This is a genomic window from Serratia sp. NA_13, from assembly GCF_052691735.1.
This window is the reverse complement of the sequence record NZ_JBQZFV010000007.1, coordinates 57,672-173,014: the sequence shown is the minus strand read 5'-3', so window position 1 is coordinate 173,014 and position 115,343 is coordinate 57,672. Positions and strand designations below refer to the sequence as shown.

The window sequence follows — 115,343 nt, the reverse complement described above, 5'->3', positions numbered from 1 at the left end:
CTGGAAAACCCGCGCGAAGAGCAGATTGGCGGCTGGCGTTTCTGGCGTGGTACGGTGGATGGGTATCCGGTGGTGGTGTCAGAAACCCTGAAAGGTATGTCTAATGCAGCGGCCGCTACGGCTATTGCCGCTACCCAATTTCATCCGGTAGCAATCATCAATCAGGGAACCGCCGGTGGTCACGATCCGGCACTGAAGGTGTACGACATCGTATTGGGCAAGTACTCGGTCAGTCTGGGTGCGTTTAAAACACCGAAGAAGGCGGCGGGGGAAGGCAGTGACTCGCGACAATGGCAGCCGATGGATTTACTGGCTTCGAAAGGCAGTGCCGGTGAAGATAAAAATGCCCATACCATCCGTCAGTTTCCGGCTGATGCTAAACTTTTGGCGATAGCTGAAAGTGTTAAGGGCAGCTATACCCAGGGCAAGGTAATTGAAGGGGTTATCGGTTCCGCCGATGTGTGGAACAGCGAACTGGACCGCATTGGTTACTTCCACGAAAACTACCATACCTCGGTTGAAGAGATGGAGACTGCCTCTGCCGCACAGATCGCCGCTTCCTTTAACATTCCTTTTGTCGGCATCCGCGTGTTGTCCAACAATATTACCAATCAGGGTAAATACGACCCACAGACTGGCCTGGCGTGCCAAGACTATGTCTATCAGGTGGTGAAGGCTTATATCGCCAAAAACTTACCCCGTTAATGATTTATCCTAATTAATGGTCAGTGGCGGGTTATTGCCACTAGTCACCATACATTGTAAAGAATATTAAACTACTGGCGAGCTAGCCGGTAGTGTATTAGCTTATGCCCGGAGTATTTAATAAATTGTAGGGATATAAACATGAACAAGGCATCCGTTATATTTTCCGGCCTGCTGATGGTCGCTTCCGCCAGCGCTATTGCTGCCACCTCTGCCGAGGACACCGATATCAGCAAGCAACCGCTGGAAAAGGTCGCGCCATACCCGAAAGCTGAGAAGGGCATGAACCGTCAGGTGATTTACCTGCCGAAGCAGGAACACGAAGAGAATTTCAAGGTTGAACTGCTGATGGGCAAAACGCTGGAAGTGGACTGCAACCGTCACATGATTGGCGGCACGCTGGAAACCAAAACCCTTTCCGGTTGGGGCTACGACTACCTGGTGCTGGAAAAACTGTCTGAGCCTGCTTCCACCATGATGGCTTGCCCGGACAAGACCAAACAGCAGAAATTTATCGCTGCCAACCTGGGTGATGCTGCCATGCAACGTTACAACAGCCGCTTGCCAATCGTGGTCTACGCACCGAAAGACGTGGAAGTGAAATACCGCGTGTGGAAGGCCGAAGACACCGTGAGCAAAGCTGAGCAGAAGTAATGCTGATGTGTGCTAACCATTAGCACGGCTAAGTTATTATCCGAGCATTAACCCGTTTGGGGAGTGAGTTGCGCTGTTGGCAATCGTTCCCCAGCGGGTTTTTTTGTGCCTCGCATAATAGCTTTAATCAATAGAAAACCACGGTGAAAGTCTGTAATTTGAGGAGCGAACAAGTACTGATAAAGGCCGCAGGATTAAAAAGTTAGCTTTAATGCTATGCGTGCAATAACGAAATCTACCTGGCTGGGAAAAAATGACAAAATTAATTGAATTTAGCGCCATAACTGAAGCGGCTGAGCGGCTAGTCGGAAAGGTAATTCGAACCCCCACCATCCCTGGATCAAAATTGACGGAAAAGATTCAGAGACCGGTTTTTCTGAAACTTGAAAACACTCAGCTTGGTGGTTCTTTTAAAGCACGGGGCGTGCTTAACAAGTTTTTGAGCCTGGCGGATGATGTGAAAGATAAGCGGTTTGTGGCGGTGAGTGGCGGTAATTTTGGCATTGCGATAGCCGAGGCGGCGAAGATCTTTGGGGCTGATGTCACTATTATTATGCCGAAAAGTGCCCCGGCAACTGCCATCGACCGGGTGGGGGGACTGGGCAGCACTGTTATCGTGGAATCTGATGTTCACGCTGCGTTTGAGCGGGCTAAGGCTTTGGCTGAGCAGGGGTACGTAGTCATTGATGATTGCAACGACTCGCTGATCGCCGAAGGGCATGGAACCTTGGCGCTTGAGTTCATTGCCGACTGCCCGGAGCTTACCGACGTCCTGGTTGCGGTGGGTGGTGGCGGTATGCTGGCCGGTGTGGCAACTGCGCTAAAAGCCATAAAGCCAGAGATTAGAATTTGGGGTGTTGAAACCTCTGGGGCAAGTTCGATGCACCAGGCATTGCGCGCCGGCAAGCCGGTGAACATTGAGGTGACTTCAATTATTTCTACCCTCGGTGTGCCTGCCATTGATGAAGTGATGCTGGCCCATGCTCAAGCTTATATCGAGGAAGTGGTTGTGGTATCGGATAAGGCCGCGATAGAGGGAATGGTGGCCTTTGGCGAAGATGCAAAATTATGGGTTGAACTGGCGTCCGGGACGTTGATACCTGCGGCTATGACCATTGCTCCCAAACTTCCCGCTGAAGCCGTCATCGGGATTGTAGTATGCGGTGGAAATATCTCCCATCAGGACATGTCTAAATGGGTTGGCTACTCACAAACTCTGTGATTTAGCCCCTGTGGAGTTTATTCAGGCAATAAAAAACCCGCTTTCCTCACAGCAACAATAAAATCAATAACTTATTGTTTTTACAATAGGTTATTATTACGGTGTGGGGTGAGGAAATGCGGGGATTGCCAACCTATGCCGCCACTTGGCATGGTCGCTAGCGGGTTGAATTGCAGGGCTGTTTCGAGGTGTTCCGGCGCAAGGTGAGCGTAGCGCATGGTCATCTTGATTTCATAGTGTCCAAGGATACGTTGCAGTACCAATATGTTACCACCAGACATCATAAAGTGAGCGGCGAAGGTGTGGCGCAATACGTGAGTAAGCTGCCCTTTTGGTAACACGATGCTAGTGCCCTCGATAACCGACATAAACTTAAAATAGCACTCGCCGAAAAGGCGGCCATCTCCAATCTTGAGCAGCTTTTTGTAAAGCTCCTTGCTGAGCGGGACGCTGCGGTTCTTTTTCCCTTTGGTTCTGACAAACGTGATTTTATGCGGTGATTACCTCAGCACAATACATACCTTTATCTGTGCAAAAAATTGTATTAGCTCAGACTTGATCTGACATTGTCACAGCACAGAGTTAAACCTAACAGGGCAGCTCTGTGCCAAAAGCGGACTTTCTAGAGGGCTGCTATCGTCCCATAATCGACGGGCTCCCCGATAGTTATGCCGAGACTTTCATAGATGACATGATAGCACTGGCAAATCTGACCAAGGGTGCGTTGCATCATCATCTCGGTGACAAGAAAAGCCAAAGGGACTTTACCTTGTTGCACAGAAAATAATGTGTACTAGCGATCCATGTGACTAAAGCTACCAACACCAATATGAGATCACCCTATGGATACAAACTGGTGCCATAGGGTTTAAGTAATACTCCTCCGACAGTACGCTTGCTGAAGTAGAGCGTATTGCAGAGAAGAAGGATCTGTGCGCCCAAACATTTCCTCACATCGTGTTTTAGGCCTTTTGCAATAACGCCCTGTTCATTGCGAGAATCGTGCCTAACAACGAGAGGAGTAGAAGTCCGATAACACCCCATGCAAAGAACGCCAAGCCTGTTCGATCCAGCAAAATACCTCCGACAATCCCGCCAGCGGCAACGGCGGTGTTCCAACCAGTTGTATACATAGATTGCGCGACATCGACCGATTCACCGGCAAAACGAGACAATGCCGTTTGGGTGATAGTAGCAAATCCACCAACGGCCATTCCCCAGATCACCACGGAAGAATAAACCATCTTTGGAAGGCCCCCCCAAAAAGCAAGTAGTAGGGAAGCAAGGGTGAAGACCACGATGCTTGCAACAGCAAGGAGTTGCAGTCGGCGATCAACCATTGAGCCGACGAACCACAGGCCAATGATTGAGCCTATTCCGAAGACGAACAGAACAATATCTACATCCGCGGACAAGCCCGATGGTTCGAGAAGGGGCTCAATGTAGATATAGAGAATGTTGTGAGCGACAACGAAGGTAAAGACCACAAACAGTACGGCACGAATGCCAGTCTTTAGAAAGACTCCTGTAAGAGGCTGGCGCTGCTCCTTGGTCTGACCGGGAAAATCCGGAACGACAGTGATAACCCATACAATGAGCGCCAGTGCCAGGACAGTCATCAGACCAAAAGCACCTTGCCAGCCAATGGTTCGACCAAGCAACGCGCCGAGCGGTACGCCGAACACCAAAGCTATGGTCGCGCCAGCGCCGGATATCGCAATCGCCCGCCCGCTGAGATGTGTTGGTGAGATGCGTACAGCAAAGCCGGCTAGCAGCGACCAAACAATGCCACCGAAGACACCGGCAAAGAAGCGCGCTACCAATGAGATGCTATAGCTATCGGAAAGCGCGGTGACGAGATTGACAACCGAAAACCCAAAGATCGCCACCAACAGCAAAGGACGCCGCCGCCTACCCTGCGTAAGGGTTGTCACTGGAATAGCAGCGACCAGTGCCCCCACCGCGTAGGCAGTAATGAACTGACCGGCCAAACTTTCGGATACATTCAAGCCCCCCGCGATGGAGGAAAGCAATCCTGCCGGCATAATTTCGGTCAACAGCGTGATAAAGGCTGCCATCGCTAGGGCAAGCAGTGCCGGGATAGGCAGGGTCTCCGTGTTCCTACTTGAAGCCGATGTAGTCGTCGTATGCATCAAAAAATTCCTCAAATCGAAGTTGTCTCAGCCCTTTGCAGAGCGCTACCCGACAGTGTGCTCGTTGGCGAAAAGAAGAAAAATAGGCAATAATTCACAACATATATGACAATTTAGTCCTTAATAAGGAAGCTCATGGAAAGCCTTGGTTCCCTCGATATCTTCGTTCGCGTCGGTGAGTCGCGCAGCTTCACGACTACTGGGCAACAACTAGGCATCTCAGCATCAGCAGTTAGCAAGGCTATCGCTCGTTTGGAGGAGCGGTTAGCTACGCGACTGTTCCATCGGTCGACTCGAAACGTCACTTTGACTCCAGAAGGAGCTCTCTTTCTGGAGCGTTGCAGGCGCATTCTGGGTGAGGTGGAGGCGGCGGAAAATGAGCTTGCACAATCTAACCAGATGCCTCGCGGCAAGCTTCGCGTTAGCCTGCCTTCCGTCGGTCTACTGTTCATGCCGCAATTCGCCGAATTTAAACGTCAGTACCCCGACATAGAACTGGATATCGACTGCTCTGATCGTCTGGTGGATGTAATCGAGGAAGGATTTGATGCGGTGATCCGTACGGGAGAGCCAAGTGATTCCCGGTTGATGGCACGTATGCTCGGAAGCTATCGTCGTATCATGGTGGGTGCCCCGAAGTACTTCGAACAATGTGGGGTGCCGAATACCCCCGAGGAACTAATGCAGCACCGCTGTCTACGCTACCGATTCCCCAGTAGTGGCAAGGTCGACCAGTGGCCCCTCAGTCGCGGAGGCCAAATACTCACTTTTGATCTAGCCAGTTCAATGACGGCCAATACACTTGAACCGCTGGTTTGCTTCGCAGAGTCAGGTCTTGGCATCGCGTGTATGCCAGACATTGCCATCCGTCAACAACTGGAAATCGGCAGCTTGGTATCCGTACTGGATGGATTCAATCAAGACCACACCATCTTGCGGGTGCTGTGGCCTTCAAGTCGGCATCTTTCACCCAAGCTGAGAGTCTTCGTTGATTACGTCACCACCGCTCTATTTCCAGATACAAGTAAGAAAACTGTTAGCAACGGTGCAAACGTGATCCCCCCAACGGTTGAAAACTGATCCAGAGGTGAATCTGCTCTCCTGACAACGGGGGAGCTGATGGTCACTTTTAAAACTGCTATGGAAATAAAAATCCTGCGCAAGCAGGGAATGAGTCATCGAGCCATCGCCATGCAGTTGGGTGTGTCTCGCAATACCGTCAAACGCAATCTGAAGGCCGAAAGCCAGCCGCCGAAATACTCTCCCATGCTTCGTGTAGCTTCCGTGTTTGATGATTATCGGGACTAGATCCGCCAAGGGTATACAGGCTATTCACCCCTATAAAATCCCAGCGACCGTTAGTTAGCGCGAGCTCCGTGATTTAGCCAGTAGGTCCACTTCTCGCTCAGAGCGGACTATCAGTTTTGATTGTACGCTGCTAGGCAATGTTGCCAGTTCAAGTCTGAGCTAATACAGCTAAATACCCTATGCATGCATTAGGTGCATGAATTTGCATGATGATCCGGTGTGAGTTTTACCCCCGAAGCGCCAGCACTGGCGCGGATCGCGCCGGATCATGCACCTGCATGAAAAGCGACACACGAAGCGGGCTGGCGAGGCGGGGATAGCATTGCGCGCAAGCGGTGTTTAGACCATTTCAAATTGTCCGTCAGCGGCCCATCGCGGCGATTTATCGAAGTATTCAAACATCCCTTTGGTTTTAGTTCACAGCACTATGCATTTCGATATCAAAATGTGACACCAAAAAACGACACCATAATACACTTACAATGGTGTCGCAAAGTGATACTATAAGCCCCGTGAACAAACGACACCAAAAAATGCTGTCGGATGTGTTTTCCCTGCCTGTCAACGGTTCTATAAAGTGGTCTGATATCGAGGCGCTTTTTACCGCGTTAGGGGCGGAGATTCACGAAAGGGGAGGTTCTAGGATCGCGGTGCTGTTGAAAGGTGAGAAACGAATCTTTCACCGACCACACCCCAGACCTACCACTGACAAGGGGGCGGTAAACTTCATACGGATCTGGTTGGATAGTTTAGGAATTAAACCATGATGAACAATACACTGAAAATCGACGGCCACGTTGCCGTCATCACCTTTGACCCTGAAATTGAAATGTTCCGGGGGGAGTTTGTCGGACTGAATGGCGGCGCTGACTTCTACGCCTACAGTGTTGAAGAGTTGAAAAAAGAAGGCTCTATTTCGCTGACGGTCTTTTTGGATGAGTGCAAAAAAGACGGCATTGCGCCTTACAAATCGTACAGCGGTAAAGTGACCACCCGGTTGTCGCCAGAACGTCATCAGGCGTTAGCGATCACGGCACAGGCCACCGGGCAGTCAATTAATGAACTGCTGAATGAAGGCGTTGATCTGGTCATAGAAAAACACTCCTGACTTACCGGCAACAAAAAGCCGCCAATCACTGGCGGCTCAGATTGATGACAAAGTCCACTGCGGTTAAAAGTTCTGATCTGAGAGCGAATAAAAACAAAGGATTATATCTTCTGATTTACCCCAAACATCCGAAAACCACGTTTTTCGGGTGTTTGTCATCAATCTGAAGCCTGCGAAAGCAGGTTTTTTTGTGTCCGCAAAACGGCCGTCGCCACTTTGTCGCCATCGGACAACACTATGCTGTGTAACTTGTTGTTTTATATGATCATAATTTTATGGCAATAAAAAACCCGCTAGTCTTGAACCTAAAAAGGCGGGACTAACGGGCTCCACAAAATGGGGACATCAAAGAAAAGCAGTGGCACTAATTCAGACTACCCCCGGAAAGGAAAGTTCTCGCCGGCGATAAAAATTTCAAAATATATTTGCCACTGATTCATCTTCGTTGCTTATCAGTTAGCCGAGGATCCCCGGCCACAACACCACTATCAACGAGCCCGCCAGGGTTAACAATACGTTAGCGATGGCGTAGGTGCCGGCATAACCCAGCGCCGGAATGTTACTGCGTGCGGTATCACTGATAATTTCCATTGCCGGGGCGCAGGTACGGGCCCCCATAATTGCGCCGAATAGCAGGGCACGGTTCATGCGCAGTACATAGGCACCGAACAGGAAGCAAATCACTACCGGCACCAGGCTGACGATGAGCCCGGCGATCAGCATCTGGCCGCCAACGGCACCCAGACTGTTGCCGATACCGGCACCGGCGCTCAGGCCGACACCGGCCATAAACACCATCAGGCCAAACTCTTTCACCATGTTCAGCGCCCCCTGCGGAATGTAGCCGAAGGTCGGGTGGTTGGCGCGCAGGAAGCCGAGCATGATGCCGGCCATCAGCAAACCGGCGGCGTTACCTATGCCGAACGAGAAATTGCTGAACTGAATGGTGATCTGGCCAATCAACAGCCCGATGATAAAGAAGGCGCAGAATGCCAGCAGGTCGGTCACCTGGCTGTGGATCGAGATAAAGCCAATTTTCTCCGCCACGCTTTTCACCCGGCGGGCGTCGCCGCTGACCTGCAGTACATCGCCTTTATTGAGTACAATGCTGTCGTCGATAGGCATTTCAATCTGGCTGCGGATCACCCGGTTGAGGAAGCAACCGTGGTCGGTCAGCTTCAACTGGCTCAGGCGTTTGTTCACCGCATTGCTGTTTTTAACCACAATCTCTTCGGTAACGATGCGCATATCCAACAGGTCACGGTCGAAGACTTCTTTGCCGTTGCGGAAGCTGGGATCCAGTCGCGCATGAGCATCGGGGTAGCCGACCAGCGAAATTTCGTCACCCACCTGCAAGACCGCGTCGCCGTCCGGGTTAGCCAAAATACCGTTACGCCGGATACGTTCGATATAGCAACCGGTTTGGCGATAGATACCCAGCTCACGCAGATTTTTGCCATCGGACCAGGCCACCAGTTCGGGACCAACGCGATAGGCGCGGATGACCGGCAGGTAAACCTTGCGTTGGCTGTCGGTGTCCAGGCCGCGTTCGCGGGCAATCTGTTGGGCAGAGGTGGAAAGATCCTGGTGTTGCAGCTTGGGCAGGTAGCGCGCGCCGAAAATCAGGCTCACCAAACCGATCAGGTAGGTCAGTGCGTAGCCAAGGCTCAGATGATCCTGCGCTGCCAGCAGTGCCGGGCCATTGGTGATGGTATTACGTAGTGTATCACCGGCGCCAACCAGAACCGGGGTCGAGGTCATTGAGCCGGCGAGCATACCGGCGGTAAGCCCGATATCCCAATGGAACAGTTTGCCCAGACCGATGGCGATCACCATCGCGGAACCGACCATCACTAGCGCCAGCATCAGGTAATTTTTGCCGTCGCGGAAAAATATCGAGAAAAAGTTTGGTCCGGCTTCCACGCCAACGCAGAAAATAAACAGCATAAAGCCGAGGTTTAGCGCTTCAGTGTTAATGGCGAAGTGTTGTTGGCCGAGCAGCAGCGAAACCACCAAAACGCCAATGGAATTACCGAGTTGAACGGAGCCCAGACGGACTTTACCGAGGCACAGCCCCAGCGCGAGTACCACGAACAGTAACAGGATGTAGTTACCGTTTAACAAACTAGCGACGTTTATGTTCACGTAGGATAACTTATTGTTTACCAGTAAGTGCTTGATATAGATAAATATAAGATATAAATTCAGTCAAAAAGCGACTTCATAAATAACTAACCAGCGAAAGGCGATTCGAAGCATCGATCGGCGGCGTTTATTCTAGTCGCTATGGCGCGTGACAGCCAGCATAAAGCTGGGTTCATGCCCTGCCGAAAGCATTTAACTCTCTTAAGGCCAAGGAAAAAGTTCAGTTTAGCGTTGTCGGTTTACGACCAAGCGTCATCGGCATTGTGGCACGGCTGATTTCTACGGTGTGGTAATGAGGTTAAAGGGGGGAGGGGGCATGGCGAATGAACGGTATTGGTGGGGGATTTTAAGCTGTTTTCTGCTGTTCAGCCTGGTGTATCTCGGCCAGCAGAGCGGGGTGTTTGGCAGCACGGATCATGAACACAGGGGGGAGACCGGCCTGTTGTTGTTTGTGATACCCGGCGTGGTCGCCAGCTATCTATCGAGCAAAAAACGCATTCTCTGCCCGTTACTCGGGGCGTTGTATGCGTTGCCGCTGTGTCTGATCATCCGCCATTTCTGGCTAACGCCGTCTGCCTCGGTTTGGCAGGAATTGGCTTATGCCACCAGCGCGGTGTTCTGGTGTGTGTTCGGGGCGTTGCTGGCTTTGTTTGCGCGCAGCCTGTTGCAGACCTACCGGCAGTGTCATCGTGGCTAATGGCAATAAAAAAGGCGCATTTAGCGCCTTTTCGTCTTTCTGCCTGAGTCTTACTGGAACAGATTCAGGTTTTCTTTGGCATAGGCTTCGAAATCGGTGCAGCCGCCGATGTGTTTCTCATCGAGGAAAATCTGCGGTACGGTTTCTACCGGCTTGCCGACGGTTTTTTCCAGGTCGGCCTTGGTGATGCCTTCAGCGTGGATATCAACATAACGGAAGTTGAAATCGTCACGTTCTTCAGTCAGTTTTTCCGCCAACTCTTTCGCACGGACACAATAAGGACAGCCTGGGCGCCCGAAGATAACTGCAAACATGCAACACTCCTTAGATTGATATTCAATAATTTGATCGCAACTGCAATGACTTTCTGTCAGTCGAAAAAGACTTGAGCCTGAACATTACCCGCATTGATAGCGCTTACTATGCCCGTTGGTTCGGCGAAAAAAAAGCAGGAATTACCTGTTAATCTGATTCATGTAACCGATTAAGCCGCCGGGGGTGTCGCCGCCGATGGGAATTCACTACACTGGAGGCAGAACTTCTGGAGAAGAAAAATATGCGTTCATTCGGTGACTTACCGCGTACCGTGCTGGTTTTGGAAGGGCTGGGCATGCTGTTGTTGGTGCTGGCCTATTTGAGCATTCATAGCCACGTTCAATTACCCGGCTGGTTGGCCTCACAGCAGGCGGCGGTGGGAATGATTTTCCTCGGCGTGGCGCTGATGGTGCCGGCGGCGGCATTTCTGGTTTGGCGGGTGGTGCAAGGATTTGGCCCATTGATGCGCGGTGGTCTGCCGCCGCAGAACGATAGGCACAAGCCAGATTTGCCTGAAGATAAAAACGACAGTGAGCCGCGTGCCTGAATAATGGCTACCGGAGACATACCTGCCAGACAGGTGCTTGCCTTTTTGGGGTGACGAGTGAAAATTGCCATTCTTTCGCGTGATGGAACGTTGTACTCATGTAAACGCTTGGTGGAGGCGGCGGAACAGCGCGGCCACAGCATCGAGGTTATCGATCCACTCTCTTGTTATATGAACATCAACCCAGCCGCGCCGACTATCCACTACCGCGGCCGCCAATTGGAGCGTTACGACGCGGTTATCCCACGCATCGGCTCCGCCATTACCTTTTATGGCACTGCAGTGCTGCGCCAGTTTGAACTGTTGGGCAGTTATCCGCTTAATGAGTCGGTTGCGATCACCCGTGCGCGCGACAAGCTGCGTTCGCTGCAGTTGCTGGCGCGGCAGGGGATCGATTTGCCGATCACCGGTTTTGCGCATTCGCCCGACGACACCGGCGATTTGATCGAACTGGTTGGTGGCGCGCCGCTGGTGGTCAAACTGGTGGAAGGTACGCAAGGTATTGGCGTGGTACTGGCGGAAACTCGCCAGGCGGCGGAAAGCGTGATTGATGCCTTTCGCGGCCTTAACGCCCATATTCTGGTGCAAGAATATATTCGCGAGGCGCAGGGCAGTGATGTGCGCTGTCTGGTGGTGGGGGACAAAGTGGTGGCAGCCATTGAGCGGCAGGCCAAACCCGGGGAGTTTCGTTCCAATCTGCACCGTGGTGGCACTGCCCGCAAGGTAAGCATCACTGCCAAAGAGCGGGCGATTGCGGTCAAGGCCGCCACCACACTGGGACTGGATGTCGCCGGGGTGGATATCCTGCGTGCGGCCCGTGGCCCGCTGGTGATGGAAGTTAATGCTTCTCCGGGGTTGGAAGGGGTGGAAAGCACCACCGGGTTGGATATCGCCGGCAGGATGATCGAGTATATTGAGCAGCGCGGCAGGCCGGGTTTCAGGCTGAAATCGGGCGGATAAGTTTGCCGTAAAAATTCGCCATTTTGGGGCTGGAGTTGTGGCTTTTTGTCGACCATATTTACCCTAATAGCGAATTAAGCCGCATTGATCGTGGCGTCGCGGGGCAATATTCCGTAAGCTATGCGCCTTTTCGCGTTTTGAATATTGTGAGGCTGGTATTATGGATTCACTCATTGTCCCTGATTTGGCGTTGCTGCGACGCTGGCTGGATCAATCGGGCATTTCATTCTTTGAGTGCGATTCCTGTCAGGCGCTGCACTTGCCGCACATGCAAAATTTCGATGGCGTGTTTGATGCCAAGCTGGATCTGGTCGACAACGTGATCCTGTTCTCTGCGCTGGCCGAAGTTAAGCCGACATCCTTGATCCCGCTGGTGGCCGATCTCAGCCAGATCAACGCCAGTTCGCTGACTATTAAAGCGTTTGTTGATATTCAGGACGACAATCTGCCGAAACTGATCGTTTGCCAGTCGCTGAGCATTGCCGTTGGCGTCACGCTGGAGCAGTTCACCCACTTTATGCAGCAGGGCGAAGAGCAAATCTCGATGGTGATCCTCGAGGCCCGGGCGAACGATCTGCTGTTTATGGGTGACGAAGAAGATAACAAGGCTGCGCCTGACCGCCTGCCAATGCTGCACTGATCCCCTCTGTACATGATGCGTGCCGTCCCTCTGGCGGCATGCTGTCGTTATTCCCTTCCGCAATAATATATTCTGTGTTTTACACTTTGCTGCCAGATATTCCTCTTCGTTTATGCCACTAATGGCGTATCACATACAGACAAACTGCATAAAAAATCGATAAAAGCCGGTTTTATCCCCGGAGGCTGGTGCGTTGTGGCAACAGCGGTTATGCTGCTGATTCTGCTAAGGGCTTGCGATTCCCCTGGTGACCATGCGGGCTGGGCACCTGAAAAAGGTGTATGCAATCAACTGCATAGACATTCAATCCGCGGTTGCAACGATTGCGCTCGATCAGGAAAGGTTTTGTATCGTTTGCGGTACAAGTTCAATTCTATGATTCACCCCTGTTTTGGAGGAAGTTACGGATGGTCACCCAACGTAAAAAGTGGTTATCGGGTGTGGTTGCCGGCCTGCTGATGGCAGCAAGCGTCACGGCGTCAGCCGAGGAAAAAACGCTGCACATCTATAACTGGTCCGACTATATCGCGCCGGACACCTTGGCCAAATTCCAGAAAGAAACCGGCATTAAAGTGGTGTACGACGTCTTTGACTCCAACGAAGTGTTGGAAGGCAAACTGATGGCGGGCAGCACCGGTTATGATCTGGTGGTACCTTCATCCAATTTCCTTGAGCGTCAGTCGAAGGCCGGTATTTTCGAGCCGCTCGACAAGAGCAAGATGCCGAACTACAAAAACCTTGATCCCGAGATGTTGCAACTGGTGGCGCACAATGACAAGGACAACAAGTACGGTATCCCTTATCTGATGGTGACTACCGGCATCGGCTATAACGTCGACAAAGTGAAGGCGGTGCTGGGCAAAGACGCACCGGTTGACAGCTGGGATCTGATCCTCAAACCGGAAAACCTCGAGAAGTTGAAAAGCTGCGGTGTTTCCTTCCTGGATGCGCCAAGCGAAGTCTATGCCACCGTGCTGCACTACCTGGGTAAAGATCCCAACAGCACCAACGCGGCAGACTACACAGGTGCGGCCAACGATCTGTTGCTCAAGCTGCGGCCGAACATCCGTTATTTCCACTCTTCCCAGTACATCAACGATTTGGCAAACGGTGATATCTGCGTAGCGATCGGCTGGTCCGGCGACGTGATGCAGGCGGCCAACCGTGCCAAAGAAGCTAAGAACGGCGTGAACGTGGCTTATGCAATCCCGAAAGAGGGGGCGCTGACCTACTTTGACATGTTCGCCATGCCGGCTGACGCCAAAAACAAGGACGCTGCCTACCAGTTCCTGAACTTCCTGATGAAGCCTGACGTAATGGCGGGGATCAGTAACTTCGTGTATTACGCCAACGCGGTGAAGGACTCTACACCGCTGGTCAATGCCGAAGTCCGCAACAATCCGAACGTGTACCCACCGGCCGATCTGCGCGCCAAGCTGTTTACGCTGAACGTGCAGTCGCCGAAGCTGGATCGTGTGATTACCCGCGCCTGGACTAAAGTTAAAAGCGGGAAATGACATACCCTAAATAATTCGAGTTGCATCAAGGCGGCAAGGCCGTAAATCCCTGGGAGCTTAGTCAACTAAGTGACTGGGGTGAGCGGGTGCAGCCAACACAGAGGCAGCTTGAAGGATGATGGCTAGGGGCTCAGTACGCTGAGCCCGGTATCATACCAGCAGGCGGGTGCTCCCCGCCTGCGTTGCCATTTTGGGCCATGGCAATCGCCGTGGTTTTTTGTACTGTTTGCACCGGAGAGCCCCCCGATTGAACGACGTCATCCCTCGTCCTCAAGCCAAGTCGCAGAAGGTCTTCACCCCTCTGCTGGAAATCCGTAACCTCACCAAAACCTTTGACGGTCAAAACGCGGTCGAAGACGTCAGCCTGACCATCTATAAAGGCGAAATATTCGCTTTGCTGGGGCCATCTGGCTGCGGGAAGTCGACGTTGTTGCGCATGCTGGCCGGTTTTGAACAGCCGACGGAAGGGCAGATTGTGCTCGATGGGCAGGACATGTCGCATGTTCCCCCTTACCAGCGTCCGATTAATATGATGTTCCAGTCCTACGCGCTGTTCCCGCATATGACGGTAGAGCAAAACATCGCCTTCGGTCTGAAACAGGACAAAATGCCGCGTGCGGAAATAGCCGATCGGGTAGCGGAAATGCTGTCACTGGTGCACATGCAGGAGTTCGCCAAGCGTAAACCGCACCAGCTATCCGGTGGTCAACGCCAGCGGGTGGCGCTGGCACGCAGCTTGGCCAAACGGCCGAAACTGCTGCTGCTCGATGAGCCGATGGGTGCGCTGGATAAAAAGCTGCGTGACCGCATGCAGCTGGAAGTGACGGATATTCTTGAGCGGGTTGGTGTGACCTGCGTGATGGTCACGCATGATCAGGAAGAGGCGATGACCATGGCAGGGCGCATCGCCATCATGAACCGTGGCAAATTTGTGCAGATCGGCGAGCCGGAAGAGATCTACGAGCATCCGAACAGCCGTTTCAGCGCTGAATTTATCGGCTCGGTCAACGTTTTTGATTGTGTGCTGCAAGAGCGCCATGACGATGGCTTGATCCTGCAAAGTCCCGGTTTACGTCATGCGATTAAGGTGGACTCCGACGCCTCGGTAGTGGACGGCGTGCCGATCCAGGTCGCGCTGCGGCCGGAAAAAATCATGCTGTGCGAAGAGGTTCCGCAGGATGGTTGCAATTTTGCGGTAGGGGAAGTGGCACATATCGCCTACCTCGGCGACCTGTCTATCTACCATGTGAAGCTGCTCAGCGGCCAAATTATTAGCGCCCAATTGCAAAACGGTCACCGTTTCCGCAAAGGGATGCCGACCTGGGGCGACGAAGTGCGATTGTGCTGGGAAGCCGACAGCTGTGTCGTGTTGACGGTGTGAGTCGAGAAGGTGAGGAATAATCATTATGGCAATGCTTGCTGAACACACACCGCCGGAGCCGCCGGCCAAAGGGCCCGGCCCACTAAAAGCCGTTTTCCAGCGCCTGCAGATGGCCCATGGTCGCAAACTGGTGATTGCGGTGCCGCTGCTGTGGTTGACGTTGCTGTTCCTGCTGCCGTTCCTGATCGTGTTCAAGATCAGCCTGGCGGAACTGGCGTTGGCGGTCCCGCCCTACACTGACCTGATGAGCTGGGCAGAGGGTAAGCTGGACATCGCGCTCAATTTTGCCAATTATCTGCAACTGACCGACGATCCGCTGTATATAGACGCTTATCTGCAATCACTGCAGGTGGCGGCGGTATCGACGGTTTGTTGTCTCATCATTGGGTACCCGCTGGCTTGGGCAGTGGCGCACAGTAAATCATCAACCCGCAATATTTTGCTGTTGTTGGTGATCCTGCCGTCGTGGACCTCGTTCCTGATCCGCGTTTACGCCTGGATGGGCATTTTGAAAAATAACGGCATCCTCAATAACTTCTTGTTATGGACCGGGGTGATCGATCAGCCGTTGGTGATCCTGCATACCAATCTGGCGGTGTATATCGGCGTGGTGTATTCCTACCTGCCGTTTATGGTGCTGCCGATTTATACCGCGCTGACGCGGTTGGACTATTCACTGGTGGAGGCTTCGCTGGATCTGGGGGCTAAACCGCTGAAAACCTTTTTCAGCGTGATTATGCCGCTGACCCGCGGCGGGATTATTGCCGGTTCGATGCTGGTGTTTATCCCGGCGGTCGGTGAATTCGTGATCCCGGAGCTGCTGGGTGGGCCGGACAGTATTATGATCGGCAGGGTACTGTGGCAGGAGTTCTTTAATAACCGTGACTGGCCCGTAGCCTCGGCAGTGGCTACCGTCATGCTGCTGCTGTTGATCGTACCGACTCTCTGGTTCCACAAGCATCAGAACAAGGAAATGGGGGGGCAGGGATGAACAACTTGCCGGTAGTACGTTCGCCGTGGCGTATCGCTATTTTGGTGTTGGGTTTCACCTTCTTGTATGCGCCGATGCTGATGCTGGTGATCTACTCGTTCAACAGTTCCAAACTGGTGACGGTGTGGGCCGGTTGGTCAACGCGCTGGTATACCGAATTGTTCCATGATTCGGCGATGATCAGCGCCGTCGGGCTCAGCCTGACTATCGCCGCCGCCTCGGCGACCGCCGCGGTGGTGCTGGGGGCAATTGCGGCAGTGGTGATGGTCCGTTTTGGCCGTTTTCGTGGTTCAACCGGTTTTGCCTTTATGCTGACGGCACCGCTGGTGATGCCGGACGTGATCACCGGCTTGTCGCTGCTGCTGCTGTTTGTGGCGATGGGGCATGCCTTTGGTTGGCCGTCTGAACGGGGGATGTTCACCATCTGGTTGGCGCACGTTACTTTCTGTACTGCCTACGTTTCGGTGGTGATCAGTTCGCGCCTGCGTGAGTTGGATCGCTCTATCGAAGAAGCGGCGATGGATCTGGGCGCGACACCGCTGAAAGTGTTTTTCGTGATCACTTTGCCGATGATTGCACCGGCGCTGATCGCCGGTTGGATGTTGGCCTTTACCCTGTCGCTGGATGACCTGGTGATTGCCAGTTTTGTCGCCGGGCCGGGAGCGACCACCTTGCCGATGCTGGTGTTCTCCAGCGTACGCATGGGGGTTAATCCGGAAATTAACGCGCTGGCGAGTTTGATCCTGCTGGTGGTCGGCGTTATCGGCCTGATTGCATGGTGGTTTATGGCACGCTCGGAAAAACAGCGATCGCGCGAATTACAAAAGGCTGCCCGTAGCTGAGTCTGATTAAACCTGCTATTTTTGCAATTATTGGTATTGCAATTGATTACCTGACTTTATATATGCCACCTGAATAGGCCGATCCTGAACGTTGAAAAGTTCGAGATACCCGGGGCGACCCGGGGGTGGGGCATCCCTCTGGGAACCCCATCCCCCGGTTTCCCCTAATATTGGGCTGAAGCGAGTGGGATGAGTTTGAATAGGTGGCGTTTTGTTGCGGAACATGGACATGTCAGACATGCTGAACAGCAGGCAGGGAATAAGAATGAATTTGGATGCGCCAGTGCCGGTGATGGTGGCCGGAACGGCGATGGTGGCTATCAAGTGCATCAGCGTGCTGTTGCTGTTGGGGGAACTGGGGGTCGATGGCGCTCAGGAGTTCGTCAGCACCAGTGCCCAGGCCTGGGATTCCACCCTGATCTTTTTGGCTGGCCTGGTATTACTGTGCCTGCAAATCAGTTGCGGTTTTGCGGTGATGCGCGGCCGCAACTGGGGGCGTTGGGGCTATGTGGCCTGCCAGTGCTTGGTGGTCGGTTATCTGCTGTTGGCCACCATTGGCGGTTTTCTGCCGGAGGTGTTTACCGTTGAAGGTGAAACCAGCGGCCAAATTCTGCACGTCCTGATCCTGCAAAAAATTCCTGATATCGTCATCCTGGCATTATTGTTTGTTCCTGCTACCAGCCGCCATTATTTCGCCGCGCGCAATTGAGATTTTAAGGGCGTAGAGTGATAAACTCTGCGCCCTTAATTATTCACCCCGAACTCAGGGTTATCTTCATGCAATGCGCTTTGTATACGGCGGGCACCTGCCGTTCCTGTCAGTGGTTGGAAAAGCCGTACCCGCAGCAACTGACGGACAAACAGCATCATCTGCAATCACTGCTGGGCGAACGTGACGTTGCGCAGTGGCTGCAGCCGGTCGCCGGCGAGCAGAGCGCATTTCGCAATAAAGCCAAAATGGTGGTCAGCGGCAGCGTAGAGCGTCCGCTACTGGGCATGCTGTATCGTGATGGCACGGCGGTGGATCTCAGCGCCTGTCCGCTGTATCCCGCCAGCTTCTCGCCGTTGTTTGATGTGCTGAAAAGCTTTATCGCCCGCGCCGGCCTGACGCCCTACAACGTGGCGCGTAAACGCGGTGAACTGAAGTACCTATTACTGACTGAAAGTACCCACAGTGGTGGTGTAATGCTGCGCTTCGTGCTGCGTTCGGACAGCAAGCTGGCGCAGTTGCGTGCCGCACTGCCGTGGTTGCAACAGCAGTTGCCGCAGCTCAGGGTGATTTCCGCCAATATTCAGCCGGTACATATGGCGATTTTGGAAGGGGAGCGCGAGATCCCACTGACCGAGCAACAGGCGCTGGAAGAGCAATTTAATCAGGTGCCGCTGTATATCCGTCCGCAAAGCTTCTTCCAGACCAATCCGCAGGTGGCTGCCGAACTGTACGCCACCGCCCGTGACTGGGTGCGGGTATTGGGTATCAACAGCATGTGGGATCTGTTCTGCGGTGTGGGTGGATTTGGCCTGCATTGCGCACTGCCGGAAACACGCCTGACCGGCATCGAGATCAGCGCCGAGGCGATTGCCTGTGCACGCCAGTCGGCGGAAACTCTGGGTTTGCGACACGTCGATTTCCAGGCGCTAGATTCTACCCGGTTCGCTACCGCTGAAGGCAGCGTGCCGCAGCTGGTGCTGGTTAATCCGCCGCGACGCGGTATTGGCAAGGCACTGTGCGACTATCTGAACCAGATGGCACCGGGCTATATTTTGTATTCGAGCTGCAACGCCGAGACGATGGCGAAAGACATTGAGATGTTGCCGGATTACCGCATCGAGCGCGTACAGCTGTTTGATATGTTCCCGCATACCGCCCATTACGAAGTGCTGACGCTGCTCGTTCGTCATTAAAAGCGTTTTTTGGCTGAAGTATAGGCCTCGGAGCACTCACGTTGACCTATCGAAAGTACCTGCACCCAATCTCCTCGCCGATGACGCGATAGACCAGACGGGATACGTACTAGCCGGAAATCTTTCCATTGGTAAGCAGGGCATGGTATTCCACGCCCTGAACTGTGGCTACTGAGGGAACCACTTGTCGTTAATGGCTTTGTAGGTGCCGTCGGCCTTAATGGCGTCCAGCGCGCTGTTGAGCTTGGCCAGCAGCGCCTGATTGTCCGGACGTACCGCAATACCCAGACCGGTACCGAAGTATTGTGCATCGGTAACGTGTTCACCTACCGGAGCCAACTGAGGATTGTTCTTCAGCCACTCATTCACCACGGCGGTATCACCGAATACGCCGTCAATACGGCCATTTTTCAACTCGAGAATGGCGTTCTGATAGCTGTCGTAAGAGACGGTGCTAATCTCCGGATGCTTGTCCTGCATGTATTTCTGGTGGGTGGTGCCGTTCTCCATGCCGATCTTTTTCCCTTTCAGATCCGCCAGCGAGCTGAATTTACCTTTTTCGGCAATCACAATTGCCGAGTTGGCGTAATAGGGCTGAGTGAAGGCAACTTGCTTGCTGCGCTCTGGCGTGATGTCCATACCGGAGATTACCGCGTCGTATTTCTTGAATTTCAGCGCGGCGATCAGGCTGTCAAACGCCTGGTTGGTGAAGGTGCATTCGGCCTTCATTTGTTTGCACAGCGCGTTAGCCAGATCGATATCAAAGCCCACGATCTTGTTGTTGGCATCCAGCGACTCGAACGGCGGGTAGGTGGCGGAAGCGGCGAAACGAATGGTCTCGGCTGCGCTGGCGTTAAAGGTGATGCCTGCTAATACTGTGGCGGCCAGCAATAGTTTTTTCATGCTTAAAGCTCCTGTCTGCAAGTCTGCGTGTTTTTATCTCGTCACCGCTTGATTTTACTGACAATAACCCAGGGGTTTTGGCGGCTGTCGGTTGGTGTTAACCCTGCCACTTAATGAATTAATATGCAATATAAATGATTAAAAATTTGTTTCGGGTGTAAAAAAGCCCCACGCGATGGCAGGGCTTTGAGAGTATCGCTTGACTCAGTTGCGACGTTCAAACGCCAATGCACGGCGCTCGACCAAGCGCATCAGCAGCGTCAGCAAGCCGTTGACGCACAGATACACCAGTCCGGCAGCGCCAAACACCATCACGTCGTAGGTACGGCCATACATCAACTGGCTGTAGCCCATGACTTCCATCAGGGTGATGGTATAGGCCAGCGAGGTACTTTTGAACACCAGCACCACTTCGTTGGAGTAAGACGACAGCGCACGCTTGAAGGCAAACGGCAGCAGGATACGCAGCGACTGCGAACGCGACATGCCGAGGGCTTCACAAGATTGCCATTGGCCGGCCGGTATCGCCCGTACCGCCCCGTAAAACAGTTGGGTGGTATAGGCGGCACTGTTTAGCGCCAATGCGATCATCGCACACAGCCACGGCTGCGACAGCAAATTCCATAACCACGGATACTCGCGGATCGCCGGGAACTGACCGGGGCCGTAGTAGATCAGGAAGATCTGCACTAGCAGCGGCGTACCGGTGAACAGGGTGATATAGATTTTTACCAACGGCGTCAGGATCGGCGTTTTCAGCGTCAGGATCACCGTCAGCACCAGTGATAGCACCAGCGCCACGATCAGCGCGGTGATGGTCAGCGTCAGGCTAGTGTGCAGCCCTTTGATAATTTCCGGCAAGAACTCAAACATCAGGATGGCCCCCGCTCAAAACGCGTGGTGCGCAGTTCGATGCGTTTAATGATGTACTGGCTGAACAGGGTGACCACCAGATAAATCGCCGCCGCTATCACATACCAGGTAAAAGGCTCCTGGGTGCGGGTGGCAATGCTTTTGGTTTGCAGCATCAGATCGTTAACGCTGATCAGTGACACCAACGCGGTATCTTTCAGTAATACCAACCATTGGTTGCCAAGACCGGGTAGCGCGTGACGCCACATCTGCGGCATGATCAGGCGGAAGAAGATTGCCGCGGTGCTCATTCCCAGCGCCTGACCGGACTCCCATTGACCCTGTGGCACGGCCTTCAGCGCGCCACGCAGCGTTTGCGACGCATAGGCCGAGTAGAGCAGGGCAAGGGCAATAACGCCGCACAGGAACGGGCTGACTTCAAAGTTATCAATCGCCAGTTGGATCGGCAGTTGGAACAGGCCGAGGTTCAGGGTGAAGCCATCGGACAGCATCAACAACAGCTGCGATGAGCCGAAATAGATGAACAGCACCACCAGAATTTCCGGCAGGCCGCGCAACACAGTGACCCAGGCGGTGCCGAGCCAGCTAACCACTTTCCAGCGTGATGACTCCCAGACGGCAAATAGCATCGCCAGGATCAGCCCAAGGATAAGGGCACAAACGGCAAGGCCGACGGTCATCCCGGCGGCGCTTGCTAAAGGTTGAATTTCATTCATCAGAGTTGATTACTGCTGGAACCATTTTTTGTAGATGGTTTCGTAAGTCCCATCCTGTTTGATCTTGTCCAAAGCGGCGTTGAACTTGCCTTGCAGATCGGTATTTTTCTGGCGAACGGCAATGCCCAGGCCGGTACCGAAGTAGTCTTTATCGGTCACTTTGTCGCCCACGGCGGCCAGAACCGTATTCTGTTTCAGCCATTCGTTGACCACTGCAGTGTCGCCGAATACCGCATCAACGCGGCCATTTTTCAGATCCAGAATGGCGTTCTGATAGCTGTCGTAAGGCACGGTGGTGATTTCCGGGTGCTTATCGGTCAGGTATTTCTGATGGGTGGTGCCGTTCTGCACGCCCACTTTCTTGCCTTTCAGCGCGGCTACGTCAGCCACCTTGCCTTTTTGGGCTACAAACAGGGCTGAGTTATCGTAATACGGCTTGGTAAACAGCACCTGCTTTTCACGCTCCGGCGTGATGTCCATACCGGCCATCACCGCGTCGAAGCGCTTGAACTTCAGGCTCGGGATCAGGCTGTCAAAAGCCTGATTGGTGAAAGTACATTCGGCCTGGATCTCTTTACACAGCGCATTGGCCAGATCGACATCAAAGCCCTGGATCTTGTTGCTGGCGTCAATAAACTCAAATGGAGGATAAGAAGCTTCGGTAGCGAAACGGATGGTTTCGGCTGCTGAGGCGGAAACGCTGATGCTAGCCAGAACGGCGGCGATTATTAGTTTTTTCATCGCAAACTCCCCAAATTACAGCAAGTAAAATTGTTAGTGTGATAAGTAATTGGCAAACTCGGTGGTCTGTGGACTCTTGAAGTGACTGGCATCGCCCTGTTCCACTACGTGGCCGTTTTCCATGTATACCACGCGGCTGGCGGTTTTGCGTGCCACTTCCACCTCGTGGGTTACGATCACCTGGGTGATCCCGGTGCCAGCCAATTCGCGAATGATGCTGACGATTTGGGCGGTGATCTCAGGGTCCAGCGCGGCGGTCGGTTCATCAAACAGCAATACCTGCGGTTCCATCATCAGCGCGCGGGCAATAGCCACACGTTGCTGTTGGCCGCCGGAAAGGTGCAGCGGGAAACGATCGGCAAAGTCGGTCAGACGCAGACGTTTGAGCAACTTGTCGGCACGCTCCATCGCCTGAGCCTTGGTCAGGCCCAGCACGCGGCAAGGCGCTTCGATCAGGTTTTGCACTACGGTGAGGTGAGGCCAGAGATTGTATTGCTGGAATACCATGCCGACATTCTGACGTAGCTCGCGAATGGCTTTTTCGCCCGGAGCCTGCTTAAAGTCGAATTGGTTACCGGCGATCTGCAGCTGGCCCGAACGCGGCATTTCCAACAGGTTTAATACCCGCAATAACGAGCTTTTCCCCGCGCCGCTTGGACCCAGCAGCACTAAGGTTTCCCCTGCTGGGCAATCCAGCGTGATGTCAAACAGCGCCTGATGTGCGCCGTAATAGCAGTTGATACCGTTAAGTTGAATGCTCATGCGCCAGAATTGAATAGATATTGATGCCGCGAATGTTAACTTCCACAGAATACTTATGCAATCTTTGTGCGTTAAAATTTATTACTGCGCGGCAGAATAGTAAAAGGATAGCACAAGATACCGCGAGTCAGGTTCGAAGGGGGGATTTGTCGTGCATGCTGTGAGGCAGGTAGCGAAATTTCTCAAATTGAACAAATATTGCGCGCAATCAAAGTCTTTATCTAACCACCGGAACCCGAGGGCACCGGTGGTTGAGTTGGCTTACTGGTTTTCCAATACCTGACGCAGCGTGCCGCTGGCGGCGTGCGGCGGTACGTTCAGATAGCGGATATCGTCCACGACCCAACAGGTGCCTTCGCGCACCATCAGCACTTCATCCTGCCAGTTGACTGCGCTGCCGCCGTCCTTCTGGTAGCTTAGCTGAACGCGCAACGGGATATTTTTGGCATCGGTATTAGGAATGGTCGACGCGCTGGCGACGGTAGCGCTGGTCGGCCCCTGGGCATTGCCGGTAAACAGATCGCCGGTGACCTGATGTTTGCCAGGGTTCTGGTTAGCCGTCACCAGATCCTGGTACAGTACTTTACTCAGGTAAGGCTGCAATTGTGCCAGACGGTTGCTGTCCGGCAGGGCGGTTCCGGCACCTTGCTGCAGGCGCAGATCGTAAAATTTCTGTGCGACCGCATCCGGGCCGCCTTCCACACAACCGCCGGTACGGGTGCCGATATCCTTGAATGCCGGTTCAACGGTGGTGCAGGCACTCAGTAACAGCGCTAAGGGAAAAACAGCCGCAATCGTTTTTGTTTTCATCTCATTACCTTATGTGAAAGTCTCTACCATGAAGACCACTAGCCTACAGTATAAATGCGATTTCAGGCCTTGCATTCGTAGTGCGTGCCATTTCAAGACAGAACATAATGCTAAAACGATGGTCAGATTAATACCATGAATCAATCAAGCAAGGAGTTTTGATGCAGCTTTCAACCACCCCGACCCTGGAAGGGTTTACCATTACCGAATACTGCGGCGTTGTCACCGGCGAGGCTATTTTGGGTGCCAATATTTTCCGCGATTTCTTCGCAGGCGTGCGTGACATCGTCGGCGGCCGTTCCGGGGCTTATGAGAAAGAGCTGCGTAAAGCGCGTCTGATCGCCTTCAAGGAGCTGGAAGAGCAGGCACAAGAGTTGGGCGCCAACGCAGTGGTCGGTATTGATATCGACTACGAAACCGTGGGTAAAGACAGCAGCATGCTGATGGTCACCGTCAGCGGTACCGCAGTGAAAATCAGTCGTTAATCCTTTCCTCTGACGTCCCGGTTTTTGCCGGGGCGTCCTCTTATTATCCGGCTTTAGGTTCTTCAATTTTGACTGGGCGGTGTTCCTGCGGTTTGGCTACCGGAGCAGGACGATGTTGCACCTGTTGAACTTGCTGTGGGTGGAACGGCTGCGGCGCGTTATGCGGCTTCAGGGTATTTGGCCGTTGTTGCATCTGCTGTGGGCGGAAAACGTTAGCCTCGGGTGCCGTATGGGCGATCGGTTTAGCCGTCGGTATATGGGCTGCCTGCTGAAGGTACCGCTACATGTGGTGTAGTGACTGCCCCTATATGGGTAAAGTTCGGGGCTGTCATTGGCTGACGGGCAACTGCCGTTGGTACCTCAATGGGGTATAGGCCGTCTCTGCAGGGGAGGACGTTGCGGACGCCGGGGTTGCCCCCATCGCGTTCGCCACGGTCTTTTGGTCACAGCCACTGAGCGGCAGCATGGCGATGCAGATCAGCCATGTGAGGGAGTTTGGCTTGAACATGGTGACTCAATTTTTTCAGCACAGGTAATATTATGAAGCTACCATCTGCCATAGAGTCTGCCAGCGTAGAGCAACACTCACTTGCACATCTGGCCAGTCTGTCATCATTAATTGAATAAGTTGATTATTGGATGCAAGTTAATCAATCCGAGTTACAAATTGGCGTATTTAAACCGTAGGAGGGATTCGTGAAAATTTGGCCAGGGATATTTGCCGCAGCGCTGCTTGCAGGCTGCCAAAGCGTGCCGCAGGACAGCCTCGTCGATCATGGTGGCTATCAGCTTGAAACTCTGCATCAGGCTCAGGGCACAGACCAGCGCATTCGTTTTCTGGTGATGCATTACACTGTCGAAGACTTCCATTCCTCATTGAAAACCCTGACGGATGAACACGTCAGCGCACATTATTTGTTGCCGGCGCATCCGCTGATGGCTCAGGGAAAACCGGTGGCATTCCAACTGGTGCCGGAAGCGCTGCGAGCATGGCATGCCGGAGCCAGTAGTTGGCGTGGCAGAACCAACCTCAATGACACCTCTATCGGTATTGAGATAGTTAATCGCGGGTTCAACCGCACGTTGCTGTTTACCCACTGGCAGCCTTATACGCCACAGCAAATTGCCCTGTTGATCCCACTGAGCCGCAATATTATCCAGCGCTACGGTATTTTGCCAACGGACGTGGTGGGGCACAGCGATATTGCGCCGCAGCGCAAGCAGGATCCAGGTCCGCTATTCCCCTGGCAACAGTTGGCGCAGGCGGGTATAGGTGCCTGGCCGGATGAGGATCAGGTGCAGAAATTCTTGGCCGGGCGGGATAAGTATGCCGAAGTGCCGCTGGCACCATTGATGGCCAAGCTGGCGAGTTACGGTTATGGCATGGATGCGCGCTGGGATGCCAGACAGCAAAAAAACGTGCTGGCGGCGTTTCAGATGCATTTCCGACCCAGCGATTATCGCGGTGAGCCGGATGCGGAGAGTGAGGCGATTGTCGACGCGCTGTTGCTGAAATATGGCGCTGCCCGTTAATTACAGACCGTGCAGCTTGCCGTGATCCTTCAGCCAGCGGGCGGTGCGCGAGATACCTTCATCCAGCGAAATAATGGGTCGATAGTCCAGTTCTTGCTGGGCGCGCGTGGTGTCCAGCGTCAGATCAAAATTAAGTTTGGCGACGCCATAGTGGGTCAGCACCGGCTCTTTTTCACTTTTGCTGCCGAGCTTTTCCATGCCGCGCGCCATCATGTCGAGCATCGGGTAGGGTACCGAGCGGATCCGACACTTCATGCCCAACTCGTCGATTAATTGCTGCACCACGCTGCGTAGCTGACGCGGCTGCTGATTGGTGATGTTATAGGCGCGGCCCGACGGGGTATTTTCTTTCTGGGTCGCCAGCCACATAGCGTGCACTGCGTTTTCCAGATAGGTCATGTCCACCAGCGCGGCACCGCCGCGTGGCAGCAGCAGGTTGCCATAACGTTTAATCATCTGTAACAGACGCGGCAGCATCACCTTGTCGTGCGGTCCGAATAACCCCTGAGGACGCAGGATGGTGAAGTGGGTCTGAGGATTGGACAGCGCCAACTGCTGGATCACTTGTTCACCGGCGGCTTTGCTGCGGGCAAACTCGTTGGCATAGCGTACAGGGCGGAAGTCTTCGGTAACGTTGCGATGGTGATGATAGTCGAAGTAAACCGCTGGCGAAGAGATATGGATAAACTGCGAAACGCCGTAGGCCGCCGCCCATTCGCCCAGGCGACGGGTAGCGCGCACGTTGGCCAGTTCAAAGGCTTCTTCGGTACCCCAGGGAGACGTGAAACTGGAGCAGTGCCACAGCACGTCCACATCGGCCAGCATGGCTTTGGCCTGCGATGAGATCAGATTGGTGAGATCGGCATGAATGAATTCCGCACCCATTTTTTCCAGCAGACTGCCCATCGCCTGGTTGCGACCGGTGGCGCGTACTTTGATGCCCTGACGGCGCAGATATTCAACGGCGTTACGGCCTAACCCACTGGTTGCACCGGTGACCAATACCTTCATAACGAACTCTATTCTCACCAAAAATCAGAATGCTGACGGCCTTCAGCGGCGCTCCAGCAAATAAGATGCCATTCTTCCGTTATTTCGTGCTCTATGCAATCGGAAAGGACCTAACCGCAGCAGCAAAGTGTGCGGTTGATCGACAAATGAGCACTATACTCGTCATCTTTCAAGCCGCAGCTAGGCACCTAGCCGCAATTTGAAAGCTATAGGGTATGGTTAAGGCTGATTGCGCGGGTGTTCTTCAGCCAGCCTGGCGATACGCCGGGCCATACCGCGAAAAATAAACAGATGAGCGGGCATCATGGCGAACCAATACAGCAGCCCACTAAACCCGGCGGGGTGCCACCAGGCCCGTACATCCAGGGTCCGATGGTCGCCGTGATCTTTGATGGTGAAGGTCAGCCGACCCAGCCCAGGGGCTTTCATGCCGAATAGCAACGCCAGGTGTCGTTGTGGCTTGAGGGTGATCACCTTCCAGCCGTCGACGACGTCGCCAACCTCCAGCGTGTCGCGCTGTGGCCGGCCATAAACCACGCGATTGCCAATCATATCGTCCATACGTGCTCGGATCTGCCACAGGATATTGGCGTAAAAATAGCCCTCTTTGCCACCCAGTTGCTGCACCGTATGCCACAGAGCCTGGCTGGATGCCTGGGTTTCTATCGAGCAACCCGCCTGCTTCGGATAAAAACCATAGCCCGGCCGCCAGCGCGCCCGCGCTTCCGGGTCGTAACCCCAGTCGACGGAATCGACCACCTCTTCTTCGCGTTGCAGGGTGGCCGTCACCGCCTGATCGAAGGTTTGCAGCTTTTGCGGGATCAGCGCCTGCAGCGGTTTACCGTCGGCGGGCAGATCGTGGTTCAATCCCTGGATCAGTGCGCTGGCAATAGACGTGGGCACTGAGGTGATCATGCTGATAAACCAGACCGAGATAAAACGGGTCGGTAGCGGGATCGGGATCAGCCAACGTTTTTTGCCGCTGATGGCGATAAAGCGTTCAAACATGGTTTGATAGCTGATGTATTCCGGGCCGGCGACGTCAAAAATGCGGCTTTCTTCCGCCGGATGTGACAGCAGATCGGCCAGATACACCAACAGGTTTTCCAACGCCACCGGTGACGATTTGGAACGTACCCAGCGCGGCGGCGTAAGCACCGGCAGGTTGTACACCATATCGCGCATGATTTCGAATGCGGCCGATCCTGGGCCGACAATAATACTGGCTCTTAGCTCGGTGACGGGAACACCACTCTGACGCAGGATCTCCCCGGTCAACTTGCGTGCCACCAGGTGTGGCGAGCTGTCGCCCTCGGGCTGCAATGCGCCGAGAAAAATCACCTGTTTGACGCTGGAATTGCGCAGCGTGTCACGAAGGTTTTCAGCGGCCTGGCGTTCCTTTTCAATAAAATCATCGCCGTCGCCCATACCGTGGATCAGATAATAAACCGCGTCGATCTCCCACAGTGCGGCGGTCAGGGTTTCCGGTCGGTAAACGTCGACATATTGGCAGTTAACCTGCGGCCAGTGTTGTTCCTGCAGCCATTCAATGCGACGTGCGGCGGCGGTAATGTGATGTCCCTGTTCGATCAGATGGGGGATCAGGTTTTGGCCAATATAGCCGCTGGCTCCAAGAACCAGTACGCGTTGAGCTGTCATTAGCGCCACCTTTGCGGTGAAAGTCTGTTTAGCATAGTCACAGGATGCCAAACTCGTGGTTTAAATGCACTTTTTGTATGGTTATGCGGGCATTGCATCCGCTTGCGGGGGACGTCACACTATCCGCCGTTTGTCTGCGCTAAGCCGGAAAATATGAAACTCAATGCTGTTTGTTATGCCCTGTTGGGGCTGGCGCTGATCGCCAGTTTGTTTTTCCTGCATCCGATCTGGATGTGGTGGCTGTTGGCTAACCTGCTGACGCTGGTGGTCTATGGTGCGGATAAGTTTGCTGCACGCAGAAGCTGGCAACGGGTGCCGGAAAGCACGCTGCTGGTGTTCGGGCTGGTGGGCGGTTGGGTAGGGGCGATAGTTGCGCAGCAGGTATTTCGCCATAAAACCCAGAAACAGCCGTTCAAAAGCGTTTTTATCGTCAGCGTGGTGCTGAACATTGTGGCGACGCTGGCGATTTGGTACTGGGTTTATGGCCGCTGGATACTTTGATTTACAGCAGTAACGGCAGGGTAGCGCTCGCCGTTTCCTGCACCGCCAGGCCGTAAGCGGGGCCATTACTCGTCCGCAGCAGATCACCCGTCGCTTCGTGGCCGCTCTCGGTAACTGATGTGAATCTCCCTGACGGTGATGTCAGGGAGATTCGGAACTCAGGCGTGCTGCCTGAGGAACTGCTGCCATAAATCGACCACTTGCTGCAAATCCTGACGGCTGACGTCAAGGTGGGTCAGAATGCGCGTCAGTGGCCCACTGCTGATCAGCACGCCGCGCTCACGCATCCAGGGACCCAGTTTGGCTGCCAGCTCTGGTGACTGGCGCAGGTACAATACGTTGGTTTGCGCGCCCGGTTCAACAATCTCAACGCCAATCTGTTGCAGTTGCTGCTCCAGCCATTTGGCATTGTCGTGATCCTCTCGCAGGCGTTCGACATTGTGCTCCAGCGCATAGAGACCGGCCGCGGCCAGAATACCGGCCTGGCGCAGGCCACCCCCGGTCATTTTACGCCAGCGCAGGGCCTGCTGGATAAAGGCTTCACTGCCGCACAGCAAGGAGCCCACCGGGGCGCCCAATCCTTTCGACAGGCAAATGGTGAAGGTGTCGCAGTACTGCACAATCTCTTTTAAGGGCAGGTTCAGCGCGACGGCGGCGTTAAAGATGCGTGCGCCGTCGATGTGCAACGCCAACTGATGTTCACGGCTGAACTGCCAGGCTTGCTGCAGGTATTCCAGCGGAAGCACGCGGCCACTGATGGTGTTTTCCAGGCTCAGTAGGCGAGTTTTGGCAAAGTGGATATCGTCGGGTTTGATGGCCGCCGCGACCTTATCGAGCGGCAGGGTGCCGTCCGGGTTAGCTTCAATCGGCTGTGGTTGGATGCTGCCGAGCACCGCCGCACCGCCGGCCTCGTATTTATAGTTATGCGCCTGCTGGCCGACAATATATTCGTCACCGCGCTGGCAATGGCTTAGCAACGCCACCAGGTTGGCCTGGGTACCGCTTGGCAAGAACAGCGCCGCCTCTTTACCGGACAGGCGGACCGCCTCTGCCTCCAGAGCGTTGACCGTAGGGTCATCGCCGTAAACATCATCACCCACTTCCGCCTGGGCCATGGCATCGCGCATAGCGGCGCTGGGGCGGGTCACGGTGTCACTGCGTAGATCGATAAGCATAAAAATTCCTTATCCCCTTCATCTTTCAAGCCGCAGCGTTGTTGGCTACACATGCTCACCCCAGTCACTGACTTGAGTCAGTGACTGGGGTGAGCATGCTTGTCGCCTAGCTGCAACTTGAAATCTATTGGGGATAGCTAATGTGAAAGAGAATGCGGTTTTCATCATAGCCAGATTTTCTGATGGCAACAGAGAAAAAATACCGGGAACAGCGATCGTTGAACCCGGGATGGGTCATTAACGCAGCCAGTTGGTTTTTGCCAGCTCGACCACTTCGTCACCGCGGCCATTGATAATGGCACGCAGCATATACAGGCTAAAGCCTTTGGCCTGCTCGAATTTGATCTGCGGCGGCATCGCCAGTTCCTGTTTGGCGGTGACGACGTCCAGCAGTGCCGGGCCGGGATGCGCCAGCATTTCCTGCAACGCACCATCCAACTCCGAAGCTTTCTCCACGCGAATGCCTTTGATGCCGGCAGCGTTGGCGATTGCCGCAAAATCAGGGTTGTGCAGATCGGTGCCGTCGGTCAGGTAGCCACCGGCCTTCATTTCCATCGCCACGAAGCCCAGCACGCTGTTGTTGAAGATCACAATCTTGACCGGCAGATTCAGTTGGGCCAGCGACAGGAAATCCCCCATTAGCATGGTGAAGCCGCCGTCGCCGCACATGGCGATCACCTGTTTGTCCGGTTCGGTTGCCTGTGCGCCAATCGCCTGTGGCATGGCGTTAGCCATCGAGCCATGGTTGAACGACCCGAGCAGACGACGTTTTCCGTTCATCTTCAAATAGCGTGCCGCCCAAACGGTGGGCGTACCGACATCGCAGGTGAAGATGGCGTCATCGCTGGCGTACTGGCTGAGCTGTTGCGCCAGATACTGCGGGTGAATTGGCTGATCATCATTGGCCGTCGCCAGGCCGTCGAGGTCCTTGCGCGCTGTGCGGTAGTGTTCCAGCGCCTTGTCGAGGAAGGTGCGGTCGCTTTTTGGTTCTATCTGCGGCAGCAGGGCGGTGAGGGTGGTATGGATATCACCCACCAGTGCCATATTGACCGGGCAGTGTGCGCCGATGCTGCCGGGGTTGATGTCAATCTGAATGATATTGGCATTGGTCGGATAGAAGGCGCGGTACGGGAACTGGGTACCGAGCAGCACCAGGGTGTCGGCGTTCATCATGGCGTGGTAGCCGGAAGAGAAACCTATCAGCCCGGTCATGCCGACGCTGTAGGGGTTATCCCATTCGATATGCTCTTTACCGCGCAGCGCATGAACCACCGGAGCCTGCAACAGTTCGGCCAACTTGACCACTTCGTCATGGGAGCCGGCGCAACCACTGCCGCACATCAGCGTAATGTTTTTCGCCTTGTTCAGGGTCTCCGCCAGCTTGTTCAGTTCGCTCATTGGCGGCTGCACCAGCGGCAGTGCCGGGGTGTGCCACACCATGCTGGCGTCTTCCGGTGCCATACGCAGCGCCACGTCGCCCGGCAGGACGATCACCGACACGCCGCGATTGAGGATCGCCTTGCGCATGGCGATTTCCAGTACCCGGGGCAACTGTTCCGGGTTAGAGACCAGTTCGCAGTAGTGGCTGCATTCGCGAAACAGCTCCTGCGGGTGAGTTTCCTGGAAATAGCCGCTGCCGATCTCGCTAGAGGGAATGTGTGCGGCAATTGCCAACACCGGCACATGGTTGCGGTGGCAGTCAAACAGGCCGTTAATCAGATGCAGGTTGCCGGGGCCACAGGAACCGGCACAGACCGCCAACTGGCCGGTTAACTGGGCTTCCGCTCCGGCGGCGAAGGCGGCGACCTCTTCATGGCGGGTTCCCAGCCATTCGATGGTGCCCATACGGTGCAGGCTGTCGCTGAGACCGTTGAGCGAATCACCGGTGACGCCCCAAATGCGTTTCACACCGGCCTGTTCCAGCGTTTTGGCGATCAGTGTGGCTATAGTTTGCTTCATAATTCCCCCAAGCGTTGTAAAGGTCCCCTCATCTTTCAAGCCACAGCGTTGTTAGCTGCACGTGTGCACCCCAGTCACTGACCTGAGTCAGCTCCTGGGGATACCCACGTTTGCCGTCTAGCTGTGACATGAAATCTATTGGGTATGACTTATCAATCTTTCTCAAGTAAACGCAGTAACACGGATGGAACCGGAAAAGTGTAGAAGGGGAAGGGAAGGCATGCTTGCCGATAAATGCCCCATCCTGACCGACGGGGCGCAAATTTCAGGCGAGGGTGACGTCACCTTGCAGTTGGCAACTGCAGGCCAGGACATAGCCCTGGGCGATTTCAGCCGGGGTCAGGGTCATGCTGCTGGTGGTGGTGTAGTCACCTTCGAGGATGCGGGTTTTGCATGATCCGCACACCCCGGCGCGACAGGCGGCGTTGACCGGCAGCGCGTGAGCTTCCATTGCCGCCAGTAGCGTGCTGCCGACTGGTACGTGAAACTCACGCAGAGGGTGGGCGGCGCGCAGTGTTAATCCTTCGCCCTGTTCGCCATCGGTGGCTGCCAGGGTATGGAACTGCTCTTTATGGAAATGGTCGGCCGGTACGCCAAGCTGCAGGCAAAGCTGTTCTGCCTGCGCCATATAGGGGGCAGGACCACAGGTCATCACGGTGCGCTCGCTGAGATCCGGCGTCGTCTGGCGCAGCACTTCGGCACTGATTCGCCCTTTAAGATAACCCGGTTGAACATCCTGTTCGGCCATTAGCGTCAGTCGCAGTTGCGGGTGGCTGGCGCACAACTTGCGCCATTGCTCGGCAAAAAGGGTATCGGCGGGAGTGCGTACGTTAAAGATCACCGCGATATCACAGGTAGGGCGGTTCGCCACCAGCCAGCGACACATGGAGATAATGGGCGTAACGCCGCAACCGGCCGCCAGCATCAGGTAGCTGTTCGCCGGATGTTGTTCACAACTGAACTCGCCTTGCGCATCGGACAGCCACAGGGTGTTGCCGGGTTTGACTTCGCCGGTTAGCCAGAGTGAACCCGCGCCGTCCGGTAGGCAACGCACACTGATGCTGAGAAAACGACTCTGGCCGGGTGAGGAAGACAGCGTATAGGCGCGCAGAGTGTCTTCGCTATTACGGATACTGACCAGCGCAAACTGGCCGGGTTGATAAGGGTAAAAAACATCGCAGATCAGGTTGAATGTCCAGACGTCGGCGGTTTCCTGCTGGATCGAATGCACCTGCATACGGTTGGGGCAAAGTGGACTGGGTTGGGTCATGGGGCACCTCAAAAGCAAAGGGGCCAACATCGGCAGCCCCGAGAAACAGCGGCATTAGCCGAGCAGGGCTTGCAGATCCTGATCAACGGTGGTGATCGGACGCATGCCGAATTTATCGTTCAGGATCGCCATCAGGTTGTCGGTCAGGAAGCCTGGCGCGGTCGGCCCGGTGACAATGTTTTTGACCCCCAATGACAGCAGCGTCAGCAGGATGACGATCGCTTTTTGCTCAAACCACGATAGCACCAGGCTCAGCGGCAGTTCGTTGACCGAGCAGCCGAGGGTATCGGCGAGTTTGACCGCCAGCATGATGGCGGAATAGGCGTCGTTACACTGACCGACGTCAAGCAGGCGTGGCAAGCCTTCCAAGGTACCGAAATCCAGCTTGTTGAAGCGGTATTTTCCGCAGGCTAGCGTCATGATCAGGCAGTCTTGCGGAACGCTGCGGGCGAAGTCGGTGAAATAGCTGCGCTCGTCGCGGCTACCGTCACAACCGCCGACCAAAAAGACGTGACGCAGTTTCTTTTGTGCCACCAGGTCGATCACCGTATCGGCGGCATTGAGCAGCGTTTGGCGGCCGAAGCCGACGGTGATCATATGTTCGATTTCGGTATAGGGGAAACCACTCATGCCCTGCGCCTGAGCGATCACCTGGCTGAAATCGTCCCCTTCCAGATGGTTGACGCCTGGCCAGCCGACGATGCTGCGCGTCCAGATACGATCGCCATAGTTACCGACATACGGATCGATAATGCAGTTAGATGTCATCAGGATCGGGCCGGGGAATTTGGCGAACTCGGTCTGCTGGTTCTGCCAGCCGCTGCCGTAGTTACCCACCAGATGTTTGAATCTTTTCAGTTCCGGGTAGCCGTGCGCCGGCAGCATTTCACCGTGGGTGTAAACGTTCACGCCCTGGCCCTCGGTTTGCTCCAGCAGTATGCGTAGATCTTTCAAATCATGACCGGAGATCAAAATTGCCTTGCCGGCCACCGGACGCACGTTCACCGCACTTGGCACCGGATCGCCGTAGGCCTGAGTTTCGCCGTGATCGAGGATCGCCATCACGTTGAAGTTCATTTTGCCGATGCCCATGGCGTTGTTCAGTAGGGTATCTACGTCATGTGGCTGAGTGCCGAGCCAGGCCATAAAGGCGTGGTAGTCGGCGTAGATTTGGTCATTGGACTGACCCAGCACGTGGGCGTGTTCCATATAGGCAGCAGCACCTTTCAGGCCGTACAGGCACAGCATGCGCAGGCCGTGCACGTCGTCGCCGACCTCGGCCTTATCGGTATTCAGGGCAAACTGTGCGGCCTGCTGTAGCAGCGAAGGCATATCATCGCCGGCCAACTGCAGACTGGCCAATGGGTGTTCGACATGGACGCTGGCATCCAGCAGACGGCAGCGGGTGGCCAGGGATTCGCGCAGGGCGATGGTTTCACGTGCGTAACCGATGATGCGATCTGAATCGAAGTTGACGTTGGTCAGGGTAGAGAAGAAAGCTCGCGGGGCAAAGCTGTCGATATCATGAGCGACGATCCCGAGCGCCCGGGCTTGCAGCGCCCAGGCGGAAAGCCCCTGTAACGCCGCGACCAACAGATCCTGCAGGTCGGAGGTTTCCGCCGTTTTGCCGCACATACCCTGGGTATAAGAGCAGCCGTTGCCTGCCGGGGTACGGATGGTTTGTTCACATTGCACACAAAACATAATCGCTTCCTTTTTAAAGTTGCATTTATAATGCCTGTTTATGAGCATAGATCGGCAACCGGGGCTTAAAAAGGCTTTTATGATGCTACCAAGGGCAAGTTTGATTTATCGCAATTTTACCGTGCGGATGGGAATTATTACGCTTTCCGGGGGGGCTCCCCCGGAGAGAGATCAAGAGAATAGGGCGATCAGTACCGGTGCCAGCAGACTGAGCAGAAAGCCATGCACGATGGCTGGTGGCACTATCTCCATCCCGCCGCTGCGTTGCAGCACCGGCAGGGTAAAGTCCATGGAGGTGGCACCGCATAGACCCAGTGCCGAGGAGCGGCTACGACGTACTAGAGTGGGGATCAGCACTATGGCGACCAGTTCACGTGCCAGATCGTTAAAGAAGGCCGCGCTGCCCAACACCGGGCCATAGGCGTCGGTGATTAAAATGCCGGAAAGCGAATACCAGCCAAAACCAGACGCCATCGCCAGCCCGGCCTTAATCGGCAACCCCAGCAGTTGCGCCGCCAGCGCACCGCCGGCCAGTGAACTGACCACCACCACCACGGCCACTATCATGCCGCGTCGGTTGAGCACGATTTGGCGCAGCGTCATGCCGCTGTTGCGCAGTTGAATGCCCACCAGCAGCAACAGGAAGATCAAGGCGTATTCGCTGCCTTTGTTGGCAAACTGCAGCCATTGCCACTGCGTCAGGCCGAGCAGGAAGCCGCCGAGCACCACACCGCACAGCTTGAGCGATTCGAGTGCCATATGCAGGCGTGAGGGCAGCTTTTCCTGTTTATGGCTGTTGTGCCACGGCATTTTTCGTTCCAGCAGCGCCAGCATCAGCAAACTGGCGACGAGAATGCACAGGAAGAACACCGAGGCATACTGGAAAATCAGCACCAGGTTGCTGCTCAAATCCTCCAGAAACGCCAGGCTGATACCCATGAAAAACAGGATCACGTAGACCATCCAGCTCAGCAGGCGGTTGATGGTTTGCAGGAACGTCCGGCTACGTAGCGCAATGAGGTAACCGGCAATCAGCGGTAACAGAATAATCAGCAGTCCTGAATACATGGTGAAGCTTGCGTCCTTTTTTCTGAGGGCGGCGCCTGGATGAGCGGCGAGGCCCCACACGCTAACCAAAACCACGTCCGGAGTAAAGCGACAGATTTGATGTTGTCCGCTTGACCTGCAAGGGGTTTTTTGACCATGCTCTGAGGAGGTCGCCCCATAAGGACGGTGACCGCGCGCACGGGAGGCGACAGATGTTCTTAGAGCGAATCGAGATTGTAGGTTTCCGCGGCATTAACCGGCTGTCACTGATGCTGGACGACAACACGCTGCTGCTCGGCGAAAATGCCTGGGGTAAATCCAGCCTGCTTGACGCGCTGACCCTGCTGCTGGCACCGGAAGCCAAGCTGTACCGTTTTGAAGCGCACGACTTCCATTTCCCGCCCGGTGAGGAAGAGGCCAAAGATCGGCATCTGCAGGTGGTATTTACCTTCTGCGAGAAAGATATCGGCCATGCTCATCTGCCGCGTTACCGCCACCTATCGCCGCTGTGGGTCAAGGGCGGGGATAACCTGAACCGCATTTATTATCGTTGCGAAGGTGAACTGGCCGATGACGGCACGGTTTGCACCTGGCGCGGTTTCCTGGATGCCGACGGTAACCCGATGCAGTTGCACCATATTGAGCAACTGGCACACGCCATTATCCGTATCCACCCGGTACTGCGCCTGCGCGATGCGCGTTTTATCCGCCGCCTGCGGCCCAGCACGTTGAATGATGAACACCCGGCCGATAATAAGGCACTGGCCCAGCAGTTGGATCAACTGACGCGTGAGCTGGTGCGTAACCCACAAAAGCTGACCAATGCCGAGCTGCGTCAGGGGCTGGCGGCTATGCAGCAACTGTTGGAACACTACTTTGCCGAGCAGGGATCACAGTTGACACGGCCACGCCGACAACGCCTGGATCAAGATCAGGATCAACAGGCATGGCGCTCGCTGGACAGCATCAACCGTATGGTGGCCGAACCCAATAGTCGCAGTATGCGTCTTATTCTTCTGGGCATGTTTTCTACGCTGTTACAGGCCAAGGGCAGCGTCAAACTGGATCCGCACGCCCGGCCGCTGCTGCTGGTGGAGGACCCGGAAACGCGCCTGCATCCGATCATGCTTTCGGTGGCCTGGGGGCTGCTTAACCAACTGCCGCTGCAACGCATCACCACCACCAACTCCAGCGAACTGGTCTCCCTGGTGCCGGTTGAGCATGTTTGTCGGTTGGTGCGTGAGTCGGGACGGGTGGCCACTTATCGCCTTGGGCCGCGCGGGTTGGGGCCGGAAGATGGGCGGCGCATTTCTTTTCATATTCGTTTTAATCGACCGTCGTCATTGTTTGCCCGCTGTTGGCTGCTGGTAGAAGGCGAAACCGAAGTCTGGCTGCTCAACGAGCTGGCGCGCCAGTGCGGTTATCATTTTGAGGCGGAAGGGGTGCGGGTGATCGAATTCGCCCAGTGCGGCCTGAAGCCGCTGCTGAGGTTCGCCCGGCGTATGGGCATTGAGTGGCATGCGTTGGTGGATGGCGATGAGGCAGGGCGAAAATATGCCGGCACCGTCCGCGGCATGCTGGATAACCATGAGGATAACGAGCGCGACCGGCTGACCGCGTTACCTGCGCCGGATATGGAACACTTTATGTTCCGTGAAGGTTTCAGCCCGGTCTATTACCGGGTCGCCTCCGTGCCAAGCAATGCTCAGATGCCGGTCCGCAAGGTGATCCTCAAGGCAGTGCATCGCTCTTCAAAGCCCGACCTGGCCATTGAGGTGGCGATGCAAGCGGGCGAGTGGGGTACGGACTCGGTGCCACCATTGCTGAAAAAAATGTTCTCACGCGTGATCTGGCTGGCGCGTGGCCGGGCCGACTAGGCCCCTGCAAAACAGGGCTGGGTGCTGAAGTGCTCGGCCATCCCTTGTTCCAACTGGTCCAGCAATTGATAACGACGGCGGTATTCTGCACGTTTTTTGCTGGCCACCTCATCGATCGGTTTACGGGCGATCTGTTCCGGCAGCAGGAAATAGCCGCTTTCCAGCATTTTGCCGCCCATTGATGTCCAGAATTGATCGTAATCGGCATGCAGCTGATCTTTCTTTTTACTGTGATAACGCCAGTTTTGATAGATATGGGTCGCGTTGCCGACCGCTATAATTTGCTGAATGCCCAAATGGCACGCCAGAGTACAAATCCCTTCCAGCGCCAGGCGTTTCGGGAACAGACCGTGGCACTCTTTGGTGGCCTGCTGGATTTCTGCATGCGGTACCTGCTGATTGGCACCTTGTATCCCCCCGATAAACAGCGTCGGTCGCTGCTGATAGTGCACCAGGGCGAAGGTAATTTCGGCCAGCATGATGCCGTTGGCGTTACGCAGCAGCAGGGTGGCTTCCCCTTCCTTATTCAGGTGATCTATGGACGCCAGTTCCAGTGTAACCATTTCGCCGCTCTTGCCGCTGGCTTTGGCCAGTACAAAGGTTTTGTTCAGATGACCGAGCAGCATTTTCATCGGCATACGTTGCTTGCTGAGAGCGTAATGATCGCGCAGGGCGAGCAGGCTCTCGATTTTGCTCATATTCGCTGCCAAATATGGGCGATGCAGTTTGCATGGCAGATTGGGTTGCGCTTTCAGTATTTCATCCAGTAAAGGGTTGGATGCCAGGGTGTTGAGCAAGGCACTGGTGGTCGGCCAGCGAAATAATGAGCGGCCGATAAACTTCAGGCGGAATGATGTTTTCTTCCAGGCTTTGCTGGGTGCCTTGTCGCCAGTGGCCAGCGCTGCCATCAATTGCCAGCCGTTAAGCGGGCGTGCAGATACGAGTGGATAGCTGAGTTGAGACATGATGAAATCCTTGGCTGTGTTGAATGGTGCTATTTCACCAAGCCTTCACTAAACGGGAGTTCAATGCAGAATGTAACCAAGGGTGTCTCCACATTGTGTTGAACCAAGGTTTAGTTATTCGTCATCGTGCGTGATAATTTAGCCTCGCTGCCGCTGTTGGCAGCATGAATTGCAACAGGCAGGAACCTATTTTGACGTGGTTTAAAGGACATAATCGACGCTGGATCATGGCGCTAATCGTACTGGTGGCGATCGTTGCGATGGCGGTCTGGCACTTCAGCCACCCGGCCCCGACGCCATATAAAACGGTGAAGGTAGCCAAGGGCGATCTACAGCAAAACGTACTGGCGACCGGACAGCTTGACGCGGTACGCAAGGTTGACGTGGGCGCGCAGGTCAGCGGGCAGTTGGAAAGCCTGTATGTCGAGATCGGCGACCGGGTTAAAAAAGGCCAGTTGCTTGGGGTTATCGATCCGCAACAGGCGCAAAACAGCATCCGTGAGGGTGAGGCGACGTTGCGTGAGCTGCACGCCCAGTTACAACAGGCGCAGGCTGAGCAACAACTGGCGGCGGTAACGCTGCAGCGTAATCAGGCGTTAGCCAAATTGCAGGCGGTGTCACGCCAGGATCTGGATCAGGCGGCGACACAGCTGGCGGTGAAGAAGGCGCAAGTGGGTACCATTCAGGCGCAGATAGCCAGGAATCAGGCCAGCCTGGATACCGCCAAGATCAATCTGGCGTTTACCCGTATAGAAGCACCGATGGACGGTGACGTGGTGCAAATTACCACGCTGCAAGGCCAGACGGTGATTGCCGCGCAGCAGGCTCCGAACATTTTGACGCTGGCGGATCTCAGCACCATGTTGGTGAAGGCCCAGGTGTCGGAGGCGGACGTCATCAGCCTCAAGCCGGGCCAAAAAGCCTGGTTTACCGTATTGGGCGATCCTAACCGACGGTTTGACGGCGTGCTGAAAGATATCCAGCCAACTCCGGAAAAGGTCAATAACGCCATCTTTTACTATGCGCGTTTTGAAGTGCCCAATCCCGAGGGATTATTACGACTGCAGATGACGGCGCAGGTGCATATTCAACTGGCGGGCGTCAATCAGGTGCAGGTCATTCCTCTGGCGGCGTTGGGCGATCAAATCGCCGATAATCGCTACCATGTTTCGATATTGAAACAGGGCAAGGAGGAAAAGCGCGAGGTGGCCATTGGCCTGCGTAATAATATCGACGTGCAAATTCTCAGCGGACTGAACATTGGCGATGAAGTTATTGTCAGCCGCGGCGGCGCGGAGGCTCTCTGATGGCCGTGCTGTTGGAACTGAGCGGTATTAGCCGCAGCTATCAGTCGGGCGATCAAACCGTAGCGGTGCTGAAGAACGTGAGCCTGAGCATCAACGCCGGTGAAATGGTGGCGATTATGGGCACCTCCGGCTCCGGCAAGTCGACGCTGATGAATATTCTTGGCTGTCTGGATAAGCCCAGCGCCGGCGTTTATCGGGTGGCCGGGCAGGACGTGGCGACGCTGGATGGCGATGCGCTGGCCCGGTTGCGGCGTGAGCATTTCGGTTTTATCTTTCAGCGTTATCATTTACTGCCTCATCTGAGCGCGGCGCATAACGTTGAGGTTCCGGCGGTGTATGCCGGACTGGGTAAGGCAGCGCGGCGTGAGCGTGCGATTGCGCTGTTACAGCGTTTGGGGCTGGGTGAACGCGTTGGTTACCGGCCAAGCCAGCTTTCCGGCGGTCAGCAGCAGCGGGTCAGTATTGCCCGTGCGCTGATGAACGGGGGGCAGGTGATCCTGGCGGATGAGCCGACCGGCGCCCTCGACAGCCAGTCAGGCGAGGAGGTGATGAGCATCCTCAAGCAACTGCGTGAGCAGGGACATACGGTGATTATCGTCACTCACGATCCGACCGTGGCCCAGCAGGCTGAGCGGATCATTGAAATTCGTGACGGGGAGATCATTGCCGATTCACGCCCGGATCGGCAGAGTAACCCGAACGGCAAACCGCTGGAGATGGTGGCACCGGCGCCATCCTGGCAGCAAACGACCGGCCGTTTTCGTGAGGCATTGGTGATGGCCTGGCGAGCGATGGCGGCAAGTAAAATGCGCACCGCGCTGACCATGCTGGGCATTATTATCGGCATTGCCTCGGTGGTGTCGATTCTGGTGATCGGTGACGCCGCCAAGCAGATGGTGCTGGCGGATATCAAGTCCATCGGTACCAATACGGTCGACATTTACCCCGGCAAGGACTTCGGTGACGACGATCCTACCTTCCGTCAGGCACTGAAATACGACGATCTTGAGGCACTGCGCGAGCAGCCTTACGTCAATGCATTGTCCCCAACGATTGCCAGCAGTATGCGGCTGCGCTTGGGTAATGTCGATGTGGCGGCCAATGTTACCGGCGTCAGCGAACAGTTTTTCCGCGTCTACGGCATGACCTTTACCCAGGGCGTCGGTATTGATCAACTGCAGGTGCAATCGCAGTCGCAAACGGTGGTCATCGACGCCAATACCCAGCGCCGGCTGTTCCCCAATCAAAAGGATGTGGTAGGCCAGGTGATCCTGGTGGGTAATATGCCGGCGACGGTGGTTGGGGTGGCGAAAGAGAAGCAGTCGATGTTCGGCAGCAGCAAGACGCTGAACGTCTGGGTGCCCTATAGCACTATGGCCAACCGGCTGATGGGCAACGCCTATTTTGATTCGATCACCGTGCGTATCCGCGAGGGCTACAATAGCCAGGAAGCGGAGCAGAAGTTGACGCGTTTGCTGACGCTGCGCCATGGCAAGAAAGACATTTTCACCTACAACATGGACAGCCTGGTGCAGACTGCAGAAAAAACTACCCGCACGCTTCAAATGTTCCTGACGTTGGTGGCGGTGATTTCACTGGTGGTTGGCGGGATCGGTGTGATGAACATTATGTTGGTGTCGGTGACGGAGCGCACTCGCGAAATCGGTATTCGTATGGCGGTAGGCGCTCGCTCCGGGGATGTGTTGCAGCAGTTTCTGATTGAAGCGGTACTGGTGTGTCTGGTGGGCGGTGCCTTGGGCATCACGCTGTCGTTTGCCATCGGCCTGTTGGTGCAGCTGGTGCTGCCGGGCTGGCAGATCAGTTTCCCGCCGGCGGCGTTGTTGAGTGCGTTTGTCTGTTCTACCGCCATCGGCGTGGTGTTTGGCTATCTGCCGGCACGCAGCGCAGCGCGGCTTAACCCGATTGATGCGCTGGCACGCGAATAACAAGCCCATAAAAAATGCCAGTCATACGGCGGCTGGCATTCTTTTCGCTGTTTCAGACTGACTCGGTGGAAGCGTTTAGGCCAACGCCTCGCTTTCCACTGGCACAATAAGACTTGCATGATTCCCTTTTGGCCCCTGGTGCACGTCAAAACTGACCTGTTGGCCAGCTTTTAGCGTCCGGTACCCATCCATCTTAATCGTAGAATAGTGGGCGAAGATGTCTTCGCCACCGCCTTCAGGACAGATAAACCCAAACCCTTTGGCGTTGTTGAACCATTTAACAGTACCCGTCTCCATGCTTTTACATCCCTCGCAACGCTATTTTTAGGTGAGATGAATAACTGAATTCGCACCCGCCAGTGGCAGGTAGCAGATGAGCCTAAAAGTGGTTAAAACACCACCAGCCCATGAATTTACACTCTAGAGCAAATGATCATCACGTCAAGGGATCGGCTTTTGTCGTCAGCGAGCAGTTCATCAAAGTTTGAAGCAGGTAACGCTATTGACATTGTTTGGTAACAATTCGTCAGAGATATTTGCGCACGTTCCAGTGCGGCGGGATGCCGGCGAAGATGATAAAATAGTATGGATACCCCACTTTGAATAACCGGAACTTGTCCCCATATAAAAGGACAGAGCAGAGAAGATGAGCAGCGATGGGCAATAACAACGATTGGCTAAATTTTGAACACTTGGCCGAAGAAAAACAAATCGATGCGGTAAAACCGCCGTCTATGTATAAAGTTATACTTAACAACGACGATTACACACCGATGGAATTTGTGATTGACGTTCTGCAAAAGTTCTTTTCTTATGATATTGAACGCGCAACGCAACTGATGCTCACGATCCACTATCAAGGCAAGGCGATCTGCGGTGTATTTACCGCCGAGGTGGCGGAAACCAAGGTCGTGCATGTGAACCGTTATGCCAGGGAGAACGAGCATCCGTTGCTTTGTACGCTGGAAAAAGCCTGAATAAGGCAATCTATTGGGGAGGTGCTTATGCTCAATCAAGAACTGGAACTCAGTCTCAACATGGCTTTCGCCAGAGCGCGTGAGCACAGACACGAGTTTATGACCGTGGAGCACCTGTTGCTGGCGTTACTCAGCAACCCTGCCGCGCGGGAAGCGCTTGAGGCATGTACGGTGGACCTGGCCGCACTGCGCCAGGAACTCGAAGCCTTTATCGAACAAACCACGCCGACGCTGCCTGTCAGCGAAGAAGAGCGCGACACTCAGCCGACGCTTAGCTTCCAGCGCGTACTGCAGCGTGCGGTATTCCATGTCCAATCTTCCGGCCGCAGCGAAGTCAGCGGCGCCAACGTGCTGGTGGCAATTTTCAGCGAGCAGGAGTCGCAGGCGGCTTATCTGCTGCGCAAACACGACGTCAGTCGTCTTGACGTAGTGAACTTCATTTCACATGGCACACGTAAAGACGAGCCGGGCCAAGCGCCGAATGCGGAAAACCCGGTGAATGAAGAGCAGTCCGGAGGGGAAGACCGTATGGAAAACTTCACCACCAACCTCAACCAACTGGCTCGGGTGGGCGGTATCGATCCCTTGATTGGCCGTGGTCCTGAGCTGGAGCGTGCCATTCAGGTGTTGTGCCGTCGCCGCAAGAATAACCCGCTGCTGGTGGGTGAGTCCGGCGTGGGTAAAACTGCGATTGCCGAAGGGCTGGCCTGGCGCATCGTGCAGGGCGACGTCCCGGAAGTGATGGCGGACTGTACGCTGTATTCACTGGATATCGGCTCGTTGCTGGCCGGTACCAAATACCGTGGCGACTTCGAGAAACGCTTCAAAGCGCTGCTGAAACAGTTGGAGCAGGACAAGAACAGCATCCTGTTTATCGATGAGATCCACACCATCATCGGCGCCGGTGCGGCTTCCGGTGGGCAGGTCGATGCCGCCAACCTGATCAAACCGCTGCTTTCCAGCGGCAAGATCCGGGTCATCGGCTCGACCACTTACCAGGAATTCAGCAACATCTTTGAAAAAGATCGCGCCTTGGCCCGTCGCTTCCAGAAAATCGACATTATCGAGCCGACGCCGGAAGAGACCATTCAGATCATCAACGGCCTGAAAACCAAGTACGAAGCGCACCACGATGTGCGTTATACCGCCAAAGCGGTGCGTGCTGCGGTTGAGCTGTCGGTGAAATACATCAACGACCGTCATCTGCCGGACAAGGCTATCGACGTGATCGACGAGGCGGGGGCTCGCAGCCGGCTGATGCCGGTCAGCAAGCGCAAGAAAACCGTTAACGTTTCCGACATTGAGTCGGTGGTAGCACGTATTGCACGTATCCCGGAAAAAACCGTGTCGGCGAGCGATCGTGATGTGTTGAGAAGCTTGGGCGACCGTCTGAAAATGCTGGTATTTGGCCAGGATCAGGCGATTGAAGCACTGACCGAGGCAATCAAGATGAGCCGTGCGGGTCTGGGCCACGATCGCAAGCCGGTCGGTTCCTTCCTGTTTGCCGGGCCAACCGGGGTCGGGAAAACCGAGGTTACGGTACAGCTGGCGAAGGCGATGGATATCAAACTGCTGCGCTTTGACATGTCCGAGTATATGGAACGTCATACCGTTAGCCGTCTGATTGGTGCGCCTCCGGGCTATGTCGGTTACGACCAGGGCGGTCTGCTGACCGACGCGGTGCTCAAGCATCCGCACTCTGTCGTACTGCTAGATGAAATCGAGAAGGCGCATCCGGACGTGTTCAACCTGCTGCTGCAGGTGATGGACAACGGGACCCTGACTGATAACAACGGCCGTAAGGCGGACTTTCGCAACGTGATCCTGGTGATGACCACTAACGCCGGGGTGCGCGAGACAGAACGTAAATCGATCGGCCTGGTCCAGCAGGATAACAGCACCGACGCGATGGAAGAGATCAAAAAAGTGTTCACGCCGGAATTCCGTAACCGTCTGGACAATATTCTTTGGTTCAACCATCTGTCGACTGAGGTGATCCAGCAGGTTGTCGATAAGTTTATCGTCGAACTGCAGGCGCAGCTGGATGCGAAGGGCGTGTCGCTGGAAGTGAGTGACGAAGCGCGTGACTGGTTGTCAGTGAAAGGCTACGACCGTGCGATGGGGGCTCGTCCAATGGCACGTGTGATGCAGGAAAACCTGAAGAAACCGCTGGCCAACGAACTGCTGTTCGGCTCGCTGGTGGACGGTGGCTCGGTGAAAGTCGAGTTGGATAAAGAAAACCAGAAACTGACTTATCAATTTATCAGCGCGTCAATGCGCAAGGCGGACGAAGGTGCGGTTCACTAAGTCTGGGGTTAGATTCAGATTCAGATAAAGAAAAAGCGATGCTTCGGCATCGCTTTTTTTATGGGTGAAAATCATCACCAAAACAGAAATGATTGAGCCCTCTCAGTTTACCTGCGCACCTGCAACTCGGTGTTGAACGTTGCTACGGGGGTAAACGGAAAGGGCTCCGGAGGCATTACATCCTCGGTGCCGCCATCGGCTGGCGACGAGTGAGCCGATTAACGGCTACGGAAGACAATGCGGCCTTTGCTCAGGTCGTACGGGGTCAGCTCTACAGTGACTTTGTCGCCCGTCAGGATGCGGATGTAGTTCTTGCGCATTTTACCGGAGATATGTGCGGTAACCACGTGCCCGTTTTCTAATTCAACGCGGAACATGGTGTTTGGCAGCGTATCAAGAACGGTGCCCTGCATTTCAATATTGTCTTCTTTGGCCATCGAATCCTCTAGGTCTAACTACCTTAGTTTTTAACCGGCAAGATAATGCCGAAAAACCCACATTATGTAAAGAAGTGTCGGTGAACATTGCACCGTTTCCGCAAAATTAGTTTGTTGGGGAGGGTGGTTCAACCTGCTGTGGGGGTAACACTTGCGGTGCCCAGCATTCTGGCGCTAATGGCTTGCGCTGAAGTTGGCTGAGCTGCTGCAAAAATTGTCTTCGGGGGATCTCTTTTGCTCCCAGCGTGGCAGTGTGAGCGTTAAGCACCTGACAGTCAATCAATTCTCCGCCATAAGCGGCAAAATGGCGGCAAAAAGTCATCAGGGCACACTTGGAGGCGTTGGTGGTACGACTAAACATGGATTCGCCGCAGAACAGCGCGCCCTGAGCCACGCCGTACATGCCGCCGACCAGTTCGTCACCCTGCCATACCTCGATTGAATGAGCGAAGCCAAGGCGGTGCAGATGCAAATAAGCGCGCTGTACTTCCGGGCCAATCCAGGTGCCTTCTTCCGGTCTATCGGCGCAGGCGGCGATCACCGCGGCAAAGTCGTGATTCAGCGTCACGCGAAAGGGGTTACTGCGCAGGAAGCGTTTCAGACTGCGGCTGATATGGCGCTCGGCCGGGAACAGCACCGCGCGTGGGTCTGGCGACCACCACAAAATGGCTTCCCCCGGTGAAAACCAGGGGAAAATGCCGCGCTCATAAGCAGCCAGCAAGCGCGGCGCAGTCAAATCGCCACCAATCGCCAGTAGACCGTTAGGATCGCGCAACGCGCCCTCAGGAGAGGGGAACGCCAGTGAATGCGGTGACAGCTTAACTATGCGCATAAAAGGTCTCAGCGTCCTCTACAGGCCATTTTACAGCGGGATACCGCTGATACGTTGGCGGAACTGGGCATAACGCCCTTGTTGACGTATCAGGGTCAGATGGTCGCCTTGCTCGACAATCTGGCCGCCGTCCATCACGCAGATACGGTCCAGATGCTCCAGCCCATACATACGGTGGGTCACCAGGATCAGCGTTTTACCCCGGCAGTGCCGGCGCAGCAGCGCCAGGATCTGCTGTTCGGTTTCGGCGTCCAGTCCTTCGGTCGGTTCATCGAGCAATAGTAAGGGGGCCTGATGCAAAAGCGCGCGGGCTATCCCCAGACGGCGCTGCTCACCGCCGGAAAGTTGGCGACCGCCATCTCCCAGCCAGGCGTTCAGCCCTTCGTTGTCCAGCAGCTTGTCCAGGCCGACCTGCTGCAATACTTCGCGCAATTGTTCATCGGTTGCTGCAGGCGCGGCGATGCGCAGGTTGTCACGCAGCGTATCGCTGAAAATATGCACCCGTTGGCTGACCACGGTGGTCATCTGGCGCAGCGTGGTTTCATCGTAAGCACTCAGTGGCTGGCCATTGAGCAGCACCTGGCCGCTGTCGGCGTTCCAGGCGCGGGTTAGCAACTGCAGCAGAGTCGATTTGCCGCAGCCGGTACGCCCGAGCAGCGCAATGTGTTCGCCGGCGGCAATTTCCAGTGTGACATCCTGCAATACCGGCAGCGGCTGGTCGGGGTATGTGAAAGTGAGCTGTTGCAGGCTCAGCGTGGCAACGCCCTCGGCCGCCGGGCCATGGGCCGGGAAGGTCACTTCCGGCTGTCGGTCGATGACCTGCTTCACCCGCGTGGCGGAAGCGATCACCTGACCCAGATGCTGGAAAGCACCGGCCACCGGCATCAGCGCTTCAAACGAGGCCAGTGTGGCAAACACGAACAGCGCAATCAGCGCACCGGGCTGGCTGTCGCCACCAATACCGCCCGCGGTGAGCCACAGCATCAAAGTGACCGTCAGGCCACTGGCCAGGATCATCAGTGCCTGTGCCATGCCACCCAGAGAAGCCTGTTGCCATTGACGGCGCTGCCAGCGCTGCTCGGTGGCATCCAGATCGGTACGGAAGCTTTCAACGGCACCGAACACCACCAGTTCGGCCTGGCCCTGCAGCCAGGCGGTCAAATCGGTACGGTACTGGCCGCGCAGCGCGGTCAACTGACCGCCAATCGGCTTACCGGCACGATAAAACACCGGTGGTACCAACAGCAGCAGCAACAGCAGAATGCCACCCAGCGTCAGGGCCAGCGTGGTGTCCAGCCAGCTCAGGCCATAGGTCACCACCACAATCACGGCGGCGGCGCTGACCAGTGGGGAGATCACCCGCAGGTATAAATGATCCAGCGTATCGACATCCGCCACCAGGCGATTAAGCAGATCGGCCTGGCGGAAGCGAGCAATGCCGCCCGGCGACAGCGGCAGGATCTTTTTAAAGGTAAATACCCGCAGATGGGACAGCACGCGGAAAGTGGCATCGTGGCTGACTACGCGTTCGGCGTAGCGCCCGGCGGTGCGGAAAATAGCGGCACCCCTGACACCGGCGGCCGGCAGCATATAGTTGAAGGTAAACAAACCGGCCAGCCCGGCCAGGGCCGATGCGGCGAGGAACCAGCCGGATAGCGCCAGCAGGCCGATGCTGGCCAGCAGAGTGACGATGGCCAGTACGATGCCTAAACAAATCAGCAGGCTGTGACGACGGTATAGCGCCAGAAATGGCAGCAAAACGCGCATGATTAGAGATCCCCGCTGCGGTGTGCGATCAGATTGGCAAACAGGCCCGGCTGAGCACTCAGCGTGGCGTAATCACCTTGCTGAACGATCTGCCCACCTTCCATCACCCAAATCTGGTCGTAATCTTCGGTATCTTCCAACTGGTGGGTGACCAGCAGGGTGGTTTGCTGGTGTGAGGCGACATTCAGCGCCTGCATCACCCGGCGTTCACTGTGGGCGTCAAGACTGGCGGCCGGTTCATCGAGCAGCAGTAAACGGCGCGGACTGATCAGCGCCCTGGCTACGGCTACGCGTTGAGCCTGGCCGACGGATAAGCGGGCGGCGTTATCGCCCACTTCAGTCTCTAATCCCTGCGGCAGATGCGGCAGGATCTCGCCGACGTAGGCTTGCTCCACCGCCTGTTGCAACTGGGCTTCGCTGGCCTGTGGGTTCCCCAGCAGAATATTGGCCCGCAGCGTCTGAGCCGGCAGGTGCGGGTTTTGACCTACCCAGCCAAGCTGCTGACGCCAGCCTTCGGCCGCCAACTCGCGCAGTTCGGTTCCATTGACGGTTAATGAACCGCGATAGGGCAGAAAGCCGAGCAGCAGATTCAGCAACGAGCTTTTACCGGCACCGCTTAACCCGACCAGGGCAATACGCTGGTTCGCCGGCAGGGTGAAACTCAGTGGGCCGGCCAGCAGCGCGCCATTTGGTGACAGTATCTCCAAATTCTGCGCCTGCAGTTCCAGCGGCACATCGGTACCCAGCATTTGCGTGCCGCTGCCCATTTGCTCACCTTCGGCACTGAGGAAGGTTTCCAGCGTTTCAGCAGCGCCCACCGCTTGCGCCTTGGCATGGTAGAAAGCCCCCAGGTCACGCAGGGGTTGGAAGAACTCCGGAGCCAGGATCAGCGCCAGGAAACCGGCAAACAGCGTGACGCCGGTGCCGTAGCTGCCAAAATTAAGTTCGCCAAGGAAGGAAAAACCGAAATAGACCGCCACCACGGCGATGGAGATAGAGGCAAAGAACTCCAATACTGCCGAGGACAGGAATGCCAACCGCAGCACTTCCATGGTGCGGCTGCGGAAGTCCTCGGACGATTTGGCGATCTGCGCGGTTTCTGCTTCAGCCCGGTTGAACAGGCGCAGCGTATCCAGCCCGCGCAGGCGGTCGAGAAAATTACCGCTCAACCGTGCCAGGGCCACGAAGTTACGACGGTTGGCATCGGCGGCACCCATACCGACCAGCGCCATAAACATCGGGATCAGCGGCGCGGTGGTCAACAGGATCAGACCGGCAGCCCAGTTGATTGGGAATACGGTAATCAGGATCAGCACCGGGATAAACACCGCCAGGTACATCTGCGGCAGATAGCGGGAGTAGTAATCCTGCATATCTTCGATTTGTTCGACGATGATGCTGGCCCAACTGCCTGCCGGCTTGCCCTGGATCCAGGCCGGGCCGAGCTGTTGCAGTTTATCCAGCACCTGTTGACGCATACGCTGGCGGATCACCTGTCCGCAGATAAAACCGACGCGCTCACGTAGCCAACTCAACACCGCCCGCAGTGCGAAAGTGGCAGCCAGCCAGATAAACGAGGGGATCAGTTGTTCACGCGGGGCGTGTTCGATAATCAGGGCGTGGAGCAGGGCGGCCAACAGCCATGCCTGTGCGACGATCAAAACGCCGCTTATCAGCCCCAACAACATGGAAAGGCGCAACCAACGCTGCGCCAGGGTGCTCTGAGTTTTGAGCCAACGGGTTAACTGTTGCTGTCTGGTTTTTTTCATCAGATATGAGTCTGCGTCGCCGGCGCCTGTTGTTACAGACAAGGTTAACGTACTGTTAAAAAAAGTGTTTGCCCCAACCTGAAGCGAACAAGTGAAGGCCAATGTTACCTCTTCACCCGGCAGACTGAAAATAATAAAGCGGTCAAATATCGCTATAACAGACGGCGGCCGCCGGGTTATTTCACCTCCTGACTCGCGGCTTCCGCGGCCAGGGCGGCCTGGACCGATTCGCGTTGGGCGATCTGAGCCCTATATCGGGTTAACGATGGCCAGTCTTTCAGTTCGATGGAAAACTGGGCCATCCAACGCAGCACGGTAAATAAATAGGCATCCGCTACGCTAAAGCATTCACCCAGTAGGAAAGGTTGTTCGTCCAGCGCCTGTGCAAGGTAATTGAGGCGGCGACGCAGCTTGTCGCGAAACAGCGTTTTGACCTCTTCCGGCAGCGCCGGGTTGAACAAAGGACTGGAGCCGGCGTGGATCTCGCTGGTAATGAAGTTCAGCCATTCCTGTAGACGTACCCGTTCGAAAGACGCGGCTGGAGGGGCCAGTGCGGCGTCGGGGCGCAGATCTGCCAAATATTGCACTATGGCAGTCCCTTCGGTAATCACCCGTTCGTCGTCCAGCATCAGGGCGGCGACGTAGCCTTTGGGATTCACCTGATAAAAGTCCCGGCCGTCGGCGCCGCGTTTGGTGCGGTTATTGACCCGGATCAGTTCGAACGGCAACCCCAATTCTCGTAAAACGATATGTGGAGAGAGTGAACAGGTATCGGGGGCAAAGTAGAGTTTCATGGCAGTTCCTGGCTAAGAAGCGAAATCGCTTGCTCGCCAGAATGCCGTTGGTGCTGCCAACTGAAAAATTAAAATATCAGAAACCTGTTATCAGCTCAGCTACTGACGGGCAGGTGCTGTTGCAAATATTGCAGCAGGGTCTGTACCGGCGCTGAAGCTGCGCCGCCAAACGAACAGACCAGATCAAAATGACGATAAAGCGGTGTAGCCAAAGGCAATGCGCAAATACCCGAGATACCGGCCGGTATCACCGAGGCTGGTATCAACGACACACCGGTGTCTTCCCGTACCAGCGTCAGCGCGGTGTTCCAGTCACTGACGGTCACGCGTACATCGGTTAACGCCAACCCGGCCTGCTGTGCCAAGAGTTGCGCATTGAAATAGCAGCCGCCGGTTGCCAGCACAAACGGCTGTTTGACCAGTGTGCTGAACGTCACCGGTTGTCGCCCCCTGGCCAGGGGATGATGACTGGCGGTCACTGCCAGCCACGGATCCTGGCCCAATGGGGAGCTTTGCCGTTCTCGATTTGGGTTCAACACTACACCGACGTCGGCGGTTTCCAGCGCCAGCCAGTTTTCTACTTCCAAGTCGGTACCTTCCAACTGAATTAGTTCTATCGCGGGATAGCGACGGCGGAATTTACGTAATAACGGCGGCAGTAACAGGGAGAATGCGGAGGGGAAACTGGCCAGGCGTATCTTGCCGGCGTGCGCGCTTTTTGCCTGCTGCGCGTAGTGTTGGATAGCATCCAGCCCGGCCAGCATGGCGCGAGCGTGAATGACAATTTGTTCACCACTCTGGGTAAGTGCAACGCTGTGCGGCAGGCGAACCAGTAGCAGAGTTTGCAGTTGCTCTTCCAACTGAGCGATGGCCTGACTGGCGGCGGATTGGGTCATGTCGCATTGGCTTGCCGCTTGGGTGATTTTACCTCTGTCGGCTACCGCAACCAATAAACGCCAGTGGAGAAGATTGTGCATCGAATCACCGTCCGACTTAACTTGCAGGAACAAAAAAAGCGGCTGTGATAGCCGCTTTTCAAAATGACAGTGTGTGGTTACAGCACTTCTGCGCCAGCGATGCCGTCCAGATAACGTTCAGCGTCCAATGCCGCCATACAACCGGTCCCGGCAGAGGTGATCGCCTGGCGGTAGATGTGGTCCATCACGTCGCCGGCGGCGAATACGCCCGGAATGGTGGTCTGGGTGGCATTGCCGTGAATGCCGGACTGCACCTTGATGTAGCCGTTCTCAAGCTCCAGCTGACCACCGAAAATACTGGTGTTCGGGCTGTGGCCGATAGCGATAAACACGCCGGCCAGTTCCAGTTCCTGCGTTTGGTTTTCCGCTTTGGTGCTACGGATACGTACGCCGGTCACGCCCATTTGATCGCCCAGCACTTCATCCAGAGTATGGTCGGTGTGCAGCACGATATTGCCGTTTTTCACTTTCTCCATCAGCCGGTTGATCAGGATCTTCTCGGAACGGAAGCTGTCACGGCGGTGAATCAGGTGAACTTCGGCGGCGATGTTGGACAAATACAGTGCTTCTTCCACGGCAGTGTTGCCACCACCGACCACCGCGACTTTCTGATTACGGTAGAAGAAACCGTCACAGGTGGCACAGGCAGACACGCCTTTGCCTTTGAAAGCTTCTTCGGTAGGCAGGCCAAGATAACGGGCCGAGGCGCCAGTGGCGATAATCAGTGCATCACAGGTGTATTCGCCGCTGTCGCCAAACAGGCGGAACGGACGGTTCTGCAGGTCAACGCTGTTGATGTGATCAAACACAATCTCGGTCTGGAATTTTTCAGCATGCTCGCGCATACGCTCCATCAGCGCCGGGCCGGTCAGGCCTTCGGCATCACCCGGCCAGTTTTCCACTTCGGTGGTGGTGGTCAACTGACCCCCTTGCTCCATACCGGTAATTAACACCGGGTTCAGGTTGGCGCGCGCTGCGTAAACTGCGGCGGTATAGCCCGCCGGGCCGGAGCCCAGGATCAATAATTTGCTGTGTTTAGCCGTGCCCATGAATATCCTCTTTTCCCACAATGGCGGACAATGGATCCGATTGTAGGGAAAATGCAGCATTAAAAAAAGCGCCAGGGGATGTTGTTAACGATTTGTTTGATAGCCATTACCTATTAATTATTAAATTGCCGCTAAAGAGAGCGTAAAGCGCAGCAATTTAACTTATGGAAATCACTCATCTCCGCTCTTTACTCCATTGACCGGAAACAGCCCATTTAGCGGGTTTAAGCGCATTGACTGTGGGCTTTTCAAGCCAGCGATTCATAACTAAAAACGGGGTGCTAACTTTTCATGACGGTACGTTCTTCTGATTTTGCTTCTTTTACTTTGACAATCCGCTGCGCATTTGCGAAAACATCATAGGAAGAAGAAATTATCCCTGTCCCTACAGTAAATCGTACGTATTTACAGCGTTGGTGCAGAATTTTGCGCCGTTGCTGAAGGTTCGTGCGGCAGGTGAGGGGACAGCGTGCAAGCAGGGGAATTCTTCTTGCAAATAACATCATTTAAAAACCCGGTGCAGGATTTGACAGACAGGCTGCACCAGGGGAGATGATGGTAGTGAAGCATAAACAGGCATCGGGTCTTCGCTTGGAACGAACCCTTACACATTGACGTTGGTTAGGGTGTGGCAAGTGCAGGGAAGAAAATAAGAGAGACAATAATAATGGCAGACAATAAGAAACGCCCGGGTAAAGATCTCGACCGTATCGACCGCAATATCCTGAACGAACTGCAGAAGGATGGGCGTATTTCGAACGTTGAGCTTTCCAAGCGCGTGGGGTTATCCCCAACCCCATGTTTAGAACGTGTGCGCCGCCTTGAGCGCCAGGGTTTTATTCATGGTTATACCGCTTTGCTCAATCCGCATTATCTGGATGCGTCCCTGCTGGTCTTCGTAGAAATCACGTTGAACCGCGGTGCGCCGGATGTGTTTGAGCAATTCAACTCGGCAGTACAGAAACTTGAAGAAATTCAGGAGTGTCATCTGGTGTCCGGTGATTTCGACTATCTGTTGAAAACCCGCGTGCCGGATATGTCGGCTTACCGTAAGTTGCTTGGTGAAACCTTGCTGCGTCTACCGGGGGTTAACGACACCCGTACGTACGTGGTAATGGAAGAAGTGAAACAGAGTAACCGTCTGGTTATCAAAACACGGTAGGGTGCAGGTGCAAAACCTGATTAAATTGGTTACACTCCTGTTTATTCATACAGTTTCGGCGCCGGGGAAGCTTCTCGGCGCTGTTGCTATGTCAGCTAACAGGAACCTGGAGAGCCTTTCTTGAGCCAGGAATATACAGAAGATAAAGAAGTTACCTTGAGAAAACTCAGTAGCGGCCGCCGTTTGCTTGAAGCTGTGTTGATTGTGGTAGCCATTTTTGCCATTTACCTCATGGCTGCCTTGGTCAGTTTCAATCCGTCTGATCCGAGCTGGTCGCAGACCGCGTGGCATGAGCCTATTCATAACCTGGGCGGTGGCGTCGGGGCCTGGATGGCCGACACATTGTTCTTCACCTTCGGGGTACTCGCCTATGCGATACCGCCGATCATGCTGGTGTTGTGCTGGGCCGCTTATCGCCAGCGCGGCGGCGGCGAATACATCGACTATTTTGCGCTTTCACTGCGCCTGATCGGCACGTTGGCGCTGGTACTCACTTCATGTGGCCTGGCGGCATTGAATGTCGACGATCTCTATTACTTCGCATCCGGCGGTGTGATCGGCAGTTTGCTGAGCAACGCCATGTTGCCGTGGTTCAACGGTATTGGCGCCACCCTGGGGCTGCTATGCGTTTGGGCTGCAGGGCTGACGTTGTTTACCGGCTGGTCCTGGCTGGTGATCGCCGAGCGTATCGGCGGCGTGGTGCTGGGGACGGTGACCTTTATGACCAACCGTTCACGCCGTGAAGACCGTTATTACGACGATGACGACCGCTACGTCGAAGAGCAGCCCGAGTCTGCAGACAAGGAAGCCGCGCTTGCGGTAGCTGCCACGACGACGGCGGCCAATGCAGCGGAAGATGACGTATTGTTCTCTGCGCCTTCGGTCACGGAAACCGCCAAAATGGCGGCGGAAGATGCCGAAGATCCGTTGCTCAGCGGCCTGCGGGCTAATGATGACGATGATGCGAATATCACACCTGTTGCGCCAGCGCCAACCAGTGTACCGGCCACAGCGGCACCTGTTGTGGCCCAGGCCCCGCCGGTCACTGCGGCACCCCCGGCTCCGGCTTCGGTGAACCAGCATCCGATGACCGCGGTAGCGGAAAACACTGCGCCGCCGCTGTATTCGTTTGAGATCCCTGAAGAGACACCAACGCCTAAGACGACACGTCCGATTGATCCTTACCAGGACGACGACGAGCCGCGTATGGGGAATTGGGATGCTCCGGCCGCATCGCCGTCGCACGAGCATTCTCCATTTGATTTCTCTGCCGCCCAACGTGAGCACGTGGATGTCACTGCTCCGGCCGGTTTCAGTGCCGCCGAGCCTGCCGTTTCACCCTTTGGCAGCGCGAAACCTCAGGCACCTGCCGCAGCGACGGCAATTGCCGGTGCTGTTGCCGCCAATACCTTTATGCCGGCCTTTAGCGCCACCAGTGACGCGAATTCACAGGTGAAACAGGGCCTCGGCCCTGAATTGCCGCGCCCGAACCCGGTGCGCATTCCGACCCGGCGTGAACTGGCTTCCTACGGCATCAAGCTGCCTTCGCAGCGTATGGCCGAACAGGAACAGCGCACCCGGGGGGACGACGAGCCATTGCAACAGGCTGAAAATCTTTCGCAAGATGATGAAGCTGCTCTGCAGGAAGCCGCGCTGCGTCAGGCGTTTGCCGAGCAGCAAAGCCAGCGTTACGGCGGGGAGTCCGAGTCGGATAATCTGGATGATGAAGCTGTTCTGCAGGAAGCCGCGCTGCGTCAGGCGTTTGCCGACCAGCAAAGCCAGCGTTATGGTCAGCCAGAGGCTCCATCGGTGGCGCCAACTACGCCGGTAGATACCCGCAATGCATTTGGCTTCTCGCCGATGGATGATTTGGTTGATGATGGCCCGGTTGAGCCACTGTTTACCCTGTCGCCACAGTTGGAAGAACGTATTGAGCTGCAAAGCGAGCGTGAAGATGATGTGCCTTTCGGTCAGTTTGAGCCCACCGCGCCGGTTTATCCGTCGCCGCCTCAGCCTCAGACCCCGCCGGTACAACAATCCTATCAGCCTGCGCAGCCAGCTTATCAACCAGCGCAGCAGCAACCGGTGCAGCAACAGCCACCTGCCTATCAGCAGCCTGTGGCACAACCGGAGCCTGCTGCCGTGCAGCAGCCGGGAATGGGCAGCCTGATCCACCCGTTCCTGATGCGTAACGAAATGCCGTTGCAAAAACCGACCACGCCGTTGCCGACGCTGGATTTGCTGACAGAAGCCCCGAAAGAGGTGGAGCCGGTAGATTCCTTCGCGTTGGAACAAAAGGCGCGTTTGGTAGAAGCCAGCCTGGCCGATTACCGGGTGAAAGCCGATGTGGTAGATATTTTGCCAGGGCCGGTCATCACCCGTTTCGAGCTGGATTTGGCTCCGGGTGTCAAGGCTGCACGCATTTCCAACCTGTCGCGTGACCTGGCGCGTTCACTGTCAACCTCGGCGGTACGTGTGGTGGAAGTGATCCCCGGCAAGCCTTATGTCGGGTTGGAACTGCCTAACGTCAAACGTCAGACGGTCTATCTGCGAGAAGTGCTGGACTGCCCGGCGTTCCGCGATAATCCGTCGCCGCTGGCAATCGTCCTGGGTAAAGATATTTCTGGCGAACCGGTGGTGGCCGACCTGGCGAAAATGCCGCATCTGTTGGTGGCAGGTACCACCGGTTCCGGTAAGTCGGTTGGGGTCAATGCCATGATCCTGAGCATCTTGTATAAGGCCACGCCGAAAGAAGTGCGCTTTATCATGATCGACCCGAAAATGCTGGAGCTGTCGGTTTATGAAGGTATTCCGCACCTGTTGACGGATGTGGTCACCGACATGAAAGACGCCGCTAACGCCCTGCGTTGGTGCGTCGCCGAGATGGAGCGTCGCTACAAGCTGATGTCTGCGCTCGGTGTGCGTAACCTGGCCGGCTATAACGAACGCGTCGATCAGGCCGAAGCCATGGGGCGTCCGATCCCGGATCCGTTCTGGAAACCGACCGACAGCATGGACATGACGCCGCCGGTACTGGAGAAAGAGCCTTATATCGTGGTGATGGTCGACGAGTTTGCCGATCTGATCATGACGGTCGGCAAAAAGGTTGAGGAACTGATCGCTCGTCTGGCGCAGAAAGCGCGTGCAGCGGGGATTCACCTGGTGCTGGCAACCCAGCGTCCGTCGGTGGATGTGATCACCGGTCTTATCAAGGCCAACATCCCGACCCGTATCGCCTTTACCGTGTCCAGCAAGATTGACTCCCGTACCATCCTCGATCAGGGCGGTGCTGAATCCCTGCTAGGGATGGGGGACATGCTTTATCTGGCCCCTAACTCCTCGATTCCGGTCCGTGTGCATGGTGCATTTGTGCGCGATCAGGAGGTGCATGCGGTGGTTAAGGATTGGAAAGCGCGTGAGCGCCCTCAATATAAAGAGGGTATCCTCAGCGCCGGTGACGACGGTGAGGGTGGAACTGGCGGCGGTCTGGACGGTGACGAAGAGCTGGATCCGTTGTTTGATCAGGCGGTGGAGTTTGTGGTGGATAAACGCCGCGCCTCTATCTCCGGCGTACAGCGTCAGTTCCGCATCGGTTACAACCGCGCTGCGCGTATCATCGAACAGATGGAAGCGCAGGGCATCGTCAGCGAGCAGGGGCACAACGGTAACCGCGAGGTGCTGGCACCGCCACGGCATGACTGATGAAGTTTTAATCGTTGTTATTTAATTAAAAGGGCCGCTTAGCGGCCCTTCAGACTGATGACAAACCTCATTCCTGCACAGAGCGAATAGAGTTCGATAAATAAAAAACAAGGAAAATCAATTTATTGATTTTCGGCTGGTCACCACAAAGCAGGAAAAACCACGCTTTTTCCTGCTTTGTCAGCAACATATAAGGGCCGCTTAGCGGCCCTTGTGCAAAGAAGCGTAAACCCATCGGCTTCTCGGAACATTGGCCTATCTGCCGGCGAATGGCTTCGGGTAGAGTAAAGGTGTTGAGGGTTCATTTGACCCGCACGGCACCGCCTTGCGGTTAACGCATTTCATAAGGTATCTGGAATAATGAAAAAACTGTTAGTTGCCTGTTGTCTGCTTTCGGGATTCGCTTCCACCTCTGTGCTGGCCGACGCCGCGCAGGATTTGCAAAGTCGCCTGGCGAAAGTGAACAGTTTCCACGCCAGCTTCTCCCAGACCGTGACCAGCAGCGATGGCGCTGCGGTACAGCAGGGTGAAGGTGAGCTTTGGGTGAAACGTCCCAACCTGTTTAACTGGCACATGACCTCGCCAGACGAGAGCGTGCTGGTGTCAGACGGTCAGACCCTGTGGTTCTACAACCCCTTTGTTGAGCAGGTAACCGCCACCTGGCTGAAAAATGCTACCGGCAATACGCCGTTTATGCTGATTACCCGCAATAACGCCAATGACTGGAAACAGTACAACGTTAAACAGAAAGGTAATGATTTTGAGCTGACGCCAAAATCAAGCAGCGGTAACCTGAAGCAGTTCGCCATTAGCGTGGATAACAGCGGCACTATCCGCAGTTTTGCCGCGGTTGAGCAGGACGGGCAGCGCAGTTCTTACGCGCTGAAAAGCCAGCAGAACGTTGCTGCCGATGCCAGCAAATTTAAATTTACCCCGCCGAAGGGGGTGACGCTGGACGACCAGCGCCAGTGAGGTCCGCGTGAGTAATATGTCGCTCGATTTTTCCCAGAATGAGTTCCAACCGTTGGCCGCGCGGATGCGGCCGACCACATTGGCACAGTATATCGGCCAGCAGCATCTGCTGGCCGCCGGCAAGCCTTTGCCGCGCGCTATCGAGGCGGGGCAACTGCATTCGATGATTCTGTGGGGGCCTCCGGGCACCGGGAAAACGACGCTGGCAGAATTGATCGGCCGTTATGGCCAGGCGGACGTCGAGCGTATTTCTGCCGTCACGTCCGGGATCAAAGAGATCCGCGAGGCGATCGAGCGTGCACGCCAAAACCGTGACGCCGGTCGCCGCACTATTCTGTTTGTCGATGAGGTTCATCGCTTCAACAAAAGCCAGCAGGATGCCTTCCTGCCACATATTGAAAACGGCACCATCACTTTTATCGGCGCCACCACCGAAAACCCGTCTTTTGAGCTTAACTCGGCGCTGTTGTCACGGGCCCGTGTTTATTTGCTGAAGGCGCTGACCGCCGAGGATATCAGCCAGGTGCTGGATCAGGCGATGCAGGACAGCAGCCGGGGCTTTGGCGGCCAGAATATCGAACTGCCGGAAGAGACGCGTCGCATGTTATCAGAGCTGGTCGGCGGCGACGCTCGCCGGGCGCTGAACAGCCTGGAGATGATGGCGGACATGGCGGAGATCAACGCCAAAGGCATTCGCGTGCTGACGCCGGAATTACTGAAAGAGGTCTCTGGTGAACGCAGTGCGCGTTTCGATAATAAAGGCGACCGCTTTTACGATCTGATCTCGGCGCTGCATAAATCGGTGCGTGGTTCAGCGCCGGATGCGGCGTTGTACTGGTATGCACGTATTATCACCGCCGGGGGCGATCCACTGTACGTGGCGCGCCGGTTGCTGGCGATTGCTTCAGAAGATGTGGGTAATGCCGACCCGCGCGGCATGCAGGTCGCCATCGCGGCCTGGGACTGCTTTACCCGCGTCGGCCCGGCGGAAGGCGAACGGGCGATTGCCCAGGCTATCGTCTATCTGGCCTGCGCGCCAAAAAGCAACGCGGTTTACACCGCCTTCAAAGCGGCAATTCGTGATGCCAAAGAAATGGCTGATTATGACGTCCCCGAACATCTGCGCAATGCGCCAACCAAGCTGATGAAGGAAATGGGGCTGGGTGCAGAATATCGTTACGCCCACGATGAACCTAATGCCTATGCTGCCGGCGAGGATTACTTCCCACCCGAAATGGCCAAAACACGTTACTATCATCCAACCTCACGTGGGCTGGAAGGTAAAATTGGTGAAAAGCTGGCATGGCTGGCTGAGCAGGATCAAAATAGCCAGACAAAACGCTATCGCTAGCGTTGCCGTTGCGGTAAGGTTAGCGGGTATCACTCTTCCTTTATACGGCTATAAATTCAGCCGAATAAAACATCAAATTTTCTTTCAATAACAATAAGCACAGGATTAGCATGCTCGATCCCAATCTGCTGCGTAATGAGCTAGACGCAGTCGCCGTCAAACTGGCTCGCCGAGGCTTTAAACTCGATCTGGATCTGCTGCGTTCTCAAGAAGAGCGTCGCAAAGTTCTGCAGGTAGAAACCGAAACGCTGCAGGCAGAACGTAACTCCCGATCGAAATCCATCGGCGCGGCTAAAGCGCGCGGGGAAGACATTGAGCCGCTGCGTCGCGAAGTAAACGAACTGGGTGACAAGCTGGACACGGCCAAGGCCGCGCTGGATCAGCTGCAGGCTGAAATCCGTGACTATGCGTTGGCGATCCCGAACCTGCCTGACGATGAAGTACCAGACGGCAAAGATGACAGCGATAACCTGGAAGTCAGCCGTTGGGGCGAACCGCGCCAGTATGATTTCCCGGTACGCGATCACGTCGATCTGGGCGAAATGGCCGGTGGTCTGGACTTTGCCGCTGCGGTAAAACTGACCGGTTCTCGCTTTGTGGTGATGAAAGGGCAAATTGCCCGCATGCACCGTGCGTTATCCCAGTTCATGCTGGATCTGCATACCGAACAACACGGCTACCAGGAAACTTACGTTCCTTACCTGGTTAACCATGCCACATTGTTCGGTACCGGCCAGTTGCCGAAATTTGGTGAAGACCTGTTCCACACCAAACCGCTGGAAGAAGAATCCGACAGCAGCAACTACGCGCTGATTCCAACCGCAGAAGTGCCATTGACCAACCTGGTGCGCGACGAGATCCTGGAAGAGGAGTCTCTGCCGCTGAAGATGACTGCGCATACGCCTTGTTTCCGTGCCGAAGCCGGTTCTTATGGCCGTGACACCCGTGGTTTGATCCGCATGCACCAGTTCGACAAAGTTGAGATGGTGCAGATCGTCCGTCCGGAAGACTCGATGGCTACGCTGGAAGAGCTGACCGGTCATGCAGAGAAAGTGCTGCAGCTGCTGAACCTGCCGTACCGTAAAATGTTGCTGTGTACCGGTGACATGGGCGCAGGCTCGTGCAAGACCTACGATCTCGAAGTGTGGCTGCCGGCGCAGGACACTTACCGCGAGATCTCATCCTGCTCCAACATGTGGGATTACCAGGCACGCCGCATGCAGGCCCGCTGCCGCAGCAAAACCGAGAAGAAGCCGCGCCTGGTGCATACGCTGAACGGTTCTGGTCTGGCGGTCGGTCGTACGCTGGTGGCCGTGCTAGAAAACTACCAGCAGGCTGATGGCCGTATTCAGGTACCGGAAGTATTACGCCCATATATGGGTGGGCTGGAATATATCGGTTAACAAATTAGTGACGAGTCCTGATATAGGCTGACACTTTTCAGTCTTATAACGCCCGGTGAACTTCATCGGGCGTTTTGTATTGTAGCGACAGATGCGGTCGCTGTGTGTTGTAGATTTCCACCGACTCCCTGACCATCTTCCTTACCTGCCCGATATCTTTCGGTCTGCTGAGCAGGTATTCCATTTTCAGTATCCCGTTTACCCGTTCCGCCAGCGCATTATGGCGGGGGCGGTGATCGGTGGCAATTTGAATGAGCAGCAGAGCCGGGCGGTTCATCGCTCAATGTTCTGTTTGTGGTTGCTGATGGGCATCGCTTTTGTCGCTACTACGCTACATCTGGGGGCACCGTTACGTGCGTTCAACTCGTTAAACCGCGTTGGCGCTTCGGCGTTGAGCAACGAAATTGCCAGTGGCGCGTTGTTCTTTGCCGTCGGGGGTTTTTATTGGCTGCTGGCGATACTGGGCAGAATGCCATCGACGTTGGGGAAAGTATGGCTGTGGGTGACCATGGCGCTGGGCGTGGTCTTTGTTTACGCCATGACGCGGGGGTATCAAATCGATACTGTGCCAACCTGGCATAACGGTTACACTACGCTGAACTTTTTCCTGACGACGCTGATCGGCGGGCCGTTGCTGGGCGTTTTATTGCTGCGTGCGGCTGGATTAGCGGTATTAGCCCGTTATCCACTGGCTATTCTTAGCGTGGTGGCACTGTTGGCAAGCCTGTGCGCAGTGATGATGCAAGGCTATGAGTTGGCCAGTATCAATAGCTCGGTACAGCAGGCGTCAACGCTGATACCGTAATATGGCCAGTTAATGGTTGGGCGGCTGGTGTTGGTGGTGTCAGGTTTAGGCTGTTGGATTTGCCCACTGTTACGCCGGGGTAACGCGAGCGTGATAGGGATGGGTTTAGGTTTGATTTTGGTTATCGCCGGTGAGTTGGTAGGCCGTGGTGTGTTCTACGGCCTGCATATGACCGTTGGCATGGCGGTAACCGGTTAATATTGTCGTCAGGCACAGTTTGCTGTGCCCTTAACAGGATCCTTGATTTATGACGCTTGAAAATATCGCTTTAACGGGCCGGGTGCTGGGTGTGTTGTTGTATGCACCGCCAGAAAGTGTAGACGGTCAACAACTGTTGGCAACCTTGTCTGAATCTGAGTGGGTCAAAGAGTGGCCTTATGGCGACGCCGAACAGTTGCAGACGGCGGCAGCACTGATCGCCAGCGGCATTGAAGATGAACAAGAGGAGTCGCTGGCGGAGGCTTACCAACGTTTGTTTGTCGGGCCTGACACTTTACCGGCTCCGTTATGGGGTTCGGTGTATCTGGACAAAGAGAACGTGCTGTTTGGCAATTCCACTTTGCGCCTGCGCAGGTGGTTGCGTTCCAATGGTATCGACGCGCAACACGATCGCAACGAGCCGGAAGATCACATCGGTACTTTGTTGATGATGGTGGCATGGTTAGCCGAAGAGCATCAGGGTGGGTTGGTGGAGCAATTGCTGACCAAACATTTGTTGCCTTGGGCACCGCGCTATCTGGAATTGCTGCAGGCGAATGCGCAACATCCTTTCTATCAGGGGCTGGCGCAATTGGCGCAGCTCACTCTGAGCGCTTGGGCTGCTGAATGCTCTGCTGAAGTTGAAACTTTAGATCTGCATTTCTGATACCCAGGAACGGCCGCCAAAGTAGGCGGCTGTTCCTGGTTTACCCTCCGCATCGAGCCATAAAAGGGGCTGGTTATCGCCAGTGCCTCCTCCCCTGTTTCCTCATCAATCCCCTGAATGTTTAAGTTTAATGAATTATTAAATCAATCTTAACATTTCATTGACATGCTTTATCGATAGGTGTAGTTTTTTTGCGGATTATATGAGTAAAAGCTTCTTGGCATCGTTCTTAAGGCTTTGCTGTACAAGGATTGTAAAATCACCTTAGTGGTTTTTTAATGCGCAGGTTACACATTATGATTGGCAATTTTAAAAATATTTTCATCGCTATTCTTAGCGGTTTTTTTCTTACCTTAATGTTTCAAGCCAACAGCGCTCTGTCTGAACAAACCTCTTCTGTCGTCGCCTCATGGGTGGCTCACGGTATTGGCATGTTGAGTTCATTGTTGCTTATTTTATTATTTGTTAAAAAAAATCCTAAGAAATCGAATAATAAACCACAGAAACGATCCTGGTGGCTCTATCTTGGTGGTATTCCCGGAGCCTTTACCGTCATTTTGGCGACGATGGCAATTAACGGTGGCATCCCTCTCTCCAGTACAATTTCTCTTGGTTTGGTTGGGCAATTATTATTCGGCTTTGTCTCAGATCACTTTGGTTTATTCGGCTCAAAAAAACGAAAAATGACACGTAGTAGCCTGTATATCTCTGCTCTGATTATTTCCGGCTGTTTTCTTATTATCTATAGCCTTTAGGGAGCGATGACGTGGATACGCTTATTTTTATTGCCCTATTAAACGGGATGATTATTAGCTCTGCCAGGGTGATTAATGGTCAGTTGAGCGCCTCTATTGGCGCCTTCCGCACCTCCTTATGGAATCACTCGGTGGGTTTCTTATTTCTGACCCTGCTGGTGGCGGCGTTTTATTGGCAACAGCTGGGGCAGTTTCATTGGGGGCAGGTTCCGGCATACGCCTGGGTTGGTGGCGGGTGTGGCGCACTGTTCGTGGCAACCAGCAGCTACGTGTTCCCCAAAATGGGGGCGCTGAATACTTCGGTATTAATTATTGGCGGTCAGATGTTCTCGGCCGTGCTGTTTGATGTGATTAATCAAGGTGGGCGCAGTCATCTCATTCAGCTATTGGGAGTGGCGCTGATCACCATTGGGATCATCCTATCGACACTTGAGAAATATCATCATGATAAATGAACTGTTAGATGATCAGCGGTATGACATAGAGTTTAACGGGCATCTCACCAATCATGTTAAACATGCCGTTATCGCTTTGGCTGGGTTGGGTGTGCCGGATGAACGTATCCTTTGGTATTACCGCCGCTATGCCGCCATGACGCCTTACGGCATGGGGTTGGAGCCACCAAGAAAAGCCAGGTATCAGATTGACGACGCAAACTGGCGTAGCCTGCTGGGCAAGCGCAGCAGCTTCAGTGCCTATTGCGATTTTTTCCGGCAGCAGATACGCGAGTGGGGTCGTGAACAGGTGCTCGCCAGCTACCTGCCGGAGCTGATCGACGGTTGGGTGGGCTCGTTGACGCATGGCACCATTCATCTGGGCTGGGCATTGCTGGCCGAGCATGAAGTGATGATCGTCGAAGGCTTGGCCTATATGGCTTATTCGTATGTTCCCTGTCATCACCGACGCTCCCGATACGACCCGCATCTTGGGGAGTCAAAGGCCTTCGACTCGGTGTTACGTTTAGCGAACTGCTGGGAGCAACGGCGGGAAGAGATGTTGGCCTGGCAGAGCGCAGTGATTGAAACGCCTGCTGAGGAAATCAAGGCGCGCATCCATCCTGAATTACAGCGTTCCGGTCTGCAATATCGCATTGCCTGCGTGTTGCATCAGGGGCATGAGGAAATTTATCGACAACCGGAGTGGCTGACGCAACAGAGCCTCGAGCAGGCCTGGGCGCAACTCTATCAAACGGTCACATTAATCTACCTGACCACTCCGGGGAATTTTCTGCTGCTGCACTTGTTGACGTCATTGTTGGCCATGGAACAAATCGCCGGGCATTTACCTGAGCAAGAGGCGCGCGAGGTGCTTTGCAGCTACTGGGTCGGGATGCAGTGCATGTTGTTTGCTACCGATAGTTTGGCTCACCCCGATAAGTTACAATCTCTCCAGCATCTTTATGCCGATGAATACGACGATATCCGCGATCCGTTATGGGAACGCGAGTGGCTGCAGCTCACCGCGCGAGCCGTGGAGGAGGAAGAGGAGCATAACCCAAAACTGGTTTATGTGATGAAACTGCTATGGTTGCGTACCAAATGCACCCTGTATCGCGCCACCGCACATCAGTTCACCACAACACCCCAATTGCCACCGTCGTTTGAACATGCACCTAATCTGGAGTGAGAGGTCAACAGAGTGAATAACAATCCTGCTGCAAAGTTCATTGATAAATTAGGCTGGGTTTATATCCAGGATAAAAAAGTCCTGATGGCTCGTTCGTATAACAAGACGACGTTTTATATTCCTGGCGGCAAGCGGGAAATCGGAGAGAACGATCGAGAAGCTCTGACCCGAGAAATTAAAGAAGAACTTTCCGTTGATTTAATTAATGACAGTATTATTTCATTGGGCGAATTCCATGGGCAGGCCGACGGTAAACCTGCAGGCGTGATGGTTAAGATACATTGTTTTTCTGCCGACTTTATTGGCGAAGTAAAAGCCAGTGCCGAAATAGAAGAAATAACCTGGTTGACCCATGCTGACAGCCATCGTTGTTCTGCAGTTGCAGCAAAAGTATTGCACGAGTTAAAGGAAATGCATCTTATCGACTGATTATTACCTGTTGTTATTGATAAGTTACAGACTGACTTTTATTTTTAATCGATATAAGCTCTCCTTTCATCCAAACAGGTGAAGGGCGATGCTTATGTATCTATTACTCTGTTAAAAGAACAAGGTTATGAAACTTTCTAATATTCATCTGCTGGCCCCAAGTCATTATCTTACTTATTTGCACACTCAGATCCGTAATAAGCAGGCGGAGCACGCTTGCTTTGAATATTATAGCGATCAACTGCTGCGCCAACTGTTGGTGCAGGCTGCCACCTTACTGCCTTATGAAAAAAATGAGGTGATTACGCCAATTGGCGAAACCTACACGGGGCTAAAACTTGCCCGTGGTATTTGCGGTGTTTCGGTGATCCGCGCCGGGGAAAGTTTTGAGGGTGAGTATCGCAGAATGTTTAGCGGCCAGCCGATAGGCAAAATACTTATTCAACGCAATCCGCAAAGTAAGCTTCCCAAATATTTCTACTCTCATTTCCCCGACGACATTGCCGAACGCGCAGTGTTGCTATTTGAACCTATGCTGGCCACGGGCGGATCGCTGATCATGGCAATCGAAACGCTGTTGGAGCAAGGCGTTCCGGTGGAGAATATCTATGTTGTTAATGTATTGGCATCGCCGGTAGGGGTCGATCGTTTGTTTACCCGCTTCCCGTCGATCCAACTGGTGACGTCGTCCATTGAACAGGGACTCTCGGATCAGGCTTTTATGAAACCGGGGATCGGCGACTTCGGTGACCGTTACTTTGGTACCCGTCACGGGTAATTAAACTCTACAAAGGAAAAACATGCCGCACGTGAAAATTCAGCATTTTCCGCAGGTACTTTCCCAAAGCGCCAAGAATACATTGGCAGAGGAGATAACGCGGGTTATTACGCAAGCATTACAGTGCGATGCCGGCGTCGTTTCCATTGCAATAGAGCAGGTGTCTGCCGATGACTGGCAGACGCAGGTCTATCGGCCGGAAATAGAAAATAAAAAAGACTGCTTAATTAAAGTCCCTAATTACTGACCCTAAAAAAGGTGACATCCATGAAACCTGAACTCCGAGTCATTATGTTTGACCTTGACGGCACCCTGTTTGATACGGCGAGAGCGATTGTGTCCGCTTTTCGTGCCACCTTTCAACAACTGCAATTACCACAGCCGGCCGACGATGAGCTGATTCGTGAAACGATAGGCCTGCCGTTGGAGCGTGCCTTTGCTCAATTGCTGTCTCAGGAGGCCGATGGAAGGGCTGTGACTGACTGCGTGGCGGAGTATCAACGGCAGTTTCAGACGCTGATTTTACCGATGGCGGCATCGCTGTTATTTCCTGGCGTCGCCGCGGGCCTGCAACAGTTGAAAAGTGAGGGTTTTCATCTGGCAGTGACTACCAATAAGTTCGCACGCAGTGCAAATTCGCTATTGGCAGCGGCGGGCATTGCCCCGCTGTTTGATGTGGTGGTTTGCGCCGATCAGGTGACGGAAAAAAAACCGGCGCCGGAGTCTGGCAACAAAATCCTGGATCACTATCAGGTCAGGGCGAGCGATGCGGTGATGGTGGGGGATACTACGCACGACATATTGATGGCTCATCAGGTTGGCTGTCAGGTGATCGCGGTGGATTATGGTATTCAAAATCGTCAGGTACTGGCCGCGGCCGAGCCCAGCATTATTGTAAGCTCTTTTGCCGCCGTGGTTGACTGGTGCCGTCACAGAGACGTTAGTCGCGCAGCAGCAGGCTAACAACAGCAAAAGAATTACTGGTTATTCAGGGCCGCAGACAGCGCTATTTCTTAATGGTGAAAGTTTACGGGCGATAAATATCGCCATGCTTACGCTGATAACGCAATTAGCGCCATGACAAATAAATAGATCCAAAGGATATGGGCAAAAGTCGCTCAGGCTCATGCCTGCGAAAAAATGACGTCAGTTGTCATCTGCCAACTGGCAACTATTAACTCTGAAAGAGGGTGAATGCCGAAAAGCTGCATGGATAACGACAGTAATGACAACGACAGATATCCCCTAATGGTATAAGGCCGGCATTTTCCCTGAATGGGGGGGCTAAAGCACGTCGTCATTACAACCCTATCGGGATCCTGGCAAATGTGAGGCGTTCATAGAGTAAAAATGGATATTTCGGCGGGACTATTTGAACAGTTGGCTCAACACTACAGCCGGCAACCCGAAGCCATTGCGGTGCAAGACGCGGACAGCGTACTGAGTTATCGCGACTTCTGCCATCATGTTTTCAGTATTTCTTCCTGTTTGCGGCAGTGGATTAACACAGATAGCGTTTGTATCGGTTTATTCTGCGAGCCTTCCACTACTCTGGTAAGCGGTGCCTGGGGGATTTTGGCCAGTGGCTATGCTTATTTACCTTTGGCGCCAGAATATCCCGATGAACGGCTGCGTTATATGATTGCCGACTCAGCGGTAAAAGTTATTTTTTGCCAATATCATCTCAAAGAAAAATTGCAAACGCTGATCGGGCCAGATGTCACGATTATTACCGACAATAACATTCCTTATCTTTCTGATTTGTCCGAAACGGTTTTTGACACTGCTGATGCCAGTGATACCGCGCGGCTGGCCTATGTGATTTACACCTCCGGCAGTTCGGGCAAACCGAAAGGCGTAATGGTCAGTTACTCTAATATTTCTCGTCATATGCATTACCTGAGCGGTCGGTTCGCTTTTGGCGCACACAGCAAAATTTTGCAGAAAACGCCCATGAGCTTTGATGCGGCACAGTGGGAGATCCTGGCACCGGCGATGGGATGTTCGCTGGTGATGGCCCCGAAGGATTGCTACCGCGATCCGGATATGATGGTGATGACCTTGCTGCGTCATCAAATCACCAGCCTGCAATGCGTCCCCACGCTGCTGCAAGCGCTGGTCGAGCAGCCGTTGCTGCAGGATTGCAAGGCGTTAACGCAGGTGTTTTGCGGCGGCGAAATATTGACCCGCAACCTGGCGCGGCAGTTCTTTCAGTGTGTGCCACAGGCCGGCCTGGTCAACCTGTATGGTCCAACGGAATGCACCATCAATGCGTCGGTGCATGAGGTTGAGAAAGACAGACTGGAACAGTCGCCGGACGCTGTTTCGATAGGCCGGCCGGTGGCGGATACCGCTTTTTATGTGCTTGATGCGCACCGTCAGCCGGTGATGGAGGGTGAAAAAGGTGAGCTTTACATTTCCGGTGTGCAGGTGGCCAATGGTTATTTGCAGCGTCCCGAGTTGACGGCAGAACGATTTCTGACGAATCCATTTAACACTGCGGCCGAACATGCGCGTATGTATCGTACCGGGGATGTGGTTTATCGGGATAGCCTCGGCGACTATCACTTTTCCGGCCGGGCTGATAACCAGATTAAACTGCGCGGTTACCGTATCGAGCTCGATGAAATTCGCCTGGCCATTGAGCGTCACCTCTGGGTGAAAAGGGCGGCGGTAATGGTCAATGAGGATGAGCGAACTCATTATCAAAACCTGATCGCCTGCGTCGAGCTGGACTCGCAGCATGCGGTGTTGATGGATCAGGGAGTCCATGGCGAGCATCATCAGTCCAAGGCCAGCAGGCAACAGGTCAAGGCGCAGCTGTCCAATGCGGGATGCCGCAGCGAAGACGAGTGTCGGGCATTGCCCGCGATCGCGCTTGCCGGCGCACAGGCTACCGCGCAGCAAAGCTATCGGGCTTTCAGCCGCAAAAGCTACCGTTTCTTTGAAGGGACGACGCGGGTCACCGAGGCGCAATTATTGTCGATCCTGGGGCGCAGCCCGCGTGCCGTATCAGCGAGTGATTTGCAGGCGCTGTCGGCTGAGGATTTTGGCGCGTTGCTGCGAAACTTTGGCCAGTTCGCCAGTGAAAAACGTTTATTGCCCAAATACGCCTATGCGTCGCCGGGGGCGCTGTATTCGGTTCAGATGTACCTCGAGCTTCACCACATGTTTGGCTGGCCGGCGGGGATCTATTATTACCACCCGGTGCACCATCGTCTGTATTGCATATGCGAACTGTCGGAACAGGCAACGGCGAGCCTGAAAATCCACTTTATCGGCAAACGCGCGGCTATCGATCAGGTCTATCAGAACAATATTCAAGAAGTTCTGGAGATGGAGACAGGCCATATGTTGGGGCTGTTCGATGAACTGCTGCCTGAATATGGTTTGCAGGTCATCACCGATGCCAAACCGGAGGCATTGCCACAGTGGTATGACGGAGCCGCAACTGACTATTATTTTGGTGATTATCGCATTCAGCCAGCCAATAGGGAGGCCGTTGTCGAGCATCCAGAATTTTTTGTCCAGGTGCATGCACAGGGCGTCGCCGATATGTCTCCTGGGCTGTACCACTATCGCCAGGGATCGCTGCATTTTATGGATGAGGAGATCCTGGCGCGCCATCACGTTATTGCCATCAATCAGCAGGTCTATCAGCGCGCGGGCTTTGGCATCATGCTGGTGAACAACCATGCTGATGCTCAGGGGCATTACATTATGCTGGGGCGTGCGCTGCATCGCCTGCAAGCCAATCCACTGGGGCTGGGGATGATGTCGGCCGGCTATAGCTCGAAAAGCGGGCACGACTTGCCTGCCGCAAAGGCGATGAGGACGCTGTTGACCCGCCACGGGTTACCGATGCGGAGCTGTTATTTCTGTATCGGCGGCCCGCTCAGTCAGTCGCAACTGAGCCATGACGGTATGGATGAGGACCGGGTGCATATGCAAGGGCCAACTGAAATGCTGAAAGCCGATTTAGCCGCGCAGTTGCCACAATACATGATCCCCAACCGCGTGCTGGTCATGGACAAGCTGCCGCTGATGGCCAACGGTAAGGTCGACCAACAAACGCTTAATCGTATGTATGCTTGCCAACTGAATACCGAAAAACCAATCCTGGTGCCAGAGGGCGAATTACAACAGCGTTTGGCCGAAATCTGGTGCCGGGTCATGAAGTGGGAAAGGGTCTCTGCGGATGATGATTTCTTTGAAAGCGGGGGTAACTCCCTCACCGCAGTCATGTTTATCAACCAGGTAAACAAAGCGCTCGATATTAAATTGCCGATGCAGATCCTGTTTCAAACGCCAAACATCGTTGCTTTGGCCGACTGGATAGAACGCAATGCCTATCTCGCGCCACAGCTGTCGCGTTTGGTGCCCTTTAATCGACAGCAGGCGCCGGCGATTTTCTGCTGGCCAGGTTTGGGGGGCTATCCGCTGAGTCTGAAAGCGCTGGGGGAGAGCCTGAGCCAGGCGCGTGCTTTTTATGGCGTGCAAGCGCTGGGAATTAACGAAGGGGAATTGCCACTGGAGTCCATTCAACAGATGGCGGCGGCCGATATCGCGCAAATCCGACGCTTGCAGCCCCATGGGCCCTATACCTTGTGGGGATACTCGTTCGGCGCACGTGTGGCTTTCGAGGCTGCCTACCAGTTGGAGGCTGAAGGCCAGGAAGTCGAGGCGCTGTATCTGATTGCTCCCGGTTCGCCGAAAACACAGTTTGACCGAGAGCAAGAGGGTAACCAACAAGTCAGCTTCACCAACCCGGTGTTTGTGGCGATTTTATTTTCCGTTTTTGCCCGCCAGGTGGAGGGGCCATTGCTTGAACGCTGTCTGACAGAGTGCCGTGAAGAGGAGGACTTTGTGCGTTTTATTTGCCGCTGTTTCCCACAGCTTCAGGTGGAACTGGTGGTGCGGATCATTGAGATCGTCAAGCAAACCTATGCCTTCGGTTATAACTTCGAAGAACTGCAGCAACGCCAGGTTCAGGCACCGATAACTGTCATTAAAGCGGCCGGCGACCATTATTCCCAACTTGAAAATTCGCCAGCTCTGCAAGCTAATCCGCCACGGGTGATCCAACTGGCGGTCGACCATTACCAATTGCTGCAGCCTGAAGGTGTCGCGCAACTGCAAGCGGCGCTGTTTCCTTCTGTTTCCGTTAATGTGATAAGTGAGTCATGATGCAAGCTAATTTACTGCCTTTGGTTATTCATCCTGAAGTGAAAGCTGCCCTGGAAAGTCGCCACGCGGTGGTTGCGTTGGAGTCAAACGTTATTACCCACGGGCTGAACTATCCTGCCAATGTGGAGACGGCGCTGGCGGTGGAGGCGGCAGTACGTCGCAGCGGCGCGGTTCCTGCAACCATTGGTATCTGTGATGGCGAAATTTTGGTGGGCATGCATCGCGAACAGATCGAGCGGTTCGCCACCACGCCTGGCATCGCAAAAGTATCCAGCAATAATTTGCCTTTTGTGCTGGCGCAAAAAGGCATGGGGGCCACCACGGTGGCTTCGTCACTGATGTTGGCCGAACTGGCCGGCATTCGTTTCTTTGCCTCAGCAGGTATTGGTGGTGTCCATCGCGGGGGGGAGGACAGTATGGATATCTCTTCCGATTTGATCCAATTTACCCGCACAGACGTGACGGTGGTGTGTGCAGGTGCCAAAAATATCCTCGATATCGGGCGTACGCTGGAGTTTCTGGAAACCCAGTGCGTTCCCGTGGTGACCTATCAGACGGACGATTTCCCGGCCTTCTATTGCCGCAGTAGCGGTTTTCGCAGTCCGCAACGTCTGGACAGCCTGGAGGATATTGCCCGGGCGATTGATATTAACCGTGCATTACCGGGCAGTGCGGCGATGGTGGTGGCAGCACCGACCAAACCGGCGGATGCGATTGACAGCGGTGACGTTCAGGCCGCGATCCAGGCCGCGATAGAGGACGCGACTGCTGAAGGGGTGACTGGCAGCCAGGTAACCAAATTCATTATGAAAGCGGTTGAGCAGGCAACCCAGGGACGTTCGGCCATGGCCAATGCGGCAGTATTGGTGAATACCGCCGAAATAGCGGGTCAGTTGGCGATGGTTTATCACCGGCCGCGTTAATAAAGTTTGGCGTCGTCTATAAGGAAGGGGCGACGCCGAAACACCATTGATACACGGCGTAAAGCGGTCATTGAGAGCCCGTTTCCGGAAGATGTTACTCTGCGCTACGGCGGCAAAAACAAATCGTGCGATCTACTGATAAGAGCTGATTGACTTTTTTATCGCCAGTGGCATGATGCGCGCACTCTCATTGCGCGTTCGGTTTCAATCTCACTATGTCCGCATATTCCCGCCCAGTGCTTCTGCTGCTCTGTGGTCTGTTGTTGCTCACGGTTTCTATTGCCGTATTGAATACGTTAGTTCCTCTTTGGTTAACCCATGCTCAGTTGTCAACCGGGCGGGTGGGAATGGTAAGCTCCTCTTACTTTACCGGTAATCTGTTTGGCACGCTGATGGCGGGCAAACTGATCCAGCGCATTGGATTTACCCGCAGTTATCATCTTGCCTGCGTGGTGTTTGCCGTGGCGACCGCTGGTATGGCGTTGTCGCTCGATTTCTGGAGTTGGATGGGCTGGCGTTTCTTTGCCGGTATCGGCTGCGCGTGGATTTGGGTGATTGTTGAGAGCGCCTTATTGCGCAGCGGAAACCTTTCCAACCGTGGCCAACTGCTGGCGGCCTATATGATGGTCTACTATCTGGGGACGGTGGTCGGCCAGTTGCTGCTGAGTAAGGTGTCTACCGAACTGTTGAACGTGGTGCCCTGGGTGACGGCCATTGTGATCAGTGCCATATTGCCGATGTTGTTTGCTCGGATTAACAGCCAGCACGACGAACCTCAGCACGCCGCGGTTTGGCCAATGTTGAAACGCCGCAGCGCGCGGTTGGGCATCAATGGTTGTATTATCTCCGGTATTGTTCTCGGCTCGTTGTATGGCCTGATGCCGCTGTATTTATCCCATCAGGGGATGAGCGACGCCAACGTCGGTTATTGGATGGCATTGCTGGTTAGTTCAGGCATTGTCGGGCAATGGCCGGTAGGGCGTCTGGCTGACCGCTATGGGCGCCTGCTGGTGCTGCGCATTCAGGTATTTGTGGTGATCCTCGCCAGCATGGCGATGCTCAGTCACTCCGCCATGGCTCCGGCGCTATTCATTCTCGGCTGTGCCGGGTTTACGCTGTATCCGGTCGCGATGTCCTGGGCCTGTGAGAAAGCGATGCCGCATGAGCTGGTGGCGATGAATCAGGCACTGTTGATGAGTTACACCATTGGCAGCCTGCTCGGGCCGTCGATGACCGCGCTGCTGATGCAGAATTATTCCGACCAATCGCTGTTTGTGATGATTGCCGCCGTAGCACTGGTCTATCTGATGATGCTGCTGAAAAAACCGGATCCTCAGCACACTCCGCTGGCTGCTGCCTGAGCATGAAAAAACCCGGCCATAGTGCGCCGGGTTTTTTTATGCTCAGGCCTCAGTACATCACTTTGTGGCCGTAGCTTTCCAGAATGCCTTTGACGCGTTCCATGGTGTCCGTTTTGGGTGGATGGACGCCGTCCAGCTTGTACTCTTCCCCCATCGCCACCCACTTATGCTTGCCCAGTTCGTGGTAAGGCAGCAGTTCGATTTTCTCGATGTTGGTCATGTCCTTGGTGAACTCACCCAGCAGGTGCGTCGACTTGTCATCATCTGACCAACCCGGCACCACGACGTAACGGATCCAGGTGCGCTGATTGCGCTTTGCCAGATAGCGGGCGAACTCCAGGGTGCGGTGGTTGGAAACGCCGACCAGATTTTGGTGAATGTCGTCGTTCATCTGTTTGAGATCCAGCATCACCAGATCGGTGGCATCCAGCAGTTCGTCGATCACCGGATCGTAACGGCGGACAAAACCATTGGTGTCCAGACAGGTATTGATACCTTCTTCGTGGCAGGCACGGAACCAGTCGCGGACGAACTCGGCCTGCAATATCGCTTCGCCACCGGAAGCGGTTACGCCGCCGCCGGAAGCGTTCATAAAGTGGCGATAAGAGACGGCATCTTTCATCAGCTCTTCCACAGTGACTTCTTTCCCGCCGTGGGTATCCCAGGTATCACGGTTGTGGCAATACAGGCAGCGCATCAGGCAGCCCTGGAAGAAAACGATAAAGCGGATCCCTGGGCCGTCTACGGTGCCACAGGATTCGAAGGAGTGGATTCGGCCTATTACTGACATTGCAGGGTTTTCTCCAATATTGACTGTCAAACGCAGTCTAAAAGTAGGCTTGTAACCGCCAGCCAGGGATCAGCAATGCAGCAAGCAGGCAGGGCCCGATGACTGGGGTGGAACGATTCCTGTTGGCCGGTTAATGCGCCGGATAACTGTTTTGCCGGATAGCCATTCCATTGAGTATAGCCATCTGGCAAAACAGACTCGCGCTGAGTCAGGGGACTGCATTTATTAAAAAGGCCGGAAAGATCCGGCCCCGGGGTTCAGCTTAACCACCGGACGGGAAACCCCGCCCGGATGGGGCAATTACATCGACTGAGTGAAAGTACGGGTAATTACGTCTTGCTGTTGTTCTTTGGTCAGCGAGTTGAAGCGAACGGCATAACCGGATACGCGGATGGTCAGCTGAGGATATTTCTCAGGGTTTTCCATCGCGTCCAGCAGCATTTCACGGTTCATCACGTTAACGTTCAGGTGCTGGCCACCTTCGATAGAGGCTTCGTGGTGGAAGTAACCGTCCATCAGACCTGCCAAGTTGGCTTTACGCACGTCGTCATCTTTACCCAGCGCGTTTGGCACGATGGAGAAGGTGTAGGAGATCCCGTCTTTCGCATAGGCAAACGGCAGTTTGGCTACGGAGGTCAGGGACGCTACGGCACCTTTCTGGTCACGGCCGTGCATTGGGTTGGCACCTGGACCGAATGGAGCGCCTGCACGGCGGCCATCTGGGGTGTTACCGGTTTTCTTGCCGTAAACCACGTTAGACGTGATGGTCAGTACGGACTGAGTAGCTACTGCATTACGGTAGGTGCGCAGTTTCTGAATTTTCTTCATGAAACGTTCTACCAGGTCACAGGCGATGTCATCTACGCGAGCATCGTTGTTACCGAACTGCGGGTATTCACCTTCGATTTTGAAGTCCACGGCCAGGCCGTCTTCGTCACGGATGGTGGACACTTTAGCGTATTTGATAGCAGACAGGGAGTCAGCCGCAACCGACAGGCCGGCGATGCCGCAAGCCATGGTGCGATAAACGTCACGGTCATGCAGCGCCATCAGTGCAGCTTCATAGCTGTACTTGTCGTGCATGTAGTGAATGATGTTCAGCGCGGTCACGTACTGCTTGGCCAGCCAGTCCATAAAGTGGTCCATGCGTTCCATGACTTTGTCATAGTCCAGCACGGTATCCATCATTGGCGCTTCTTTCGGGCCGACCTGGATTTTCATTTTTTCATCAACGCCGCCGTTGATGGCGTACAACATGGTTTTCGCCAGGTTGGCACGGGCACCGAAGAACTGCATTTGTTTGCCGACAATCATTGGGCTGACGCAACAGGCGATGGCATAGTCATCGTTGTTGAAGTCAGGACGCATCAGGTCGTCGTTTTCATACTGTACGGAGGAGGTGTCGATAGACACTTTCGCAGCGTATTTTTTGAAGTTCAACGGCAGTTTTTCAGACCACAGGATGGTCATGTTCGGTTCCGGAGACGGCCCCATGGTGTACAGGGTGTTCAGGAAACGGAAGCTGTTTTTGGTGACCAGGGTACGGCCGTCAACGCCCATACCTGCCAGGGACTCAGTCGCCCAGATTGGGTCACCGGAGAACAGTTCATCATACTCAGGGGTACGCAGGAAGCGAACCATACGCAGTTTCATCACCAGGTGGTCAATCAGTTCCTGCGCCTGTTCTTCGTTCAGTTTGCCCGCATCGAGGTCGCGTTGGATAAACACATCAAGGAAGGTGGACACGCGGCCGAAGGACATGGCTGCACCGTTCTGGGATTTCACTGCGGCCAGGTAGCCGAAGTAGGTCCACTGTACGGCTTCCTGCGCGGTGGTAGCCGGGCCAGAGATATCGCAGCCGTATTTGGCCGCCATTTCTTTAATTTGACCCAGAGCGCGATGCTGTTCAGCAATTTCTTCACGCAGCTGGATGGTCATTTCCAGATCTTCGCCGTTTTCCAGTTTGGTCTGCAGTGACTTGAACTGGTTCAACTTGTCGGCCATCAGGAAATCGATGCCGTACAGCGCTACCCGACGGTAGTCACCGATGATGCGGCCACGGCCGTATGCATCTGGCAGACCGGTCAGCACGCCGGATTTACGGCAGTTCAGAATGTCTTTGGTGTAAACATCGAATACGCCCTGGTTGTGGGTTTTGCGGTATTCGGTGAACACTTTCTTCAGCTGTGGATCCAGTTCGCGGCCGTAGACCTTACAAGAACCTTCCACCATTTTGATGCCGCCGAATGGAATCAGCGCGCGTTTCAGTGGTGCATCAGTCTGCAAACCAACGATGGTTTCCAGCTCTTTGGCAATGTAGCCCGCGTCGTGGGAGGTAATGGTAGCGGCAATGTTGGTGTCGAAATCAACTGGCGCATGGGTGCGGTTTTCCAGTTTGATCCCTTCCATAACCTTGTCCCACAAGGTGGAGGTGGCCTGAGTTGCGCCAGCCAGGAAGGATTCATCACCCTCGTAAGGAGTGTAGTTATTCTGGATGAAGTCACGAACGTTGACTTCATTCTGCCAGTCACCCTTGCTGAAACCTTCCCAGGCTTTGGCTAACTTCTCGTTAAGTTCGGTCATTATACACCTACCTTTAATTGTGGAGTTCTAACTCGGCGCGCGGTAACTAACAGCTTAATGCTGTTGTTCACCACCACGCAGATAAATTACCCAGTAAGTCAACCCAACCAGCAGGCCGCCACCAATGATATTGCCAATGGTGACCGGGATCAGGTTGTCGATGATAAAGTTGCTTACAGTCAGATGAGCAAATTGCTCAGGTGTTGCCCCTACGGCTTGCCAGAATTCTGGCGTGGCGAAGTTTTTAACCACGATACCCATAGGGATCATAAACATGTTGGCGATGCTGTGTTCGAAACCGCTGGCGACAAACATGCCGACCGGCAGGATCATGGCGAACATTTTGTCCATCAGGCTGCGGCCAGAGTAGCTCATCCATACCGCCAGGCAGACCATCAGGTTAGCCAGAATGCCGAGGCAGACGGCCTCAACAAAGGTGTGATGCAGCTTGTGATCCGCGGTTTGCAGGACGTTCAGGCCCCACTGACCGTTGGCGACCATGTGTTCACCAGAGAACCAGATGAGTGCCACAAAGAACAGTGCGCCAATCAGATTGCCGATATAGACATTCAGCCAGTTGGCACCCAGTTGGCACCAGTTAATACGGCCACTGGCCTTGGCAATGACAATCAGCACGGTGGAAGTGAACAGGTCGGCGCCCGAAACTACCACCAGCATTAACCCCAGAGAGAAACAGATGCCGCCGACCAGTTTTGCCAGTCCGAAAGGCACACCGGCAGTGCCGGTAGTCGCAGTGATATAAAATACGAATGCGATTGAAATAAAGACGCCGGCAGTGATCGCCAAATAAAAGGTTTTCAGCGGATGCTTGGTGGCTTTATACACACCTGCATCCTCAGCGATTTTCGCCGTTGCTGCAGGTAATATCAGATCGAAAGGGTTGTCAGCTTTCACACTAACTCTCGCTTTTAAGGGTTAAAACAACGCAATAAGATACTAACAAAGCAGTATAGGGTAAAAATTGATTTGGATCATAAGGCGAGAAACTAAAGCGGTCAAAAACCAGATGAATTGCAAGGGTTATCTATCTAAGTTATTGAATTTAATTCAAAAACAATTTTTTAATGTTTGCAAATAATTTTGAAAAGACGGTGATAACAACCTCGATAAGGTTAAATTTTAACGCATTTTGTCACTTTTCAGGTGGTAGGGTTTAATTATCGGTTAATTATTATTTCACCAACCAGTAACAATTGCCGTTTTATTTATCTTGTTTGCCGATAAGTGCGTAATTAGGCGAAAAAAATAAACAGAAAACCCGCTTATTTAACCGTCAAAATAAGAGGGTGATATTATTGAACAGAGGCTTTAGGGGTATAACGCCGGCAGAGATCCACCGGCGCAAAAGGTACTGAGATTATGCCTGGGCCCAATAGCGGCGCTTGGCGTTCTGCAGTTTTTCGTAGGCCGCTAACAGTGCCTGATGAGCCGGTAAGGCTTTCAGACTGCTATCGACCGCGAACAGGCCGTTAAAGCGCTCCTCGCCGCTGATGGCCGCAGAGGCTGCATCCACCGCTTCCTGACCGTACATTTTCACGAAGGCCGCGTAATACTGCGCCGGATCGCGTTCTGGCTCTTGTGTTAGCAACAGCAGGGTTTGCAGGCAACGGTAGTAGTTGCTGCGTGCCGGGCTCAACACCGAAGCGTTGAAGTCCTGCGTCCATTCGGCCCAGATCAGTGCCTGATCCATATCGCCGCCGGCCAGCGCCAGCATTGATTTCAGCTCGCCCACGCGCAGGGTATTCCAGGCGTTGTCTTTACCGGTGGCAATACCCAACAGCTCACGCACGCGGGTGAAATCGTCCAGGCCTTCGTCGTCAAAGCGTTCAATCAGCGCCAGATATTCTTGTGGCTCCCACTCACTGCCCGGCAGCGCCAGCAGAAGATCACGCAGGTGCGCACCCATGCTGTTGTTGGCCAGCAGCAGGTCTTCCGCAGGATAGATGTCGGACATGCCCGGTACTATGATACGGCAGGCGTACACGTCCAGATGCTCGTAGTCGGCGATATACACTTCCGCGCCTTCCTTGTCGAAAATGCTCATCAGGGTGGCGAACTCTTCCTGCGTGCTGCCGCTGAAGCTCCAGTCGACAAACGGGTAATCCGCGTCCTGCTTGAACATATCCCAGGAGATCAAACCGCTGGAATCGATAAAGTGGGTTTCCAGATTGGTGTGCTCTGCCACTTCTTCGTCATCGAAGGTTGGCGCGGTGAACACGTCAAGATCCTTCAGGCTGCGGCCCTGCAGCAACTCAGTGACGGTACGCTCAAGCGCCACGCCAAAATCAGGGTGGGCACCGAACGAGGCGAAACAGGTGCCGTTAGCCGGATTGAACAGTACAACGCAGATCACCGGATAGTTACCGCCCAGCGAGGCATCGTAGGACAGGATTGGGAAACCTTCTTCCTCCAGCTTGGCGATGGCTTCCACCACGCCCGGATAGCGGTTTAACACCTCCGCCGGGATCTCCGGCAGGCTGATGGATTCGGCGATGATGCGGTTTTTCACATAGCGCTCGAACACCTCTGACAAGCCCTGCACACGAGCTTCGTTGGCGGTGTTGCCGGCAGACATGCCATTGGACACATAAAGGTTACCGATGATGTTCATCGGGATATAAACCGTCTGCTGGTCTGACTGACGGGAAAACGGCAGGGCACAAATGCCACGATCGCCATTACCGGACTGCAGATCGATCAGATCGCTGGCGTTAACATCCTGATCCGGATTGTAGAATGCATGCAGACGTTCATCGAGAATACCGGCCGGCAGCGAATCATCGGCTGGGATCGGGAACCATTTCTCGTTCGGGTAATGCACGAAATCGCCTTCGGCAATCTGCTTGCCCAGATAGAAGTCGGCAAAGAAATAGTTGGTAGAGAGGCGTTCGAAATATTCGCCCAAAGCGGAGGCCAGCGCAGCTTTTTTGCTGGCGCCTTTACCGTTGGTGAAGCACAGTGGGCAATCGCGATCGCGGATGTGAACCGACCATACGTGCGGCACTGGGTTCAGCCAGGAGGCCTCTTCGATATTAAAACCCAGATCGCTTAATTTCTGTTGGAAACGGGCGATAGAGTCTTCCAGCGCGGCATCTTTGCCAGGGATAAAAGTTTGCGTCATTGTCTTCACTTTTTGAGCGTACTAAAAACGCGCAATGATACGGGGTTTTACGCCCAAGCTCCACGTATTCCTAAAGCGGTGGCAAAGTCACAGTTTTTTTGAGGATAAGGGCCATAATTCAGCGGGTTATCTATCATGGAGAAACCTAATGAAATCAGTGAAACTCAGCGTTGTAGCGCTACTGTTGGCGGGGGCAAGCGGTTCTGCGTTGGCATTGCCCACCATCACCTTGCTGGCGACCGGCGGCACCATTGCCGGTGGCGGCGAGTCGGCGACAAAATCCAACTATACAGCGGGCAAACTGGGCGTTGATGCTCTGGTGAATGCCGTACCGGAGCTGAAAAATGTCGCCAATGTCCAGGGCGAGCAGGTGGTAAACATCGGTTCGCAGGATATGAATGATGAGGTTTGGCTGAAGCTGGCGAAGAAAATCAACGCCGACTGCACTAAAACCGACGGTTTTGTAATCACCCATGGCACCGATACGCTGGAAGAAACCGCCTACTTTCTTGATCTGACGGTTAAATGTGACAAACCGGTGGTGATTGTTGGGGCGATGCGCCCGGCCACGGCGATGAGTGCCGACGGCCCGTTTAATCTGTATAACGCGGTGGTGACGGCGGCAGATCCGCAATCGGCCAAACGCGGGGTGCTGGTGGCTATGAATGACAGCGTGCTGGATGGGCGTGATGTGACAAAAACCAACACCACATCGGTACAGACTTTCCAGTCGCCCAACTTTGGCCCGCTTGGTTATATCCATAACGGCAAGGTTGACTATCAGCGTTCGCCGCAGCGCAAGCACACCACGGATACGCCGTTTGACGTCTCCGGTCTGACTGAGTTGCCCAAAGTCGGCATTATCTATAATTATGCCAACGCCTCCGATGCGCCTGCCAAGGCATTGATTGCCGAAGGTTATCAGGGCATCGTCAGCGCCGGAGTCGGTAACGGTAACCTGTATAAAACGGTGTTCGACACGCTGGCGACGGCCGCCCATAACGGCGTCGCCGTGGTGCGTTCTTCCAGAGTGCCGACCGGCGCCACCACCGAGGATGCGGAAGTGGATGACACCAAATTTGGCTTTGTTGCCGCCGGCACGCTGAACCCGCAAAAGGCGCGTATTTTGTTGCAGTTGGCGCTGACCCAGACCAAAGACACCAAGCAGATCCAACAGATGTTTAATCAGTTTTGAGCCGTGAGCGACGGGGAGCTTCGCTCTCCGTTTTTTGTCGCTGGGCTATGTTTTCGATGGGGGGGATGCAGGAGACCGGTGGTGTAAGCCTCTGCTTTTTGAAACGGTGAAAAACTTTGCAACAAGTAGATATATCTATTTTTAAAGCCTTTTCAGGGGATGATAATTATGTTTAGTATAATTATGGCAAATCTCTAGCGTTAAGTTGTTCGAGCAACCATAATATTTTTTAACCCCGTTACTGTGCTCAGAAGTCGTAAGCGTTTATAACTTCCAGGGTGTTTTCATCTTTTTGGTATTTTTTATTGAGTTTTTCTTTCTGCCTTTTGGCGTTATTACAAGTGGTATTAGCTTCCTTCTCTATTTCCTGTTGCCTCTTTATCGGTAATGTTGAGTCCCATTCGCCGGATAAATATTGGCAATCATCGGCGTTTTTTAGATATTCATTGACATCGTTGGGATAATTCTTAGGGGCTTGAACACATGAGGATAAAAATAAAATTGAAATGAGCAAGGCAGGTATTTTCATGTTATCGTCCATCTGTTGACCAGTGCGGTTTGTCTTTAGAGCCACCATGATATTTTATAACGCCGAAGCTTTTGCCCACGTCATGCAACTGAGAGTTCATACCATCAGTTGGAAGACTGAAGACTATTGATAATCACTGTTTCCCCCTTCTTATTTTTCAGTTCTAAACTACCTACCCATGTTATATCCATATCTATAGCATTACCTTCAGTATGCCTACTTTTTAGGGCCGGGGCAACATTAAGATTCGTCATTTTATACGCGATTACCATATCTTTTGCCGCTTGAATGCTTTTGTTTCGATCAATTTTCCCATCACCGTTTCTATGACACCACTCTATATTAACGCCTGTTTTTTTGGGCACATTGTCAGGATTAATAAGTGCACGAGCGAGTTTCCACGACCAGTGCATCAGATAGGCTCTTTCCGAAGGCCTCTGTGTTGCCGAGATAGTTACATGTGCCCACGCATTTTTTAAACTTTGTAAAAATGCGATAACGTTTGACTCGAACGTTGGGCTTAAGGTTGTTGTTGAATTACTGCCTTGAAAACGAGAGACCCATTTTTTACCGCTTAATTCATTCACTAAATAACTCCTTTTTATTTATTTAAAATATCCAGTTGTATAGGAAAACCTTCCTTATTATTTTGGTGGATAACAATTAAGTATGACAAGCATAAAGTCTATACGGGTTAAAATTTCAGAATAGAGATGGAGTTTTTATCTTATTTTTTAGATACGGTAGCACTATTAGCCGATACCGGAGGGAGTTTGGCCTGGTGTAAGCGTTCTGATTAACCCATTGAGTGGGGAATGAGGGCATCGTCAGCGCTGGAGTCGGTAACGGTAACCTGTATAAAACGGTGTTCGACACGCTGGCGACGGCCGCCCAGAACGGCGTCGCCGTGGTGCGTTCTTCTAGGGTGCCTATCGGGGCGACTACCGAAGATGCCGAAGTAGATGACACCAAATTTGGCTTTGTTGCCGCAGGCACGTTAAACCCGCAGAAAGCGCGGATCCTGCTGCAATTGGCGTTGACGTAGACCAAAGACGCCAAACAAATTCAGCAGATGTTTAATCAATACTGAGTGCCTTTTCTTCATTCGGGGGCCTGCGCGGCCCTCAGCCATGTCGGCTGAATACAGCATAAAAAACCGCGTTAACCCACTGAATTGGCCGCTGTCATAGCGTTTTATGGCAAAAATTACCGATGATTTGGCAGAGCCTGTTATTGCAGGGATAGCGCGTTTCCCGGCGCTGGGCGAATAACCATTGCAGGCAGGGGGCGCGAGTGATAAAACCGATGGGTTAATTCGGGCGTATTTCGGTAGGCCAGTTTCATTGGCGAATAGTGAATGTGGTGAGGGGAAATGACTCAGGTTTATAATTTTAGCTCTGGTCCGGCCATGCTGCCGGTTGAAGTTTTGCGTCGTGCGGAACAGGAGTTGTGCAACTGGCACGGTCTTGGCACGTCGGTGATGGAAATCAGCCACCGCAGTAAAGAATTTATCGAAGTTGCTCAGCAGTCCGAACAGGACCTGCGCGATCTGCTGAAAATCCCCTCCAATTATAAAGTTCTGTTCTGCCATGGCGGGGCCCGTGCACAGTTTGCCGCGCTGCCGCTGAACCTGCTGGGTGACAAAACGACCGCGGACTATATCGACGGCGGTTACTGGGCGCACAGCGCCATCACCGAAGCGCAAAAATACTGCACGCCAAACGCCATCGACGTGAAAACCTCCGTTGACGGCCTGCTCGGCATCAAGTCGATGAAAGAGTGGCAGTTGAACGACGACGCGGCCTACGTGCACTACTGTCCGAATGAAACCATCGACGGCGTGGCTATCGATGAGCTACCGGATTTCGGCGATAAAGTCGTGATCGGCGATTACTCCTCCACCATTTTGTCTGGCCCGCTGGACGTTAGTCGTTTTGGCGTGATTTATGCCGGCGCACAGAAAAACATTGGCCCGGCCGGCCTGACGCTGGTGATCGTACGTGAGGATCTGCTGGGCAAGGCGCGCCGCGAAGTGCCGTCGATCCTCGATTACACCGTGCTGGCTGAAAACGACTCGATGTTCAACACACCGCCGACCTTTGCCTGGTATCTGTCCGGTCTGGTGTTCAAATGGCTGAAAGAGCAGGGCGGTCTGGTAGAGATGCACAAACGCAATCAGGCCAAGGCCGAGTTGTTGTATGCGACTATCGATAAGTCTGATTTCTATCGCAGCCGGGTGGCGCTTGCCAACCGTTCCTGGATGAACGTACCCTTCCAGTTGGCGGATCCCGCGCTGGACAAGGTGTTTCTCAGCGAAGCCGAAGCCATTGGCTTGCAGGCGCTGAAAGGCCACCGAGTAGTTGGCGGTATGCGCGCTTCTATTTACAATGCCATGCCGCTGGCTGGCGTGAAGACATTAACCGACTTTATGACCGACTTCGAACGTCGTCACGGCTAAGCCGGGTAACCTGCCTTGAGCGGGCCGTCTTCGCTGTTGTCCTTTTTGAATTAAAGCGGCTCCGGCATTTTCCCGGGGCCGTTTCGTTTATCAGATTTTGGAGATTTTTGTTCACATGGTGGATTCCCTGACGTTACAACCGGTTGCCCTGGTCAATGGCACCATCAACTTACCCGGCTCCAAGAGCGTATCCAATCGTGCTCTGCTGCTGGCTGCGCTGGCGGAGGGAACGACACGGCTTACCAACCTGCTGGACAGCGACGATGTGCGCCATATGCTAAATGCGCTGCAGGCGCTGGGTGTGAGCTATCAGCTGTCAGCCGATCGCACTACCTGTAAAGTTGAAGGTGTGGCCGGCCCGCTGGTAGCCAGTCAGCCGCTTGAACTGTTCCTCGGCAATGCCGGTACCGCGATGCGTCCATTGGCCGCCGCTTTGTGCCTGGGCAATAGCGATGTGGTGCTGACCGGTGAGCCACGCATGAAAGAGCGTCCAATCGGTCATTTGGTCGATGCTCTGCGTCAGGGCGGCGCACAGATTGATTACCTGGAACAGACCGATTATCCGCCATTGCGCCTGCGCGGCGGTTTTCACGGCGGCGATGTCACCGTTGACGGTAGCGTCTCCAGCCAGTTCCTGACCGCATTGCTGATGACGGCTCCCTTGGCCGAACAGGACACCAATATTCATATCAAGGGCGAACTGGTTTCCAAACCGTACATTGATATTACGCTGCACCTGATGCGTACTTTCGGCGTCGAGGTTAGCCACGAAAACTATCGCGTGTTCCACATTAATGGCCGCCAAACCTACCGTTCTCCGGGCGATTACCTGGTGGAGGGCGATGCTTCTTCCGCCTCTTACTTCCTGGCCGCCGCTGCGATTAAAGGCGGCACCGTGCGCGTCACCGGCATTGGTAAAAAAAGCGTTCAGGGCGATACCAAATTCGCCGATGTGCTGGAAAAAATGGGCGCGCGCATTACCTGGGGCGATGATTATATCGAGTGCAGCCGCGGTGAACTGCGCGGCATCGACATGGATATGAATCATATTCCTGACGCGGCGATGACCATTGCGACGGCGGCCCTGTTTGCCGAAGGCCCAACGACCATTCGCAACATCTATAACTGGCGGGTAAAAGAAACCGACCGCCTGGCCGCGATGGCGACTGAGTTGCGTAAAGTGGGCGCTGAGGTAGATGAAGGTGAGGACTATATTCACGTCGTACCGCCAGCTAAGCTGAAGTTTGCCGATATCGGCACCTACAACGATCACCGTATGGCGATGTGCTTCTCGCTGGTGGCGTTGTCTGATACGCCGGTGACCATTCTTGATCCTAAATGTACCGCGAAAACCTTCCCGGACTATTTCGAACAGCTGGCGCGCATCAGTCAATTGGCGTGATCCGCAGTCAGATACTTTCTTTTAAGGCCCTTGATAGGGCCTTTAGGTTGCTGACAAAGCAGGAAAAAGCGTGGTTTTTCCTGCTTTGTGGTCAGCAGCCGAAAATCAATAAATTGATTTTCCTGATTTTTGTTTATCGGCCTCTACTCGCTCTGGGCAGGAATGAGGTTTGTCATCAGTCTGAAGGCCCTTGATAGGGCCTTTATTGTTTTTAACGCCCGTAGCCTGGATCCGTCCGCTATACTTTTGCGCGGTCATACGCTTATTTTCAACAATCAGGCACTTCCAGTGTAACAGTTCGCCGCTTGGCAGCGTATAATGCGCCACCGTAACTGCCCCGATGGGCGGGCGGCAGGGACGGTTTTAATTATGCTTTCGCATTGTGCTGGCGGCAGGTTATGTCCCTGTGAGGTTTTCTACCTGAAGGAGAGAGAAATGACGGCTACAGCCCCAGTGATAACCGTTGATGGACCAAGTGGCGCAGGCAAAGGCACCTTGTGCAAGGCGCTCGCCGAATCCCTTGGTTGGCGTTTGCTTGACTCAGGCGCGATTTATCGCGTACTGGCGTTGGCAGCGCTGCATCATCAGGTTGATATCACGTCTGAGGAGGCGCTGGTTCCACTGGCCGCACATCTCGATGTTCGCTTTATTGCCCAGGATGGCAAACTGCAGGTTATTTTGGAAGGTGAGGATGTCAGCAATGAAATCCGCACTGAAACCGTCGGCAATACCGCTTCGCAGGCTGCGGCTTTCCCGCGCGTGCGTGAAGCCCTGTTGCGGCGCCAACGGGCATTTCGTGAAGCCCCTGGCCTGATTGCCGATGGTCGCGATATGGGCACGGTGGTGTTCCCCGATGCGCCGGTCAAGATTTTCCTGGACGCCAGTTCTGAGGAGCGTGCGCACCGCCGCATGCTACAGTTGCAGGAAAAGGGCTTTAATGTTAACTTTGAACGTCTTTTAGCCGAGATAAAGGAACGGGATGACCGTGACCGTAATCGGCCTATCGCGCCACTGGTGCCTGCTTCTGACGCCCTCGTGCTGGACTCGACCAGCATGTCGATTGACGAAGTCATCCAGCGTGCGTTGACTTATGCACATGAAGTTTTAGCGTTGCCGCAGCAGTAAGCGCGGCGGCGTTATTGGCTTTTTGTCATATTTGTCATGGCAGTATCGAACTATATCGGGTAAAATTTTACCCCTGTAACCTAAACCCTGTCGGCATGGAGCCAATGGCGGGGTATGTGAAACAACCCCATTCGGCGGGATGCTAAATGGACGTTAAACTATAGAACCCTGAAGATTAAACATGACTGAATCTTTCGCTCAACTCTTTGAAGAATCCCTGAAAACAATCGAAACCCGTCCGGGTTCCATCGTTCGTGGCGTTGTAGTTGCTATCGACAAAGACGTAGTACTGGTTGACGCCGGTCTGAAATCTGAGTCTGCCATCCCGGCTGAGCAATTCAAAAACGCACAGGGCGAGCTGGAAATCCAGGTAGGCGACGAAGTTGATGTTGCGCTGGACGCTGTTGAAGATGGCTTCGGTGAAACTCTGCTGTCCCGTGAGAAAGCTAAGCGTCACGAAGCTTGGATCACGCTGGAAAAAGCTTACGAAGAAGCTGAAACTGTCGTCGGTGTTATCAACGGCAAAGTTAAGGGTGGCTTCACTGTAGAGCTGAATGGTATTCGTGCGTTCCTGCCAGGCTCCCTGGTTGACGTGCGTCCAGTACGTGACACTCTGCACCTGGAAGGCAAAGAGCTTGAGTTCAAAGTCATCAAGCTGGACCAGAAACGCAACAACGTTGTAGTTTCTCGCCGTGCGGTTATCGAATCAGAGAACAGCGCAGAACGTGATCAACTGCTGGAAAACCTGCAGGAAGGCATGGAAGTTAAAGGTATCGTTAAGAACCTCACTGACTACGGTGCATTCGTTGATCTGGGCGGCGTAGACGGCCTGCTGCACATCACTGACATGGCTTGGAAACGCGTTAAGCATCCGAGCGAAATCGTCAACGTTGGCGACGAAATCACTGTTAAAGTGCTGAAGTTCGACCGCGAGCGTACTCGTGTTTCCCTGGGCCTGAAGCAACTGGGCGAAGATCCATGGGTTGCTATCGCGAAACGTTACCCAGAAGGCACCAAGCTGACTGGTCGTGTAACCAACCTGACTGATTACGGCTGCTTCGTAGAAATCGAAGAAGGCGTTGAAGGTCTGGTACACGTTTCTGAAATGGATTGGACCAACAAAAACATCCATCCGTCCAAAGTTGTTAACGTGGGCGATGTAGTGGAAGTTATGGTTCTGGACATCGATGAAGAACGTCGTCGTATCTCCCTGGGTCTGAAGCAGTGCAAAAACAACCCATGGCAGCAGTTTGCAGAAACCCACAACAAGGGCGACCGCGTTGAAGGTAAAATCAAGTCTATCACTGACTTCGGTATCTTCATCGGCCTGGACGGCGGCATCGACGGCCTGGTTCACCTGTCTGACATCTCCTGGAACGTTGCAGGCGAAGAAGCAGTTCGTGAATACAAGAAAGGCGACGAAATCGCAGCGGTTGTTCTGCAAGTTGACGCAGAGCGCGAGCGTATCTCCCTGGGCGTGAAGCAACTGGCTGAAGACCCGTTCAATAACTACCTGTCTATGAACAAGAAAGGTACTATTGTTACTGGTAAAGTCACTGCAGTTGACGCCAAAGGTGCTACAGTTGAATTAGCAGGCGGCGTAGAAGGTTACCTGCGTGCTTCTGAAGCCTCTCGCGACCGCATTGAAGATGCAACTCTGGTTCTGAATGTGGGTGACGACGTTGAAGCTAAATTCACCGGCGTTGACCGTAAGAACCGCGTAGTAAGCCTGTCCGTACGTGCTAAGGACGAAGCTGACGAGAAAGATGCAATCGCTACTGTTAACAGCAGCAGCAAGCAAGAAGAAAGCAACTTCTCTAACGCAATGGCTGAAGCTTTCAAAGCGGCTAAAGGCGAGTAATGACGGGGGGCGGTTTTTGACCGCCCCGATACGGTAGTTTAGCTGCAAAGCTTGGAGGAACTATGACCAAGTCTGAACTTATTGAAAGACTTGCTGGCCAGCAATCTCATGTACCGGCGAAAGCCGTTGAGGATGCAGTGAAAGAGATGCTAGAACATATGGCTGCTACGTTAGCCGATGGGGAACGCATCGAGATCCGCGGATTCGGCAGTTTTTCTCTTCACTACCGTGCTCCGCGTGTGGGCCGTAACCCGAAAACTGGTGATAAAGTTGAGTTGGACGGCAAGTACGTTCCTCACTTCAAGCCAGGCAAAGAGCTGCGTGACCGCGCCAATATCTATGGCTAGTCGCTGACTACCCATAGAGTTGTTGCTTGTAAAGAAATATAAAACGGTGCCTTAGGGCGCCGTTTTTTTTGCCTGTTATTTATTGGCAACTGGCTCGGCGCTTCTTGCGAGCTACGCCGCAGCTTACGGTTGGCCGCGGTAACGGCCGCTATTATTGTGCGGAGAGGATCGCGTACTGTCAGATTGCAGATGGTGAGTATTGGCCAATGCGTAAACAATCCCGTGAAGTTGGCAGCCTGGATTGCTGCCTTATACCGGGAGAGTGCCTATCAAAAACTCGTTGGATTTGGCAGTAAGTGCAGTTATCTGCGGCATTTTTCCGCTGCTCATCATGCCGTACTTACCCGATGTGCGAATCGCTCTGTGGTTCACTCTACCCGTTTGTCTCTGCCTGTGGGGGAGGGGGTGCGTAGGCCGCTTTATGGCATGGGGGGGATTGGGTTTTCTTTGGGCGGTATTCACCGCCGGGACCCTGGAGAATCAAATCAATCGTCTGAGCCAGGGCCCGGTGGTGAGCGCCATGGTTCAGGTTAGCAGTATTGCACTGGCTGGCGCGACACGAAAGCAGACGGTTATGCGTATCGAACAGCTCAATGGCCGGTGGCTGGTGCCCTCCATCGCTTTCTCAACCCTCTGGCAGCCCAAGGATCGCCCCTTGTGCGCCGGGCAACGTTGGCAGTTACAACTGCGCTTACGGCCGATACACGGCAATCTTAATGAAGGGGGCTTTGACAGCCAGCGCTGGGCGATGTCGCAGCGTCAACCACTGACGGCACAGGTGAAAAGCGCTGTCCTTCTGGATCAGGACTGCGGTTGGCGGCAACGGATTATCACTTATACCGAAAACAATATTGGCACTCTTCGTTATAAACCGGTGTTACTCGCGTTGGCATTTGGTGAGAGGGCTGCACTGGAACCGGTGTTGAGAACTCTGATGTTGAGAACCGGCATTGCTCACCTGATGGCTATCTCTGGGTTGCATGTGGCGATGGTGGCCATTTTGATTTTGGGCCTGATGCGGGCGATGCAATTTTTTCTGCCGGCAAAGATGATTGACTACCGCTTTCCACTGATCGTCAGTTGGCTCGGCGCCTTAGGTTACGTTTGGTTGGCTGGCGCTAATCCGCCGGCGCTAAGAACGGGTCTGGCGCTGACATTGTGGATGCTGTTACGCATACGCGGCATCCATTGCTCATCCTGGCAAATCTGGTTGTGGTGCGTTGGCTTAATTCTGGTTTGCGATCCTCTGGCGGTACTATCCGACAGCTTTTGGCTCTCGGCCACCGCGGTATTTTGCCTGATTTTCTGGTTTGAATGGGTGCCGTTAAATCCCCGTTTTGGTTCGGGATGGCACTGGGCGCCATTGCGCTGGTTGCATATCCAGCTTGGCATTACGCTGCTATTGGTGCCCATGCAGGCAGGATTGTTTCATGGCCTGACACTTAGCTCCATACCGGCCAATCTGTGGGCGGTGCCTTTGGTTTCGTTGATAACGGTGCCGCTGATCCTGCTGGCAGTGGTGGTTGGTATTTCCCCGGCGTTGAGTGCGGGACTATGGTGGTTGGCGGATCTTACGTTGGCAGGGGTATTTGCCCCATTACACTATCTGCAGGTCGGCTGGGTTGATCTCGGTGCCGCATCTTTGGCTGTCAGTCTTGTCGGTTGGTTACTGGTGGTTTTTTGGCGTTTCCACTGGTGGCTGCGTTATGCAATGGCGCTGGCAACTTTGGCACTGTGTTGCGTACTCTGGCGTGAAAGAGAAGCCCAATACCGTTGGCGCGTAGACATGCTTGACGTTGGCCATGGCCTGGCTGTGGTGATCGAAAAGAACGGCCGGGCAATATTGTATGACACAGGCCCCCGCTGGGGCACCGGCAGCGCTGCCGGGCGGAATGTTTTGCCATTTCTTAACTGGCGAGGATTACCTGTGGAGCAAATCATTCTCAGTCACGATCATCTGGACCATATCGGTGGTCTTGAAGAGATACAGCGTGCATTTCCACAAGCGACGGTAAGGAGCCCACGTCTTGATGCCGGCCACTTACCCTGTGTGGCGGGAGAGCGATGGCAATGGCAATCGCTTCAGTTTCAAGTGCTGTGGCCGCCAAAGGCGGTAAAACTAGCGGGGAACGATGATTCATGCGTCATCCGTATCGATGATGGTAAATATAGTTTGTTGCTGACGGGGGATGCAGAAAAAAGGGCGGAGGCACAGTTAGTGAGATATCAACGCCCTTCATTGAGCGCTACTGTGTTACAGGTGCCGCATCATGGCAGTAAAACCTCGTCTACCCCGCCTTTTTTGCGTGCTGTAGCGCCGAAAGCGGCAATCGCCTCGGCATCACGTTACAATAAATGGCGATTACCTGCGGTTAAAGTGGTTGCCAGATATCTGGCAAATGACATCATTTGGCACGATACTTCGCGCTCCGGTCAGTTATCCGTACTTTTTTTCGACAACGATTGGCAAATTAATGGCTTTCGTGAACAATTAATGCCCCGTTGGTACCATCAGCGGTTTGGCGTAGAGGGTGATAATGAGTAAAATGGGCCGCTATTTCTTCCGATGCTGGTATTTGCATGATGAATGATAAAGATCTCTCCACCTGGCAGACTTTCCGTCGCCTCTGGCCGATGATCACACCTTTTAAGACCGGGCTGATCGTGGCGGCTATTGCGTTGGTACTGAACGCGGCCAGCGACGCCTTTATGTTGTCTTTGCTTAAACCTTTATTGGATGACGGTTTTGGGAAAACGGAAAGCAGCATTCTGCTGTGGATGCCATTGGCGGTAATTGGCCTGATGGTGGTGCGTGGAGCGACTGGCTTTGTCTCCAGCTACTGCATTTCATGGGTATCCGGCATGGTGGTGATGCATATGCGTCGCCGGCTGTTCGGCCACATGATGAGAATGCCGGTATCGTTTTTCGATCAGCAGTCTACCGGTACCTTGCTGTCACGAATCACCTATGATTCCGAACAGGTAGCGTCATCGTCCTCCAGCGCGCTGGTGACCGTGGTGCGTGAAGGGGCGTCGATAATCGCGCTGTTCACCATGATGTTCTACTACAGCTGGCAGCTGTCTGTGATCCTGATCGTTCTGGCACCGGTTGTCTCTATTGCTATCCGCGTTGTTTCCAAGCGCTTCCGTAATATCAGCAAAAACATGCAGAACACCATGGGGCAGGTGACGACCAGCGCAGAGCAGATGCTCAAAGGCCATAAGGAAGTGCTGATTTTTGGTGGCCAGCAGGTTGAAACCGATCGCTTCAATTCAGTCAGCAACCGCATGCGCCAGCAGGGCATGAAACTGGTTTCTGCGTCCTCGATCTCTGACCCTATTATTCAGCTTATCGCTTCACTGGCGTTGGCCTTTGTGCTGTATGCCGCCAGCTTCCCAAGCGTGATGGCTACCCTCACCGCTGGGACCATCACCGTGGTCTTCTCTTCGATGATCGCCCTGATGCGCCCGCTGAAATCACTGACCAACGTTAATGCCCAGTTCCAGCGTGGGATGGCGGCGTGTCAGACCCTGTTCTCAATCCTGGATATGGAACAGGAAAAAGATACTGGTACCCGCGAAGTCGCACGAGCCAAGGGCGATATCGAATTCCGTAACGTCACTTTCTACTACCCAGGGAAAGAAACGCCTGCGCTGCGTGATATCAATCTGAGTATTTCAGAAGGTAAAACGGTGGCGCTGGTGGGCCGTTCCGGCTCTGGCAAGTCAACCATCGCCAATCTGCTGACCCGTTTTTATGACGTCCAGGAAGGCGAGATCCTGATGGATGGTCACGATCTACGCGAGTACACATTGGCATCGCTGCGTGATCAGGTGGCCCTGGTTTCGCAAAACGTGCATTTGTTCAATGACACTATTGCCAACAACATCGCTTACGCGCGCGAAGAACGCTACAGCCGCGAAGAGATAGAGAAGGCTGCGCGCATGGCCTATGCCATGGACTTCATTGAAAAAATGGAGAACGGCCTGGATACGGTGATCGGTGAGAACGGGGTAATGCTGTCCGGCGGTCAACGCCAGCGTATCGCTATTGCCCGCGCCTTGCTGCGTGACTGCCCGATACTGATCCTCGATGAAGCCACCTCGGCACTGGACACTGAATCGGAACGTGCTATTCAGGCGGCGCTGGATGAATTACAGAAAAACCGTACTTCACTGGTGATTGCGCACCGCCTGTCGACCATCGAGAAGGCTGATGAAATCCTGGTGGTTGAGGATGGCCGTATTGTTGAACGTGGCGAACATGCGGTATTGCTCGAAAAGCAGGGCGCTTATGCCCAGCTCCATCGCATGCAGTTTGGTCAATAATGATCGAGCGCATCTGGTCAGGCAGTTCGCTGGTTTATTTGCTGCTGTTACCGCTGTCCTGGCTGTATGGCCTGGTCAGCGGCCTGATTCGGCTCAGTTACCGTTGCGGCCTGCGTAAAAGCTGGCGCGCACCGGTACCGGTGGTGGTGGTAGGGAACCTCACTGCTGGTGGCAACGGCAAAACCCCGATGGTGATCTGGCTGGTGGAACAGTTGCAGCAGCGTGGATACCGAGTGGGTGTGGTTTCTCGCGGTTATGGTGGTAAAGCAGAAGCTTATCCGCTGTTACTTAACGCGGGTACTACCACCCAGCAGGCGGGTGATGAGCCGGTGTTGATTTATCAGCGTACTGCTGCGCCAGTGGCAATTTCACCAAAGCGTTCTGAAGCAGTACAAGCACTACTTAAGCAGCAGCCACTTGATGTGGTGATTACCGATGACGGCCTGCAGCATTACGCTTTACAGCGTGATTTTGAACTGGTGGTGATCGATGGCGTCCGCCGCTTTGGCAATGGATGGTGGTTGCCGGCAGGGCCGATGCGTGAACGAGCTTCGCGTCTGAACAGTGTTGACGCCCTGATTGCCAACGGGGGTGTGGCTCAGCCTGGTGAAATCGCCATGCGGTTGCAGGCGCGTGACGCGGTTAATGTTGCCAGCGGTGAGCGCCGGCCGGCAGTCGAACTTCCACACGTGGTGGCAATGGCCGGTATCGGCCATCCCCCGCGCTTCTTCGCCACATTGGAAAAGCTGGGCGTAGCGGTCGAAAAGGAAGTGGCGTTTGCCGATCATCAGGAATATCAGCATGGCCCATTGGCAGCGCTGGTATCTTCAGAGCAAACGTTATTGATGACCGAGAAAGACGCGGTTAAATGCCGCGCTTTTGCTCAGCCCAACTGGTGGTATTTACCCGTTGATGCGGTACTTCCCTCCGAGCAGGCTGAGCAGTTGCTACACAGTATTGAAGCCTTACTGAAAAAGTAAATCAGACTGCCAGCGCGTGCAGCCCCAGTGCTTGCGCGCAGGCGTCTATCGAACGCTGCTGCGTTTGCTGATATAACGCCAATTCATCGATCACTTCTGCTCCCAACGCCAGTTCAAATGCCGCCCTGCTTGAGGCTGCGTTGTACTGAGTGTGGCCACTGTCGCCCAAATTCGATTGGAAAATGCCTGCGGCACTGACCGGCAGAAAGTCCTCATAGACCAGCGGCTGAAAGCGAATGTATTCCTGGGCGATCAGCTGTTCCAGCGTGCTGTGTTGATCCAGGGTTTCTTTAGCCGCCAGCCCACATTCGGTCGGGAAATAGCGGAACCAGGCCAACTGCTGCTCACGCAGGGTGGCGTAATCATCTGGAAACGCCTGGAAATTTTCCGCCAGCAACTGATTGTAGCGGTCAGCATTTTTTTCGCTCGGCGGTGCCTGCAATGCGTCGTTGGTAGCCTGTAGCAGGCGATCGTACAGTGCACGTCCTTTGGTTGTCAGCGCGACACCGCGTTGTTCAATCTCACCGAAGCGCGCAGTGTGGTGTCCGGCAACGGCGCTACCGTCATGTTCAACAAAGTCGACGTTTTCTTCTAGCGCTTTGAAACTGGTCTGGCGCAGCAGAATAGGGCGACGACGTGGCGGTGGGCCCTCAATCACAGCTTTTGGGGTGATACCTCGGTCAGGCATGGCCATTTGGACACGGTCAATATCGAGAGTGCGTGGCGTCAGATGGTTGATATGCGGGCCTTTAAAGGCCACTACGTCGGCGATCAGACGGTGCTGGTCGTGCAACTGCTGATATTCGGCTGCGCTAACCGTCGCCCGGCTGTGCCAACGGAAGGTTTCCAGCGCCTGTTCGACAAATTCATCTGCCTGACTGTCGTCCAGTCCACCCTGAGCCTCTTGCAATACGATCAGTTCAAGTGCCCGTTCAGTGAAGATACGGCGACGAGCCAACAGGCATTGCGCTAGCTCACGCAGCTCTGGGTTTTCAATCAGTTCCAGCCGCAATAAAGAGGTGAATACTCGGAATGGACTGATCTGCAGAGCATCCTCATGTTCTGCCCGAAATGCGGTAGAGTGAACCGGAACCCCGGCCATGGCCAGATCGTAATAGCCCACCGGAGACATGCCCATCACGTTAAACAGCCGTCGCAGGGTGGACAGTTCCTCTGCGGTGCCAACCCGAATAGCTCCGTGGCGCTCCATGGCCAGTCGTTCGACTTCGCCGGTAATTTGTAATTGATGAGCCAATGCGGCATCTTCGCGCAGGACCTGTCGGTTGGTCTCCGCCACCAGTTCGAGCAAATCGCCATACAGAGGTACCTCTTTCTGGTACATATCTGACATGGCGTGGGAGAATCTGGCGCGGATTTCATTCGGTGAGACGAACTGCTGGGCGGTCATGCGCATAGCTCCTTTATTCAGTATAATCTGAAAAATATCATTCTTGGCGGCAAACGTGCTGGTTGAGAGGTCATTTGCCTTGTTTTCACCTCAAGTTTAGCTAGGTCGATTAGGTTTTGTTATAGCCAGGCCAAGCATATTAGATTTTTATGCGTTAGCTCTCATTTGAACAGTGAAAAACGGAAAATACGGCCATCCAGAAGGCAATGCCTCCAAGAGATTTACGTAAAGAAAGACAAAATAATTCATTAACAATCATAGGTATAAAAACAAATGTGGCGAAATGCTAAAAACAGGGCAATAAACCTCTTGTGTAAAAGATAGATTTATGAGTAAATGCAACTCGGCCTGTGATACAGACCTATTTATGTTCGAGTTTAGAATTAAGCAGTTCCTCCAAAAACGTTATCATCTGATTCCGCTTCAAAGACGAACCTTCTAAGTACCTCCCATAAGTAATGTTTCTAAGAACGGCCAAAATTGCCTTATGGCAGGTTTTGTATATATATTTAAAAGGTAAATGAGTAATGTCTAAGAAGACGGGTCAAGTGAAGTGGTTCAATGAAAGCAAAGGTTTTGGTTTTATTGAACAGAACGACGGTGGTAAAGATGTATTCGTACACTTCTCCGCAATCGCGACCGACGGTTTCAAAACTTTGGCTGAAGGCCAGCGTGTTGAGTACACCGTAGAAGACAGCCCGCGCGGGCCGGCTGCTGCCAACGTTGTTGCCCTGTAAATAAACAGGGAATAACGTAAAGAGAACTTAATACAACCATGATGAGGCGTTTACGCTGATTCATTGGGCAAGATATTAAGTTCAACAAGCCCGCCAGAGTGCGGGTTTTTTATTTTTTGCTCACGAGAGGTTTGTTACGAAAAACTTTAGGATGGGCTGGTAGCGTCCAACAATAATAAAAATAACGTTGTTACGGATGCTCAAGTAAAAGGAAATAAGTTATGTTTAAAAATACTGTGTTACAAATGGGCCGTGTGAAATGGTTTGATCAGGCTGCAGGCTATGGTTTTATTTCACCGGTTGATGGTAGCGACGAAATCTATGTAAGCCGTCGTTCTATCGCCAATACTAAAAATAAATCGTTAAACGAAGGTCAGAACGTTGAGTTCTCGATCTATCGCAGCTCCCACGGGCTGTCAGCGGCAGACGTTATCGCGTTCTGACCCACCCCCTTCCTCGCCAGTGCCGGTGCCGCCACCCCAAGCACTGGCGAAGATAAATTCCCCGATATCTACTATTATCAAGCGATTGTTCAATCACTTCGGATATCAGGATGTACACCCCGGTTATTTCTCTTACTGCCGCCCGTGCGATCCACCTTGCCGCACAGGGGCTGCTATCCCCGATGAAACGCAAAGTCAGGCCCGACGACGTGGTTGCCGCCATTACACGTATGGGGCTACTGCAAATTGATACCATCAGCGTGGTTGCACGCAGCCCATACCTGGTCCTGTTCAGCCGCCTGGGCGACTACCAGCCGGAGTGGCTGGAACAGGCCCTGGCTGGCCGCCGGCTATTTGAGTACTGGGCGCACGAGGCCTGCTTTTTGCCCATTGAGGATTTTGGCCTGCTGCGTCATCGAATGTTGCAGCCGCAGGGGATGGGGTGGAAATACTCTGAAGAGTGGATGCGGGAACATCAGACGGCAATAGATGCTCTGTTGCAACATATTGAAACTGCTGGGCCGGTGCGCTCAGCAGATTTCAGCGCCGAGAAGAAGGGCAACAGCGGTTGGTGGGATTGGAAGCCGGAAAAACGCCATCTCGAAATCCTGTTCACCGCCGGTAAATTGATGGTAGCCGAACGGCGCAATTTCCATCGCGTTTACGATCTGACGGAAAGATTATTACCTCACTGGGATGATAGTCGGGATGTATTGTCTGTCGATGATGCTCGACAGGAAATGCTAAGGCGCAGCTGTCGTTTCCTGGGGATCTTCAGAGCCGAATGGTTGGCAGATTACTACCGTTTGAAGCGAGTGGCGCCGAAAGCGCTACTGACGTCGTTACAACAGCAGGGCGAAGTGTTGCCCGTGCGGATCGACGGTTTGGATGGAGAGTTTTACGTACACCATTCGCTGGCGGCAGAGCTGCAGCTGGCAGAGCAAGGAGCGTTAAAATCCAGCGTGACCACTTTACTTTCTCCATTCGACCCGGTGGTTTGGGATCGCCGTCGTGCGTTGGAGCTTTTCAACTTTGATTATCGGTTGGAATGCTACACGCCGAAAGAAAAACGGCAGTATGGTTACTTTACGCTGCCGGTGTTGCAACGCGGTGAGTTGATTGGCCGCATCGATGCAAAAATGCATCGTCGGCAGGGTATTTTCGAAATCATCAGTTTCCACCCGGAGGCCAAAGTTCGCTTTGGTAAGCAGCGTGTACAGGATATTTGGCAGGCGATAACCCGCAGTGCAAAATGGCACGGTGCGTCACAAGTTATTTTGGGGGATATTCCGGCGGTGCTGGCTCTAGAGTGGAGAACTGGCTGGCAAGTTGAATAACGAACGGCGTTGTCGGCTTGGGTAAAACGAATGTTCAGCGCCGCTCGTTACAAGGGGGTCTCAGTTGCTGAAGTTGGCAAACAGGGCGATGATTTTATGAAGACGTTTGATCATGATGATGTTTTTTGTGACTTGCATCACAAAATTCTACACTTGCGTCGGGGGCAATTCAATCCCCCTGGCAGATTAAAATGCAGCGACAAAACAGCCGGTGATTAACCTGGCGCATAGCGTTATGCTATCCTCACGCACTTTCCTGACGTTAAATCTCCACCCTGGAGGAAGCATGGATCACCGTTTACTCGAAATCGTCGCCTGCCCGGTCTGTACCGGTAAGCTTTATTTTAATAAAGAAAACCAGGAATTGGTCTGCAAAGTAGATGGCCTGGCCTATCCGTTGCGTGACGGCATTCCCGTGCTGTTGGAAAATGAAGCGCGAGCGCTGTCATTGGATGAGAAACACGCATGAGTTTTATCGCTATTATTCCAGCCCGTTATGCATCAACCCGCCTACCGGGCAAGCCGCTGGCCGATATCCACGGCAAGCCGATGGTGGTGCACGTAATGGAACGTGCGCGTGAGTCGGGCGCCAGCCGCGTTATCGTCGCGACCGATCATCCGGCGGTGGCCGAAGCGGTCAAGGCGGCAGGCGGTGAAGTCTGCATGACCCGAGCCGATCACAATTCCGGTACCGAGCGCTTGGCAGAGGTGATCGAGCACTATGGGTTTGCTGATGACGAAATTATCGTTAACGTTCAGGGTGATGAACCACTGATCCCACCGGTGATTGTACGTCAGGTGGCTGAAAATCTGGCGGGCAGTCAGGCCGGTATGGCCACCCTGGCGGTGCCGATCGACAGTGCAGAAGAAGCGTTTAACCCCAATGCGGTCAAAGTGGTGATGGATGCGCAGGGTTATGCGCTCTATTTCTCACGCGCCACCATTCCATGGGATCGCGAACGTTTTGCCCAATCCAAAGAAAGCATTGGCGACAGCCTGTTGCGCCACATAGGCATTTACGCCTATCGCGCCGGTTTTGTTCGCCGTTACGTGACCTGGGCGCCAAGCCAATTGGAGCAAATTGAGCTGCTGGAACAGTTGCGGGTGCTGTGGTACGGCGAAAAAATCCACGTGGCGGTTGCCAAGGCAATGCCGACCGTGGGTGTCGATACGCCGGAGGATTTGCAGCGCGTGCGTGACAGTATCAAAGGCTGAGCATTGAATGCCGGTGCGTCACGCAACGCGCCGGCAATATGATTTCCCTTCTTAATAATCCCCATTTTGTTGATCTGCGTTGAAGAATTTTTCTGCTCAGCGTTCGATGATGTCAGCGTCTCTTCTCTTTCTCTTGAGGCTATTCCCTTATGGAGCAGTTACGCGCCGAACTGAGTATGGTGCTGGGTGAGTCCATCAGCCGGCTGGAACGCGTTAGCGAACAACCTTATGCCCACATGTATTCACTGTATGACCAACAGGGCCACGCGATCCCGCTGATGGCAAAAAGCTTTGTCTGCCAGGGCATTGCCCAACAAGAAGCTTACAAGCTGTCGATGCTGTCGCGTGAAGGGGATATTCGCCTGCCGACGGTGTATGGCGTGGTCTATACCCACCAGGCACCCTATAAAGAAATATTGTTGATCGAACGCTTGCGTGGCGTATCCGTAGAGGCACCGACACGCACGCCGAACCGCTGGACTACCCTGATGGAGCAGATTGTCGATGGCGTATTAGCCTGGCACCGGATTGACAGCCATGGCTGCGTGGGCACGGTAGACAGCACCCAGGAGAACGATTGGTTCTGTTGGTATCAACAACGGGTCGAAGTGCTATGGTCAACCTTGGGTAATCTCAACTCACCGTTGCTGACGATGGATGATCGTCGCTTGTTATATCGCACGCGTGAAGCATTGACCCACTTTTTTGTCGGTTTCGACGATCCTTGCGTATTGGTGCACGGTAACTTGTCGCTGCGCAGTATGTTGAAAGATCCGAAAAGCGATCAGCTTTTGGCAATGCTCAACCCCGGAATGATGCTGTGGGCACCGCGTGAATATGAGTTATTCAGGTTATGTGAAGTGGGAATGCCGAGCCAGTTGCTGTTTTATTATTTGCAACGTGCGCCGGTAGCGGAGTCCTTCCTGATGCGGCGTTGGTTGTATGTGGTGTGGGAAGCAGTAGGACGGTTGATTCATACCGGCAAACTGGAGCGGCAGCCGTTTGACTATGCGTCCAAACAACTGCTGCCCTGGATTACCGGTTAACGCCGATTAGTCGACAGAAACTTCATCGGAACCTTTCAACCGTTGCCACAGGCTGCCCAGCGTTTCATACCAGGCTCGTTCGCTGTGGCCGAGGAACATCGCCGACGGCATCACCCGATCCCAGATATTCAATCGCGAACTGATGGCCAACTGATTGGCCGGCGCGGGGATCGGGTGCAGCCCCTTGGCTTCAAAGAAGCGCATGGCCCGCGGTAAATGGTTGGCTGAAGTCACCAGAATAAACGGCTGCTGACCGACCAGCTTCGACACCTGCAATGCCTCCTGCTCGGTATCCAACGGGCGATCCAACAGAACGATATCAGCGCGGGGGACTCCCAGGCTTTCCGCCACCTGCGCCGCAGTTGCCGCGTTACTCTGGGTTTGGGGACTACCGGCGCCGGTGAACACCATTTTGGTCCCTGGATGGGCGAGATATAAGCGCACACCTTCTGTGACTCGTGGCAGGCTATTGCCGATCAGATTGGAACTGGGTGCCCAATCCGGATTAAAGGTATAGCCGCCGCCCAGCACCACGATATAATTCACCGGGTCATTGCCACGATAGGTGACATACTCAGATTCTATCGGGCGCAGTAATCTGTCGGCCACCGGCTGCAGGCTGAAAAGCAGTAAAAACAGCCAGCCCAGCGTGAAAATGACTTTACCGCTTTTTTGCCAACGGGTGAACCACAGCAGCAACAGCGCCAGTCCCATCAGTAGCAACAACGCGGGCAACGGCATTAAAATGGCACCAATGAATTTTTTCAGGTTAAACAGCATCAAAAATCAGGTCCTTTTGGGCGAAAAAACGACATCCGGGCACAATCGGGCCGCAAGAAGATTCATTCTAAGCCAGTCTGTGCCAAAATAGCAGGTTTGAATGGGCTGGTACTTTGCCCCCAGCCGGATAAGATCAGCGGAGCCGTTGTCCATGCAGGATCGCAATTTTGACGATATTGCTGAAAAGTTTGCGCGTAATATTTACGGCACCACCAAAGGCAAAATCCGCCAGGCGGTAGTTTGGCAGGATCTGACCACGCTGTTGGCCCAGTTGCCGCAGCGGCCGCTGCGCATTCTGGATGCCGGCGGTGGCGAAGGCCATATGGCCTGCCAATTGGCACAATTAGGACATCAGGTGTTGTTGTGCGATCTTTCTGGTGAGATGATCCAACGCGCCGCGTTGCTGGCTGAGCAGAAAGGTGTGAGCCAGAACATGCAATTCATACAAAGTTCAGCTCAGGATATTGGTCAACACTTGGAACAGCCGGTTGATCTGATATTGTTCCATGCGGTGCTTGAATGGATCGCCGAACCTGAGGCTGCGCTGCAGGCGCTCTTTAATTGCCTGTTGCTGGGGGGCGCACTGTCATTGATGTTCTTCAACGCCAATGGCCTCTTGATGCGTAACGTGGTGTTGGGTAATTTCCAACTGGTTAACCCAGAGGTCAGAAGACGCAGAAAGCGTTCGTTGTCGCCGCAGTATCCACATAGTCCGCCTCAAGTGTATGGCTGGCTGGAACAGTTGGGCATGCGCATCAGCGGGAAAACCGGCGTGCGGGTGTTCCACGATTATCTGCAGAGCAGGCAGTTACAGACACAAAAATTTGAAGAGTTACTGGCGCTTGAACAGCACTATTGCCGGCAGGAGCCGTACGTGAGTTTGGGGCGCTATATTCACGTCATGGCGCATAAACCAAACCTGAAGGACGAACTATGAGTGAATTTTCCCAGACAGTACCCGAACTGGTCGCCTGGGCACGGAAAAATGATTTCTCTATTTCGCTCCCTACGGAGCGTCTCGCGTTTTTGCTTGCTATCGCCACTTTGAACGGCGAGCGGCTGGACGGTGAGATGAGCGAAGGTGAGCTGGTTGATGCATTTCGCCATGTCAGCAAGGGTTTCGAACAGACGCATGAAACGGTGGCCGTGCGCGCCAACAATGCGATTAACGACATGGTGCGCCAGCGCCTGTTAAACCGTTTTATCAGCGAACTGGCGGACGGTAACGCGATTTACCGTCTGACGCCGCTGGGCATCGGCATTACCGATTACTATATCCGTCAGCGTGAATTCTCCACGCTGCGTTTATCGATGCAGTTGTCGATCGTGGCGCAGGAGCTCAAACGCGCGGCCGACGCCGCCGATGAGGGCGGTGATGATTTCCACTGGCACCGCAACGTGTTTGCCCCGCTGAAATATTCGGTGGCGGAAATCTTCGACAGTATCGATTTGACTCAGCGGATCATGGATGAACAACAGCAGGGCGTGAAGGACGATATCGCAGCGCTGCTGAACAAGGATTGGCGTGCGGCGATCTCCAGCTGTGAGATGCTGCTGTCCGAAACCTCGGGTACCCTGCGCGAACTGCAGGATACGCTGGAGGCGGCGGGCGATAAACTGCAGGCCAACCTGTTGCGAATTCAGGATGCCACGCTGGGTGGTGCGGAACTGGGCTTTATTGACAAACTGGTGTTCGACCTGCAAAGCAAGCTCGACCGCATTATCAGTTGGGGCCAGCAGGCGATTGACCTGTGGATTGGCTACGACCGCCATGTGCATAAATTTATCCGTACCGCGATCGACATGGACAAGAACCGGGTGTTCGCCCAGCGTTTACGTCAGTCGGTGCAAAACTATTTCGACAACCCATGGACACTGACCCATGCCAATGCCGACCGTCTGCTGGATATGCGAGACGAAGAACTGGCGTTGCGCAGCGAGGAAGTGACCGGGGAACTGCCGCCGGATCTGGAGTTCGAAGAGTTCAGCGAAATCCGTGAGCAACTGGCGGCAATGATCGAACAGGCACTGAAGATTTATCAGGAACAACAGATGCCGCTCAATTTAGGGGCGGTAATGCGCGATTATCTGGCGCAATATCCGCGTGCTCGTCATTTCGACGTGGCACGTTTAGTGGTCGACCAGGCAGTGCGCCTTGGTGTGGCTGAAGCAGATTTTTCAGGGTTGCCGGCACAGTGGCAGGCAATCAATGATTACGGAGCCAAGGTCCAGGCCCATGTCATCGACAAATATTGAACAAATAATGCCAGTCAAGCTGGCCAAGGCATTGTCTAACGCGCTGTTCCCAGCGCTGGACAGCCAACTGCGTGCGGGTCGTCACATCGGTATCGATGAACTGGACAACCACGCTTTCTTAATGGATTTCCAGGATGAACTGGAAGAATTCTACACCCGCTACAGCGTAGAGCTGATCCGCGCGCCGGAAGGATTCTTCTACCTGCGTCCACGCTCTACCACGCTGATCCCGCGCTCGGTACTGTCCGAGCTGGATATGATGGTGGGGAAAATCCTGTGCTTTCTGTATCTCAGCCCGGAGCGTCTGGCGCATGAGGGTATTTTCAGCCATCAGGAATTGTACGACGAACTGCTGAGCCTGGCGGACGAGAGCAAATTGCTGAAGTTCGTTAACCAGCGTTCTACCGGCTCGGATCTCGATCGCCAGAAGCTGCATGAAAAAGTACGTACTTCACTGAACCGCCTGCGTCGTTTGGGCATGGTCTATTTCATGGGCAACGACAGCAGCAAGTTCCGTATCACCGAGGCGGTGTTCCGCTTTGGCGCCGATGTGCGCAGCGGTGACGATCCGCGTGAAGCGCAGTTGCGTATGATCCGCGACGGCGAAGCAATGCCGGTTGAAAACAGCCTGTTGCTGAATGATGAGAGCGATGCAGAAGACGCGTCGCTTGATACCACACCGGACAGTGCAGAGGATGAACAGGAATGATTGAACGCGGTAAATTTCGCTCGCTGACGTTGGTTAACTGGAACGGCTTCTTTGCCCGCACCTTTGATCTCGATGAGTTGGTGACCACGCTGTCCGGCGGTAACGGGGCAGGGAAATCCACCACTATGGCGGCCTTCGTCACTGCGCTGATCCCCGATTTGACGCTGTTGCACTTCCGTAACACCACTGAAGCCGGTGCCACCAGTGGCTCTCGCGACAAGGGCCTGCACGGTAAACTGCGCGCCGGTGTATGTTATTCGACTCTTGATGTGCTCAACTCGCGCCACCAGCGTGTAGTCGTGGGTGTTCGTCTGCAGCAGGTCGCCGGCCGTGACCGCAAGGTCGACATCAAGCCGTTCGTGATCCAGGGCCTACCGACGGCCATGCAGCCGACGGAGCTTTTGACCCAAACGGTGGGCGAGCGCCAGGCGCGCGTACTGTCGCTGCAGGAACTGAAAGATCGCGTCGAAGAGATGGAAGGGGTGCAGTTTAAGCAGTTTAACTCCATCACCGATTACCACTCATTAATGTTCGATCTGGGCGTGATCCCGAAACGCCTGCGTTCATCGTCCGATCGCAGCAAGTTCTATCGTCTGATTGAAGCCTCGCTGTACGGCGGTATTTCCAGCGCCATCACCCGCTCACTGCGCGACTACCTCTTGCCGGAAAACAGCGGCGTGCGCAAGGCATTCCAGGATATGGAAGCGGCGCTTCGTGAAAACCGCATGACGCTGGAAGCGATCCGCGTGACCCAATCCGACCGTGACCTGTTCAAACATTTGATTTCCGAGGCCACTTCTTACGTGGCGGCGGACTACATGCGTCATGCCAATGAGCGGCGCATTCATCTGGACGGGGCACTGGTGCTGCGCAATGATCTGCTGGGCAGCCGCAAACAGCTGGCCGCCGAGCAATTCCGTCATGTTGAAATGGCGCGTGAGCTGGCGGAGCAGAGTGGTGCGGAATCCGATCTGGAAACCGATTATCAGGCGGCCAGCGATCACCTGAATTTGGTACAAACGGCGATGCGTCAGCAGGAAAAGATCGAGCGTTATGAAGGCGATCTGGAAGAGCTGACCTACCGATTGGAAGAACAAAATGAAGTGGTTGCGGAGGCCAGCGAACAGCAGGCCGAAAACGAAGCGCGTGCCGAGGCCGCCGAACTGGAAGTGGATGAGCTGAAAAGCCAACTCGCCGACTATCAGCAGGCGCTCGACGTGCAGCAGACCCGTGCCATTCAGTATCAACAGGCATTGCAGGCACTGGAACGTGCGCGTGCGTTGTGCCAATTGCCGGAACTGACCGCCGAAAATGCCGAACACTGGCTGGATACTTTCCAGGCGCGCGAGCAGGATGCGACAGAAGCGCTGCTGATGCTCGAGCAAAAGCTGAGCGTGGCCGACGCCGCGCACGGCCAGTTTGAACAGGCTTATCAGCTGGTGGGTAAAATCGCCGGCCAGGTCAGCCGCAGCGAAGCCTGGCAGTGTGCGCGCGAATTGCTGCGCGACTGGCCATCACAGCAACACCTTGCCGAACGCGTGCAACCCTTGCGTATGCGCCTGAGCGAGCTGGAACAGCGTCTGCGCTCCCAGCAGGATGCCGAGCGTCTGCTGCAGGAATTCTGCAAACGCCATGGCCAGCAGTATCAGCCGGACGAACTCGATGCCCTGCAACAAGAACTGGAAGAGCGTCTGGAATCGCTGTCGCAGGGCGTTAGCGATGCCGGTGAGCGTAGGATGGAAATGCGCCAGGAACTGGAGCAAATTCAGCAACGCATCCGCGAACTGACTACCCGCGCACCTATCTGGTTGGCGGCGCAGGATGCTCTGAGCCAGCTCGGTGAGCAAAGCGGCGAAGCGCTTGAAAACAGCCAGCAGGTTACGGAGTACATGCAGCAACTGCTGGAGCGCGAACGTGAAACTACTGTTGAGCGTGACGAAGTGGCTGCCGGTAAACGTGCTGTTGAAGCGCAAATTGAACGTCTCAGCCAGCCAGGTGGTGCCGAAGATCAGCGTCTGGTCACGCTGGCCGAACGTTTTGGCGGTGTGTTGCTGTCCGAAATCTACGACGACGTTACCATCGACGATGCACCCTACTTCTCCGCTTTGTACGGTCCGTCACGCCACGCCATCGTGGTGCCGGATCTGTCGCTGGTACGCGAGATGCTGGAAGGGTTGGAAGACTGCCCGGAAGATCTCTATCTGATCGAAGGGGATCCGCAGTCGTTTGATGACAGCGTATTCGCCGTCGAAGAACAAGACCGCGCGGTGTTGGTTAAAACTGCCGAACGCCAGTGGCGTTACTCACGTTACCCGGCAGTGCCGTTGTTTGGCCGTGCCGCACGTGAGAACCGCCTGGAAATATTGCATGCCGAGCGGGAAAAGTTGGCAGAGCGTTATGCCACCCTGTCGTTCGACGTGCAGAAAACCCAGCGTTCGCACCAGGCCTTCAGCCGTTTTATCGGTAACCATCTGGCGGTAGCCTTTGACGCCGATCCGGAAGCCGAAATCCGTGGCCTCAATACCCGCCGTGGTGAAATCGAACGTGCGCTGAATAACCATGAAGCGCAGAACCAGCAGCAGCGTCAGCAGTACGAGCAGGCGAAAGAGGGCATTTCTGCACTGAACCGTCTGACGCCGCTGGTTTCATTACTAAACGATGAAACCCTGCAGGATCGGGTGGAAGAAATCCGTGAAGAGCTGGAAGAGGCGCAGGATGCCGCGCGTCATATTCAGCAGCACGGCGTTTCCCTGACCAAGCTGGAGCCGCTGCTGTCGGTGCTGCAGAGTGATCCGCAGCAGCATGAGCAGTTGCAGCAGGATTACACTCAGGCGCAGAGCGTGCAGCGTCAGGCCAAGCAGCAGGCGTTTGCCCTGATTGAAGTGGTGCAGCGTCGTGCACACTTCAGCTATACCGACTCTGCCGGCATGCAAAATGCCAATAACGATCTGAACGACAAGCTGCGCCAACGTCTGGAACAGGCGGAAGCGGAACGTACCCGTGCCCGTGAGCAGCTACGCCAGTATCAGACCCAGTTCACCCAGTACAGCCAGGTGTTGGCATCGCTGAAAAGCTCGTATGACGCCAAGCGCGACATGCTCAAAGAGCTGAGCCAGGAACTGGTAGACATCGGTGTGCAGGCGGATGCCAATGCCGAAGCCCGTGCGCGCACTCGTCGTGATGAATTGCATGCGGCCCTGAGCACCAACCGTGCGCGCCGTAACCAACTGGAAAAACAGCTGACCTTCTGCGAAGCGGAAATGGACAGTCTGCAGAAGAAACTGCGCAAGCTTGAGCGCGATTATTATCAGCTGCGTGAGCAGGTGGTTACCGCCAAGGCAGGCTGGTGCGCCGTGATGCGCCTGGTGAAAGACAATGGGGTTGAGCGTCGTCTGCACCGCCGCGAACTGGCCTATATGGACGGTGACGAGCTGCGCTCAATGTCGGATAAGGCGCTCGGTGCGCTGCGTCTGGCGGTGTCGGATAACGAACACCTGCGCGATGTGCTGCGCCTGTCGGAAGATCCCAAGCGCCCGGAACGCAAGATCCAGTTCTATATTGCGGTCTATCAGCATCTGCGCGAACGTATTCGTCAGGATATCATCCGTACCGACGATCCGGTTGAAGCCATCGAACAGATGGAGATCGAACTGGGCCGCCTGACCGAAGAGTTGACCGCGCGTGAACAGAAACTGGCAATCAGTTCCAAGAGCGTAGCGAACATCATTCGCAAAACCATCCAGCGTGAACAGAACCGTATTCGCATGCTCAACCAGGGCCTGCAGGCGGTTTCCTTCGGGCAGGTGAAGAGCGTGCGATTGAACGTCAACGTGCGTGAAGCGCATGCGACGCTGCTGGACGTGCTTTCCGAGCAACAGGAACAGCATCAGGACCTGTTCAACAGCAACCGACTGACCTTCTCGGAAGCCTTGGCCAAGCTGTATCAGCGTCTGAATCCGCAGATTGACATGGGACAGCGTACGCCACAGACCATCGGCGAAGAGCTGCTGGATTACCGCAACTATCTGGAGCTGGAAGTGGAAGTCTTCCGCGGCTCGGACGGTTGGCTGCGTGCCGAGAGTGGCGCGTTGTCTACCGGGGAAGCGATTGGTACCGGGATGTCGATTCTGGTGATGGTGGTGCAGAGCTGGGAAGAAGAGTCACGCCGTCTGCGTGGTAAAGATATTTCTCCATGCCGACTGTTGTTCCTCGATGAAGCGGCGCGACTGGATGCCAAATCCATCGCCACGCTGTTCGAGCTGTGCGACCGTCTGGAAATGCAGCTGATTATCGCAGCACCGGAAAATATCAGCCCGGAAAAAGGCACGACTTATAAACTGGTGCGTAAAGTGTTCCAGAATCATGAACATGTACACGTAGTAGGGCTGCGCGGTTTTGCCAATGAGCCGCCGGTTCTGGGTGTTACTGCGGCAGAAACGCCGTAAACGCAAAAAAAGCCCGCTAATAATCTGAAAATAGCCGCCCTGGGGTGGCTATTTTTTTGTGCGGGAGGATGATAGTCCTGCTTTTTTCTGCGCTGAAAACCGAGTAGCCTAATGAAATAGCAGTTATTCATAGGCACTCAAAGGGCAAAATGGCTTTTCTGTTCGTATACTGAAACTAATAAGTTGTCTTGGTTATATTTTTTGTGAGCATACAGGGGGCAATGGATGTTGCTTAGAAATGGAAACACTGTACGGCGGCTGGCGTTAAGTTGCGCAATCGCATGTGGTCTTGCGTCGTCTTTACCCGTATGGGCAACCGTTCCTGCGTTTCCGGTAGCGTCATCCGGCATGTCAGTGGCGCAAAGCCGTTCGGAAATAATGGCGGCATTACCGAAAGGTGCCACACCCTATTATCTTTCGACGCTGGCTCCTTTATATGCAGCGAACCGGATGCAATTGATGTGGCAGGACCACGAAGCGGTTCAGCAATTTCAACAGCAACTGGCCGAGTTGGCGATGTCTGGCGTACAGCCGCAGTTTACCCAATGGGTGAAGCTGTTGACCAACCCGGCGATTACCGATGTGGCGCGCGATGTGGTGCTGTCTGATGCGATGCTGGGCTATTTGCAGTTCGTTTCGTCCATCGGTGCCAACGGTAATAATTGGCTCTACAGCAATATTCCCTACAAACTCGGTCTGCCGCCCAATACGGTGATTAACCAATGGCAGTTGGCGGTACGTCAGGGGAAAACTCTGGCTTATGTCAATACGCTGGCGCCACAGCATCCGCAATACGCCAAGATGCATCAGGCCCTGCGGGATATGCTGGCCGATGGTCGTCCGTGGCCGCAAATGGCTAATGGCCCAAGCCTGCGTCCCGATCAACTGAGCGATGGTATCCCAGCTTTGCGTGAGATCCTGGCGCGTAACGGCATGCTGACGCCTTCTACGGTACCGGTGGAAGCGCAGGATCCCCCTGCGGTATTGACCGGTTCGCGTAATGAACCTGACGATGGTGGCCTGTCGGTCGATGAAGAAAAAAGTCGAGAAAGCCAGAGTGCCGTGGTCAGTCCGGCCGCAGCTCCAGTGAAAGAGCTGGTCCCAACGCCGCAGTCGCCTTTTTCGCAGCAGTCAGAGAGCCCGGTGACCGTTACCGATAATCGCTATACTCCCGATCTGGTGGAGGGCGTCAAGCGCTTCCAGAAATGGCAGGGTCTGAGTGCAGACGGCATCATTGGCGTGCGCACTCGTGAGTGGCTTAATGTGACTCCGCAAATGCGCGCTTCGCTGTTGGCACTGAATATCCAGCGGTTACGGATACTCCCCGGCCATGTCGATACCGGTATTATGGTTAACATTCCCAACTACTCGTTGACCTACTATCAGAACGGCAATGAAGTGCTTTCCTCGCGGGTGATTGTCGGGCGGCCGAGCCGTAAGACGCCGCTGATGAGCAGCGCATTGAATAATGTGGTGGTGAACCCGCCGTGGAACGTACCGACTACGCTGGTGCGTGAAGATATCGTGCCGAAGGCGATGCGTGACGGCAGCTACTTCCAGAAGCATGGCTATACCGTTCTTTCGGGTTGGAGCAACGATGCCGAGGTGATTAACCCGGCAATGATCGACTGGAGTATGATTTCGCCTCGTAATTTCCCGTATCGGATCCGCCAGGCTCCGGGAGCGACCAACTCACTGGGGCGTTTTAAATTCAACATGCCGAGTTCGGACGCTATCTATCTGCACGATACACCCAACCATAATCTGTTCCAGAAAGACATTCGTGCCTTAAGCTCCGGCTGTGTTCGGGTCAACAAGGCATCGGATTTGGCGAATATGTTGTTACAGGATGCCGGCTGGAACAACACCCGTGTTTCTTCCACCCTGAAACAGGGGAATACCACCTTCGTAAATATTCGCCAGCATATCCCGGTTAAATTGTATTATTTAACCGCTTGGGTCTCTGATGATGGAAAACCACAATTCCGCACAGATATTTACAATTATGATGAAACGGTGAGATCGGGCGCACAAATTTTGGCTCAGGCCGAAAAATTAATGCAATAAATGCAGTAATTATAAATAAATAACGGTCAGAATATCGGGCCATGTTGCAGGCACTCATTGCGTGAGTGCCTGCAAACCGCAGGACATCACGGGTTGACTCAGCCAGCGTGGGCGGTTATGGTTCGGGCAGTGCGCTGTTTTGTGCATATATTTTGATATTCTTGCCGGGTTTAACAGAAACATGGACAAAATTGATCATCATCGCCGTAAATGGCTGGCGTTAGGTAGCGCCGCTGTGGGCATAGCGCTGCTCCCAGGGCAAGCCTTTGCCAGCCTTTCTACTTCGCGCCCGCGTATTCTTGTTGTAAATAATATGCATACGGGCGAATCGCTTAAAGCCGAATTCTTCGACGGCAAGGGATATAATAAAGACGAATTAGTCCGCCTTAATCATCTCTTCCGTGATTATCGAGCCAATAAGGTCAAGTCGATCGATCCTCGTCTGTTCGATCATCTCTATCGTCTGCAAGGTCTATTGGGCACCAACAAGCCGGTGCAGTTGGTTTCAGGTTATCGCTCCCTTGACACCAATAATGAGCTGCGTGGACGCAGCCGCGGTGTGGCCAAGCACAGTTACCACACCAAAGGCCAGGCGATGGACTTCCATATCGAAGGCATCCAACTGAGTAATATCCGTAAAGCGGCGTTAAAAATGAGCGCCGGTGGTGTAGGATATTACCCACGTAGCAACTTCGTACACATTGATACCGGCCCGGTGCGGACCTGGTAATCGCTGTGCACCATAAGTGAGTCGCGTCAGCCCGGCAGGGTATGGCGCCGTTGTCGTTGGAGCCTTATGAAATACCACATTATTCCCGTTACCGCTTTTAGTCAGAACTGCAGCCTGATCTGGTGTGAGAGCACTCAGCAGGCGGCGTTGGTCGATCCCGGCGGTGAACCTGAAAAACTGAAGGCCGAAATAGCCAGACAGGGCGTAACTGTTACGCAGATCCTGCTGACTCATGGCCATCTCGATCACGTTGGCGCTGCCGCTGAGCTGGCTGAGCATTACCAGGTGCCGATCTTCGGCCCGGATAAGAGAGATGCTTTCTGGCTGGACGGCCTGCCTGCGCAGAGCCGCATGTTTGGGCTGGAAGAGTGCGCACCGCTGACGCCAACCCAGTGGCTGGAAGAAGGGGATAGCGTGCAGGTGGGCGAGATGACGTTCAAGGTGCTGCATTGCCCTGGCCATACTCCTGGCCATATCGTGTTTATTAATGATCAGGCGCGATTGGCGCTGGTGGGCGACGTGCTGTTTAACGGTGGCGTTGGGCGCAGTGATTTCCCACAAGGCGATCACCAGGCGTTGATTAACTCGATCCGCACCAAACTATTGCCGCAGGGTGATGACATGGCGTTTATTCCAGGTCATGGGCCAATGTCGACCTTCGGTCAAGAGCGTGAAACCAATCCGTTCCTGCGTGAAGAGCCGGCCATCTGGTAAGTTATTTCCGGCAGAAATAACTCCTGGTAGAAATAACGAAGGGGCGCTTTGAGCGCCCCTTTTGCTATGTGTCATGCGACGGTTTTACAGCACGGCGACGATGGCTTCGCACAGCGGCGCCATATTGTCCGGTGTCATGCCGGCAACGTTAACGCGACCGGAGTTAACGGCGTAGACGCCAAACTCGTCACGCAGACGCAGCACCTGTTCTTTGGTCAGCCCGCTGAACGAGAACATGCCGTTCTGATTGATGATAAAGCTGAAGTCTTGCTCAGCGCCTTTCTCCTGCAGGGTATTCACGAACAGCTGGCGCATACGATGAATGCGTTGACGCATGTCGGTCAGCTCCTGCTCCCACAGCGCACGTAACGCATCGTCGCCCAGGATGGTTGCCACAATGGCAGCACCGTGTGACGGTGGGTTAGAGTAGTTGGCGCGGATGGCGGCTTTCACCTGGCTGAAGGCGCGGTCGGCGGTTTCTGTGTCAGCAGCAACGACGGTGCAGGCACCCACGCGTTCGTTGTAAAGACCGAAGTTCTTCGAGTAAGAACTGGCGACGATCAGCTCCTGATGTTTGGCGGCAAAAATGCGCAGGCCCTGGGCATCTTCTTCCAGACCATTGGCAAAGCCCTGGTACGCGAAGTCGAACAGCGGCAACCAGCCGTTAGCCACAGACAGCTCGGCCAATTGTGCCCACTGCTCTGGCGTTGGGTCGATGCCGGTTGGGTTATGGCAGCAGCCGTGGAACAGCACCACATCGCCGGTCTGAGCCTGTTTAAGGCTGCGGAGCAGACCATCGAAGTCCAGCGCATGATTGGCTGCATCGTAGTAGGCGTATTCCAACACTTCCAGACCGACCGCACCAAACACGTTGTTGTGGTTCGGCCAGCTTGGGTTGCTGATCCAGATGCGTTTCGCGCTGGTCTGGTTGGCGATGAAGTCAGCTGCTACACGCAGGCCGCCGGTGCCACCAGGCGTTTGTGCGGTACGCGCACGCTTGTCGGCAATGATTGGGCTTTGTTTGCCGAACAGCAGCTCTTGCGTGCAGTTGGCGAACGCCGGAATACCTTCAATGCCGAGATAGTTTTTGGTGGTCTCATTTTCCAGGAGATACTGCTCAGCTTTTTTAACGCTGGTCAGCACCGGAGTTTTACCGGTTTCATCTTTATAAACGCCAATCCCCAGGTTGATTTTGTTAGGGCGGGTGTCAGCGCGGAAAATGTCGGTCAGACCCAGGATAGGATCGGCAGGTGCAGCAGTGATTTTTTCAAACATGTCAGGTGTTTCCATGGCTCGGAGTTAAGCAGACAGAAGCATCAGGGTAGCGCCAGTGATGCCCTTTGCCAACCGTTTGCGAGAAAAACACCGCGATCTTGTGAAGGGGGCAGGTTAGGCAGAAAAAATGGCGGGGAAGGGCAAATCGGCAGGATAAAAATTCACAGATGGCGCACAAACAAAAACAGGGCCGAAGCCCTGTTTTTTTAACTTATCCGACGGTGAACCGCCGTTAAGCGCGACAACTTAGAACTGGTAAACCAGGCCTACACCAACAACGTTGTCTGTTGATACACCGTTAGCGCGGGTGTAATCATTTTCGTCCAGCAGGTTGATTTTGTAATCAACGTAGGTGGACATGTTTTTGTTGAAGTAGTAGTAGGTAGCTACATCAATGTATTTCACCAGGTCAGCATCGCCGCCGGTGAATGCGCCGTTGCCTTTCAGCTGCTTGCCTTTAGACTGCAGGTAAGCCAGGGAAGGTCGCAGGCCGAAGTCGAATTGGTATTGGGCAACCAATTCAAGGTTTTGAGTTTTGTTAGCGATCTGATTAGCAGAACCGTATGGCGTGGTATTACGAGATTCGCCGTAGAACGCTGCCAGGTAAACGTTGTTGGCATCGTATTTGGTACCCAGGGCGTATGCATCAGCTTTATCGCCGTTGCCGTCAGCTTTCTGGTATTTAGTACGGTTTGAAGAGAAGTATGCGCCGCTAACGCTAACGCCTGCGCCGATGTCATAGGCAACAGATGTACCCCAACCGTCACCGTTCTGATCTTTCAGGCTACGGTTGTCATTTTCATTCTTACCCTGGTATTGAACGGCAAAGCTCAAGCCGTCCACCAGCCCGAAGAAGTTGCTGTTACGGTAGGTAGCCA

98 protein-coding genes and 5 pseudogenes (2 of these 103 cut by a window edge) are annotated in these 115,343 nt (G+C 54.2%); 66 read left to right on the top strand and 37 right to left on the bottom strand.

The window, feature by feature from the left end:
• The 3 genes from ACUTSU_RS12615 to ACUTSU_RS12605 form a co-directional block, all read left to right on the top strand.
• Window positions 1-705 carry the 3' portion of a 5'-methylthioadenosine/S-adenosylhomocysteine nucleosidase gene (locus ACUTSU_RS12615; RefSeq protein ID WP_445650127.1) on the top strand. Its footprint begins 135 nt before the window's first position, so the window shows 705 of its 840 coding nt (coding positions 136-840); the start codon falls outside the window, past its left edge; it ends in the stop codon at window positions 703-705.
• 141 nt (window positions 706-846) lie between these two features.
• Complete coding sequence (gene eco, locus ACUTSU_RS12610; protein WP_445650128.1) at window positions 847-1,359, top strand: serine protease inhibitor ecotin; 513 nt, start codon at window positions 847-849, stop codon at window positions 1,357-1,359.
• Between the two features lie 253 nt (window positions 1,360-1,612).
• On the top strand, window positions 1,613-2,581 hold the full coding sequence (locus ACUTSU_RS12605) for a threonine ammonia-lyase (protein ID WP_445650129.1): 969 nt from the start codon (window positions 1,613-1,615) through the stop codon (window positions 2,579-2,581).
• An 80-nt stretch (window positions 2,582-2,661) separates the two neighbouring features.
• Here the strand turns inward: ACUTSU_RS12605 and ACUTSU_RS12600 are convergent.
• Window positions 2,662-3,075, bottom strand: a pseudogene (locus tag ACUTSU_RS12600) (tyrosine-type recombinase/integrase); the annotation flags it as partial.
• 468 nt (window positions 3,076-3,543) lie between these two features.
• Window positions 3,544-4,734, bottom strand: coding sequence for an MFS transporter (locus ACUTSU_RS12595; RefSeq protein ID WP_445654244.1), 1,191 nt, complete (start codon window positions 4,732-4,734; stop codon window positions 3,544-3,546).
• Window positions 4,735-4,869: 135 nt separating this feature from the next.
• On the opposite strand from ACUTSU_RS12595, the gene ACUTSU_RS12590 reads away from it, so the two are divergent.
• From ACUTSU_RS12590 to ACUTSU_RS12575, 4 genes and pseudogenes are all read left to right on the top strand, one after another.
• On the top strand, window positions 4,870-5,814 hold the full coding sequence (locus ACUTSU_RS12590) for a LysR family transcriptional regulator (protein WP_445650131.1): 945 nt from the start codon (window positions 4,870-4,872) through the stop codon (window positions 5,812-5,814).
• A 39-nt stretch (window positions 5,815-5,853) separates the two neighbouring features.
• Window positions 5,854-6,094 (top strand): annotated as a pseudogene (locus ACUTSU_RS12585) (helix-turn-helix domain-containing protein); the annotation flags it as partial.
• Between the two features lie 430 nt (window positions 6,095-6,524).
• A complete protein-coding gene (locus tag ACUTSU_RS12580) occupies window positions 6,525-6,809 on the top strand; it encodes a type II toxin-antitoxin system HicA family toxin (protein WP_445654243.1) in 285 nt (94 codons plus the stop codon).
• The gene (locus ACUTSU_RS12575; RefSeq protein WP_445650132.1) at window positions 6,806-7,150 is read left to right on the top strand and encodes a type II toxin-antitoxin system HicB family antitoxin; all 345 of its coding nucleotides are present in this window, start codon (window positions 6,806-6,808) and stop codon (window positions 7,148-7,150) included. The genes ACUTSU_RS12580 and ACUTSU_RS12575 overlap by 4 nt, the downstream gene beginning before the upstream one ends.
• A gap of 456 nt (window positions 7,151-7,606) precedes the next feature.
• On the opposite strand, the gene ACUTSU_RS12570 is transcribed toward ACUTSU_RS12575, so the two are convergent.
• Window positions 7,607-9,295, bottom strand: a complete 1,689-nt coding sequence (locus ACUTSU_RS12570) for an aspartate:alanine antiporter (protein WP_445650133.1) — start codon at window positions 9,293-9,295, stop codon at window positions 7,607-7,609.
• A 316-nt stretch (window positions 9,296-9,611) separates the two neighbouring features.
• Here ACUTSU_RS12570 and ACUTSU_RS12565 point away from each other — a divergent pair, with 316 nt between their 5' ends.
• Window positions 9,612-9,992, top strand: a complete 381-nt coding sequence (locus tag ACUTSU_RS12565) for an inner membrane protein YbjM (protein WP_426508646.1) — start codon at window positions 9,612-9,614, stop codon at window positions 9,990-9,992.
• A 50-nt stretch (window positions 9,993-10,042) separates the two neighbouring features.
• On the opposite strand, the gene ACUTSU_RS12560 is transcribed toward ACUTSU_RS12565, so the two are convergent.
• Entirely contained in the window at window positions 10,043-10,306 is a 264-nt protein-coding gene (locus ACUTSU_RS12560) for a GrxA family glutaredoxin (protein ID WP_012006074.1), read from the bottom strand.
• A 242-nt stretch (window positions 10,307-10,548) separates the two neighbouring features.
• Here ACUTSU_RS12560 and ACUTSU_RS12555 point away from each other — a divergent pair, with 242 nt between their 5' ends.
• From ACUTSU_RS12555 to rlmC, 9 genes are all read left to right on the top strand, one after another.
• Window positions 10,549-10,854, top strand: coding sequence for a YbjC family protein (locus ACUTSU_RS12555; protein ID WP_445650134.1), 306 nt, complete (start codon window positions 10,549-10,551; stop codon window positions 10,852-10,854).
• 57 nt (window positions 10,855-10,911) lie between these two features.
• A complete protein-coding gene (gene rimK, locus ACUTSU_RS12550; protein WP_445650135.1) occupies window positions 10,912-11,814 on the top strand; it encodes a 30S ribosomal protein S6--L-glutamate ligase in 903 nt (300 codons plus the stop codon).
• A gap of 160 nt (window positions 11,815-11,974) precedes the next feature.
• The gene (locus ACUTSU_RS12545; RefSeq protein ID WP_445650136.1) at window positions 11,975-12,454 is read left to right on the top strand and encodes a YbjN domain-containing protein; all 480 of its coding nucleotides are present in this window, start codon (window positions 11,975-11,977) and stop codon (window positions 12,452-12,454) included.
• Between the two features lie 407 nt (window positions 12,455-12,861).
• Window positions 12,862-13,971 carry a spermidine/putrescine ABC transporter substrate-binding protein PotF gene (gene potF / locus ACUTSU_RS12540; protein ID WP_174352880.1) on the top strand — a complete coding sequence of 370 codons (1,110 nt, stop codon included), beginning with the start codon at window positions 12,862-12,864 and terminating at the stop codon, window positions 13,969-13,971.
• Window positions 13,972-14,218: 247 nt separating this feature from the next.
• Window positions 14,219-15,352: a putrescine ABC transporter ATP-binding subunit PotG gene (potG, locus tag ACUTSU_RS12535; RefSeq protein ID WP_012006079.1), complete on the top strand. Its 1,134-nt coding sequence runs from the start codon at window positions 14,219-14,221 to the stop codon at window positions 15,350-15,352.
• Between the two features lie 25 nt (window positions 15,353-15,377).
• Window positions 15,378-16,343 carry a putrescine ABC transporter permease PotH gene (gene potH, locus ACUTSU_RS12530; protein ID WP_445650137.1) on the top strand — a complete coding sequence of 322 codons (966 nt, stop codon included), beginning with the start codon at window positions 15,378-15,380 and terminating at the stop codon, window positions 16,341-16,343.
• Window positions 16,340-17,185, top strand: coding sequence for a putrescine ABC transporter permease PotI (gene potI / locus ACUTSU_RS12525; RefSeq protein ID WP_261089128.1), 846 nt, complete (start codon window positions 16,340-16,342; stop codon window positions 17,183-17,185). Before potH ends, potI begins: the two co-directional genes overlap by 4 nt.
• 229 nt (window positions 17,186-17,414) lie before the next feature.
• On the top strand, window positions 17,415-17,894 hold the full coding sequence (locus tag ACUTSU_RS12520) for a YbjO family protein (RefSeq protein ID WP_445650138.1): 480 nt from the start codon (window positions 17,415-17,417) through the stop codon (window positions 17,892-17,894).
• A gap of 68 nt (window positions 17,895-17,962) precedes the next feature.
• Window positions 17,963-19,090, top strand: a complete 1,128-nt coding sequence (rlmC, locus tag ACUTSU_RS12515) for a 23S rRNA (uracil(747)-C(5))-methyltransferase RlmC (protein WP_445654242.1) — start codon at window positions 17,963-17,965, stop codon at window positions 19,088-19,090.
• Window positions 19,091-19,258: 168 nt separating this feature from the next.
• Here the strand turns inward: rlmC and artJ (ACUTSU_RS12510) are convergent, their stop codons facing one another.
• The 6 genes from artJ (ACUTSU_RS12510) to ACUTSU_RS12485 form a co-directional block, all read right to left on the bottom strand.
• Entirely contained in the window at window positions 19,259-19,993 is a 735-nt protein-coding gene (gene artJ, locus ACUTSU_RS12510; RefSeq protein ID WP_445650140.1) for an arginine ABC transporter substrate-binding protein, read from the bottom strand.
• A 204-nt stretch (window positions 19,994-20,197) separates the two neighbouring features.
• A complete protein-coding gene (artM, locus tag ACUTSU_RS12505) occupies window positions 20,198-20,866 on the bottom strand; it encodes an arginine ABC transporter permease ArtM (RefSeq protein WP_012006086.1) in 669 nt (222 codons plus the stop codon).
• Entirely contained in the window at window positions 20,866-21,582 is a 717-nt protein-coding gene (artQ, locus tag ACUTSU_RS12500; RefSeq protein ID WP_445650141.1) for an arginine ABC transporter permease ArtQ, read from the bottom strand. Before artQ ends, artM begins: the two co-directional genes overlap by 1 nt.
• A gap of 9 nt (window positions 21,583-21,591) precedes the next feature.
• Window positions 21,592-22,323, bottom strand: coding sequence for an arginine ABC transporter substrate-binding protein (gene artJ / locus ACUTSU_RS12495; RefSeq protein WP_445650142.1), 732 nt, complete (start codon window positions 22,321-22,323; stop codon window positions 21,592-21,594).
• Between the two features lie 33 nt (window positions 22,324-22,356).
• Complete coding sequence (gene artP, locus ACUTSU_RS12490; RefSeq protein WP_017892236.1) at window positions 22,357-23,085, bottom strand: arginine ABC transporter ATP-binding protein ArtP; 729 nt, start codon at window positions 23,083-23,085, stop codon at window positions 22,357-22,359.
• Window positions 23,086-23,346: 261 nt separating this feature from the next.
• On the bottom strand, window positions 23,347-23,895 hold the full coding sequence (locus tag ACUTSU_RS12485) for a lipoprotein (protein WP_445650143.1): 549 nt from the start codon (window positions 23,893-23,895) through the stop codon (window positions 23,347-23,349).
• A gap of 161 nt (window positions 23,896-24,056) precedes the next feature.
• Here ACUTSU_RS12485 and ACUTSU_RS12480 point away from each other — a divergent pair, with 161 nt between their 5' ends.
• From ACUTSU_RS12480 to ACUTSU_RS12470, 3 genes are all read left to right on the top strand, one after another.
• Window positions 24,057-24,380: a heavy metal-binding domain-containing protein gene (locus tag ACUTSU_RS12480; protein ID WP_209632527.1), complete on the top strand. Its 324-nt coding sequence runs from the start codon at window positions 24,057-24,059 to the stop codon at window positions 24,378-24,380.
• A 112-nt stretch (window positions 24,381-24,492) separates the two neighbouring features.
• Window positions 24,493-24,675 carry a hypothetical protein gene (locus ACUTSU_RS12475; RefSeq protein ID WP_445654241.1) on the top strand — a complete coding sequence of 61 codons (183 nt, stop codon included), beginning with the start codon at window positions 24,493-24,495 and terminating at the stop codon, window positions 24,673-24,675.
• Window positions 24,676-25,076: 401 nt separating this feature from the next.
• Window positions 25,077-25,913 carry an N-acetylmuramoyl-L-alanine amidase gene (locus ACUTSU_RS12470; RefSeq protein ID WP_445654240.1) on the top strand — a complete coding sequence of 279 codons (837 nt, stop codon included), beginning with the start codon at window positions 25,077-25,079 and terminating at the stop codon, window positions 25,911-25,913.
• Here the strand turns inward: ACUTSU_RS12470 and ACUTSU_RS12465 are convergent, their stop codons facing one another.
• Both ACUTSU_RS12465 and ACUTSU_RS12460 read right to left on the bottom strand, forming a co-directional pair.
• Window positions 25,914-26,924 carry an NAD-dependent epimerase/dehydratase family protein gene (locus ACUTSU_RS12465; protein ID WP_012006093.1) on the bottom strand — a complete coding sequence of 337 codons (1,011 nt, stop codon included), beginning with the start codon at window positions 26,922-26,924 and terminating at the stop codon, window positions 25,914-25,916. It abuts the gene before it with no gap.
• Window positions 26,925-27,143: 219 nt separating this feature from the next.
• A complete protein-coding gene (locus tag ACUTSU_RS12460) occupies window positions 27,144-28,583 on the bottom strand; it encodes a DUF2867 domain-containing protein (RefSeq protein ID WP_445654239.1) in 1,440 nt (479 codons plus the stop codon).
• A 153-nt stretch (window positions 28,584-28,736) separates the two neighbouring features.
• On the opposite strand from ACUTSU_RS12460, the gene ACUTSU_RS12455 reads away from it, so the two are divergent.
• On the top strand, window positions 28,737-29,084 hold the full coding sequence (locus ACUTSU_RS12455) for a DUF1294 domain-containing protein (protein WP_445650147.1): 348 nt from the start codon (window positions 28,737-28,739) through the stop codon (window positions 29,082-29,084).
• A 158-nt stretch (window positions 29,085-29,242) separates the two neighbouring features.
• Here the strand turns inward: ACUTSU_RS12455 and ltaE are convergent, their stop codons facing one another.
• The 5 genes from ltaE to ACUTSU_RS12430 all read right to left on the bottom strand — a co-directional run bounded on the left by ltaE (window position 29,243) and on the right by ACUTSU_RS12430 (window position 36,260).
• Window positions 29,243-30,259: a low-specificity L-threonine aldolase gene (gene ltaE / locus ACUTSU_RS12450; RefSeq protein ID WP_445650148.1), complete on the bottom strand. Its 1,017-nt coding sequence runs from the start codon at window positions 30,257-30,259 to the stop codon at window positions 29,243-29,245.
• A 237-nt stretch (window positions 30,260-30,496) separates the two neighbouring features.
• On the bottom strand, window positions 30,497-32,218 hold the full coding sequence (gene poxB / locus ACUTSU_RS12445) for a ubiquinone-dependent pyruvate dehydrogenase (RefSeq protein ID WP_445654238.1): 1,722 nt from the start codon (window positions 32,216-32,218) through the stop codon (window positions 30,497-30,499).
• A 265-nt stretch (window positions 32,219-32,483) separates the two neighbouring features.
• Window positions 32,484-33,488 carry an NADH oxidoreductase gene (gene hcr, locus ACUTSU_RS12440; protein ID WP_445654237.1) on the bottom strand — a complete coding sequence of 335 codons (1,005 nt, stop codon included), beginning with the start codon at window positions 33,486-33,488 and terminating at the stop codon, window positions 32,484-32,486.
• A gap of 54 nt (window positions 33,489-33,542) precedes the next feature.
• Window positions 33,543-35,192, bottom strand: coding sequence for a hydroxylamine reductase (gene hcp / locus ACUTSU_RS12435; protein ID WP_445650151.1), 1,650 nt, complete (start codon window positions 35,190-35,192; stop codon window positions 33,543-33,545).
• Between the two features lie 171 nt (window positions 35,193-35,363).
• Window positions 35,364-36,260, bottom strand: coding sequence for a lysine exporter LysO family protein (locus ACUTSU_RS12430; protein WP_445650152.1), 897 nt, complete (start codon window positions 36,258-36,260; stop codon window positions 35,364-35,366).
• Window positions 36,261-36,451: 191 nt separating this feature from the next.
• Here ACUTSU_RS12430 and ACUTSU_RS12425 point away from each other — a divergent pair, with 191 nt between their 5' ends.
• On the top strand, window positions 36,452-38,116 hold the full coding sequence (locus ACUTSU_RS12425; RefSeq protein ID WP_445650153.1) for an ATP-dependent endonuclease: 1,665 nt from the start codon (window positions 36,452-36,454) through the stop codon (window positions 38,114-38,116).
• Here the strand turns inward: ACUTSU_RS12425 and ACUTSU_RS12420 are convergent.
• Entirely contained in the window at window positions 38,113-39,081 is a 969-nt protein-coding gene (locus tag ACUTSU_RS12420) for a VirK/YbjX family protein (RefSeq protein WP_445650154.1), read from the bottom strand. The two genes, ACUTSU_RS12425 and ACUTSU_RS12420, sit on opposite strands and share 4 nt — an antisense overlap.
• Before the next feature lie 191 nt (window positions 39,082-39,272).
• Between ACUTSU_RS12420 and macA the strand changes: the two genes are divergently transcribed.
• Window positions 39,273-40,388, top strand: a complete 1,116-nt coding sequence (gene macA / locus ACUTSU_RS12415; RefSeq protein WP_445650155.1) for a macrolide transporter subunit MacA — start codon at window positions 39,273-39,275, stop codon at window positions 40,386-40,388.
• On the top strand, window positions 40,388-42,334 hold the full coding sequence (gene macB, locus ACUTSU_RS12410) for a macrolide ABC transporter ATP-binding protein/permease MacB (protein WP_445650156.1): 1,947 nt from the start codon (window positions 40,388-40,390) through the stop codon (window positions 42,332-42,334). Before macA ends, macB begins: the two co-directional genes overlap by 1 nt.
• A gap of 75 nt (window positions 42,335-42,409) precedes the next feature.
• Here the strand turns inward: macB and cspD are convergent, their stop codons facing one another.
• The gene (cspD, locus tag ACUTSU_RS12405) at window positions 42,410-42,631 is read right to left on the bottom strand and encodes a cold shock-like protein CspD (protein WP_012006105.1); all 222 of its coding nucleotides are present in this window, start codon (window positions 42,629-42,631) and stop codon (window positions 42,410-42,412) included.
• A gap of 359 nt (window positions 42,632-42,990) precedes the next feature.
• On the opposite strand from cspD, the gene clpS reads away from it, so the two are divergent.
• A complete protein-coding gene (gene clpS, locus ACUTSU_RS12400; protein WP_445650157.1) occupies window positions 42,991-43,311 on the top strand; it encodes an ATP-dependent Clp protease adapter ClpS in 321 nt (106 codons plus the stop codon).
• Window positions 43,312-43,338: 27 nt separating this feature from the next.
• Window positions 43,339-45,618 carry an ATP-dependent Clp protease ATP-binding subunit ClpA gene (gene clpA, locus ACUTSU_RS12395; RefSeq protein ID WP_153857337.1) on the top strand — a complete coding sequence of 760 codons (2,280 nt, stop codon included), beginning with the start codon at window positions 43,339-43,341 and terminating at the stop codon, window positions 45,616-45,618.
• 218 nt (window positions 45,619-45,836) lie between these two features.
• Here clpA and infA read toward each other — a convergent pair whose 3' ends face one another.
• The 7 genes from infA to trxB all read right to left on the bottom strand — a co-directional run bounded on the left by infA (window position 45,837) and on the right by trxB (window position 53,243).
• Window positions 45,837-46,055 carry a translation initiation factor IF-1 gene (gene infA, locus ACUTSU_RS12390; RefSeq protein WP_002211347.1) on the bottom strand — a complete coding sequence of 73 codons (219 nt, stop codon included), beginning with the start codon at window positions 46,053-46,055 and terminating at the stop codon, window positions 45,837-45,839.
• Window positions 46,056-46,161: 106 nt separating this feature from the next.
• The gene (aat, locus tag ACUTSU_RS12385; protein WP_012006107.1) at window positions 46,162-46,887 is read right to left on the bottom strand and encodes a leucyl/phenylalanyl-tRNA--protein transferase; all 726 of its coding nucleotides are present in this window, start codon (window positions 46,885-46,887) and stop codon (window positions 46,162-46,164) included.
• Between the two features lie 30 nt (window positions 46,888-46,917).
• Window positions 46,918-48,654 carry a heme ABC transporter ATP-binding protein/permease CydC gene (gene cydC / locus ACUTSU_RS12380; RefSeq protein WP_445654236.1) on the bottom strand — a complete coding sequence of 579 codons (1,737 nt, stop codon included), beginning with the start codon at window positions 48,652-48,654 and terminating at the stop codon, window positions 46,918-46,920.
• A gap of 2 nt (window positions 48,655-48,656) precedes the next feature.
• The gene (cydD, locus tag ACUTSU_RS12375) at window positions 48,657-50,423 is read right to left on the bottom strand and encodes a heme ABC transporter permease/ATP-binding protein CydD (RefSeq protein WP_445650159.1); all 1,767 of its coding nucleotides are present in this window, start codon (window positions 50,421-50,423) and stop codon (window positions 48,657-48,659) included.
• Between the two features lie 176 nt (window positions 50,424-50,599).
• Entirely contained in the window at window positions 50,600-51,217 is a 618-nt protein-coding gene (gene gstA, locus ACUTSU_RS12370; RefSeq protein ID WP_445650160.1) for a glutathione transferase GstA, read from the bottom strand.
• A 95-nt stretch (window positions 51,218-51,312) separates the two neighbouring features.
• Window positions 51,313-52,194, bottom strand: a complete 882-nt coding sequence (locus ACUTSU_RS12365) for a LysR family transcriptional regulator (RefSeq protein ID WP_445654235.1) — start codon at window positions 52,192-52,194, stop codon at window positions 51,313-51,315.
• Between the two features lie 77 nt (window positions 52,195-52,271).
• Complete coding sequence (gene trxB / locus ACUTSU_RS12360; RefSeq protein WP_153857332.1) at window positions 52,272-53,243, bottom strand: thioredoxin-disulfide reductase; 972 nt, start codon at window positions 53,241-53,243, stop codon at window positions 52,272-52,274.
• Between the two features lie 667 nt (window positions 53,244-53,910).
• On the opposite strand from trxB, the gene lrp reads away from it, so the two are divergent.
• The 5 genes from lrp to serS all read left to right on the top strand — a co-directional run bounded on the left by lrp (window position 53,911) and on the right by serS (window position 61,833).
• Window positions 53,911-54,405, top strand: coding sequence for a leucine-responsive transcriptional regulator Lrp (gene lrp / locus ACUTSU_RS12355; RefSeq protein ID WP_004928318.1), 495 nt, complete (start codon window positions 53,911-53,913; stop codon window positions 54,403-54,405).
• A gap of 120 nt (window positions 54,406-54,525) precedes the next feature.
• Window positions 54,526-58,107, top strand: a complete 3,582-nt coding sequence (locus ACUTSU_RS12350) for a DNA translocase FtsK 4TM domain-containing protein (protein WP_445654234.1) — start codon at window positions 54,526-54,528, stop codon at window positions 58,105-58,107.
• Window positions 58,108-58,467: 360 nt separating this feature from the next.
• Window positions 58,468-59,079 carry an outer membrane lipoprotein chaperone LolA gene (gene lolA / locus ACUTSU_RS12345; protein ID WP_135315908.1) on the top strand — a complete coding sequence of 204 codons (612 nt, stop codon included), beginning with the start codon at window positions 58,468-58,470 and terminating at the stop codon, window positions 59,077-59,079.
• Window positions 59,080-59,086: 7 nt separating this feature from the next.
• Complete coding sequence (locus ACUTSU_RS12340; RefSeq protein WP_445654233.1) at window positions 59,087-60,430, top strand: replication-associated recombination protein A; 1,344 nt, start codon at window positions 59,087-59,089, stop codon at window positions 60,428-60,430.
• Window positions 60,431-60,540: 110 nt separating this feature from the next.
• Window positions 60,541-61,833 (top strand): serine--tRNA ligase, encoded by a 1,293-nt coding sequence (gene serS, locus ACUTSU_RS12335; RefSeq protein ID WP_135315910.1) that lies wholly within the window; start codon window positions 60,541-60,543, stop codon window positions 61,831-61,833.
• Here the strand turns inward: serS and ACUTSU_RS12330 are convergent.
• A pseudogene (locus tag ACUTSU_RS12330) lies at window positions 61,830-62,053 on the bottom strand (integrase core domain-containing protein); the annotation flags it as partial. The gene serS and the pseudogene ACUTSU_RS12330 overlap by 4 nt on opposite strands.
• On the opposite strand from ACUTSU_RS12330, the pseudogene ACUTSU_RS12325 reads away from it, so the two are divergent.
• The 12 genes and pseudogenes from ACUTSU_RS12325 (at window position 62,054) to ACUTSU_RS12270 (ending at window position 74,562) form a co-directional block, all read left to right on the top strand.
• Window positions 62,054-62,836: pseudogene (locus tag ACUTSU_RS12325) on the top strand (DmsC/YnfH family molybdoenzyme membrane anchor subunit).
• Window positions 62,837-62,885: 49 nt separating this feature from the next.
• Entirely contained in the window at window positions 62,886-63,503 is a 618-nt protein-coding gene (dmsD, locus tag ACUTSU_RS12320) for a Tat proofreading chaperone DmsD (protein WP_445654232.1), read from the top strand.
• A gap of 296 nt (window positions 63,504-63,799) precedes the next feature.
• A complete protein-coding gene (locus ACUTSU_RS12315) occupies window positions 63,800-64,258 on the top strand; it encodes a DMT family transporter (RefSeq protein ID WP_445654231.1) in 459 nt (152 codons plus the stop codon).
• Between the two features lie 11 nt (window positions 64,259-64,269).
• On the top strand, window positions 64,270-64,713 hold the full coding sequence (locus ACUTSU_RS12310) for a DMT family transporter (protein ID WP_445650166.1): 444 nt from the start codon (window positions 64,270-64,272) through the stop codon (window positions 64,711-64,713).
• Window positions 64,703-65,884 carry a questin oxidase family protein gene (locus ACUTSU_RS12305; RefSeq protein ID WP_445654230.1) on the top strand — a complete coding sequence of 394 codons (1,182 nt, stop codon included), beginning with the start codon at window positions 64,703-64,705 and terminating at the stop codon, window positions 65,882-65,884. Before ACUTSU_RS12310 ends, ACUTSU_RS12305 begins: the two co-directional genes overlap by 11 nt.
• Window positions 65,885-65,896: 12 nt before the next feature.
• On the top strand, window positions 65,897-66,313 hold the full coding sequence (locus ACUTSU_RS12300; protein WP_445650168.1) for an NUDIX hydrolase: 417 nt from the start codon (window positions 65,897-65,899) through the stop codon (window positions 66,311-66,313).
• Window positions 66,314-66,440: 127 nt separating this feature from the next.
• The gene (gene upp / locus ACUTSU_RS12295; RefSeq protein ID WP_445650169.1) at window positions 66,441-67,091 is read left to right on the top strand and encodes a uracil phosphoribosyltransferase; all 651 of its coding nucleotides are present in this window, start codon (window positions 66,441-66,443) and stop codon (window positions 67,089-67,091) included.
• Between the two features lie 22 nt (window positions 67,092-67,113).
• Complete coding sequence (gene pptA, locus ACUTSU_RS12290) at window positions 67,114-67,338, top strand: tautomerase PptA (RefSeq protein ID WP_445650170.1); 225 nt, start codon at window positions 67,114-67,116, stop codon at window positions 67,336-67,338.
• Window positions 67,339-67,358: 20 nt separating this feature from the next.
• The gene (locus ACUTSU_RS12285) at window positions 67,359-68,054 is read left to right on the top strand and encodes an HAD family hydrolase (protein ID WP_445650171.1); all 696 of its coding nucleotides are present in this window, start codon (window positions 67,359-67,361) and stop codon (window positions 68,052-68,054) included.
• 387 nt (window positions 68,055-68,441) lie between these two features.
• Entirely contained in the window at window positions 68,442-72,278 is a 3,837-nt protein-coding gene (locus ACUTSU_RS12280; RefSeq protein ID WP_445654229.1) for an amino acid adenylation domain-containing protein, read from the top strand.
• Window positions 72,275-73,201, top strand: coding sequence for a pseudouridine-5'-phosphate glycosidase (locus ACUTSU_RS12275; RefSeq protein WP_445650173.1), 927 nt, complete (start codon window positions 72,275-72,277; stop codon window positions 73,199-73,201). The genes ACUTSU_RS12280 and ACUTSU_RS12275 overlap by 4 nt, the downstream gene beginning before the upstream one ends.
• A gap of 215 nt (window positions 73,202-73,416) precedes the next feature.
• Complete coding sequence (locus ACUTSU_RS12270; RefSeq protein WP_445650174.1) at window positions 73,417-74,562, top strand: MFS transporter; 1,146 nt, start codon at window positions 73,417-73,419, stop codon at window positions 74,560-74,562.
• Window positions 74,563-74,611: 49 nt separating this feature from the next.
• On the opposite strand, the gene pflA is transcribed toward ACUTSU_RS12270, so the two are convergent.
• The 4 genes from pflA to ycaO all read right to left on the bottom strand — a co-directional run bounded on the left by pflA (window position 74,612) and on the right by ycaO (window position 81,077).
• Window positions 74,612-75,352 (bottom strand): pyruvate formate lyase 1-activating protein, encoded by a 741-nt coding sequence (gene pflA, locus ACUTSU_RS12265; RefSeq protein WP_445654228.1) that lies wholly within the window; start codon window positions 75,350-75,352, stop codon window positions 74,612-74,614.
• 300 nt (window positions 75,353-75,652) lie between these two features.
• The gene (gene pflB / locus ACUTSU_RS12260) at window positions 75,653-77,935 is read right to left on the bottom strand and encodes a formate C-acetyltransferase (RefSeq protein WP_445650176.1); all 2,283 of its coding nucleotides are present in this window, start codon (window positions 77,933-77,935) and stop codon (window positions 75,653-75,655) included.
• 54 nt (window positions 77,936-77,989) lie between these two features.
• The gene (gene focA, locus ACUTSU_RS12255) at window positions 77,990-78,850 is read right to left on the bottom strand and encodes a formate transporter FocA (protein ID WP_445654227.1); all 861 of its coding nucleotides are present in this window, start codon (window positions 78,848-78,850) and stop codon (window positions 77,990-77,992) included.
• Window positions 78,851-79,313: 463 nt separating this feature from the next.
• A complete protein-coding gene (gene ycaO / locus ACUTSU_RS12250; RefSeq protein ID WP_017892273.1) occupies window positions 79,314-81,077 on the bottom strand; it encodes a 30S ribosomal protein S12 methylthiotransferase accessory factor YcaO in 1,764 nt (587 codons plus the stop codon).
• Window positions 81,078-81,225: 148 nt separating this feature from the next.
• On the opposite strand from ycaO, the gene ansB (ACUTSU_RS12245) reads away from it, so the two are divergent.
• Window positions 81,226-82,272, top strand: coding sequence for an L-asparaginase 2 (gene ansB, locus ACUTSU_RS12245; protein ID WP_445654226.1), 1,047 nt, complete (start codon window positions 81,226-81,228; stop codon window positions 82,270-82,272).
• Window positions 82,273-82,519: 247 nt separating this feature from the next.
• On the opposite strand, the gene ACUTSU_RS12240 is transcribed toward ansB (ACUTSU_RS12245), so the two are convergent.
• Together ACUTSU_RS12240 and ACUTSU_RS12235 are read right to left on the bottom strand one after the other, a co-directional pair.
• The gene (locus ACUTSU_RS12240; protein ID WP_445650179.1) at window positions 82,520-82,801 is read right to left on the bottom strand and encodes a hypothetical protein; all 282 of its coding nucleotides are present in this window, start codon (window positions 82,799-82,801) and stop codon (window positions 82,520-82,522) included.
• A 104-nt stretch (window positions 82,802-82,905) separates the two neighbouring features.
• Window positions 82,906-83,388 carry a peptidoglycan-binding domain-containing protein gene (locus tag ACUTSU_RS12235; protein ID WP_445654225.1) on the bottom strand — a complete coding sequence of 161 codons (483 nt, stop codon included), beginning with the start codon at window positions 83,386-83,388 and terminating at the stop codon, window positions 82,906-82,908.
• Window positions 83,389-83,612: 224 nt separating this feature from the next.
• Between ACUTSU_RS12235 and ansB (ACUTSU_RS12230) the strand changes: the two are divergent.
• From ansB (ACUTSU_RS12230) to lpxK, 9 genes and pseudogenes are all read left to right on the top strand, one after another.
• Window positions 83,613-83,846 (top strand): annotated as a pseudogene (ansB, locus tag ACUTSU_RS12230) (L-asparaginase 2); the annotation flags it as partial.
• Between the two features lie 327 nt (window positions 83,847-84,173).
• Entirely contained in the window at window positions 84,174-85,259 is a 1,086-nt protein-coding gene (serC, locus tag ACUTSU_RS12225) for a 3-phosphoserine/phosphohydroxythreonine transaminase (protein ID WP_445650181.1), read from the top strand.
• Between the two features lie 115 nt (window positions 85,260-85,374).
• Window positions 85,375-86,661: a 3-phosphoshikimate 1-carboxyvinyltransferase gene (gene aroA, locus ACUTSU_RS12220; protein ID WP_445650182.1), complete on the top strand. Its 1,287-nt coding sequence runs from the start codon at window positions 85,375-85,377 to the stop codon at window positions 86,659-86,661.
• Window positions 86,662-87,096: 435 nt separating this feature from the next.
• Window positions 87,097-87,786 carry a (d)CMP kinase gene (cmk, locus tag ACUTSU_RS12215; RefSeq protein ID WP_012006138.1) on the top strand — a complete coding sequence of 230 codons (690 nt, stop codon included), beginning with the start codon at window positions 87,097-87,099 and terminating at the stop codon, window positions 87,784-87,786.
• A gap of 181 nt (window positions 87,787-87,967) precedes the next feature.
• The gene (rpsA, locus tag ACUTSU_RS12210) at window positions 87,968-89,647 is read left to right on the top strand and encodes a 30S ribosomal protein S1 (RefSeq protein WP_012006139.1); all 1,680 of its coding nucleotides are present in this window, start codon (window positions 87,968-87,970) and stop codon (window positions 89,645-89,647) included.
• A 62-nt stretch (window positions 89,648-89,709) separates the two neighbouring features.
• On the top strand, window positions 89,710-89,994 hold the full coding sequence (gene ihfB / locus ACUTSU_RS12205; protein ID WP_004942652.1) for an integration host factor subunit beta: 285 nt from the start codon (window positions 89,710-89,712) through the stop codon (window positions 89,992-89,994).
• Between the two features lie 262 nt (window positions 89,995-90,256).
• Window positions 90,257-92,539, top strand: a complete 2,283-nt coding sequence (locus tag ACUTSU_RS12200) for a ComEC family protein (RefSeq protein ID WP_445654224.1) — start codon at window positions 90,257-90,259, stop codon at window positions 92,537-92,539.
• Window positions 92,540-92,574: 35 nt separating this feature from the next.
• Window positions 92,575-94,323 (top strand): lipid A ABC transporter ATP-binding protein/permease MsbA, encoded by a 1,749-nt coding sequence (gene msbA, locus ACUTSU_RS12195; RefSeq protein WP_130380008.1) that lies wholly within the window; start codon window positions 92,575-92,577, stop codon window positions 94,321-94,323.
• The gene (gene lpxK / locus ACUTSU_RS12190) at window positions 94,323-95,303 is read left to right on the top strand and encodes a tetraacyldisaccharide 4'-kinase (protein WP_445650184.1); all 981 of its coding nucleotides are present in this window, start codon (window positions 94,323-94,325) and stop codon (window positions 95,301-95,303) included. Before msbA ends, lpxK begins: the two co-directional genes overlap by 1 nt.
• A gap of 1 nt (window position 95,304) precedes the next feature.
• Here lpxK and hglS read toward each other — a convergent pair whose 3' ends face one another.
• Window positions 95,305-96,711 carry a 2-oxoadipate dioxygenase/decarboxylase HglS gene (gene hglS / locus ACUTSU_RS12185; protein ID WP_445650185.1) on the bottom strand — a complete coding sequence of 469 codons (1,407 nt, stop codon included), beginning with the start codon at window positions 96,709-96,711 and terminating at the stop codon, window positions 95,305-95,307.
• Between the two features lie 527 nt (window positions 96,712-97,238).
• On the opposite strand from hglS, the gene cspE reads away from it, so the two are divergent.
• The 6 genes from cspE (at window position 97,239) to ACUTSU_RS12155 (ending at window position 101,489) form a co-directional block, all read left to right on the top strand.
• Window positions 97,239-97,448, top strand: coding sequence for a transcription antiterminator/RNA stability regulator CspE (gene cspE, locus ACUTSU_RS12180; protein ID WP_004717375.1), 210 nt, complete (start codon window positions 97,239-97,241; stop codon window positions 97,446-97,448).
• Between the two features lie 221 nt (window positions 97,449-97,669).
• Window positions 97,670-97,891 (top strand): cold-shock protein, encoded by a 222-nt coding sequence (locus ACUTSU_RS12175; RefSeq protein ID WP_006320799.1) that lies wholly within the window; start codon window positions 97,670-97,672, stop codon window positions 97,889-97,891.
• A 110-nt stretch (window positions 97,892-98,001) separates the two neighbouring features.
• Window positions 98,002-99,228 (top strand): winged helix-turn-helix domain-containing protein, encoded by a 1,227-nt coding sequence (locus tag ACUTSU_RS12170; protein WP_445650186.1) that lies wholly within the window; start codon window positions 98,002-98,004, stop codon window positions 99,226-99,228.
• A gap of 286 nt (window positions 99,229-99,514) precedes the next feature.
• Window positions 99,515-99,697, top strand: coding sequence for a Trm112 family protein (locus tag ACUTSU_RS12165; RefSeq protein ID WP_012006145.1), 183 nt, complete (start codon window positions 99,515-99,517; stop codon window positions 99,695-99,697).
• A complete protein-coding gene (gene kdsB, locus ACUTSU_RS12160) occupies window positions 99,694-100,443 on the top strand; it encodes a 3-deoxy-manno-octulosonate cytidylyltransferase (protein WP_445650187.1) in 750 nt (249 codons plus the stop codon). Before ACUTSU_RS12165 ends, kdsB begins: the two co-directional genes overlap by 4 nt.
• Before the next feature lie 149 nt (window positions 100,444-100,592).
• Window positions 100,593-101,489, top strand: coding sequence for a YcbJ family phosphotransferase (locus ACUTSU_RS12155; protein WP_445650188.1), 897 nt, complete (start codon window positions 100,593-100,595; stop codon window positions 101,487-101,489).
• A 6-nt stretch (window positions 101,490-101,495) separates the two neighbouring features.
• On the opposite strand, the gene elyC is transcribed toward ACUTSU_RS12155, so the two are convergent.
• Window positions 101,496-102,269, bottom strand: coding sequence for an envelope biogenesis factor ElyC (elyC, locus tag ACUTSU_RS12150; protein WP_445650248.1), 774 nt, complete (start codon window positions 102,267-102,269; stop codon window positions 101,496-101,498).
• A gap of 151 nt (window positions 102,270-102,420) precedes the next feature.
• On the opposite strand from elyC, the gene cmoM reads away from it, so the two are divergent.
• The 7 genes from cmoM to ACUTSU_RS12115 all read left to right on the top strand — a co-directional run bounded on the left by cmoM (window position 102,421) and on the right by ACUTSU_RS12115 (window position 113,190).
• Entirely contained in the window at window positions 102,421-103,206 is a 786-nt protein-coding gene (gene cmoM, locus ACUTSU_RS12145; protein WP_445654223.1) for a tRNA uridine 5-oxyacetic acid(34) methyltransferase CmoM, read from the top strand.
• Window positions 103,203-104,525 carry a chromosome partition protein MukF gene (gene mukF, locus ACUTSU_RS12140; RefSeq protein ID WP_012006150.1) on the top strand — a complete coding sequence of 441 codons (1,323 nt, stop codon included), beginning with the start codon at window positions 103,203-103,205 and terminating at the stop codon, window positions 104,523-104,525. Before cmoM ends, mukF begins: the two co-directional genes overlap by 4 nt.
• Window positions 104,506-105,234 (top strand): chromosome partition protein MukE, encoded by a 729-nt coding sequence (gene mukE / locus ACUTSU_RS12135; protein WP_153857307.1) that lies wholly within the window; start codon window positions 104,506-104,508, stop codon window positions 105,232-105,234. Before mukF ends, mukE begins: the two co-directional genes overlap by 20 nt.
• On the top strand, window positions 105,231-109,679 hold the full coding sequence (gene mukB / locus ACUTSU_RS12130; protein ID WP_445650190.1) for a chromosome partition protein MukB: 4,449 nt from the start codon (window positions 105,231-105,233) through the stop codon (window positions 109,677-109,679). The genes mukE and mukB overlap by 4 nt, the downstream gene beginning before the upstream one ends.
• Before the next feature lie 225 nt (window positions 109,680-109,904).
• On the top strand, window positions 109,905-111,746 hold the full coding sequence (gene ldtD / locus ACUTSU_RS12125; RefSeq protein WP_445650191.1) for a L,D-transpeptidase: 1,842 nt from the start codon (window positions 109,905-109,907) through the stop codon (window positions 111,744-111,746).
• 181 nt (window positions 111,747-111,927) lie between these two features.
• Window positions 111,928-112,476, top strand: a complete 549-nt coding sequence (locus ACUTSU_RS12120; protein ID WP_112350332.1) for a YcbK family protein — start codon at window positions 111,928-111,930, stop codon at window positions 112,474-112,476.
• A gap of 66 nt (window positions 112,477-112,542) precedes the next feature.
• A complete protein-coding gene (locus tag ACUTSU_RS12115; RefSeq protein ID WP_445650192.1) occupies window positions 112,543-113,190 on the top strand; it encodes an MBL fold metallo-hydrolase in 648 nt (215 codons plus the stop codon).
• Between the two features lie 84 nt (window positions 113,191-113,274).
• Here ACUTSU_RS12115 and ACUTSU_RS12110 read toward each other — a convergent pair whose 3' ends face one another.
• Together ACUTSU_RS12110 and ompC are read right to left on the bottom strand one after the other, a co-directional pair.
• A complete protein-coding gene (locus ACUTSU_RS12110) occupies window positions 113,275-114,465 on the bottom strand; it encodes an amino acid aminotransferase (protein WP_445650193.1) in 1,191 nt (396 codons plus the stop codon).
• 246 nt (window positions 114,466-114,711) lie between these two features.
• Window positions 114,712-115,343, bottom strand: the 3' portion of a protein-coding gene (gene ompC, locus ACUTSU_RS12105; RefSeq protein WP_445650194.1) for a porin OmpC. The gene runs 460 nt beyond the window's last position; only the last 632 of its 1,092 coding nucleotides appear in the window; its start codon lies beyond the right edge, outside the window; the stop codon is at window positions 114,712-114,714.

What these genes read in the sequence shown, in the direction of transcription:
- eco (WP_445650128.1), top strand. Translation starts at nt 847, where the DNA reads ATGAACAAGGCATCCGTTATATTTTCCGGCCTGCTGATGGTCGCTTCC.
- ACUTSU_RS12605 (WP_445650129.1), top strand. Translation starts at nt 1,613, where the DNA reads ATGACAAAATTAATTGAATTTAGCGCCATAACTGAAGCGGCTGAGCGG.
- ACUTSU_RS12595 (WP_445654244.1), bottom strand. Translation starts at nt 4,734, where the DNA reads ATGCATACGACGACTACATCGGCTTCAAGTAGGAACACGGAGACCCTG.
- ACUTSU_RS12590 (WP_445650131.1), top strand. Translation starts at nt 4,870, where the DNA reads ATGGAAAGCCTTGGTTCCCTCGATATCTTCGTTCGCGTCGGTGAGTCG.
- ACUTSU_RS12580 (WP_445654243.1), top strand. Translation starts at nt 6,525, where the DNA reads ATGGTGTCGCAAAGTGATACTATAAGCCCCGTGAACAAACGACACCAA.
- ACUTSU_RS12575 (WP_445650132.1), top strand. Translation starts at nt 6,806, where the DNA reads ATGATGAACAATACACTGAAAATCGACGGCCACGTTGCCGTCATCACC.
- ACUTSU_RS12565 (WP_426508646.1), top strand. Translation starts at nt 9,612, where the DNA reads ATGGCGAATGAACGGTATTGGTGGGGGATTTTAAGCTGTTTTCTGCTG.
- ACUTSU_RS12560 (WP_012006074.1), bottom strand. Translation starts at nt 10,306, where the DNA reads ATGTTTGCAGTTATCTTCGGGCGCCCAGGCTGTCCTTATTGTGTCCGT.
- ACUTSU_RS12555 (WP_445650134.1), top strand. Translation starts at nt 10,549, where the DNA reads ATGCGTTCATTCGGTGACTTACCGCGTACCGTGCTGGTTTTGGAAGGG.
- ACUTSU_RS12545 (WP_445650136.1), top strand. Translation starts at nt 11,975, where the DNA reads ATGGATTCACTCATTGTCCCTGATTTGGCGTTGCTGCGACGCTGGCTG.
- potF (WP_174352880.1), top strand. Translation starts at nt 12,862, where the DNA reads ATGGTCACCCAACGTAAAAAGTGGTTATCGGGTGTGGTTGCCGGCCTG.
- potH (WP_445650137.1), top strand. Translation starts at nt 15,378, where the DNA reads ATGGCAATGCTTGCTGAACACACACCGCCGGAGCCGCCGGCCAAAGGG.
- potI (WP_261089128.1), top strand. Translation starts at nt 16,340, where the DNA reads ATGAACAACTTGCCGGTAGTACGTTCGCCGTGGCGTATCGCTATTTTG.
- ACUTSU_RS12520 (WP_445650138.1), top strand. Translation starts at nt 17,415, where the DNA reads ATGTCAGACATGCTGAACAGCAGGCAGGGAATAAGAATGAATTTGGAT.
- rlmC (WP_445654242.1), top strand. Translation starts at nt 17,963, where the DNA reads ATGCAATGCGCTTTGTATACGGCGGGCACCTGCCGTTCCTGTCAGTGG.
- artJ (WP_445650140.1), bottom strand. Translation starts at nt 19,993, where the DNA reads ATGAAAAAACTATTGCTGGCCGCCACAGTATTAGCAGGCATCACCTTT.
- artM (WP_012006086.1), bottom strand. Translation starts at nt 20,866, where the DNA reads ATGTTTGAGTTCTTGCCGGAAATTATCAAAGGGCTGCACACTAGCCTG.
- artQ (WP_445650141.1), bottom strand. Translation starts at nt 21,582, where the DNA reads ATGAATGAAATTCAACCTTTAGCAAGCGCCGCCGGGATGACCGTCGGC.
- artJ (WP_445650142.1), bottom strand. Translation starts at nt 22,323, where the DNA reads ATGAAAAAACTAATAATCGCCGCCGTTCTGGCTAGCATCAGCGTTTCC.
- artP (WP_017892236.1), bottom strand. Translation starts at nt 23,085, where the DNA reads ATGAGCATTCAACTTAACGGTATCAACTGCTATTACGGCGCACATCAG.
- ACUTSU_RS12485 (WP_445650143.1), bottom strand. Translation starts at nt 23,895, where the DNA reads ATGAAAACAAAAACGATTGCGGCTGTTTTTCCCTTAGCGCTGTTACTG.
- ACUTSU_RS12480 (WP_209632527.1), top strand. Translation starts at nt 24,057, where the DNA reads ATGCAGCTTTCAACCACCCCGACCCTGGAAGGGTTTACCATTACCGAA.
- ACUTSU_RS12475 (WP_445654241.1), top strand. Translation starts at nt 24,493, where the DNA reads ATGTTGCACCTGTTGAACTTGCTGTGGGTGGAACGGCTGCGGCGCGTT.
- ACUTSU_RS12465 (WP_012006093.1), bottom strand. Translation starts at nt 26,924, where the DNA reads ATGAAGGTATTGGTCACCGGTGCAACCAGTGGGTTAGGCCGTAACGCC.
- ACUTSU_RS12460 (WP_445654239.1), bottom strand. Translation starts at nt 28,583, where the DNA reads ATGACAGCTCAACGCGTACTGGTTCTTGGAGCCAGCGGCTATATTGGC.
- ACUTSU_RS12455 (WP_445650147.1), top strand. Translation starts at nt 28,737, where the DNA reads ATGAAACTCAATGCTGTTTGTTATGCCCTGTTGGGGCTGGCGCTGATC.
- ltaE (WP_445650148.1), bottom strand. Translation starts at nt 30,259, where the DNA reads ATGCTTATCGATCTACGCAGTGACACCGTGACCCGCCCCAGCGCCGCT.
- poxB (WP_445654238.1), bottom strand. Translation starts at nt 32,218, where the DNA reads ATGAAGCAAACTATAGCCACACTGATCGCCAAAACGCTGGAACAGGCC.
- hcr (WP_445654237.1), bottom strand. Translation starts at nt 33,488, where the DNA reads ATGACCCAACCCAGTCCACTTTGCCCCAACCGTATGCAGGTGCATTCG.
- hcp (WP_445650151.1), bottom strand. Translation starts at nt 35,192, where the DNA reads ATGTTTTGTGTGCAATGTGAACAAACCATCCGTACCCCGGCAGGCAAC.
- ACUTSU_RS12430 (WP_445650152.1), bottom strand. Translation starts at nt 36,260, where the DNA reads ATGTATTCAGGACTGCTGATTATTCTGTTACCGCTGATTGCCGGTTAC.
- ACUTSU_RS12425 (WP_445650153.1), top strand. Translation starts at nt 36,452, where the DNA reads ATGTTCTTAGAGCGAATCGAGATTGTAGGTTTCCGCGGCATTAACCGG.
- ACUTSU_RS12420 (WP_445650154.1), bottom strand. Translation starts at nt 39,081, where the DNA reads ATGTCTCAACTCAGCTATCCACTCGTATCTGCACGCCCGCTTAACGGC.
- macB (WP_445650156.1), top strand. Translation starts at nt 40,388, where the DNA reads ATGGCCGTGCTGTTGGAACTGAGCGGTATTAGCCGCAGCTATCAGTCG.
- cspD (WP_012006105.1), bottom strand. Translation starts at nt 42,631, where the DNA reads ATGGAGACGGGTACTGTTAAATGGTTCAACAACGCCAAAGGGTTTGGG.
- clpS (WP_445650157.1), top strand. Translation starts at nt 42,991, where the DNA reads ATGGGCAATAACAACGATTGGCTAAATTTTGAACACTTGGCCGAAGAA.
- clpA (WP_153857337.1), top strand. Translation starts at nt 43,339, where the DNA reads ATGCTCAATCAAGAACTGGAACTCAGTCTCAACATGGCTTTCGCCAGA.
- infA (WP_002211347.1), bottom strand. Translation starts at nt 46,055, where the DNA reads ATGGCCAAAGAAGACAATATTGAAATGCAGGGCACCGTTCTTGATACG.
- aat (WP_012006107.1), bottom strand. Translation starts at nt 46,887, where the DNA reads ATGCGCATAGTTAAGCTGTCACCGCATTCACTGGCGTTCCCCTCTCCT.
- cydC (WP_445654236.1), bottom strand. Translation starts at nt 48,654, where the DNA reads ATGCGCGTTTTGCTGCCATTTCTGGCGCTATACCGTCGTCACAGCCTG.
- cydD (WP_445650159.1), bottom strand. Translation starts at nt 50,423, where the DNA reads ATGAAAAAAACCAGACAGCAACAGTTAACCCGTTGGCTCAAAACTCAG.
- gstA (WP_445650160.1), bottom strand. Translation starts at nt 51,217, where the DNA reads ATGAAACTCTACTTTGCCCCCGATACCTGTTCACTCTCTCCACATATC.
- ACUTSU_RS12365 (WP_445654235.1), bottom strand. Translation starts at nt 52,194, where the DNA reads ATGCACAATCTTCTCCACTGGCGTTTATTGGTTGCGGTAGCCGACAGA.
- trxB (WP_153857332.1), bottom strand. Translation starts at nt 53,243, where the DNA reads ATGGGCACGGCTAAACACAGCAAATTATTGATCCTGGGCTCCGGCCCG.
- lrp (WP_004928318.1), top strand. Translation starts at nt 53,911, where the DNA reads ATGGCAGACAATAAGAAACGCCCGGGTAAAGATCTCGACCGTATCGAC.
- lolA (WP_135315908.1), top strand. Translation starts at nt 58,468, where the DNA reads ATGAAAAAACTGTTAGTTGCCTGTTGTCTGCTTTCGGGATTCGCTTCC.
- serS (WP_135315910.1), top strand. Translation starts at nt 60,541, where the DNA reads ATGCTCGATCCCAATCTGCTGCGTAATGAGCTAGACGCAGTCGCCGTC.
- dmsD (WP_445654232.1), top strand. Translation starts at nt 62,886, where the DNA reads ATGACGCTTGAAAATATCGCTTTAACGGGCCGGGTGCTGGGTGTGTTG.
- ACUTSU_RS12315 (WP_445654231.1), top strand. Translation starts at nt 63,800, where the DNA reads ATGATTGGCAATTTTAAAAATATTTTCATCGCTATTCTTAGCGGTTTT.
- ACUTSU_RS12305 (WP_445654230.1), top strand. Translation starts at nt 64,703, where the DNA reads ATGATAAATGAACTGTTAGATGATCAGCGGTATGACATAGAGTTTAAC.
- upp (WP_445650169.1), top strand. Translation starts at nt 66,441, where the DNA reads ATGAAACTTTCTAATATTCATCTGCTGGCCCCAAGTCATTATCTTACT.
- pptA (WP_445650170.1), top strand. Translation starts at nt 67,114, where the DNA reads ATGCCGCACGTGAAAATTCAGCATTTTCCGCAGGTACTTTCCCAAAGC.
- ACUTSU_RS12285 (WP_445650171.1), top strand. Translation starts at nt 67,359, where the DNA reads ATGAAACCTGAACTCCGAGTCATTATGTTTGACCTTGACGGCACCCTG.
- ACUTSU_RS12280 (WP_445654229.1), top strand. Translation starts at nt 68,442, where the DNA reads ATGGATATTTCGGCGGGACTATTTGAACAGTTGGCTCAACACTACAGC.
- ACUTSU_RS12275 (WP_445650173.1), top strand. Translation starts at nt 72,275, where the DNA reads ATGATGCAAGCTAATTTACTGCCTTTGGTTATTCATCCTGAAGTGAAA.
- ACUTSU_RS12270 (WP_445650174.1), top strand. Translation starts at nt 73,417, where the DNA reads ATGTCCGCATATTCCCGCCCAGTGCTTCTGCTGCTCTGTGGTCTGTTG.
- pflA (WP_445654228.1), bottom strand. Translation starts at nt 75,352, where the DNA reads ATGTCAGTAATAGGCCGAATCCACTCCTTCGAATCCTGTGGCACCGTA.
- pflB (WP_445650176.1), bottom strand. Translation starts at nt 77,935, where the DNA reads ATGACCGAACTTAACGAGAAGTTAGCCAAAGCCTGGGAAGGTTTCAGC.
- ycaO (WP_017892273.1), bottom strand. Translation starts at nt 81,077, where the DNA reads ATGACGCAAACTTTTATCCCTGGCAAAGATGCCGCGCTGGAAGACTCT.
- ansB (WP_445654226.1), top strand. Translation starts at nt 81,226, where the DNA reads ATGAAATCAGTGAAACTCAGCGTTGTAGCGCTACTGTTGGCGGGGGCA.
- ACUTSU_RS12240 (WP_445650179.1), bottom strand. Translation starts at nt 82,801, where the DNA reads ATGAAAATACCTGCCTTGCTCATTTCAATTTTATTTTTATCCTCATGT.
- serC (WP_445650181.1), top strand. Translation starts at nt 84,174, where the DNA reads ATGACTCAGGTTTATAATTTTAGCTCTGGTCCGGCCATGCTGCCGGTT.
- aroA (WP_445650182.1), top strand. Translation starts at nt 85,375, where the DNA reads ATGGTGGATTCCCTGACGTTACAACCGGTTGCCCTGGTCAATGGCACC.
- cmk (WP_012006138.1), top strand. Translation starts at nt 87,097, where the DNA reads ATGACGGCTACAGCCCCAGTGATAACCGTTGATGGACCAAGTGGCGCA.
- rpsA (WP_012006139.1), top strand. Translation starts at nt 87,968, where the DNA reads ATGACTGAATCTTTCGCTCAACTCTTTGAAGAATCCCTGAAAACAATC.
- ihfB (WP_004942652.1), top strand. Translation starts at nt 89,710, where the DNA reads ATGACCAAGTCTGAACTTATTGAAAGACTTGCTGGCCAGCAATCTCAT.
- msbA (WP_130380008.1), top strand. Translation starts at nt 92,575, where the DNA reads ATGATGAATGATAAAGATCTCTCCACCTGGCAGACTTTCCGTCGCCTC.
- lpxK (WP_445650184.1), top strand. Translation starts at nt 94,323, where the DNA reads ATGATCGAGCGCATCTGGTCAGGCAGTTCGCTGGTTTATTTGCTGCTG.
- hglS (WP_445650185.1), bottom strand. Translation starts at nt 96,711, where the DNA reads ATGACCGCCCAGCAGTTCGTCTCACCGAATGAAATCCGCGCCAGATTC.
- cspE (WP_004717375.1), top strand. Translation starts at nt 97,239, where the DNA reads ATGTCTAAGAAGACGGGTCAAGTGAAGTGGTTCAATGAAAGCAAAGGT.
- ACUTSU_RS12175 (WP_006320799.1), top strand. Translation starts at nt 97,670, where the DNA reads ATGTTTAAAAATACTGTGTTACAAATGGGCCGTGTGAAATGGTTTGAT.
- ACUTSU_RS12170 (WP_445650186.1), top strand. Translation starts at nt 98,002, where the DNA reads ATGTACACCCCGGTTATTTCTCTTACTGCCGCCCGTGCGATCCACCTT.
- ACUTSU_RS12165 (WP_012006145.1), top strand. Translation starts at nt 99,515, where the DNA reads ATGGATCACCGTTTACTCGAAATCGTCGCCTGCCCGGTCTGTACCGGT.
- kdsB (WP_445650187.1), top strand. Translation starts at nt 99,694, where the DNA reads ATGAGTTTTATCGCTATTATTCCAGCCCGTTATGCATCAACCCGCCTA.
- ACUTSU_RS12155 (WP_445650188.1), top strand. Translation starts at nt 100,593, where the DNA reads ATGGAGCAGTTACGCGCCGAACTGAGTATGGTGCTGGGTGAGTCCATC.
- elyC (WP_445650248.1), bottom strand. Translation starts at nt 102,269, where the DNA reads ATGCTGTTTAACCTGAAAAAATTCATTGGTGCCATTTTAATGCCGTTG.
- cmoM (WP_445654223.1), top strand. Translation starts at nt 102,421, where the DNA reads ATGCAGGATCGCAATTTTGACGATATTGCTGAAAAGTTTGCGCGTAAT.
- mukF (WP_012006150.1), top strand. Translation starts at nt 103,203, where the DNA reads ATGAGTGAATTTTCCCAGACAGTACCCGAACTGGTCGCCTGGGCACGG.
- mukE (WP_153857307.1), top strand. Translation starts at nt 104,506, where the DNA reads ATGTCATCGACAAATATTGAACAAATAATGCCAGTCAAGCTGGCCAAG.
- mukB (WP_445650190.1), top strand. Translation starts at nt 105,231, where the DNA reads ATGATTGAACGCGGTAAATTTCGCTCGCTGACGTTGGTTAACTGGAAC.
- ldtD (WP_445650191.1), top strand. Translation starts at nt 109,905, where the DNA reads ATGTTGCTTAGAAATGGAAACACTGTACGGCGGCTGGCGTTAAGTTGC.
- ACUTSU_RS12120 (WP_112350332.1), top strand. Translation starts at nt 111,928, where the DNA reads ATGGACAAAATTGATCATCATCGCCGTAAATGGCTGGCGTTAGGTAGC.
- ACUTSU_RS12115 (WP_445650192.1), top strand. Translation starts at nt 112,543, where the DNA reads ATGAAATACCACATTATTCCCGTTACCGCTTTTAGTCAGAACTGCAGC.
- ACUTSU_RS12110 (WP_445650193.1), bottom strand. Translation starts at nt 114,465, where the DNA reads ATGTTTGAAAAAATCACTGCTGCACCTGCCGATCCTATCCTGGGTCTG.